The sequence below is a fragment of the Proteiniphilum sp. genome, assembly GCF_034927365.1.
In the GTDB taxonomy this organism is placed as follows: domain Bacteria; phylum Bacteroidota; class Bacteroidia; order Bacteroidales; family Dysgonomonadaceae; genus Proteiniphilum.
Genome location: NZ_JAYFQD010000007.1, coordinates 403,700 through 519,042, shown reverse-complemented (window position 1 = coordinate 519,042; position 115,343 = coordinate 403,700). Strand labels below are relative to the sequence as shown.

General features: G+C 42.9%; 96 protein-coding genes and 2 tRNA genes (2 of these 98 running past the window's edge). 53 read left to right on the top strand and 45 right to left on the bottom strand.

The window, feature by feature from the left end; all coding sequences use genetic code 11:
• On the bottom strand, nt 1–5,088 hold the 5' portion of the coding sequence (locus VB073_RS05630) for an alpha-2-macroglobulin family protein (protein ID WP_323403161.1). The gene continues 486 nt to the left of window position 1, outside the view; only the first 5,088 of its 5,574 coding nucleotides appear in the window; it begins with the start codon at nt 5,086–5,088; its stop codon lies beyond the left edge, outside the window.
• Between the two features lie 63 nt (nt 5,089–5,151).
• Nucleotides 5,152–5,925, bottom strand: a complete 774-nt coding sequence (locus VB073_RS05625; protein WP_323403160.1) for a helix-hairpin-helix domain-containing protein — start codon at nt 5,923–5,925, stop codon at nt 5,152–5,154.
• 345 nt (nt 5,926–6,270) lie between these two features.
• Here VB073_RS05625 and VB073_RS05620 point away from each other — a divergent pair, with 345 nt between their 5' ends.
• Together VB073_RS05620 and ybeY are read left to right on the top strand one after the other, a co-directional pair.
• Nucleotides 6,271–7,503 carry a nucleoside recognition domain-containing protein gene (locus VB073_RS05620; protein ID WP_323403159.1) on the top strand — a complete coding sequence of 411 codons (1,233 nt, stop codon included), beginning with the start codon at nt 6,271–6,273 and terminating at the stop codon, nt 7,501–7,503.
• A 38-nt stretch (nt 7,504–7,541) separates the two neighbouring features.
• Nucleotides 7,542–7,970, top strand: coding sequence for an rRNA maturation RNase YbeY (gene ybeY, locus VB073_RS05615; protein ID WP_323403158.1), 429 nt, complete (start codon nt 7,542–7,544; stop codon nt 7,968–7,970).
• Between the two features lie 55 nt (nt 7,971–8,025).
• On the opposite strand, the gene VB073_RS05610 is transcribed toward ybeY, so the two are convergent.
• On the bottom strand, nt 8,026–8,814 hold the full coding sequence (locus VB073_RS05610; protein ID WP_323403157.1) for a hypothetical protein: 789 nt from the start codon (nt 8,812–8,814) through the stop codon (nt 8,026–8,028).
• Between the two features lie 249 nt (nt 8,815–9,063).
• Here VB073_RS05610 and VB073_RS05605 point away from each other — a divergent pair, with 249 nt between their 5' ends.
• The 10 genes from VB073_RS05605 to VB073_RS05560 all read left to right on the top strand — a co-directional run bounded on the left by VB073_RS05605 (nt 9,064) and on the right by VB073_RS05560 (nt 22,167).
• Complete coding sequence (locus VB073_RS05605) at nt 9,064–10,014, top strand: endonuclease/exonuclease/phosphatase family protein (RefSeq protein WP_323403156.1); 951 nt, start codon at nt 9,064–9,066, stop codon at nt 10,012–10,014.
• Nucleotides 10,015–10,104: 90 nt separating this feature from the next.
• The gene (gene mnmG / locus VB073_RS05600; RefSeq protein WP_323403155.1) at nt 10,105–11,979 is read left to right on the top strand and encodes a tRNA uridine-5-carboxymethylaminomethyl(34) synthesis enzyme MnmG; all 1,875 of its coding nucleotides are present in this window, start codon (nt 10,105–10,107) and stop codon (nt 11,977–11,979) included.
• Nucleotides 11,980–12,031: 52 nt separating this feature from the next.
• The gene (locus VB073_RS05595; RefSeq protein ID WP_323403154.1) at nt 12,032–12,556 is read left to right on the top strand and encodes an adenine phosphoribosyltransferase; all 525 of its coding nucleotides are present in this window, start codon (nt 12,032–12,034) and stop codon (nt 12,554–12,556) included.
• Nucleotides 12,557–12,647: 91 nt separating this feature from the next.
• Complete coding sequence (gene uvrC, locus VB073_RS05590; protein WP_323403153.1) at nt 12,648–14,447, top strand: excinuclease ABC subunit UvrC; 1,800 nt, start codon at nt 12,648–12,650, stop codon at nt 14,445–14,447.
• Nucleotides 14,448–14,449: 2 nt separating this feature from the next.
• Complete coding sequence (gene dtd, locus VB073_RS05585; protein WP_323403152.1) at nt 14,450–14,902, top strand: D-aminoacyl-tRNA deacylase; 453 nt, start codon at nt 14,450–14,452, stop codon at nt 14,900–14,902.
• 79 nt (nt 14,903–14,981) lie between these two features.
• Complete coding sequence (locus tag VB073_RS05580; RefSeq protein ID WP_323403151.1) at nt 14,982–15,305, top strand: nucleotide pyrophosphohydrolase; 324 nt, start codon at nt 14,982–14,984, stop codon at nt 15,303–15,305.
• A 46-nt stretch (nt 15,306–15,351) separates the two neighbouring features.
• Nucleotides 15,352–16,221: a deoxyribose-phosphate aldolase gene (gene deoC, locus VB073_RS05575; RefSeq protein WP_323403150.1), complete on the top strand. Its 870-nt coding sequence runs from the start codon at nt 15,352–15,354 to the stop codon at nt 16,219–16,221.
• Between the two features lie 81 nt (nt 16,222–16,302).
• Entirely contained in the window at nt 16,303–19,698 is a 3,396-nt protein-coding gene (locus VB073_RS05570; RefSeq protein ID WP_416349500.1) for a glycoside hydrolase family 2 TIM barrel-domain containing protein, read from the top strand.
• A 220-nt stretch (nt 19,699–19,918) separates the two neighbouring features.
• A complete protein-coding gene (locus VB073_RS05565) occupies nt 19,919–21,490 on the top strand; it encodes a calcineurin-like phosphoesterase family protein (protein ID WP_323403149.1) in 1,572 nt (523 codons plus the stop codon).
• Between the two features lie 251 nt (nt 21,491–21,741).
• On the top strand, nt 21,742–22,167 hold the full coding sequence (locus tag VB073_RS05560) for an Hsp20/alpha crystallin family protein (RefSeq protein WP_323403148.1): 426 nt from the start codon (nt 21,742–21,744) through the stop codon (nt 22,165–22,167).
• Between the two features lie 67 nt (nt 22,168–22,234).
• On the opposite strand, the gene VB073_RS05555 is transcribed toward VB073_RS05560, so the two are convergent.
• Nucleotides 22,235–23,209, bottom strand: a complete 975-nt coding sequence (locus VB073_RS05555; RefSeq protein ID WP_323403147.1) for a polyprenyl synthetase family protein — start codon at nt 23,207–23,209, stop codon at nt 22,235–22,237.
• A 97-nt stretch (nt 23,210–23,306) separates the two neighbouring features.
• Between VB073_RS05555 and polA the strand changes: the two genes are divergently transcribed.
• The 3 genes from polA to VB073_RS05540 are packed head-to-tail and all read left to right on the top strand — an operon-like array spanning nt 23,307 to nt 27,414.
• Complete coding sequence (polA, locus tag VB073_RS05550) at nt 23,307–26,102, top strand: DNA polymerase I (RefSeq protein ID WP_323403146.1); 2,796 nt, start codon at nt 23,307–23,309, stop codon at nt 26,100–26,102.
• A gap of 44 nt (nt 26,103–26,146) precedes the next feature.
• On the top strand, nt 26,147–26,599 hold the full coding sequence (locus VB073_RS05545; RefSeq protein ID WP_323403145.1) for a YqaA family protein: 453 nt from the start codon (nt 26,147–26,149) through the stop codon (nt 26,597–26,599).
• A gap of 35 nt (nt 26,600–26,634) precedes the next feature.
• Nucleotides 26,635–27,414, top strand: coding sequence for a radical SAM protein (locus VB073_RS05540; protein WP_323403144.1), 780 nt, complete (start codon nt 26,635–26,637; stop codon nt 27,412–27,414).
• Nucleotides 27,415–27,462: 48 nt separating this feature from the next.
• Here the strand turns inward: VB073_RS05540 and VB073_RS05535 are convergent, their stop codons facing one another.
• A complete protein-coding gene (locus tag VB073_RS05535) occupies nt 27,463–27,906 on the bottom strand; it encodes an energy transducer TonB (RefSeq protein WP_323403143.1) in 444 nt (147 codons plus the stop codon).
• A 575-nt stretch (nt 27,907–28,481) separates the two neighbouring features.
• Here VB073_RS05535 and VB073_RS05530 point away from each other — a divergent pair.
• Entirely contained in the window at nt 28,482–29,975 is a 1,494-nt protein-coding gene (locus VB073_RS05530; RefSeq protein ID WP_323403142.1) for an ATP-binding cassette domain-containing protein, read from the top strand.
• Between the two features lie 84 nt (nt 29,976–30,059).
• On the opposite strand, the gene VB073_RS05525 is transcribed toward VB073_RS05530, so the two are convergent.
• From VB073_RS05525 to nadA, 19 genes are all read right to left on the bottom strand, one after another.
• Nucleotides 30,060–30,908, bottom strand: coding sequence for a sugar phosphate isomerase/epimerase family protein (locus VB073_RS05525; protein WP_323403141.1), 849 nt, complete (start codon nt 30,906–30,908; stop codon nt 30,060–30,062).
• Nucleotides 30,909–31,080: 172 nt separating this feature from the next.
• Entirely contained in the window at nt 31,081–32,439 is a 1,359-nt protein-coding gene (locus VB073_RS05520; protein WP_323403140.1) for a Gfo/Idh/MocA family oxidoreductase, read from the bottom strand.
• A 57-nt stretch (nt 32,440–32,496) separates the two neighbouring features.
• Nucleotides 32,497–33,588: an alkaline phosphatase gene (locus tag VB073_RS05515; protein ID WP_323403139.1), complete on the bottom strand. Its 1,092-nt coding sequence runs from the start codon at nt 33,586–33,588 to the stop codon at nt 32,497–32,499.
• 48 nt (nt 33,589–33,636) lie between these two features.
• Nucleotides 33,637–34,992: a PhoPQ-activated pathogenicity-related family protein gene (locus VB073_RS05510; RefSeq protein WP_323403138.1), complete on the bottom strand. Its 1,356-nt coding sequence runs from the start codon at nt 34,990–34,992 to the stop codon at nt 33,637–33,639.
• A gap of 13 nt (nt 34,993–35,005) precedes the next feature.
• Nucleotides 35,006–36,628 carry a ribulokinase gene (locus VB073_RS05505; protein ID WP_323403137.1) on the bottom strand — a complete coding sequence of 541 codons (1,623 nt, stop codon included), beginning with the start codon at nt 36,626–36,628 and terminating at the stop codon, nt 35,006–35,008.
• Between the two features lie 6 nt (nt 36,629–36,634).
• Complete coding sequence (locus VB073_RS05500) at nt 36,635–38,083, bottom strand: sugar MFS transporter (RefSeq protein ID WP_323403136.1); 1,449 nt, start codon at nt 38,081–38,083, stop codon at nt 36,635–36,637.
• 151 nt (nt 38,084–38,234) lie between these two features.
• Nucleotides 38,235–39,497, bottom strand: coding sequence for a DUF6786 family protein (locus tag VB073_RS05495; RefSeq protein ID WP_323403135.1), 1,263 nt, complete (start codon nt 39,495–39,497; stop codon nt 38,235–38,237).
• 22 nt (nt 39,498–39,519) lie between these two features.
• Complete coding sequence (locus VB073_RS05490) at nt 39,520–41,538, bottom strand: hypothetical protein (RefSeq protein WP_323403134.1); 2,019 nt, start codon at nt 41,536–41,538, stop codon at nt 39,520–39,522.
• An 84-nt stretch (nt 41,539–41,622) separates the two neighbouring features.
• Entirely contained in the window at nt 41,623–43,563 is a 1,941-nt protein-coding gene (locus VB073_RS05485; protein WP_323403133.1) for a glycoside hydrolase family 172 protein, read from the bottom strand.
• Nucleotides 43,564–43,633: 70 nt separating this feature from the next.
• On the bottom strand, nt 43,634–44,800 hold the full coding sequence (locus VB073_RS05480) for a glycoside hydrolase family 172 protein (protein ID WP_416349499.1): 1,167 nt from the start codon (nt 44,798–44,800) through the stop codon (nt 43,634–43,636).
• Between the two features lie 170 nt (nt 44,801–44,970).
• Nucleotides 44,971–48,009 carry a GH116 family glycosyl hydrolase gene (locus tag VB073_RS05475; RefSeq protein ID WP_323403132.1) on the bottom strand — a complete coding sequence of 1,013 codons (3,039 nt, stop codon included), beginning with the start codon at nt 48,007–48,009 and terminating at the stop codon, nt 44,971–44,973.
• Between the two features lie 125 nt (nt 48,010–48,134).
• Nucleotides 48,135–49,055 carry a hypothetical protein gene (locus tag VB073_RS05470; protein WP_323403131.1) on the bottom strand — a complete coding sequence of 307 codons (921 nt, stop codon included), beginning with the start codon at nt 49,053–49,055 and terminating at the stop codon, nt 48,135–48,137.
• Between the two features lie 37 nt (nt 49,056–49,092).
• Nucleotides 49,093–50,943: a RagB/SusD family nutrient uptake outer membrane protein gene (locus tag VB073_RS05465; protein WP_323403130.1), complete on the bottom strand. Its 1,851-nt coding sequence runs from the start codon at nt 50,941–50,943 to the stop codon at nt 49,093–49,095.
• 11 nt (nt 50,944–50,954) lie between these two features.
• Nucleotides 50,955–53,954, bottom strand: a complete 3,000-nt coding sequence (locus tag VB073_RS05460) for a TonB-dependent receptor (RefSeq protein ID WP_323403129.1) — start codon at nt 53,952–53,954, stop codon at nt 50,955–50,957.
• Nucleotides 53,955–54,319: 365 nt separating this feature from the next.
• Nucleotides 54,320–55,519 (bottom strand): glycoside hydrolase family 172 protein, encoded by a 1,200-nt coding sequence (locus VB073_RS05455; protein ID WP_323403128.1) that lies wholly within the window; start codon nt 55,517–55,519, stop codon nt 54,320–54,322.
• Between the two features lie 92 nt (nt 55,520–55,611).
• A complete protein-coding gene (locus VB073_RS05450; protein ID WP_323403127.1) occupies nt 55,612–57,387 on the bottom strand; it encodes an L-fucose isomerase in 1,776 nt (591 codons plus the stop codon).
• Between the two features lie 191 nt (nt 57,388–57,578).
• Nucleotides 57,579–58,574: a LacI family DNA-binding transcriptional regulator gene (locus tag VB073_RS05445; protein WP_323403126.1), complete on the bottom strand. Its 996-nt coding sequence runs from the start codon at nt 58,572–58,574 to the stop codon at nt 57,579–57,581.
• 145 nt (nt 58,575–58,719) lie between these two features.
• Nucleotides 58,720–59,823, bottom strand: coding sequence for a redox-regulated ATPase YchF (gene ychF / locus VB073_RS05440; RefSeq protein WP_323403125.1), 1,104 nt, complete (start codon nt 59,821–59,823; stop codon nt 58,720–58,722).
• A gap of 99 nt (nt 59,824–59,922) precedes the next feature.
• Nucleotides 59,923–60,867 carry a quinolinate synthase NadA gene (gene nadA / locus VB073_RS05435; protein WP_323403124.1) on the bottom strand — a complete coding sequence of 315 codons (945 nt, stop codon included), beginning with the start codon at nt 60,865–60,867 and terminating at the stop codon, nt 59,923–59,925.
• Nucleotides 60,868–61,595: 728 nt separating this feature from the next.
• Between nadA and VB073_RS05430 the strand changes: the two genes are divergently transcribed.
• Together VB073_RS05430 and VB073_RS05425 are read left to right on the top strand one after the other, a co-directional pair.
• On the top strand, nt 61,596–62,603 hold the full coding sequence (locus VB073_RS05430; protein WP_323403123.1) for a tyrosine-protein phosphatase: 1,008 nt from the start codon (nt 61,596–61,598) through the stop codon (nt 62,601–62,603).
• A 223-nt stretch (nt 62,604–62,826) separates the two neighbouring features.
• A complete protein-coding gene (locus VB073_RS05425) occupies nt 62,827–64,557 on the top strand; it encodes a DEAD/DEAH box helicase (RefSeq protein ID WP_323403122.1) in 1,731 nt (576 codons plus the stop codon).
• Nucleotides 64,558–64,625: 68 nt separating this feature from the next.
• Here VB073_RS05425 and VB073_RS05420 read toward each other — a convergent pair whose 3' ends face one another.
• Nucleotides 64,626–66,476 carry a hypothetical protein gene (locus VB073_RS05420; protein WP_323403121.1) on the bottom strand — a complete coding sequence of 617 codons (1,851 nt, stop codon included), beginning with the start codon at nt 66,474–66,476 and terminating at the stop codon, nt 64,626–64,628.
• A 182-nt stretch (nt 66,477–66,658) separates the two neighbouring features.
• On the opposite strand from VB073_RS05420, the gene VB073_RS05415 reads away from it, so the two are divergent.
• The 4 genes from VB073_RS05415 (at nt 66,659) to VB073_RS05400 (ending at nt 73,597) form a co-directional block, all read left to right on the top strand.
• On the top strand, nt 66,659–69,361 hold the full coding sequence (locus tag VB073_RS05415; RefSeq protein ID WP_323403120.1) for a TonB-dependent receptor: 2,703 nt from the start codon (nt 66,659–66,661) through the stop codon (nt 69,359–69,361).
• A gap of 48 nt (nt 69,362–69,409) precedes the next feature.
• Nucleotides 69,410–70,591, top strand: a complete 1,182-nt coding sequence (locus VB073_RS05410) for a hypothetical protein (RefSeq protein WP_323403119.1) — start codon at nt 69,410–69,412, stop codon at nt 70,589–70,591.
• A gap of 81 nt (nt 70,592–70,672) precedes the next feature.
• Nucleotides 70,673–71,188, top strand: a complete 516-nt coding sequence (locus VB073_RS05405; protein ID WP_323403118.1) for a toxin-antitoxin system YwqK family antitoxin — start codon at nt 70,673–70,675, stop codon at nt 71,186–71,188.
• Nucleotides 71,189–71,314: 126 nt separating this feature from the next.
• On the top strand, nt 71,315–73,597 hold the full coding sequence (locus VB073_RS05400; RefSeq protein WP_323403117.1) for an inorganic phosphate transporter: 2,283 nt from the start codon (nt 71,315–71,317) through the stop codon (nt 73,595–73,597).
• A gap of 86 nt (nt 73,598–73,683) precedes the next feature.
• Here VB073_RS05400 and VB073_RS05395 read toward each other — a convergent pair whose 3' ends face one another.
• Together VB073_RS05395 and glmS are read right to left on the bottom strand one after the other, a co-directional pair.
• Nucleotides 73,684–74,046, bottom strand: coding sequence for a carboxypeptidase-like regulatory domain-containing protein (locus VB073_RS05395; RefSeq protein ID WP_323403116.1), 363 nt, complete (start codon nt 74,044–74,046; stop codon nt 73,684–73,686).
• Between the two features lie 155 nt (nt 74,047–74,201).
• Nucleotides 74,202–76,043, bottom strand: a complete 1,842-nt coding sequence (gene glmS, locus VB073_RS05390) for a glutamine--fructose-6-phosphate transaminase (isomerizing) (protein WP_323403115.1) — start codon at nt 76,041–76,043, stop codon at nt 74,202–74,204.
• A 401-nt stretch (nt 76,044–76,444) separates the two neighbouring features.
• On the opposite strand from glmS, the gene VB073_RS05385 reads away from it, so the two are divergent.
• Nucleotides 76,445–77,779, top strand: coding sequence for an NADP-specific glutamate dehydrogenase (locus VB073_RS05385; RefSeq protein WP_323403114.1), 1,335 nt, complete (start codon nt 76,445–76,447; stop codon nt 77,777–77,779).
• Between the two features lie 159 nt (nt 77,780–77,938).
• Here VB073_RS05385 and VB073_RS05380 read toward each other — a convergent pair whose 3' ends face one another.
• On the bottom strand, nt 77,939–79,225 hold the full coding sequence (locus VB073_RS05380; RefSeq protein ID WP_323403113.1) for a Gfo/Idh/MocA family oxidoreductase: 1,287 nt from the start codon (nt 79,223–79,225) through the stop codon (nt 77,939–77,941).
• 199 nt (nt 79,226–79,424) lie between these two features.
• Here VB073_RS05380 and VB073_RS05375 point away from each other — a divergent pair.
• Nucleotides 79,425–79,498, top strand: a tRNA-Arg gene (locus VB073_RS05375).
• 61 nt (nt 79,499–79,559) lie between these two features.
• On the opposite strand, the gene VB073_RS05370 is transcribed toward VB073_RS05375, so the two are convergent.
• Nucleotides 79,560–80,273: a DsbA family oxidoreductase gene (locus VB073_RS05370; protein ID WP_323403112.1), complete on the bottom strand. Its 714-nt coding sequence runs from the start codon at nt 80,271–80,273 to the stop codon at nt 79,560–79,562.
• A 258-nt stretch (nt 80,274–80,531) separates the two neighbouring features.
• Here VB073_RS05370 and VB073_RS05365 point away from each other — a divergent pair, with 258 nt between their 5' ends.
• Entirely contained in the window at nt 80,532–80,978 is a 447-nt protein-coding gene (locus tag VB073_RS05365) for a hypothetical protein (protein ID WP_323403111.1), read from the top strand.
• A 53-nt stretch (nt 80,979–81,031) separates the two neighbouring features.
• On the opposite strand, the gene VB073_RS05360 is transcribed toward VB073_RS05365, so the two are convergent.
• The 4 genes from VB073_RS05360 to VB073_RS05345 all read right to left on the bottom strand — a co-directional run bounded on the left by VB073_RS05360 (nt 81,032) and on the right by VB073_RS05345 (nt 84,092).
• Nucleotides 81,032–82,132, bottom strand: coding sequence for an NADH:flavin oxidoreductase/NADH oxidase (locus VB073_RS05360; protein WP_323403110.1), 1,101 nt, complete (start codon nt 82,130–82,132; stop codon nt 81,032–81,034).
• Between the two features lie 82 nt (nt 82,133–82,214).
• On the bottom strand, nt 82,215–82,622 hold the full coding sequence (locus VB073_RS05355) for a GNAT family N-acetyltransferase (protein WP_323403109.1): 408 nt from the start codon (nt 82,620–82,622) through the stop codon (nt 82,215–82,217).
• Between the two features lie 11 nt (nt 82,623–82,633).
• Nucleotides 82,634–83,116 (bottom strand): Cys-tRNA(Pro) deacylase, encoded by a 483-nt coding sequence (gene ybaK / locus VB073_RS05350; protein WP_323403108.1) that lies wholly within the window; start codon nt 83,114–83,116, stop codon nt 82,634–82,636.
• Nucleotides 83,117–83,219: 103 nt separating this feature from the next.
• On the bottom strand, nt 83,220–84,092 hold the full coding sequence (locus VB073_RS05345) for a helix-turn-helix domain-containing protein (protein ID WP_323403107.1): 873 nt from the start codon (nt 84,090–84,092) through the stop codon (nt 83,220–83,222).
• 180 nt (nt 84,093–84,272) lie between these two features.
• Between VB073_RS05345 and VB073_RS05340 the strand changes: the two genes are divergently transcribed.
• The 13 genes from VB073_RS05340 to VB073_RS05280 all read left to right on the top strand — a co-directional run bounded on the left by VB073_RS05340 (nt 84,273) and on the right by VB073_RS05280 (nt 94,716).
• Nucleotides 84,273–84,881, top strand: a complete 609-nt coding sequence (locus VB073_RS05340; RefSeq protein WP_323403106.1) for a porin family protein — start codon at nt 84,273–84,275, stop codon at nt 84,879–84,881.
• A gap of 79 nt (nt 84,882–84,960) precedes the next feature.
• Nucleotides 84,961–85,764, top strand: coding sequence for an SDR family NAD(P)-dependent oxidoreductase (locus VB073_RS05335; RefSeq protein WP_323403105.1), 804 nt, complete (start codon nt 84,961–84,963; stop codon nt 85,762–85,764).
• Between the two features lie 313 nt (nt 85,765–86,077).
• Nucleotides 86,078–86,689, top strand: coding sequence for a porin family protein (locus tag VB073_RS05330; protein WP_323403104.1), 612 nt, complete (start codon nt 86,078–86,080; stop codon nt 86,687–86,689).
• A gap of 48 nt (nt 86,690–86,737) precedes the next feature.
• Nucleotides 86,738–86,813, top strand: a tRNA-Glu gene (locus VB073_RS05325).
• Nucleotides 86,787–88,178 (top strand): TolC family protein, encoded by a 1,392-nt coding sequence (locus VB073_RS05320; protein ID WP_323403103.1) that lies wholly within the window; start codon nt 86,787–86,789, stop codon nt 88,176–88,178. The genes VB073_RS05325 and VB073_RS05320 overlap by 27 nt, the downstream gene beginning before the upstream one ends.
• 36 nt (nt 88,179–88,214) lie before the next feature.
• On the top strand, nt 88,215–89,327 hold the full coding sequence (locus tag VB073_RS05315) for an HlyD family secretion protein (protein ID WP_323403102.1): 1,113 nt from the start codon (nt 88,215–88,217) through the stop codon (nt 89,325–89,327).
• Nucleotide 89,328: 1 nt separating this feature from the next.
• Nucleotides 89,329–90,906: a hypothetical protein gene (locus VB073_RS05310; RefSeq protein ID WP_323403101.1), complete on the top strand. Its 1,578-nt coding sequence runs from the start codon at nt 89,329–89,331 to the stop codon at nt 90,904–90,906.
• Between the two features lie 59 nt (nt 90,907–90,965).
• A complete protein-coding gene (locus VB073_RS05305; RefSeq protein WP_323403100.1) occupies nt 90,966–91,412 on the top strand; it encodes a thioredoxin family protein in 447 nt (148 codons plus the stop codon).
• Between the two features lie 509 nt (nt 91,413–91,921).
• Nucleotides 91,922–92,065, top strand: a complete 144-nt coding sequence (locus VB073_RS05300; RefSeq protein WP_323403099.1) for a hypothetical protein — start codon at nt 91,922–91,924, stop codon at nt 92,063–92,065.
• Between the two features lie 296 nt (nt 92,066–92,361).
• Nucleotides 92,362–92,598, top strand: coding sequence for a DUF2683 family protein (locus tag VB073_RS05295; RefSeq protein WP_323403098.1), 237 nt, complete (start codon nt 92,362–92,364; stop codon nt 92,596–92,598).
• On the top strand, nt 92,573–92,809 hold the full coding sequence (locus VB073_RS05290; protein WP_323403097.1) for a type II toxin-antitoxin system RelE/ParE family toxin: 237 nt from the start codon (nt 92,573–92,575) through the stop codon (nt 92,807–92,809). Before VB073_RS05295 ends, VB073_RS05290 begins: the two co-directional genes overlap by 26 nt.
• Nucleotides 92,810–93,517: 708 nt before the next feature.
• Nucleotides 93,518–93,964, top strand: a complete 447-nt coding sequence (locus VB073_RS05285; RefSeq protein WP_323403096.1) for a GNAT family N-acetyltransferase — start codon at nt 93,518–93,520, stop codon at nt 93,962–93,964.
• A gap of 23 nt (nt 93,965–93,987) precedes the next feature.
• The gene (locus VB073_RS05280) at nt 93,988–94,716 is read left to right on the top strand and encodes a YggS family pyridoxal phosphate-dependent enzyme (protein WP_323403095.1); all 729 of its coding nucleotides are present in this window, start codon (nt 93,988–93,990) and stop codon (nt 94,714–94,716) included.
• 63 nt (nt 94,717–94,779) lie between these two features.
• Here VB073_RS05280 and VB073_RS05275 read toward each other — a convergent pair whose 3' ends face one another.
• From VB073_RS05275 to VB073_RS05260, 4 genes are read right to left on the bottom strand one after another with little or no spacing between them, the layout of a single operon-like run.
• Nucleotides 94,780–95,760, bottom strand: a complete 981-nt coding sequence (locus VB073_RS05275) for a PLP-dependent aminotransferase family protein (RefSeq protein WP_323403094.1) — start codon at nt 95,758–95,760, stop codon at nt 94,780–94,782.
• A 6-nt stretch (nt 95,761–95,766) separates the two neighbouring features.
• A complete protein-coding gene (locus VB073_RS05270) occupies nt 95,767–96,186 on the bottom strand; it encodes a winged helix-turn-helix domain-containing protein (protein ID WP_323403093.1) in 420 nt (139 codons plus the stop codon).
• 34 nt (nt 96,187–96,220) lie between these two features.
• Nucleotides 96,221–96,529, bottom strand: a complete 309-nt coding sequence (locus VB073_RS05265) for a helix-turn-helix transcriptional regulator (protein WP_323403092.1) — start codon at nt 96,527–96,529, stop codon at nt 96,221–96,223.
• Nucleotides 96,516–96,824, bottom strand: a complete 309-nt coding sequence (locus VB073_RS05260) for a type II toxin-antitoxin system RelE/ParE family toxin (RefSeq protein WP_323403091.1) — start codon at nt 96,822–96,824, stop codon at nt 96,516–96,518. The genes VB073_RS05265 and VB073_RS05260 overlap by 14 nt, the downstream gene beginning before the upstream one ends.
• Nucleotides 96,825–97,080: 256 nt before the next feature.
• Here VB073_RS05260 and VB073_RS05255 point away from each other — a divergent pair, with 256 nt between their 5' ends.
• From VB073_RS05255 to VB073_RS05235, 5 genes are all read left to right on the top strand, one after another.
• Nucleotides 97,081–97,317 carry a hypothetical protein gene (locus tag VB073_RS05255; protein WP_323403090.1) on the top strand — a complete coding sequence of 79 codons (237 nt, stop codon included), beginning with the start codon at nt 97,081–97,083 and terminating at the stop codon, nt 97,315–97,317.
• Between the two features lie 176 nt (nt 97,318–97,493).
• Nucleotides 97,494–98,066, top strand: coding sequence for a Crp/Fnr family transcriptional regulator (locus tag VB073_RS05250; protein ID WP_323403089.1), 573 nt, complete (start codon nt 97,494–97,496; stop codon nt 98,064–98,066).
• A gap of 50 nt (nt 98,067–98,116) precedes the next feature.
• On the top strand, nt 98,117–98,587 hold the full coding sequence (locus VB073_RS05245) for an SRPBCC domain-containing protein (RefSeq protein ID WP_323403193.1): 471 nt from the start codon (nt 98,117–98,119) through the stop codon (nt 98,585–98,587).
• 116 nt (nt 98,588–98,703) lie between these two features.
• A complete protein-coding gene (locus tag VB073_RS05240; protein ID WP_323403088.1) occupies nt 98,704–99,015 on the top strand; it encodes a DUF6922 domain-containing protein in 312 nt (103 codons plus the stop codon).
• On the top strand, nt 98,970–99,587 hold the full coding sequence (locus tag VB073_RS05235) for a nucleotidyl transferase AbiEii/AbiGii toxin family protein (protein ID WP_323403087.1): 618 nt from the start codon (nt 98,970–98,972) through the stop codon (nt 99,585–99,587). Before VB073_RS05240 ends, VB073_RS05235 begins: the two co-directional genes overlap by 46 nt.
• Before the next feature lie 178 nt (nt 99,588–99,765).
• Here VB073_RS05235 and VB073_RS05230 read toward each other — a convergent pair whose 3' ends face one another.
• On the bottom strand, nt 99,766–100,011 hold the full coding sequence (locus VB073_RS05230) for a hypothetical protein (protein ID WP_323403086.1): 246 nt from the start codon (nt 100,009–100,011) through the stop codon (nt 99,766–99,768).
• Between the two features lie 119 nt (nt 100,012–100,130).
• On the opposite strand from VB073_RS05230, the gene VB073_RS05225 reads away from it, so the two are divergent.
• The 3 genes from VB073_RS05225 to VB073_RS05215 all read left to right on the top strand — a co-directional run bounded on the left by VB073_RS05225 (nt 100,131) and on the right by VB073_RS05215 (nt 101,448).
• Nucleotides 100,131–100,907, top strand: coding sequence for an SDR family NAD(P)-dependent oxidoreductase (locus VB073_RS05225; RefSeq protein WP_323403192.1), 777 nt, complete (start codon nt 100,131–100,133; stop codon nt 100,905–100,907).
• Between the two features lie 99 nt (nt 100,908–101,006).
• Nucleotides 101,007–101,348, top strand: coding sequence for a hypothetical protein (locus VB073_RS05220; protein ID WP_323403196.1), 342 nt, complete (start codon nt 101,007–101,009; stop codon nt 101,346–101,348).
• A complete protein-coding gene (locus VB073_RS05215; protein WP_323403191.1) occupies nt 101,269–101,448 on the top strand; it encodes a helix-turn-helix domain-containing protein in 180 nt (59 codons plus the stop codon). Before VB073_RS05220 ends, VB073_RS05215 begins: the two co-directional genes overlap by 80 nt.
• 1 nt (nt 101,449) lies before the next feature.
• Here VB073_RS05215 and VB073_RS05210 read toward each other — a convergent pair whose 3' ends face one another.
• Nucleotides 101,450–101,950 carry an SRPBCC domain-containing protein gene (locus tag VB073_RS05210; protein ID WP_323403085.1) on the bottom strand — a complete coding sequence of 167 codons (501 nt, stop codon included), beginning with the start codon at nt 101,948–101,950 and terminating at the stop codon, nt 101,450–101,452.
• A gap of 439 nt (nt 101,951–102,389) precedes the next feature.
• Between VB073_RS05210 and VB073_RS05205 the strand changes: the two genes are divergently transcribed.
• The gene (locus VB073_RS05205; RefSeq protein WP_416349504.1) at nt 102,390–103,730 is read left to right on the top strand and encodes a Fic family protein; all 1,341 of its coding nucleotides are present in this window, start codon (nt 102,390–102,392) and stop codon (nt 103,728–103,730) included.
• Nucleotides 103,731–103,911: 181 nt separating this feature from the next.
• Here the strand turns inward: VB073_RS05205 and VB073_RS05200 are convergent, their stop codons facing one another.
• Nucleotides 103,912–104,649, bottom strand: a complete 738-nt coding sequence (locus VB073_RS05200; protein WP_323403083.1) for a hypothetical protein — start codon at nt 104,647–104,649, stop codon at nt 103,912–103,914.
• A 192-nt stretch (nt 104,650–104,841) separates the two neighbouring features.
• Between VB073_RS05200 and VB073_RS05195 the strand changes: the two genes are divergently transcribed.
• From VB073_RS05195 to VB073_RS05180, 4 genes are all read left to right on the top strand, one after another.
• Nucleotides 104,842–105,459: a TetR/AcrR family transcriptional regulator gene (locus tag VB073_RS05195; protein ID WP_323403082.1), complete on the top strand. Its 618-nt coding sequence runs from the start codon at nt 104,842–104,844 to the stop codon at nt 105,457–105,459.
• Nucleotides 105,460–105,597: 138 nt separating this feature from the next.
• The gene (locus VB073_RS05190) at nt 105,598–110,016 is read left to right on the top strand and encodes an acyl-CoA dehydratase activase-related protein (RefSeq protein WP_323403081.1); all 4,419 of its coding nucleotides are present in this window, start codon (nt 105,598–105,600) and stop codon (nt 110,014–110,016) included.
• A 58-nt stretch (nt 110,017–110,074) separates the two neighbouring features.
• Nucleotides 110,075–110,851 (top strand): patatin-like phospholipase family protein, encoded by a 777-nt coding sequence (locus VB073_RS05185; RefSeq protein WP_323403080.1) that lies wholly within the window; start codon nt 110,075–110,077, stop codon nt 110,849–110,851.
• A 23-nt stretch (nt 110,852–110,874) separates the two neighbouring features.
• The gene (locus tag VB073_RS05180) at nt 110,875–111,177 is read left to right on the top strand and encodes a hypothetical protein (RefSeq protein ID WP_323403079.1); all 303 of its coding nucleotides are present in this window, start codon (nt 110,875–110,877) and stop codon (nt 111,175–111,177) included.
• Between the two features lie 52 nt (nt 111,178–111,229).
• Here the strand turns inward: VB073_RS05180 and VB073_RS05175 are convergent, their stop codons facing one another.
• The 5 genes from VB073_RS05175 to VB073_RS05155 form a co-directional block, all read right to left on the bottom strand.
• The gene (locus tag VB073_RS05175; protein WP_323403078.1) at nt 111,230–111,748 is read right to left on the bottom strand and encodes an HXXEE domain-containing protein; all 519 of its coding nucleotides are present in this window, start codon (nt 111,746–111,748) and stop codon (nt 111,230–111,232) included.
• Between the two features lie 173 nt (nt 111,749–111,921).
• Nucleotides 111,922–112,215 carry a hypothetical protein gene (locus VB073_RS05170; protein ID WP_323403077.1) on the bottom strand — a complete coding sequence of 98 codons (294 nt, stop codon included), beginning with the start codon at nt 112,213–112,215 and terminating at the stop codon, nt 111,922–111,924.
• A 54-nt stretch (nt 112,216–112,269) separates the two neighbouring features.
• Nucleotides 112,270–112,773 (bottom strand): SRPBCC domain-containing protein, encoded by a 504-nt coding sequence (locus tag VB073_RS05165; RefSeq protein WP_323403076.1) that lies wholly within the window; start codon nt 112,771–112,773, stop codon nt 112,270–112,272.
• On the bottom strand, nt 112,770–113,090 hold the full coding sequence (locus VB073_RS05160) for a metalloregulator ArsR/SmtB family transcription factor (RefSeq protein WP_323403075.1): 321 nt from the start codon (nt 113,088–113,090) through the stop codon (nt 112,770–112,772). Before VB073_RS05160 ends, VB073_RS05165 begins: the two co-directional genes overlap by 4 nt.
• Nucleotides 113,091–113,510: 420 nt before the next feature.
• On the bottom strand, nt 113,511–114,701 hold the full coding sequence (locus VB073_RS05155) for a DUF418 domain-containing protein (protein WP_323403074.1): 1,191 nt from the start codon (nt 114,699–114,701) through the stop codon (nt 113,511–113,513).
• A gap of 242 nt (nt 114,702–114,943) precedes the next feature.
• On the opposite strand from VB073_RS05155, the gene VB073_RS05150 reads away from it, so the two are divergent.
• On the top strand, nt 114,944–115,159 hold the full coding sequence (locus VB073_RS05150; protein WP_323403073.1) for a hypothetical protein: 216 nt from the start codon (nt 114,944–114,946) through the stop codon (nt 115,157–115,159).
• Nucleotides 115,160–115,272: 113 nt separating this feature from the next.
• Nucleotides 115,273–115,343: the beginning of a phosphoethanolamine--lipid A transferase EptA gene (gene eptA / locus VB073_RS05145; RefSeq protein ID WP_323403072.1), read on the top strand. 1,483 nt of this gene lie beyond the right edge of the window; only the first 71 of its 1,554 coding nucleotides appear in the window; its start codon is at nt 115,273–115,275; the stop codon falls past the right edge of the window.

The following is a 115,343-nucleotide window of genomic DNA, read 5'->3' as shown; positions in this document are numbered from 1 at the left end:
TTCTCCCTTGTTGGTAATGCTTGCCGAGAGGTTCTTCTCCGGCTTGATATCGACCTGATAAATCGCCTTAGGCGTATTTACATGATCCATCTTCTTGCCATTCAGTGTCCAGTCGATATCGATATTGCCCGTACCTACTTTTGCGGCTAGCTGCGCCATCGCCACCAAGCCGAATGCCGCCGTCTGGGTGGAGATATAACCGGACGAGAGTGACTGTGCCACCGACGGAGCCAGCGACATCGCCTTCTCCACATTGTCCAGCAACAGGTATGTCTCCAAAATCATTGCCTGGTCACGTCCGGACGATCCATAGGTATCGTTGTTGAAGTTATATTCCTCCACTTGATCCGAACTGTTAAAGATAAGCGAATTGGCTACCTCTCTTCTGCCTGCCAACACATAGGCTGCAGCCAGCCGCCAGCGTGCCTGCACCGACAAGTCGGGCAATTCACGCATACGGTTCATCGCGCCGAGTTCCGTGTTTCCACTTAATGCCAGTGTATAGAGACGATATGCCTGTTGCAGTTCGATCATCGAAACCGAATAATAACTCCGATTGGGGTTGGTAGGCAGCCAGTTCTGGGCAAGTGCCCTCTGGAACTGAACCCATCGTGACAACACCGTCTCGGACACTTCATACCCCCTGTTTTTCGCCTCCATCAGGAAATGACCGGCATAGGTAGTCACCCATTCCGATGCATAGTTATCACCATACCAGTACATAAAACCGCCATCGGCCAACTGCCGTGAAGAAAGCATCCTGATCACTTCATCCACTTTGGCTGTCATCCGCTGCTTCTCATCTTCTTTCAAGACGGTGAATTCCTCAATATAAAGTATCGGGAAAGCCTGTGAAATAATCTGCTCCGTGCATCCGTGCGGATACTCAAGCAGATAATTCATATTCTGACTGAAATTGACACTCGGCAGGCGTGAAAGTTCGAGGGTAGCCCAATCACCCGGTTGTACGCCATCGGTCTGGATATCCAATGTCACCGATTCACCCGGTTCGATAAGCCGCGCCTGTGTGAGCACCACGGGCGGATTCGGATTGCGGACAGCTATATCGATGGTTTCGGTGAACGACAGACCGTTGCCTGAAGCTTTAATTTCTACTTGCTCGGCTCCTGTCTCCTTGCCGGATGTTAACTTGAAGAAGACGATTTTATCACCCGGCTTGTCGAACGACACGCTTTGGGTAGTCCCGTCCGTAGGTTTCAGTAATCCCTTTGTCTTGATGGAAACCTGCACATTCTTCACGTTGTTTCCCATGGCGAAGACATTGACAGGGAGCCACACCTCTTCCCCCGGACCCACGATACGCGGGAGCGTGGAGAGCGTCATCAGGTCGTTTTTCACCGTAACGGTCTTTTCAGCGTTGCCATAGGCACCGTCACCTCCTGCGACCACCATCACCCGTACAGACCCTACATATTGCGATAGTTTGATTGTATGGTTATTGGTCTGGCCACCTTTCAACGCGAATGGACCGATAAATTTCACTACCGGCTTAAAGCGATTCACATTGTCGCGCGACGGCCTCAACGCTTCATCACCGCCGATACCCAGCAATGGGCCCATAAAGCCGCTGTTAGTTCCCAGTACACGGTCGAACAGATCCCACGTACGCACACCAAGTGCTTCACGGGCATAAAACTCACTCCACGCGTTGGGCGTCTTGAATGCGGTAAGGTCAAGCAATCCCTCATCCACAATCGCAAGTGTATAGGTCATCGGTTTCTTCGATTTCTCCGATACTGAAATGCTGAATTCTTTCTCAGGATGTAACATCTCCGGCATTTTTATCACCGGTTCGAGGATACTGTTCTTGTTCTGCACTCCCACGTTCGCCACTCCATACATCCGGATAGGAAGGTCGTTCACCGTCTGTGCGTGCGGTTGCAGCATGGTGGCGAAAACGTAGAAATTCGGCGCCATCTTGTCGGTAACCTCTATCACGTATTTGGTATCTTCTTCCGCGGATGTTTTCACCCATTCTCGATGAAGGATGCCCGATCCATTCTCGATACTGATCAGCACCCGTCCAGTTGAACTCTTCGGAATGATGACAGTCGCTTTCTCGCCTGTTTCATACGACGGTTTGTCGGTAGAGAATGCCAGCATGGTCAACCCTTCCGGATCGCTTTTGGCTGAACGTCCACGCCAGGAAGGCCAATCAACATAGAAGATGGTTCCCGTAGCATGTTTACCCGACTTATCTTTCACCAAAAGCAGGTAACGTCCCCAATCGGGATAATCTACCTGAAAATCTATTTTTCCCTTTCCGTTTGCAAGGACTACTTCTCCATTGGCGACGATGTTAGCTGCAGTATTGTTCACATAGGAGCCCAGATCTTCGCCGGTACTGTTCCACCACCAACTCCAGTTGAGTTTATAGACACGATACTCCACATTCCCCGAAACAGGCTTGCCGTACGCGTTTAGCGTGACCACATCAAAATGGATCGGGTTGTCGGTTTCCAGGAACTCACCGGGTCGGGAGTCAGGCGCTTTTACCCCTACGTAGGTTTTATAAGGCGAATAAAAAACTGTCTGAGCGTAAAAACTCATATCACCACCGCTTTCGTAAACACGCGAAAGAATATTCCCGCGCAACATACCCGGTGCATTTTCGGCCACGGGTACTTTGGCGGTCACACCCGCCACGCCGGAGGCGTTCAGCACCCCTTCAAATATTTTCGTCTTGCTTGTCTCGAAATTGACGACCGGATTATTGAACGAGTAACCGGCATATCCCTTGAACGGATTGTCGGCCGCATAGAGCGTCAGGTCTACTTCCGCCTTCAGGTTCGAAGCGGGTGCGCCGTGCAGCCACTGCGAGGTAAGCGTACCCGAGATAACGCCATTCGCCGCATCAATAATGGAGTCGGTATCCAAGCGGACTCTCAGCCGGTTGGGTTTAATCGTCTCGATGCGAAGCGACTTTTGAAAGGTAGTGCCCCCCACTTTTACCAATCCCTGCCAGATACCGGTCTCCACAGAGGGATCGGTAGGAACGGCAAAAGTATAGAAGCCGTTTACTCCGTCGCTCTTCACCTGCCGCTGGTAGAATTGTCCGCGGGGTGTATACACTTCGAGTGTGACGGGATGGCCTTGCGGCAGTTTCTTCTCTTTGTCTTCAAGAATAAACGATACGAAAAGGGTATCGCCAGGGCGCCAGACACCACGTTCGCCATATATATACCCTTTCAGTCCTTTCTGTATCTCCTTGCCGCTGACATCGAAACGGCTGAGCGATAACGAAGCCTGCTCAGCCACTTCCAGATAACCTATATCATTGCCTTTGGAAGCCGTCACGACAAACGGGCGACCTTTCTTATAGTCGATTTCCACGAAACCGTTAGCATCAGTCTTGGCCGTGCCTAACACCTGCATCTGATAGTTATAAAGGATCACTTCCACACCCGACAGAGGTTGGGTGGTAAGGATATCAGTCACTGCCACCGTCATGGTATTCCCCTGTCCCGATTTAGCGATAATACCCACATTCGACGCCATGACCACTGTGTGTATCCTCCGTTCGTAATTCATATAATAGGTAGGCTTACAGGGGTCATCCCGCTCTTCCCACTTATAATTGCTCCAGTCGATCGGTTCGTAGTAATAAGGCGACGGTTCATCCCATACGGTTTCATCCTCTGCCGAAATCTCATTATCGGAAAAACGGTTCATATTCACATCATCGGGTACCTGTGGCCGTGTTCCGCCGCAGGTATACAACGAATATTCAGGCTGCATCGAAAGCTGTACCATATACAACGCACCCGGATCCTTCTCCATCATTTTGGAGAGATCGATGGAGAAATTGTTCCATTTGGAGAGATCCAGCTTCTTGTCGCCATCCAGACGGATACGCTTCTTCATGACCAGCCGTCCGAACCGGCGCAACTCACTGCTCGGCTGGTTATTGTTGAGCGAAGACGATTGCAGGTAATAGAGCAGGTTGTTGCGATATACTTTGACCACCTTCACATCCACCGCCCAGAGATTGACAGCACTGAACGGCAGCAGTAGCTGTTCGGCATCGGGAAGGATATTCCCGCTCTTTCCGAACTTGATCATCGGTTTATCATCTTCGATCTGCAATTGATAGAGGTAGGTCTTGTCAAGGTTCAGGCCGGAATTATTCTGAATACCCTGATGGATTTGCAGTTCTATCTGTCCTTTGGGTAAGGTCTCCGGATATATCTTGATCACGTTCTTGTCGATACGATAGGTGAAATTATTCACGCCGGAAGGTACGATCAACCCCCTCAAGTCCTTCGTTTGCGAAACCGGATCACTGAACGTCAGCCGGATATGCGGATCGGACGCCTGTACCATACGCACATCCGTCACCACGAAATGATCCTTTGAAAAGGCGGGAATATCGATCGTATAGTCGAGTTTCTTCTTCGAATCGATCGCTTTACCGTCAATAGTGAGCAGATATTGTTCAGGCTTATCCGTCCGACGCAGGCTGTCAATCAGAATGCGAAACGATATCGGGCTGGCTGGCATCACACGTACCTGCGGTTTTTGTCCCCCTTTGATAGTAAACATCTTACTTATATCATCTACAGAAACCGGATTCGACACTGCCATCATTATCTCTACCCCGTTCCAGGTCAGATCGGACGTGCTCATCGGTGAAAACGGAAGTATATCGGCAGTAAAACTCTGTTCGTTTACCCGTATAGAGAAATCGAATTGCTTGAATTTATCCTCCACTTTCAGCACTTTATCCAGGTGAAAAGCGACTTTATATTCCTTTCCCGGGGTCAAGGCTCCTGCTTCGGGCATAAAGCGGACGGTGTTCCCGTTCACCCAGAAAGTTTGTCCTTTCAACACAGGAGAGAACGAGAATAATTTCTCTTTCACCTCTGCATTCAACTCCACGGCAGGGATTTCCTGTACCAGTTCGACCTGAATAAATGCGTCGGAAGAGATGTTTCCATAGGTGAATGCCGAGATGTAACGGGCAAATTCGGGATCAATCTCTTTGGTGGTTCTTGGATTGCATCCTGTCGACAATAATAACATAGCCACCACTAAGGCTGAAAGAAAACGGAGAGATAGGTGTTTCATACGATTAAAAAATTAGATACAAGAGTATTTGATTTTTTTGATTTACGATTTTAAATAGATATTTCAAAACTCCAGATAGGGTTCAAGGCGGAGAATATCTTCGGGCGTAAACTCGTCAAGAATGGATAGTTCACGGATAGAGGAGATATCACCTTTTCGTCTGCGGATACTCATGATCACCTGCACCTGCTTATAATTCAGGTAAGGATGACGCAACAGCTCCCTGAAATCCGATTGATTGACGTGCAGTCTGCGGATATTACCACCTGGTTCAATATAAACAACGATACGGGAGAAAAGTTCCTGATCCATGCCGTATACCTCCAGCAATTGTTCCGTACTGACAAAGCCTCCCAGTAGGTTTCGGTAACCTACAATACGGGAAGCAAAGGTACTGCCGATACCGGGTATCTTCTTCCATTCAGCCGTATCGGTTTCGTTCAGCAAAATGGTTTGCCCTGCGGAGAGCTTTTCTACCGACGGATAGGTAGCATAAGAGGATCTGTCACCCCGGGAAGTATATCGTCCACTTTTACGAGAGTTATCCTCATACCTCGCACCGCTTTTGTCCGATGAACGAAGATCTGAACCACTTTCCCGATCCACAAACCGGTTCGGTCCCCCCGGGACATCAGACGAAGGATCCCTTACCGTCAATGACCGCCGGAATTCGTCAAATTCCCGCACCAGCGAGTCGTTCTGCATCAGAATCATATCCGACGACTTCCTGTTACTGAGAAGAATATTCAGGATAAGCGTCAATACAATAAGGATAAGCAACAGAATTACCGCCGTTTTTGATCCTCTTTGAAAATATAAAAAGTCTTTCCAATGCATCTTTTTTAGACATAAGAATCAAGATCCAAGACTTTTAGACATAAGAATCAAGACTAAATTGATATGATAATTTGTTGATATGAAGATTGAATTATCCATCATCAAATCAGCTAATCATCAAATAACCGCTCACCGGAGCATTATTCATACCCTTTCATTGGCATATTAACTACACTTCGTTCCGTTGAACGATGTTTGGCACATTATTCATAGTGGCACATTCATAACTTCACCGCTTTAAAGTTACAAATTATAATGTTTTCTTTTTAATAAATCGTCATAAATTGTATCTTTGACAAATCTTTGTCTACTAATTATCTACCTGATCAAAGATTTCCACAAGATATGGTATTGAATTATATTTGGATAGCATTTTTTCTGATCGCTTTCGTGGTGGCTTTGGTAAAACTTATTTTCTTTGGAGACATAAACATCTTCACCGAGATCATGAATTCTACCTATTCGTCGGCCAAGACTGGTTTCGAGATCTCACTGGGATTGACGGGAGTATTATCGCTCTGGCTGGGCATTATGAAGATAGGTGAACGGGGAGGTATGGTGGAGCTTTTCTCAAAGGCTGTCGCCCCTCTGTTTTCGCGGCTCTTCCCCGGCATCCCCAAAAATCACCCTGCTTCCGGTTCCATCCTGATGAATATATCGGCCAATATGTTGGGTCTGGACAATGCAGCCACCCCTTTTGGACTGAAAGCAATGCAGGAATTGCAGGAGATCAACCCAAAGAAGGATGCGGCCTCAGACCCTATGATCATGTTTCTGGTGCTGAATGCATCGGGACTGACATTGATCCCGGTCACCATCATGGTCTACCGGGCACAATTGGGAGCTGCCAACCCGGCAGATGTCTTTATCCCGATCATGATTGCTACCTTTGCCTCTACTGTCATCGGTATGATCGCCGTCTGCCTGAAGCAGGGAATCAATATCTTCAACAAAGCCATCATGGGTTTCCTGCTGACCATTGGAGGTCTTATCGCCGGGACTGTACTTCTTTTCCGGTCAATGTCACAGGAGCAGATCAATATTGTCTCCGGACTTGCCGCCAATATTTTTCTCTTCACCATTATCGTACTTTTCATCGTAAAGGCGTTACGTCGTAAGGTCAATATATTCGATGCATTTATCGACGGCGCAAAAGATGGTTTTAAGACCGCAGTGACCATTATCCCTTACCTTATCGCCATATTGGTAGGAATTGGCGTTTTCCGCGCTTCAGGGGCAATGGATTTCCTGATGGAAGGGTTGCGTGATCTGGTAGCGATAACGGGGCTGGATACCCGTTGGGTAGACGGTATGCCTACGGCGCTGATGAAGCCGTTGAGTGGTAGTGGCGCCCGGGGAATGATGATCGACGCAATGCAGACTTTCGGAGCCGACTCGTTCGCCGGTAGATTATCGGCCGTATTTCAGGGAGCCACCGACACCACTTTCTACATTGTAGCTGTTTACTACGGTGCGGTAAATATTAAAAATTCACGCTATACCGTTCCCTATGCGCTTTTGGCCGATTTGGCAGGTATTATAGCCGCCATTTTCGTGGCCTATCTCTTTTTCGGATAAAAAATAGAGGATTCTCCAAGCAAATAAATGTTAACAATATGACCATCATTTTTAATGCTGAAAATATTGATTTCCCGAAGATCAAAAAAAGGGAAACAGCAAACTGGATAAAATCCGTCGCAAAAAGTTACGGAAAACAAACGGGTGATATCTCATACCTTTTTTGTAATGACGAAAAAATTCTGGAGGTCAACCGACAATATCTCCAACATGATTTTTATACCGATATTATCACCTTCGATTATTCCGAAGGCGGTCGTATCTCGGGAGATATTTTTATCAGTCTCGAAACAATATTGTCCAATTCAATCCAATATGACACCGATTTCGATGAAGAGTTATACCGGGTAATTATTCATGGTATCCTCCATCTTTGCGGACTTAACGACAAATCGGAAACCGAAGCTAGAGAAATGCGGAAAGCAGAGGAGAATGCACTGTCCATATTACGAGAAAGCCTGCAGTAATTATGCTGTTACCGAATCACCTGATGGCTGTCTCCAATCAGATAAACCGCCACCACTAAAAACAGAAATCAATGGCAGCCGAAAGACCCATTCGGCCTATCTTTCGAGAAAAATCTCCGGTTTCATACTGATAGGTCATAGGACTATAATAGCGCATCTTAGACAATGAGGCATAAACGCCATTGACCTGTATACTTATTCCGGCAAAAGGAAGAAGCTGATAACGAATGGCTGCCGATAAGGCAAATCCGGCAGTAACACCCGTGTGAGTAGGTCCCCCATCTCTTAACTGCATAAGTACACTCGGATCACCAGCATCAGTAATTTTATCAGGTTCAATAAGATCAGTTGAGTGACGAATATGGTAAATTTCTCGCTCTATCTCCGATAATTTGTTATGAAACATCACCACTCCTGCATTGGCCATGATCATCCATCTCGTTTCGCCCAAAGGTAATCTTGCATAAATAGCCGGACCAAACATATGAGACTCCTCTTTAAAGGTAAGCGACCTATATTCATACACAAGGTAATCATAAGAGTGATCAGTATATTCCTGATAAGATTCTTTGTCATAACCAGATTGATAAAATCCATATTTTAAACCTATACCCCATTTTTTTGAGAAAAACCAAGCACCATCGAAACCGGGAGAGAAACCTCTGTTAGTCGCAGGTAGGCTAAGCATCTCCGTTATTGCAGTACTCGATGATCCCACTCCGAAAGTCGGCCCCACGTTAATAGAGAGATAGTATTTCCGGTATTGTTCCCCAGTGTTACCAGATTGTGCATATACAGAAGAGAAAAAAAGTATACAGTATGCAGCCAAAAGGAGTTGTTTCATATTCATCGTCGTATATTTTAGAAAATTGCTTTCCTATATAAATATGCTCCGGATAAGAATTTAAGACCGAATTATATATAGAGGGGAACAAAGATAAGTCACATTAATGAAAACTATTATAGTTGCGAATACTTTTTCTTTTTTTGTATCTTTGATCCCGTAAAATGACTGTTGAAACGATCTAAATCGATGAAACAGTCATCATTTACCAAAACCTCAATTTACATTTGTAGCAAATTTTGTGCAGATATGGCAATTCCGTTCTCTTTCATGTTCTATAATACCGAAAATTTTTATGATATCATGGATGATCCCCTTACGATGGATGACGCTTTCACGCCCGACGGAACAAATAAATGGAGCAAGAAACGATTCAATGATAAAGTAACCAAGTTAACAAAAGTAATCAGAGATATCCGTCAACCCAATATTCCGGATATCATAGGATTGGCTGAGATAGAAAATAAAAACGTAATAAACAGCCTGCTAGTTGAAATGAAACAGCAGGGGATTACACAATACAGTTATGTACATTACGACAGCCCCGATGAAAGAGGTGCAGATGTGGCGATGATCTATAACAGCAAAACATTCAAAGTACTGGAATCCATACCAATCCATGTGCATCTGCCGGGAATTGAAGACCGCACCCGTGACATACTGCATATAAAAGGAATAATACCAGGTGATATTGTGATCCATCTGTTTATCACCCACTTCCCATCACGCAGGGAAGGTACGGATCTCTCGGAACGAAGACGCTATTTCGTAGCGAGTGAACTAAGAAATGAAGTCTACAAGGTTTTGGAGAAGAACCCCGAAGAAAATATCATAATCATGGGTGATTTTAACGATACTCCTGATGATAATAGTGTGGATGAGGTATTGGGGGTGGAGAAAACTTTCGACCCTATCGAGAAATCAAAACTCTATAACCTACTGTATCTACGGTATAAAAAAGGAATAGGCTCTACTTACCATAAAGGATGGCTACTATTCGACCAGATTATTGTATCAGGAAATATGCTGTCGTCCCGGAAAATAGACTGTAAGCCGGAATATGCAGACATATTCAATCCATCTTATCTTCTACATTTCGATAATGACCGGAGGGTAAGTCCCAACCGCACTTATCGGGGAGGATACACCGGCGGATATAGCGACCATCTCCCGATATATCTACATATTTATCTGAAATAAAGCATATTGAATTATTCTTATCGGTAATTAACATCACAGCTACATCTAACTTTTTCTTTTTTAGTATCTTTGCTCTCTCAAATCAAAAAAATGACTTTCAATTACGACATCATAGTGGTGGGAGCAGGCCATGCCGGATGCGAAGCAGCTGTTGCCGCCGCCAATCTGGGATCCAGGACACTATTGATCACGATGGACATGAACAAGATCGCCCAGATGAGTTGCAATCCTGCCGTAGGTGGTATTGCCAAAGGGCAGATTGTACGTGAGATTGATGCGTTGGGAGGACAAATGGGGATTGTGAGTGACAAGACCGCTATTCAGTTCCGGATGCTCAACCGTTCGAAAGGTCCCGCCATGTGGAGTCCCCGGGTACAAAGCGACCGGATGAAGTTTATCGAAACATGGCGTGAGATCATCGAAAATACACCTAACCTCGAGATGTGGCAGGATATGGTCACCGGACTTATTTGTAAAGATTCAACCATTGCCGGCGTAAAGACAGGCATGGGGGTAGAATTCTTCTGCAAAGCGGTAATCCTTACAAACGGTACTTTTCTCAACGGGTTAATCCATATCGGCAAGGTGCAGATTGGCGGAGGTCGCATTTCCGAACCGGCCTCACACGGCATGACGGAACAACTGCGCGATCTGGGGTTCACCACCGACCGGATGAAGACAGGAACCCCGGTACGTATCGATGCAAGATCGGTCGATTTTTCCCTGTTGGAAGAGCAAAAAGGAGATATGGATTTCCATAAATTCTCTTACCTTCCCGATATACAACGGACTCTTCAACAAAAAAGCTGCTGGATAGCCTATACTTCCGAAGAGGTACATGAGGCTTTGCGGGACGGCCTTCAGGATTCTCCGCTTTATAACGGACAGATACAAAGTATCGGTCCTCGTTATTGCCCAAGCATAGAGACCAAGATTGTTACATTCTCCGATAAGACAAGCCATCAATTATTTTTGGAACCGGAAGGGGAAACAACCCATGAGTACTATCTCAACGGTTTTTCCTCTTCCCTACCTTTACAGACACAATTGAACGCCCTGCAACGAATCCCGGCTTTCCGAAATGTACACATATTCCGTCCGGGATACGCCATAGAATACGACTTTTTTGATCCTCGTCAATTACACCCCACTCTCGAAACGAAACTGGTAAAGAATCTCTTTTTTGCCGGACAAATCAATGGCACTACAGGCTACGAAGAAGCGGCGGGACAAGGGTTGATAGCGGGTATCAATGCCCACATCAACTGTCACGGAGGAAATCCTTTCATACTCCGCAGGGATGAAGCTTATATCGGTGTACTGATTGACGATCTGATCACGAAAGGGGTAGATGAACCCTACAGGATGTTTACCTCACGGGCCGAATACCGTATCCTCCTTCGTCAGGACAACGCCGACGAAAGGCTCACAAAAAAAGCGCATGAGATAGGATTGGCGACCGAAGAAAGACTCCACCTCTTCCATCGTAAAGAGGAAAAAGTGGCAGAAATTATCGATTTTGTCCTCAATTTTTCCATCAAGGCAGACCGCATCAATCCTTTTCTCGAACATATCGGAACAGCACAGTTAAAGCATGGAGTGAAGTTACACGACCTGCTTACAAGGCCACATATCGACCTGTCGTTGATGGCTCAGGAGGTTACTCCCCTCCAAGAAGTGCTAGGGAGTATCGACGAGCGCAAAGAGGAAATTATCGAGTCGGCCGATATAGAGATAAAATACAGTGGCTATATTAAACGGGAACGGCTGATGGCCGATAAGATCACCCGTCTTGAAGATATCCGCATCAAAGACAAATTCAACTATAACGAAATACAATCGCTTTCAACCGAAGCAAGACAAAAACTGACCAGGATCAACCCGGAAACTATCGCTCAAGCAAGTAGGATTCCCGGTGTTTCGCCCAACGACATTTCTGTTTTGCTTGTATTATTAGGACGTTAAAAATGCAATGTTTCACGTGGAACATTCAAGAAAAATAATTATAGAACAAAAAATGAGTATCGAAACACTTACTTCCTCAGTCAGGAATATTCAGGATTTCCCCATACCGGGAATTTTATTCAGAGACATTACCACCCTGTTTCAATCTCCCTCACATCTGAAAGAACTTTCGGATATCCTGTGTGAAAGATACAAGGATAAAGGAATTACCAAAGTTATAGGGATTGAATCCAGAGGTTTCTTCATGGGCCCAGCCGTAGCAATCAGATTAGGGGCTGGATTTGTTCCTATCCGCAAACCCGGGAAACTTCCCTACAAGGTGATTGAAGAGACCTATACGAAAGAGTATGGCGAAGACACCATACAAATCCACGAGGATGCGTTAACAAAAGACGATGTGGTATTGCTTCACGACGATCTATTGGCAACCGGCGGGACCATGGTGGCGGCATACAATCTTGTAAAAAAATTTGGTGTGAAAAAGATCTATATCAATTTCCTTATAGAACTCGAAGATCTGAATGGCTTGGAACATTTCCCGAAAGAGGTAGAAGTAAATTCGGTTATCAAGTTTTAAACAGACAGATCATCTTTGATAAACGACAGATAAAATCATCTGGTTTATCTGAGATTTCCACTCTCGATTCAGTAACGATTCCAACCCTACTATGACCGACGAAATCAAAAACACATTGGCCGTTATTCCTCATCAACCGGGCTGCTACCAGTTCCTTGATGAGGGTGGTACGGTTATTTATGTCGGCAAGGCAAAGGATCTGAAAAAAAGAGTATCCTCCTATTTCAATAAGCACCACGAACACCCGAAAACACGTATCCTGGTAAAAAAGATCAGACAGATAAAATATATTATCGTCAATTCTGAAGAGGATACATTCCTGCTGGAGAACAACCTGATTAAGCAGCTAAAACCACGGTACAACGTGATGCTGAAGGATGACAAGTCCTACCCTTTCATCGTGGTAAGAAATGAATACTTCCCCCGGGTCTATAAAACCCGTAATGTAGTGAAGGATGGCTCCAGATATTTCGGGCCTTACACCTCCGTACAATCGGTGAATGCACTACTGGATATTTTCAGACGGGTCTATAAGATACGTACCTGCCAGCTCAACCTAACACCCGAAAATATTGCTGCAGGCAAATTCAGGGTATGCCTCGAATATCATATAAAACGGTGCGAAGGGCCATGCGAGGGTTTACAATCACTGGCAGACTACAATAAAAATATTGAAGAGATCATTGAGATATTGAAGGGGAATGTAGCCATTATCGAAAAGCAAGTCCTCGAAAAGATGCAATTCCTAGCGGAGCAACTACGCTTTGAAGAGGCACACCGTTTAAAAGAGAAATTATTGCTGATCCAGAATTTCAGGGAGAAATCACAGGTAGTGAGCAATATACACTACAATCTGGATGTGTTTTCCATTGAAGGATCGGAACAATCGGCATATATCAACTATCTCCACGTGGTAAATGGTGCTGTCAATCAGGCTTATACTTTTGAATATAAAAAGAAACTCGATGAGACACCGGAAGAACTCCTCGGTATGGGGATTGTGGAGATGCGCCAACAGTTCGGTAGTGATATGAAAGAGATCATCGTTCCCTTTATTCCCGATTTGAAATTGCCGAATGTGGAATTTATCATCCCCCAGCGGGGAGAAAAGCGAAAACTCCTCAGCTTATCGGAAAAGAATGTAAAGCAATACAAGATCGATAAACTCAAAAAAGCGGAGATGCTCAATCCCGAGCAACGGACAACCAGAATTTTGAAAGGGGTACAAAATGACTTGCAATTGAAAGAAATCCCATGGCATATCGAGTGCTTCGACAATTCCAATATCCAGGGGACAAATCCGGTGGCAGCCTGTGTCGTCTTCAAAAAAGCAAAACCATCGAAAAAAGATTATCGACATTACAACGTGAAAAGCATTATAGGACCAGATGATTTCGCATCGATGCGCGAGATTGTGGAAAGACGCTATTCTCGACTACTTAACGAGAGTGCTCCCCTACCCCAACTCATTGTAATTGATGGAGGTAAAGGACAATTACACGCTGCCGTAGAATCGCTTCAGAAAATTGGCCTATACGGAAAAATAGCCATCATCGGTATCGCCAAGCGTCTGGAGGAAATTTATTTCCCCGAAGACCCCGTTCCACTCTATATCGACAAAAGTTCAGAAACGTTAAAATTGATTCAGCAGGCGCGCGATGAGGCCCATCGGTTTGGACTCACCTTCCACCGGCAAAAAAGAAGTAAATCACAGACGACATCCGAATTGGATCAGGTCAAGGGAATCGGCCCTGAGACCAAAAAAAACCTGCTGGTTCATTTCAAAAGTATCAAACGAATCAAAGAGGCGACTAAAGAGGAGATTATTTCGGTAATCGGGAAAAGTAAAGGAGAGATCATCTGGCAATGGATAACCGGCGAGAATGAATAATTATGAGACTATTGATTCAACGTGTAACAGAAGCAGCCGTTCATATCGGAGGACGGAAAAAGAACAGTATAAAAGAGGGAATGCTGGTATTGGTGGGCATTGAAGAAGCCGACAATGAAGAAGATATTACCTTTTTATGCAAAAAAACGGTAAATTTACGTATATTTGACGATGAGAACGGGATTATGAACCGGTCGATACTCGAAACCGGCGGCGATATCATGGTAATTTCGCAGTTCACGCTGCATGCCAGTACAAAGAAAGGCAATCGCCCTTCCTATATACGTGCCGCCAAACCGGAGATCTCCATTCCGCTATATGAACAGTTCTGTTCTACCCTATCGGAGATGCTACAAAAACCGGTAGCCACCGGTGAGTTTGGCGCCGACATGCAGGTAGAATTGGTGAATGATGGCCCTGTAACTATCTGGATCGATTCAAAGAACAGGGAATAAGAACCGATAAGACAACGACGATCGCAAAAAACATTCTTTATCGGACTATTTACTGATGCAACGATAAACAAAACGAATCATGACAATACAGGAAGCCCAAGAGCAGGTAGATCAATGGATAAAAACTTATGGTGTACGATATTTCAGTGAACTGACCAATATGGCTATCCTCACCGAAGAGGTAGGTGAATTGGCACGGATTATGGCACGGACTTACGGTGACCAATCATTCAAGAAATCTGACTTATCGAAAAACCTGGCAGACGAAATGGCGGATGTACTATGGGTACTACTCTGCCTGGCCAACCAGACCGGAGTTGATATGGAGGATGCATGGCGCAAAAACATAGAAAAGAAGATAGCAAGAGACGCCGATAGGCACCTGAATAACAGTAAATTATAGATATTTAATCAAGGTATCCCAATAGACTTATTATATAATAAAACAAATGGAATCAAATAAATATAGCAAAGCAATCAATGCACACCCGTTCAAGCTGACGGACGAAGAAGTATCGAAAAAAGTAAATGAACTTCTTGCAGAAAAGTATAAAGAGAACAATATTACCTCTGTCTATAAAAAACTGTATAGTTGTATTGACCTCACATCGCTCAATAGTACCGATTCAAACGAGAGCATCTGGAAATTTACCGAAAAGATAAATAGGTTCGACGGCACTAATCCGGAAACGGATAATGTTGCGGCCATCTGTGTATATCCCAACTTTGCCAGTATTGTGAAAGAAGCGCTTACTGCTGATGTAAAAATAGCCTGTGTGGCGGGTGGGTTTCCATCATCACAGACTTTCAGCGAGATTAAAGTAGCAGAAACAGCTTTGGCTGTCGCAGACGGTGCAGATGAAATAGATGTAGTCATCAATCTAGGAAAATTTTTGGATGCCGAATATGAAGATATGTGTGAGGAACTCACAGAAATCAAGGAAGCCTGTCGTCACACCACGTTAAAAGTAATTCTGGAAACAGGAGCATTACAGAATGTAAAGAATATTCATAACGCATCTATCCTTGCTCTATATTCCGGAGCTGACTTTCTAAAAACATCCACCGGAAAAGGATACCCCGGAGCCTCTCCTGAAGCAGTTTATGTGATGTGCCATGCTATCCTCTCCTACCAGGCTAAAACCGGAACGAAGATAGGGATAAAAATATCCGGAGGAGTTGCTACTACAGAAGATGCAGTAAAATATTACACTATAGTAAAAGAAATTCTTGGTGAAGAGTGGTGCAATAATACTCTCTTCCGTCTGGGTGCCAGCAGATTGGCAGATAATCTCCTCGCGAGAATAGAAGCTAAATAATGTGATAATGTGATGATTAAACGAATCAACAAAATACTTATCCCTTTTAATTCTTAATTTTTCACTTTTCACCGTATAATTATGAATATCAAATCTTTCCTCCTAGGGACAATAACATTTTTGCTTTCTGTAAGCACATTGTCAGCCCAGGATCACAAATCGATTTCCAATCGACGTTCACTACCCTATTGGCAGGATGTAAACGTAGTAAAGGTAAACAAAGAGTATCCACGTACGCAGTTTATGACCTACGACAACAAATCGGAAGCATTGACGATACCTTTTGAGAAAAGTAAATATTATCTTTCTTTAAATGGAACCTGGAAATTCTACTTCGTGGATTCCTATAAACAATTGCCAGAGAACATCACCGATTCTATCATTAATCTCGCGGGCTGGAAAGATATTAAAGTCCCTGGTAACTGGGAAATACAAGGATTTGGTACCCCCATATATGTCAATCATCCCTATGAATTTGTGGAACGCGATCCTCAAACGCGGTATCCCAAGATGGAAGCACCCTATCTTCCGGAACAAAATCCTGTAGGGGTCTATCGTCGTGAGATAGATATTCCGGAAGATTGGAATGGTCGCGAGATATTTCTAACGATCGATGGAGCAAAATCGGGAGTATATGTATTTATCAACGGTAAAGAAGTGGGATATAGCGAAGATTCCAAGACTGCTGCTGAATTCAGGATCAACTCCCACGTAAAGCCCGGGAAGAACTCTCTCGTACTCAAAATATTCCGTTGGAGCACCGGCTCCTATCTCGAAGCACAAGACTTCTGGCGTATCAGCGGCATTGAACGGGATGTCTTCCTCTGGTCACAACCCAAGACATCATTGCGCGACTTCAGGGTGACATCGACTCTTGATGACAGTTACCGCAATGGTATCCTCGAACTGGAAACAACGGTCAGCAACTATCAATCGGGCGCTTCCCATGCCGATGTTTCATACGAATTACTCGATCCCTCCGGTAAGGTAGTTGCTTCTGAAACAAAGCCAATAGCCGTGCAAAGCCATGGTGAGAATTCCATACGTTTCAGAGCACAACTACCAAATGTAGCAACATGGACTTCAGAACAGCCTCATCTTTATAAACTACTTATTACAGTGAAGAAAAAAGGTGAGAGTGCAACTGAAGTAGTCCCCTACCCTGTCGGCTTCCGACGTTTTGAGATCAAAGCCGTAAAAACGGGAGAACGGATCGACCGTCTTTTCCTTGTGAACGGACAGCCCATCAAACTAAAAGGGGTCAATATCCATGAGACTAATCCCGAAACCGGGCACTACGTTACGGAAGAGTTGATGCTAAAAGATTTCGAGTTAATGAAACTGCACAATATCAACAGTGTCCGCCTCTCTCATTACCCTCAATCGCGTCGATTCTATGAACTATGTAATGAAATCGGACTCTATGTATATGATGAAGCCAATATCGAATCACACGGGCTCTATTACAGCGAACGTTCACTTGCCAAACATCCCGAGTGGGAGCAGGCGCATATGGACAGAACAGTGAATATGTTCGAAAGAAATAAAAACCAACCATCCATCTTCATCTGGTCGCTCGGGAATGAAGCAGGTAACGGGATCAATTTCTTCCATACCTACAAATACCTGAAAGATCAGGAGAGGAGCCTGATGAACCGCCCTGTAAACTATGAACGGGCATTATGGGGTTTCAATTCCGATATGTATGTTCCCCAATATCCCAGTGCAGCCTGGCTGGAGGAAATTGGTAAGGCAGGAAGCGACCGTCCGGTAATTCCTTCAGAGTATTCGCATGCAATGGGTAACTCTAATGGAAATATAGATCTACAGTGGGAGGCAATCTACAAGTACCCCAACCTACAGGGAGGATATATCTGGGAATGGGTCGAACACGGTTTACTGAAAGAGGATGAAAAAGGAAACAAATTCTGGGCATACGGAGGAGACTACGGTACGGATATGGGAAGCGACGGTAATTTTGTATGTGACGGGGTTGTTGATCCGGCAAGGAATCCCCACCCTGCCATGGCCGAAATTCAATACGTACATCAAAATTTCGCTTTTGAGGCGATTGATCTGGAGAAAGGTGTTTTCCGGGTTATTAACCGGCAATACTTCTCCAATACGGATAACTATTCTTTCCGTTACATCATCACAGAAGACGGAGCGACAGTCGCAGAAGGAGAACTGAATATTTCCCTGTTACCACAACAAACGACAGAGGTTACAATACCGGTCAATAACCTCCAATCCATACCAGGAGCAGAATATTTTGTCAATTTTGATGTAGTTCAGAAAGAGGCACAATCATTGGTACCAGCAGGTTATATCGTGGCCATAGAGCAATTCAAATTGCCAATTTCAACGCCAAAACAGAGCTACACCGAAAGTAAAAACAGGCCCGCATTGAAGGTTGACCAGAACGAAAACATTCTCCGTGTCTCCTCTCCGCACCTGCAATTCCTTTTCGACAAGAAAAAAGGGATGGTTACTTCTTATAAGGTAGAGGGCAAGGAGTATTTTAACAAGGATTTCGGTATACAACCCAATTTCTGGCGTGGTCCAAACGATAACGACTACGGTAGTGGTAATCCTCACCGACTACAAGTATGGAAAGAATCAAGCAAAGACTTCAACGTGACTGATGTGAAGAGTTATCCGGAGGGAAAAAATATTGTGGTAGAGACCACCTATTTGCTCGCTGCCGGTAATCTCTATACCGTAAAATACAATATCTACCCGTCGGGAATTGTAAAAGTAAACGTGCAGTTCCACTCCACCGATATGGAAGAGACCGAGGTTGTCGCTTCAGAGGCTACCCTGACAGCCACCTTCTCACCGCAGGCGTCGGCTGCCCGCAAAGCATCCTCTACTTTAAGCGTCCCGCGTATCGGCGTTCGTTTCCGTCTACCAGTATCGATGAACAACATAGAGTATTTTGGCAGGGGACCCGGAGAAAATTATGTAGACCGTGCTTCCGGATCAAAAGTAGGTATTTATAGCACTACGGCAGAAGATATGTATGTCGCCTATTCCCGCCCACAAGAGAACGGTCACAGAACCGATACGCGGTGGGTAACTCTCACGGGGGGAAAAGGCAGACTATTGATAGTTGCTGACAGTACAATAGGATTCAACGCATTACGTAACAGCGTCGAAGATTTTGATTCTGAAGAAAATAAAAACAGACCCTATCAATGGAACAATTTCAGCAGCGAAGAAATCGCATCCCGTTCCGATGAGGAGGCAAAGAACAAGCGTCCACGTCAAACTCATATCAACGATATTATACCTCGAGACTTTGTGGAGGTATGCATCGATATGAAACAGCAAGGTGTAGCAGGATACAACAGTTGGGGAGCACGCCCCCTGCCCGAATACAGTATTCCAGCCAACCAGGATTACACATGGGGCTTCACACTGGTCCCGGTAAAGAATGAAGAAGAGATAGCCGAGAAATCACTCCTGAGATACTAAAGGGATTTATTTTCTTTCAGTCTTTTCAGTACTTACAACGGGCAGAAGGTCGGTTTACCGGCTTTCTGCCCGTTTTGCTTAACGAAAATGTTCAAAACAGGTTTTGCCTCTGTGCTCGTTTAACTAAAAAGTTCACTAAAGTTCACCATTTCGTAACAGATTGACAGGAAGAAAGATGTATATTTGTAGTTCAATGCACTAAATTATAAAACACATCTCTATGCAAAGAAATTTACTTATTATTATCCTGTTTTTTTTCAGTAGTATTCTTACCTATTCCCAACAGACAGTTAAAGGATACGTATATGAAGATGCCAATGGAAACAGTAAAAAAGACAGACGTGAAGCCGGAATACCCAATGTCCCGGTTTCAAACGGAACAGATGTGGTACTTACAGACAGTAAAGGATTTTATAGTCTCCCTATAATCGAGGGTAATACGATCTTCGTGATCAAGCCCAGCGGATACACTCTTCCTGTGGACGAAAACTATATTCCCCGGTTCTATTACCACCATAAACCGCAAGGTTCACCTGATTCTTTTACTTATAAGGGGATATCACCCACAGGAAGTCTCCCTAAGTCGGTAGATTTTGCCCTCTTTAAACAGGATGAGCCGGAGAATTTTACCGTTATTGTTTTCGGAGACCCACAACCCTACTCCATACAGGATATGGACTATTTCACAGAAAAAATCGTAAGTGATGTGGAAAAGACCGATAAGACCCTTTTTGGTATCAGCTTGGGTGATATCGCAGGGGATAACCTCGATCTGCACCCTGTCTACAAAGAACGGATGCGTCGCCTGGAATTACCGTGGTATAACGTGATGGGCAACCACGATATGAATTACGACGCTCCATCCGATGAACTTTCGGATGAAACCTTCAAAAAGAATTTTGGCAGCGCGAATTATGCTTTTAACTACGGCAATGTCCATTTTATCATCCTCGACAACATCCTCTATCCCGATCCGCGCGATAGTAAAGGTTATTGGGGCGGCTACCGGGAAGATCAGCTCATTTTCCTGGAAAACAACCTGAAACATGTTCCCAAAGACAGGCTGGTGGTCTTATCACAGCATATTCATATGAAAGACAATTCGGGCGGTTCGTACCGCCTGGAGGACCGCGAACGCCTGTTCGACCTGCTGAAAGATTATGAGAACGTATTGATCCTATCGGCGCACACTCATTTACAAGACCAGATAGAGTATACGGAAGCCGAAGGATGGAAAGGGAAAAAGCCTTTGCATGAATATAACGTCGGTACTACTTCAGGAGACTGGTATTCAGGAAAACTCGACGAGAAGGGATTGCCCGATGCGACTATGCGTGACGGCACCCCGCAAGGATATGCCTTCCTGAATATTAACGGAAACCAATATGATGTGGATTATAAGGTTGCGGGTAAAGGGAACGATTATCAAATGAATATCTTTGCTCCAAGAGTAGTCCCGCATAAAGGAAGGACGACTTCGCAGGTCATGGTGAACTTCTTTATGGGTAGTAAGAATGATCTGGTAGAGTACAGGATTGATGAGGGAGAATGGCGAAAAATGCACTATGTCTCTGCTCCCGATCTGAACTATCTCACAAAATTATTGGAGTGGGATTTCACTGAGGAATTACTGCCGGGACGACGTCCGTCGAATCCGGTGAACAGCACGCATGTATGGATTGGCCCTGTTCCAACTGATCTGTCAGAAGGCAAACATACTATCGAAGTGCGGGCTACCGACCGATACGGCAAAACCCACTTCGGTAAGAGAATATATTCGATTCTCGAATAATATCTTCGGACAAACAAGCCACCTATCGAAAGAGACCATTCTGCCCTACCCTGAATGGTCTCTTTGCTGATAACACAACACGAAACAATGCCATTTTGTCTGATATCTATCTCTTTTTATCGTTTATCTTCGCCTAAACAAGACATTTTGTCATTTTTATATACTTTCATGAACCCTTTATTCACTCGGCACATATTTTGCCCTTCCAATGATGTAAGAACAAATATAAAATAAAAGAAAGGAGTAAAATTATGGCAATTATCAGACGTACAAATAACTGGTTACCAAGTGTATTCAATGACTTTTTCGGTAATGAATGGATGGAAAACAGCAGCCGATCTGTGCCGGCTATCAATATCCAGCAAAATGAAAATGGCTTTACAGTGGAGGTAGCAGCTCCGGGTATGACCAAGGAAGACTGTGTAGTGAAAATCGACGAGGAAAATAATCTGGTAATCTCTTTTGAAAAGAAGAATGAACAGGAAGAGAAAGACAAAAAGGGAACCTATCTGAGACGCGAATTCTCTTACACACAATTCCAGAGGAGAATGGTACTTCCCGAAAATGTAGAAAAAGACAAAATATTGGCTAAAGTGGAAAACGGAGTTCTGACCGTCGAAATTCCCACCGTAAAGGAAGAAAAAACGTCTATCTCTAAACTGATTGAAATCCAATAAGTGACAGAAGAAGAATGAAGAAAGGGGAAAGGGGAGTGAACCAACAGTTTCACTCTCTTTTTTCTTTTTAATAATCGCGATTGTTCAAATAGATAAGAAGAAGACGCAAAAGATCTTTGATAGGGTCATCTATGGCGAGTTCTGATATGATAGTTTCCGCTTCATCCAATAACTCCCGTATCTTTTTATCAGCATACTCTACCCCATGATACTCTTTGGCAAAATCAAGCACACGCTCAATATTCTCTTCCGAATAATCATGCGAATAAATAATTTTCAATATATCATCCGACAAAGGTTTGGGTGCATTTTGCAAAGCATATATTAGCGGAAGTGTTACCTTTCCCTCCCTGATGTCATTTCCGGTAGGCTTACCCACATCGGTCTTGTAATAATCAAAGACATCATCCCTTATCTGGAAACAAATCCCCAGAATCCCTCCTAAACGGCCGAATTTGGAAATGGTTTGTGGGGGAGCACCTCCTGTAATAGCTCCGATAGTAATGCTGGCACGCAATAAAGAGGCGGTTTTCTTTTCGATTACTTCAAAATAAGATGCTTCATCTATGATCACCTCCTCAGCAAGTGAGAACTGGACCAATTCACCTACAGCGAGCTCTTTTCCCAACTCCGATATGATACGCACGATATCAAGATTGTTTGTCTTTACGCTCTCCTCCAAAGCCGACGATAAAAGATAATCACCCACCAGAACCGCCCTGGTATTATCATAGATCGCATTCACCGAACTTCTCCCTCTACGTACGTCGGACTTGTCAATCACATCGTCGTGCACAAGCGTAGCCGTGTGCAACAACTCAATAGTCACCGCACCATGGTATGTCTCCGGTATAATTCTCCCGGACGCTTTTGCAGCCAACAACACCAGCATAGGCCTCAGCCTTTTGCCGTTAGCCTTAAAGACATAATCGATAATTCCTGAAATGCGGGGATTGTCATTTCTGATCGATTCTCGCAAATAAATATCAAAAATTGTCAGTTCTTCCTGCAGAAAGTCTTTTATGACCTGACTCTGATCCATCACCTCCTGAATTTTATGTCACAAATTTATAAATAATTCTCCTCTTAGCAACAAATATTCGTAACTTTACACTTCTTAATCCCTTTTTTAGACATTTATGGACAGAAATAAACTTTTCCTTCTGGATGCCTATGCACTCATTTACCGTTCCTACTACGCATTTATCAAGAATCCGAGGATAAATTCAAAAGGTGAGAACACTTCCGCCGTCTTCGGGTTTGTGAATACCTTGGAGGAGGTGCTCCAAAAGGAAAATCCGTCGCATATAGCGGTTGCTTTCGATCCTGATGGTCCTACTTTCCGTCACCAGGAGTATGAGGCCTACAAAGCGCAACGCGAAGCGACTCCTGAAGATATCAAACGTTCGGTACCCATCATCAAGCAGATCATTGAAGCATACAATATTCCAGTGTTGGAGATGGCCGGTTATGAAGCTGATGATGTGATCGGCACCATTGCCAAACGAGTAGACAAAGATCGTTTTGATGTCTATATGATGACCCCTGATAAAGACTATGGCCAGCTTACGGAATCGCATATCTTCATCTACAAGCCCAAATACGGCAGTAATGATTTTGACATTCTGGACGACAGGAAGGTGATGGAGAAGTATGATCTCTGCAGCCCAGCCCAGATGATAGATCTATTGGGATTGATGGGAGACGCTTCCGACAATATCCCCGGCTGCCCGGGAGTAGGAGAGAAGACAGCCGTAAAGCTGCTCAAAGAGTTCGGCTCGATTGAAAACCTGCTGGCCAATGCCGATCAACTGAAAGGAGCATTGCAAAAGAAGGTAGAGGAGAATCGCGAACAGATTATTTTCTCTAAATTTCTGGCTACGATCAAAACCGACGTACCTATTGAGGTAAAAGAAGAGGATCTCGCCCGAAAAGAGATGAACAGGGAGGCAATGAAAACGCTTTTTGAGGCGTTGGAGTTCCGTACCTTCCTGAATCGAATGTTCAATCAATCCCCTCCTACCCCGGTGGCTCCCAAAGGACCGGTACAGGGCGATCTGTTTGCGGCGTTCGATGAGACAGCCACAGCGGAAACTGCACCTGTCGAGGAAATGCCCGCCAATTACTCCGATATCCACTCCACTCCACACCACTACACGATGATACGCTCAGAAGAGGAGATGGAGGAGCTATGCAAAAAGCTGATGGCTGAGCCATCAGTCTGCTTCGACACCGAAACCACCGGTACCGATCCGTTATTGAGCGACCTGGTAGGGCTTTCTTTCGCTTATCAGGAAGGAGAAGCTTATTACATTCCCATCTCGGGCGACCGTGAAGAGGCCTATCGTCAGGTAGCAATTTTCAAGCCTTTTTTCGAAAATGAGGCTATCGGTAAGATCGGGCAGAACCTCAAATATGATATCCTGGCACTTCGCAATTATGATATCCATGTAAAAGGCAAACTCTTCGATACGATGATCGCCCACTATCTTCTCAACCCGGAACTCCGACACGGAATGGATTATATGGCAGATACTTACCTCAAATACAAGACAATCCATATCGAGGAACTGATAGGCCCCAGAGGTAAGAACCAGAAAAATATGCGCGATATAGATCCGGAAATCGTGGCCGATTATGCCGCGGAAGATGCCGATATCACACTGAAACTGAAAAATATACTGGAACGGGAGATCCACGACAACAAACTGGAAAAACTGTTTTATGATATTGAATGTTCCCTTGTCTATGTACTGGCCGATATGGAATGGACAGGGGTAAGACTCGACCTGAAAGCGCTGGAAGATCTATCGATACAATATACCGTTGATTTACAGAAAATTGAAAGAGAGATCACCGATATGGCCGGTATCGATTTCAATATCAATTCACCGAAACAGATCGGGGAGATCCTCTTCGACAAATTGATGATCGTGGAGAAGCCAAAAAAGACCAAGACTGGACAATACAGTACCAGCGAAGAAGAACTGGAAAAGATACGCTCGAAACATCCAATCATCGAAAAGATACTGGAACAAAGAGGGTTGAAAAAACTGCTCGGTACCTATATCGATGCATTCCCGCTCCTTATCAATCCACGGACCGGCAAGATACATACTTCGTTCAACCAGACAGTAGCCGCTACAGGCCGTCTGAGCAGTACCAACCCCAACCTGCAGAATATCCCTATCCGCGACGAACGGGGAAAAGAGATGCGGAAAGTGTTTATCCCCGATGAAGGATGCCTCTTCGTCTCGTCGGACTACTCACAGATCGAACTGCGTATCATGGCACATCTGAGCGGCGATGAAAACATGACCGAAGCTTTCAACAAGGGACAGGATATTCACGCTGCCACCGCGGCAAAAATCTACAAAATACCTCTCGAAGAGGTTACAGGAGATATGCGACGCAAGGCAAAAACAGCCAATTTCGGGATTATCTACGGCATCACACCCTTCGGCCTGTCGGAACGGCTCAATATTCCCCGTGGTGAAGCCAAAGAACTGATCGACGGGTATTTCGCCACTTTTCCGCAAGTGAAGCAATATATGGATGAGAGTATTGCCCACGCACGTGAACAAGGCTATGTAGAGACACTTCTGGGACGCAGACGCTATCTTGCCGATATCAACTCACGGAATGCCGTCGTTCGCGGCTATGCCGAACGGAATGCTATCAACGCACCGATTCAGGGAAGTGCGGCAGATATCATCAAAATAGCCATGATCCGTATCTTCAACCGGATAGAGAAAGAGAAACTCCAGTCCAAAATGATCCTCCAGGTACATGACGAATTGAACTTCAATGTTTTTCCCGATGAACTCGAAAAGGTGAAACAAATTGTAACAGAGGAGATGGAAAATGCCTGCCGGTTGTCGATTCCTCTAAAGACCGATATAGGAGTAGGGGAGAACTGGTTGGTAGCTCACTGATCAATGTGCCAATAACTCAATATGCCAATGTGCCAATTAATTGTATGTTAGACGGATTAGCGGAATTCGGTTACTGGGGATTATTGCTGGCTTCTTTTCTGGCAGCGACTATCTTACCGTTAAGTTCGGAAGTAGTTTTCGCGGCACTGATTGCCACAGGATATGATATCTGGACCTGCATCGCCTACGCTACCGTGGGCAACTCCCTTGGCGGAGCAACATGCTATTATCTGGGTCACCTGGGTAAAACAGCATGGCTGGAAAAATGGTTCAAAATAAAAAGGGAGAAAATCGACAATATGATTTCCCGTTTGCAGACAAAAGGAGCAATAATGGGGTTTTTCGGCTTTCTCCCCGGCGTAGGCGACCTGATACTGGTGGCATTAGGCTTTATGCGGGCCAATACTTCTATCGTAATGATATCGATGACCATCGGCAAATTTTTACGATATGTAGTAATTGCTTTCGGAACCGACCGGATCCTGTCATGGTTTTAGTCACGTTAATTCTATATTCTAAGTTCTTACATCATATGTCCACCATACTATTTCATGAGATTGTTTTTGGCCCTATCCACAGCCGGCGGTTAGGGATATCGCTTGGGATGAACCTCTTGCCGTATGACGGCAAACTCTGTTCCTTCGATTGCATCTACTGTGAATGCGGCTTCAATAAAGATTTCCGCACCAAAACGAAGTTACCCGACCGGGAAAATGTACGGGCTGCACTGGAAGATAAACTGCAATCATTACATTGTGAAGGCGTCACACCCGATGTAATAACTTTTGCCGGTAACGGGGAACCGACGATGCACCCGGAGTTTGGAGGTATCATTGATGATACCATCGCATTGCGCAACCAATACTTCCCCAATGCCAAAATAAGCGTGCTGACCAATGGCATGCATCTCAACAAGCCGGAAGTATTCGAGGCGCTTCAAAAGATAGAAAACCCCATCCTGAAACTCGACTCGGCAATTGACGAGACCGTCCGTCTACTGGATCGTCCCAATGCACCCGGCTATTCGGTCGCAAAACAAGTGGAACGTTATCAACGCTTCCATGGCAATTTTATCCTGCAGACGATGTTTGTGAGGGGTAGGTTCGAAGGTCAGGAAATAGACAACACCACAGAAGAGGAGATTTCAGCCTGGTTAGAACTCATCAGAACGCTTAACCCGCGCGAGGTGATGATCTACACCATCGACCGGGAAACGCCCGCCAAAGAGCTCGTAAAAGTCCCTTTGGACGATTTGCAGAAAATAGCGGCCAGGGTAGGAGAGTTGGGGATAGAAACCAACGTGGCTGGATAAGAACTATTTTGAAACGAAAAGTTTGCCGTAGCTTAGGTCTAACTCGCTTTAATTAGCAAGAATAAACGTAACCGGTACCGTACACCGGACTCTCACAATCTTATTCTGATGAATGCCAGGCTTCCATTTGGGCATCGCCCTCACTACCCTGAGCGCCTCCTTATCCAAGGAGGGATCAACACCACGCACAATTTCCAGATTCGTCAAACTTCCATCCTTTTCCACTATAACAGTTATTATTACCCGACCCTGCAAATCATTGCTGCCGCCAGGTGGATAATTTATCGTCTCCTGAATCCATTTCCTCATGGCATCCAATCCTCCGGGGAATTCAGGAAGAGTATCCACCTGTTCAAAAACTTTTATCGAGTCAGGTATAGAAGGAATAGTAACCGGACTTTCTTCCAAAGCAGGAGTAATACCTTCCGTTGCCATACCTCCTCCACTTTTCTTATCCCAATTCATATAACCGGGTACACTCAATAAATGCATACAACCAGGCACACTTAATAAAATAGACAAAAGAAATAACAGTTGGCATACAAAAAAACCAATTAATAAGGATTTACGAGTTTTCATCGTTCAATAGTTTTAATTGATAACTTGTGTTTCATTTAAATACTAAGAATAATAATTTATTCTCATGTCTATGACTTTTGCCTCAACGACTAAGCCAGTTTTAGGAGTATTCAACTTGGCTGTAAAGATAAGCGTATCTTGTGTAATATAAATTAACCGCTCAATTTTTTTCCTCGTTAATTCTTAAATAATCGAATAAAATCTCCACCAACAGGAACAAAGCCTTATCCGTACCCTCGAAAAGGGTCTTCTGCTCGCTGGAAACATAATTCGTACCCCAAAACGACTTTCCTCCTACCGGAGGACATAATCAGCACTCGCCAACACCACACATGTGGGTTCGATATAATAAAAGCAGATAAATAGTAGGATTATAGCGAAAAAAATACCTATTTTTAAGTTGTTGAAAAGATAAATTGGTCATGGCTTAGGTCGATCACGTTATGTAAGTAAATAGTTTCACACCCCAACAAAACAGCATAAAAGGTATGTCTCATTGTATTACACTTCAGAATGTCGTTCCAAGGATGCCCGAATCCCCTTTCACCCAACCTATCAACTGGGATATCAACCGTGGCGAGGTATGGAGTATTGTAGGGCGGAACGGAAGTGGAAAATCATTATTATCGAACCTGATTTGTGGAAAGATAGCCATTCAGTCGGGTAATATCCGTTATCATCTTCTGGAAGAACCGGATGCCAAAATGGATGGTCGATTGCCCTCTCAACAGATCAGGAAGATCGAGTTCAATGCCGCCTATTCACTGCTCGACTATCGCAAGCTGTTTTACCAGCAACGATTCAATAACTCTGAAAATGAAGAGATACCACTGGTGAGTGAATTATTGCCGCTGGAAAAAATATCGGAAGAAAATCGACTTATATTCAACACCTTCCATATCTTCGACCTGATGGACCGGAAGTTTATCCATCTATCCAGTGGAGAATTGCGAAAATTCCTTATTGCGAGGGTATTGCTTGACAACCCGAAAATGTTGATCTTCGATAATCCCTTTATCGGTCTGGATGAGGCATCGCGCAATGCACTCAACGAGATGTTTCTCTTTCTCCTCCATCAATGCCATATCCAGTTGCTCATCCTTGCCCCTTCCGTTGATGATCTTCCTGCCTGCACAACGCATATCCTGGAGATGAAGGACTGCATGATCAATTATCGGGGTGAGAAGTCGGATTTTATCCCGGAGAGGCTACCCGGCGACGGCTCCAAGCACGACAATTCCGGTTCAGGAATCCGGTCCGAAATCGACTGGCACGATTTCACACTCGAGGAGCGCTCTTCCGAAAGTGACGAGTTGGTATCGATGAACCATGTGGCAATTGCCTATGGAGATCGGATCATCCAGAAGGATGTGAACTGGATCATCCAAAAGAGTGAGAAATGGGCATTGCTGGGGCCCAACGGCTCCGGTAAGTCGACCCTGCTCAGCTATATCTTTGCCGACAATCCGCAGGCTTATGCCAAAAACATACGCCTCTTTGGGCGGAAAAGAGGGACAGGCGAAAGCATCTGGGATATCAAAAGGCGTATTGGATTCAGTTCTTCAGAATTACACCTCTATTACAGGGAAAATGTAACCTGCACAGCGGTGGTCGCCTCCGGTTTTTTCGACAGTATCGGGTTATATCGCAAGTGTAACCCACAACAAACGCTTCTGGCGGAGAAACTATTGAAAATACTACAAATAGACCATCTGAAAGAGAGGCCATTCCTGAAAGTCTCCTCTGGCGAACAGCGGTTGCTCTTCTTCGCGCGGGCGTTGATCAAAAATCCGGAGTTGCTGATCCTCGACGAGCCTTTTCACGGATTAGACCAATATAACAAAGCACGGTGCACCGCCATCGTCGAGTCTTTTGCACACCAGCCCGGAAAGTCTCTGATTTATGTGACCCACCGGAGAGAAGAAATCCCCGATTGCATCGATCACTTTATGATCCTCCAACAGTATGAAAGGATCTCTTGATTTCATTTGTTTTCAAAAGAAAACCGTGCGGCAGACAAACACTCCTTTTTTACCTTATTTCATTATCCAAAATTCTGTGATCCACTACAGCGACCGGAACTGTTCCTGCATATAGGAGAGCGCCGGATAAATCTCATGAGGCAAATCGTTCCACCTGCATTCGATAGAGACACACCCTTTATAGCCGATCTCTTTCAATGCCCTGAAATAGGGTCTGAAATCATCACCCTTAGTGCCGGGAGAGGTACGTTCTTCCCGTTCGGCAATATGACAATGACGGATACATTTGGCATACTTCACTATTTCCATGGCGGGTTCATTTTCCCGCATCATATGGTATATATCACACAGTAACTGCAGATTCGGATGATTGACCGCCTCCACGATCCGTGCACCTTCCTCCAGAGAATTGATCAGATTGGTTTCCACCCTGTTTAAAGGTTCAATAACTACCGTTACATTGTACTTCCCGGCCAATGGTGCAACCTGTTTACAAAAATCAATGAATTGTTGCGTTGCCTCCTCCTTACTGAAATTCTCCGGTACATGACGGGCCTTACCGCTTCCAAAAACAATGTAGGGGATATTTAGCATACCCGCCCTACGCAGCGCAGTCTCAGCCCATTCCAATGCTTCATCCTGTTTGGTTTCAGGACCCACGAGCGGCAAACTACCCGGAATAAAACTGGTACAGGATATAATCTTGGCATCATATTCCTTTATTTCATCCAGATTTTTCTGAAATTCATCATCAGCCTTATCCGGCATCAGGTACGACACATTCGACTCGACATAACTGTATCCTGCCGTTTTGAGCAACGGATAATTAGCTATACTTGTACATACAGCAAACTCCGGCTCATAAGGATCCGAAGAAAATGCCATGACAAGCATAAGGATTGCCAGCACTATACTGTAATGAAAAGATCTCATAGGCAAATTTTTAGGAACTAAGACAAAAGAATCAAGACACAAAACTTTTTTAATGGACAATTGACAATTGACAATGATTTCGCCACTTCCAACTTCTAATTTCTTATTTCCGACTTCTTAATTTTCACCGACTTCCAAGTCTTGGTTCTTGAATCTTGGCTCTTGGTTCTATTCAATACTTAAACACTTTGCCTCCCGCCAAAATCTGTTTCTTTGCCGGATCGTATACAGCCCTCATGCCTGTCCTGAAAGCGGCATTAGCCATCACGCAGGCGATAGCATGGCTATGTCCTGCCTCCACAGGGCAGTTGGTCGCCACATTCTTCGCCCTCACGCATTCCATCCAGTTGCGCATATGGGCTGAAGTAAGAGGATCACCTCCGGTATTGGCTCCCGATTCCACGGTAACACTCGGCAATGTGAATTTTTCAAGACGGTTGGCCTTCAGTCCCATTGCAGAGGCCTCACGTTCAGTCAATCCACCTTCGGGAGTAATCTCGTTGGTATCCAGGTTCAACATTCCACCGTTCGAATAATAGAGTTCTTTTGTACCTCCGGCAGAATTGCTGAAACGGGAGGAATAAGTTACCTGAAAACCCTTGCTATCATCATCCAATGGCCCGTAATCGAATACCGATGTCAACGTATCGGCATTGGTACGCCCATCTTTCCACAGGTAAATCCCTCCGTTGGAAACCACACTACGCGGGTAAGCCAATCCAGTGAACCAGTGTACCGTATCGATCTGGTGACACATCCACTGTCCCGGTATACCCGACGAATAGGGCCAGAAGAGACGGTATTCGAGGTATTTGCGCGGGTCCCACGCCACTTTGGGCCGGTTCATCAGATAGCGGTTCCAGTCCACATCGCTCTCCCTGATAGAGGCACACAAATCGGGTCTGCGCCAACGGCCCGGCTGGTTCACGTTCCAGCACATCTCGGCGATCACGATATCACCGAATTTTCCGGATTGGATATAATCATGGGCGGCATGGTAATTCGCACCGCTACGGCGCTGTGAGCCTATCTGCACCACAATACCGCTTTCCTTACACGCTTTTAACGCTGCATTGGCATCATCCATGGTTTCCGCAAACGGTTTCTCGCAATAGGCATCCTTACCCGCTCTGGCTGCTTCCACCAGGTGCAATGCATGCTGGAAATCGGCCGTACTGATAATAACCGCATCGATATCGTTCCGCTCATACAACTCTTCATTATTACGGCACAGGGCGACATCCCATCCCGTTTTCTCCTTGATATAGGCTTTTCCCTCTTCGCGACGGCGACTCCATATATCGGACAAGGCGACCAGCTCAAAATTCAACTCCTTGGCATGGTCCATAAAACTGGGTAGGAGCGAACCTCTGAACCTATCGGAAAAACCCACAACCCCGACACGAATCTTATCGTTTGCACCGCGCATATGGGCATAGCTCCTGGCACTCAATTCAAAACCCTTACTCCCTATGGCCATGGCAGCTACGCCAGCCGATACTTTTTTGATAAAATGCCTTCTATTTTCCATCTATACTATCCTCACGATTAATAAAATTATTACAGGTATAACAATAACTCTAATCCATTACTTATCAAATCCGTACAGCTTCAGAATCTTAGCGAGGATATCGATATTCTCATATATTCCCGCGAATTCGGCAGCACCGGCTCCATATACAAACACGGGGACCATCACCGAAGTATGCCCCTTTGAACCATATTTGGCTTCTACTTTTCCGGACGACAAGTCTCCGCCGGTAAGCGACATCCCCCCTGTCTCATGGTCTGCCGTGACAATCACCAACGTATTCGGATCCTGATCGGCATAATCGAAAGCTACCTTAATGGCCCGGTCGAAATCCAGCATCTCTTGAATGGTCGCTTTCTCATCGTTGGAATGGCATGCCCAATCGATTTGCGAGCCTTCCACCATCAGACAGAATCCTTTATTATTGTTTTTCAATAGGTTGATAGCAGCCTGCACACTTTCGGGAAGGAACTCCCCCCTTTCGGGATATGGAGCAGGGTGTTCGTCGGCTACAAGTCCGGCCAGTTTCCCTGAAGAGACTTTCCTGACATCCTCCATATTGAATGCAAGCTGAAAACCTCTTGCCTTCAATTTTTCCAGCAGGTTCTCCTTATCTTTACGGTCATCGAAATACTTTTTTCCTCCACCGATAAAAAGAGTGAGGTCGGAATTTACAAAATCCACCGCGATCTCTTCCTGCATGTTACGACTCGGTTGATGGGCGACGAATGACGCCGGCGTAGCATGGGTAACGGCGCAACTGGCCACCACTCCGGTCGAAAAACCATTCTCTGCAGCATGCTCAAGAAACGATTTCACAGGATTTCCCTCAGGATCCACCCCTATGGCACCATTCTTGGTTTTGGTTCCACATGCGATGGCGGTACCCCCGGCAGCCGAGTCCGTTATATAACTATCTGCAGAATAAGTCTTGGAGAATCCCACAAACTGGCATCTTTCGAGATTGAGTGTTCCCCTGTTTGCCGTCATCCCGGCATACACCTGGCTCACGCCCATCCCGTCACCAATCATAATAATAACATTCTTTACCTTCGGGGGCTTCTCTGTCCCGTTTCTATCAGCTGAAACCAGCCATTGAACACAAAAAAGGGACACAATAAAAAGTGACAATCGTATTATTTTCATCATATTATATCTTTATCTGCCAAAGATAAACAATTAATGAAAATAATACCTTTAATCCACGAATACTTTTTTGTGGTCGGAGACAAATGTCCGTGTACTTACCGTAAACTCATTTCCATGCGGATCTTTATAGACCAGATCTACATAAAAGGCCTGAAAGCCGCTTTTCGGGTATTTTATCCTTACATCTGCCACAGGACTGACTCCTTCTTTGATTACTATATCACTCTTCGTCCATGTCGCCTTACGGAAATCCCTGCTGTCGGAGACCGATTTCCACAGGATCGCTCCTACCAGATTATCCGGAGAACCTTCCACCCTGAGATCGATATTTTTTCCTTTCTCCGCCAGATTCCACTCACAAACAGGATAATCCGCCTTTTGCAACATACAGGCAAAGAATGCGCTGAGCGCACCAAAAGCCTGGACTTTATCCCCCAGACCGTGACCGGCATTGGGCACGTAATGCAACAGGTTATGCCCGGGGATATCATTGATATAATGCTTCACCGCATCCACCGTCCAATAAGGATCGTTGGTGCCCATAATAATCATTTTGGGCAGCGTCAGTCTCTTCCGATAAGAGTAGGGGTCTATCATCTGCACTACAGCACTTCCAAATTCGCTATGGATCGCCTGCGGGATCTCCAGGTTCACATAATCCTGGATCTCTTCACTGTATTCTCCATAGAGTTGTTTCTGATAATCGAGGGTGACAGGCATATTCAGCATATCGATCACCATAGGAGCAATAGCTTCCACCCGCGGATCCTGAAGGGCACCGGTAAGCCAACTGGTCCATCCCCTCTTCGATGCTCCAGAGACCAGGAAACGGTTTACTTGCCGGTCCAGTAGTTGCGATGCAAATTCCTGCACTGCATCCATTGCCTTGTAGGCCGTCTTGGTCATCGGGAACAACAACGGCCAAGAGTAATCCTTGTCTTTCCTGAACTTATTCAGTGTATAGGAGATCAATGCATCCTCTTTCAGGCCGTCGTACAAGGGTTGATTGGGTACCTGCTTCAACAGGCACACAAGGGCTTTATTACGGTTGGCCAAGGCTGATAGAAACATAAACAGGCCATCACTCTCGTTCGCGAATTTCGGTATTCCGTCATTTACCGACCCTCCATCCACAAACAAAAGCGCTCCATCCTGTTCTACCGATTCCGGTACGAAAATAAGCAGTTCATGTTTCCACAGGATCCCCTGCCATTTCTGGGAAATGAATAGCAAAGAATAGGCCTTTGCCTGATCCAGTTCATAGCTATGGCGCACTTCCCATCCCCACGTCGGATCACCATTATGCACATAAGCATCCAATGCCGTCCCGGGTGTCATCGGCTGCTGTGCATAACCAATAACAAGCCCTACATAGAACACTAAAGTGAACAGTAATTTCTTCATACCATCAATTATATTAATTCAGACTATTCCCTAAAGCTCTGTATTTGGCGTATAAGATATCATAGGTATCCCGGTTTTCGGGACGTGGAACATACACCGTTTTATAACCCTGTCCCATCGACTCCAGTGCATGCTCCATCGTGTCGAAGACTCCTGCAGAAACGGCAGCACATATCGCCGATCCCAATGCTCCCGCCTGCTGGGCGACAGCCACCTTGATGGGTACTCCCATGATGTCGGAAAGCATCTGCATTACATAGGGTGATTTCAACGAGATACCCCCCACGCCGATCACCTCATTCACTTGCACACCTTCCTTTTCAAGATGCTCCATGATGGCACGCGAACCAAAAGCGGTAGCTTCCACCAGACTCTTAAATATTTGTGCCGGGGTGGTGGCAAGGGTGATACCGGATATAGCACCCTTGAGAGTGAGATCGGCAAATGGTGTACGGCGTCCATTCAACCAGTCGACGGCTACCGGATCCGATTCCGTTATCGGCAATTTCTGTGCTTCATCAGTCAGTTTTGACAATATCAGTGATGCCGCCTCAACATGCTGCGCTTCAGGCAACAGCTTCAATGGCCACAAAAGCACCTCTTTCCACCAGGCATATACATCGCCAAAAGCCGACTGACCCGCCTCCAGTCCAATCAGGCCCGGGATAACCGATCCGTCTACCTGGCCGCTGATACCCGGAATCTGTTTTCCGGCGATATCCTCTTTCGGGGCGACCACAATATCGCAGGTGGAAGTACCGACGATCTTCACCATGCTATTGGCGGTGATACCCGCACCGATGGCACCGGCATGTGCATCGATGATGCCGACGGCCACATCCACATTTCGGGGCAATCCGAGGCGTTTAGCCCACTCTTCGGTCAGTTTCCCGGCAGAGATATCACTCGTATATGTTTCATTCGACAGACGGGCTGCAAATCCCTCAAAAGAGGGATCAAGCGCAGATAGGAACTCCTGCGACGGATAACCGCCCCATTCCGCTGCCCACATACCTTTGTGCCCGGCAGCACAGCGGCTCCGTTTCACCGCTTCCGGCCGCAGGTTGCCTGTCAACAATGCCGGCATCCAGTCGCAATGCTCGATCACCGAGCAAGCCTTCGTCCGCACTTTCTCATTGGCTCTCAGTACATGCAGTGCTTTGGCCCAGAACCATTCCGAAGAATAAATACCACCGGATCGTGAAGTATAATCGATCTCCCAGCCATATGCCAGTTGATTGATCTCGTCGGCCTCACGTATGGAAGTATGATCTTTCCAGAGGATAAACATCGCATCGGGATCTTCGGCATATTCAGGCAGCAATGCCAGCGGAGTACCGTCACAGTCCGTCAGGCAAGGAGTACTGCCGGTTGTATCTATCCCCAAGGCGACAATATTGTTCACCTGATCGTGCGGTAATTGTGCCAATAACGCATGAATCGCCTCTTCCATCGAATCGATATAATCCTGCGGATGTTGGCGGTAACGGTTGTTGGAAGGATCACAGTACAAACCTTTCTTCCAGCGGGGGTAGTTGGAAATCGCTCCCCCCAGCTCTTTGCCCGAGGTTGTATCTACCGCAATCGCACGGCATGAATCGGTACCATAATCGATACCTATGACTAATCTATTCATATCTTTTTATTTTCCGTTGCCCAGCTTCTTGCTGCGCGCTATGGTTAAACTGTAGTAAGTAATGATAATAAAGGCGATGGCAGGTACCCAATATGCGAATTTAATACTACCTACCTGATCGGAAAGTATGCCCTGCATCTGTGTGAGTAATGCCGCACCGGCAATAGCCATTACCATACCCGAGCCGGCAATCTTCGTATCATCCCCCAGTCCCCTCATACCAAGGCCATAAATTGTGGGGAACATAGCCGACATGCAGCCGGAAATACCCATCAAGGCATACACACCGATAAATCCTTCGCCGTAGATAGTCAAAAATGAACAGATCACGGCAAGAATACCCAGCCCCGATAATATATTCACCGGACGGGTGTATTTCATCAGCCAGGTGCATATAAACCGTCCCAGAACGAAGAGCACTAATGAAAGAACGTAGTAGGTGGCTGCTGCCTGTTCAGCCGTACGAGGCAGCATTGCATCCAACCCAAGGAATTCACACAAGGCATAAAAGCCCCCCGCTACCGGTTCTACATGGCGCAGTGCTCCAATAATGGCGTCCTGTGAAGGATTGGCTCCCAGAGTTACAATAACGGAGTCAAAATCGAGCTGGTGCATGGCATAGCGGATCATGAACGACCAGACAGCAATCTGTGCACCCACATAGAAAAACTGTGCGATTACTCCCCAAATATAGTTTTTATTCTTCCTTAATCTCCCCCATGTTGCTTTCAGATTCAGGCTCTTATCATCATCCTGTGCTTTCGGCATTTTGGTAAAGATGATCAAAAGCAGTACCACCAGCATCACCACTCCCAGAATCAGATAAGCCATAGTGACGGCGTTCAACTCACCATTCTGGATGGTAGTCAGTTCCGACTCACTCAGGTGTGCACGTTCGCCGGCTGTCAGCGTATTCAACTGTGACAGTACAAATATCTGGCTTGCCAGTGCACCCGCCAATGCACCGAAAGGATTGAATGATTGGGAGAAATTCAATCTGCGGGTAGCTGTCGTCGGATCGCCCAGCGCATAGACATAAGCATTGGTAGAGGTCTCCAGTACCGATAATCCGGCAAACATCACGAAAATGGCGAAGAGATAGGTGGCGAAACTCAGCGGTGAACTGATATTGTTTACCAACATAGCCGGATAAAAGAGGATCGATCCTACGATACATAACAGAAGTCCCATCTGTACCCCTGATTTAAAAGTACGTTTCTTGATATAGATGGCGCCAGGAAGCGCAAAGAATCCATAACCAAGAAGATAACAGACGACCTGTATCCATGCCGTCTCCGTATCGGTCAGGCTCATGATACGTTTGAATGCCGCCAGCATAGTGTCGGTCATATTATTGGGTACCGCCCAGATAAAAAAGAGCGAAGTAAGAAGAATAAAAGGGAACAGGATCCCGGCAGGGATCAATCGATGCTTTTCTACATTATTTGTGTTCATATTTATTTAGAATCAAGAGCCAAGAATCAAGAGCCAAGAAAACAGGTATCAATCTTCAAAAGATAGATTTTTACTTTTATTCCCAGTTCCTTTCTTGCTTTATATTATTACGTAAGAATTATGATATTTATAAGCCTCGGGGAAGACTGGGTCAAAAGATATTCCTGACTTTCTCCAGTGATACGCCCAGCACTTTCTCCGCGATAGGGGAGAGGATTTCTTCCTCACCTGTGAAATGGAAGACGTTGTGTTTGTGAGACAACGACTCTCCCGGTTTCAGGAAGGCAGCAGGAGAACAGCTCTCGAGTTCCAGAAAAGGCCCCATAATGGTTCCATCTTCCAGAGGACCATCGTTATAGGCATTCAAGGCGTCTCCCACCAGCGGTTCTTTATCAGGATTCCATTCCTGATTGAGATAGGTAGCCTCAGGATCGGCATTGAATGTGACGATAGTCAGCCGCTTGGCAAGAGGATCGTAATTCCCTGCAATCGATTTGGTGCGCTTTGCGTTCATCCCCAGTTTACCTCTTGACTTTCCATCGGTTTTGAAAAAGAGGATCCCATTATCGTCCTTCAAACGGTCTGCAGGAATTTCACCGAAATAATCGGATGTCGCCACCTTACCTAATTCTTTCTCATCACCGGTATTATAAGGAATCACGGTAACGGCCGCATCGGATGGATTGATCATATCGAGCATCCAGATACAGACAGTTCCCGTCTCTGGTGTCCACTCGAAGTCATTGCCGTTGATAATCCTGTTTTCCGTTACATAGGCTACCGCATTTACACCTTCCGGGATCTCTACCTGTAACTTATTGCCTATCTCACCGGAAGAAAGCAGCGAAACCTTACGCTCTATTGCAATACTCAGGATATTCCCCAAATAGTTTTTTTGTTCCATCTGCTTGAAAAAAACAGCTTCCTTTGCTGTCACACTGCTTACCTGCCATTCTTCGATATCAATGGCTTTGGGTGTATGCCAGTTATCATAGACCTGCTCTGCTCCCGGTTCAAAGTAAACAGAATATTTTCCTCCTTCCGGACCGAGCCATAAGCGATCCTCTCCGCCGAAGCCGTTCATATGTTCATCCACTACCCCTTTATCAAAGAAGTTGTAATTGACAAATCCGTGGCTATTGCCTTCCGGCCCATTGGCGGTAGAGGTAAATACTTTACCCTGATACTTTCCGGACACTATTACCTGTGCCTTTTCATCATCCGATTTCAGCACAATCAATTCCCCATCTTTTTCGGACAAATACTCCAGATCATATCCGAAAGTTCCCTTTTGATATTCCTTTTCCATGTTTTCTGTTGTTTTCCTGTTACCTGTGCAGGAGAGCAAAATAGCACCTCCGATCATAACAGGCAACAAAATGCGATAGACTTGTTTTAATTCTATTTTATTCATCTCCTTATTTGTCTATTTAAATTTATTTGATTTTTCCGAACTTGTCGAAAATACGGTTATAGGCCTCTGCTGCAGCCCCGTTTCCCCAATCATATATTGTAAATTCACCCATTCCCTCGCCTTCGGGACTGGTACGTCCCCCATGACCATAGTTCTCCATCATAAAACCATAGTCTTTCTCTCCGAAAAAGGGGTAGACTTTTTCCCACTGCGCTTTGGTGACAGGATTGAAAGGACTGTACATCATCACAAAGGATGCTTTCAATGCAGCCCATCCTCTCTCACTATACTCATCACTATCCAATAATTTACCGTATTGCAGGATCAACTCGGAAAAGAGGCTTTGGCGGGAGTCATTCCACTCGGCATCAGCATTCAACACTCCGAAGCCACCGAGTACATTCACATACATATAGGGTGGTTGCCATGATGCCTGGGTCATCAGCATCTCATCGAGGGTACGTTGCCCCTGCTCCAGGTATCGCTTCTCCTTAGTCAGCCGATATGCCTCGAAAAGTGCTTCCGCCGTCCAGAACATCGAGAAATTATTTTGTTTATACATGTTATTGCGGGAGAACTTTTTTCCGACCATATCACCGCCATAACGTGAACAGGACCAGTAGGTCTCAAAATCTTCCCATCTACCCGCAGGAATGATATCACGGATAACTGCTTCAATGGCTTTGAGTGCGGCTTCTTTATATTCCTGTTTTTCTGTCAGTTCATAGAGTTTCAGAAGAAAGGTAACCGACATGGAAGTTTCGGGCGAATTATTCAATTGGTCCATCGGTTGCAATGTGTGCAAGTCGAGCCATCCCGGAAAAAAGCCATCTTCCGACTGGAGACCAAGCAGCGATACAGCATATTCCTCTGCATAATGCAACAATCGTACATCCTTCTCAAGCTCGTCATACCAGCGAAGCATCAACAGTGCCGTCCAACTCATATCAAGAATATGGAAGGGCGATTCGATCGGATTCCAGGTATAGGGATTACGGTTTGAATTTCCCCAATAATGGGTATCCCACCCTTTACTACGGTAATATTTTCTGCCGTCAATCTCCACTTCGTGCATTTCTGTACCGATCAAACCGTAAAAAAAGCCATCCTTTTGCGGGTAGGAGAGTGCCAGTTCCTTCGTGAGCAACGCTTTTTCCTTTAATTGCTCATTGTTTGTCCTCCTGGCATAACGGTACAATCCAGCGGCAGAGCGCAGGGAACTGAACCAGGCCTGGTTCCATACCGAGCGGAATTCCCGCTCATTGACTTCTCCCGGGTAATTGGGGCTCTGGGTGACATTCACGATGAACACCGGCGAACCCACTTTTTTTCCATCCAGTGAAAACTCCTGCCACACATTCTCCGCCCAACTATTGAAAGCCCAGCTGTAGGTATGCTCCACATACCGTTCCAAGTCCGAATTTACCGGATTTCCTGCCTGATACAGATCATGTCCCCATCGGCTCCAGAGAAAATCGAGCGGTTTCCTGAAAGGATTTTTCAGTGACGCTTCATCGTTGTGCACCATCAGATAAAAGCCGATCTCCATTTCACCCGCCGGATATTCTGCCCCGGGTTCCCGCATAAACAGCACATGATCATCGACCTTACTGTTGCTCATTCCTAATACCAGCTTATTGTCTTCAGCATCCATATCGAGATACCACCTTACAGGGGTTCCCTTTTTCATGATGCCCAGATCGGGGATAAGGGTTATCACCTGCCGGTCATCGGCCATGATCAGTACCGGGGAACGGAACACATGCTGATCAATGATATGACGGTTGGTAGGTGTAAGATGAGGTGCCCAGTGAAAGGAGGGGATAAAACCCGGTGTGATCGCCACCTGCCAGTCGTCCTGCCGGACAATCTGATCAGATGAGAAACTAAGTTGTATATAGAAGCAATTATCGTCAATGACCTTGATTGTACTAGTTCCTTTCTCTCCACCTAACAGGTCGTACTCAATCTTTTCAACGGCATTCCTGAGCGGCTTGGGTACTTTCAACACTACCTTATGAGATTGATCCTCCGACTTCATATCCTTTGATTGAACGCAAGAGGAAGCCATCACTAAGCCAAATACTATATAAATAACCCTTTTTATCATCTTCTCATCAACAAATCAATATATTCTTTCAAGAATAATCAAATTGAGTTCGAACTGATCGGCTTTCCCATTGTTCCTCACATGGAAAGTGACGGAGTTTGTCTGGGGTGTGAGCTGTATATCCCCCACATACACATTTTCCTTAAAGGACTCTTTGCCGGCTCTGGTCGATATCCATTCCGAAAGCTGCTTCTGACGCTGCCATACCTGGAAATCGGCGCCATTCGGCTTTTCGTGGTAGTTAACCAATACCCTGTATTTTCCTTCGGGTACATCGGTAAGTATCACTCTGACGGCACCCTGTCCAAAACAAGTAAGCATCAGCCCTCTGTCAAGGATCGCCTGTATTCCCCTGTCAAGGGTTATCTCCATCAACTGAGGGAAATAGATATGCTTTTCAGGAAAGTAAACCTCTCTCAAATCCGCGATCGGCTCCATACGCTCCTTCAATGGCTGCTCAGCATAGAAAAATGCCACCGAAGTATAATCCACCGGGAAATTATTAGCCACCTCTCCATGTTCCATGCCATGATAGATCTCTTTTTCGAAAGAGATTTTATCCGAAAGGAAGAAGCGGTAACCTCCGGTACGTGCCATCGGTAAGGAGTAATCGAGTGAACCGTGGATTGGCATGCTGATTCCTCTGTCCCAACGGTCGAGCAACGCATACCATCCTCCGTTATAATAATCTTCCGAACCGGTACCGTGCATACGCATTTTTCCATCCACATAGGTACTATCATCTCCCTCGAAGAAAAGGGTCATACCCGGGCGCAAGCCCTGTGCCTGGTGGACGGTTCCAATATAATGCCCCTTCCCTTTGGTTTCCATAAAAGTATAAAACTGTTCCGGTTCAGGCTTTTCCCTTCTCCAGACAGCGTAGAACTTACCCTCTTCCTTTCCCTTCCTAGCGTTATCGTTATAATAGACTTTCACGGTTACCGGAATAGCATTCTGTTGTACTCCTTCCCTCTTCCCATAAATCAATTTCATCGAAGCCGAACGGTCAAAAGGCATGGGCAGATAGCAGTAATTGGAAGTCCCCTGTCGCCCCATCACGATGCTTCGCATGGCAGGCTTTCCGTAGGCGTAACCGAAGAAATCGGCCAAAGGTGCATGAATGGCCTCTATTTGTTCATTATCCCATTTGGCAGAAAGGATCATGTCCTTATAAATCCCTTCAAACGCAGTACCACCATCAATCTCAAAACCGACGATACGACCCGCAGTTTTTTTATCGAAGAAAGCGACCTCTTCACCCGGCTCAATAGTGAATGATTTCTCTTCGGTACGGATATTGGTCGATAATCCCAAGGCATAGCGGTCTACAGTGGGTGATATATCAGCCCACACATTACTCACCTCTGCCAATAGTTCCCGGTCTGATGCACTGAAATTACCGGTCCAGCTTTCTACTTTCATTCCCGGAAGTTTACGGTATTGAATTTGGTGAAACATAATCTGCTCTCCCTTGAACACGATCTTCAATGATTTTGCAAATGGAATAGGGATATAGCAGTAATATCCTCCTATTTCGTTACCACAAACCGGCTTTATGAAAGGTTCAACCTCTCCCGAAAAAAGATCCATAAAACGTATCTTCAGGCGTGGTACACGTTCTCCATCGAAGTAAAACAATAATGTATCATTCGTTGGAGTAGGGGTCCATATCCGGTTTACCACACCCGGTCCTTCGAATTCAGCCAGCACCAGTCCCTCTTTCTCCTTACGGATAAAAGAATAAGTGCCATTGAATCCGTCGTTATTCCCACCCGTACGGTCGTAACTCGACTCCTGTTCCATCAGTTGATTCTCCCGATAGGCAGGTAACCGGTCCACTCTCTTTAAAAGTTCCAATTCATCACTCCACCGATAGGTCTGGTTCTGGCTGTTTACCTGAAAAACTGCTGCAATGCATATTGCTGATAATAAAAGCTTGATAGAATTATTTTTCATTTTTTATTTATATATCTAACTATCGGATTTGTCAAGCCGATAAATTTATTCTGTTATAAATTGTATATGATCAGTTTATTTCTAACTCTTGCCATGAAGGAAATTTTGGAAACGGAGCATGGGGCTCTTTCTGATACCAGAAAGTTGTGGAGGAGATATCCGATTGTTGTGGCAGATAACGATGCCCATGCCTCCATCCCAGATCCTGGATCGTGATTCTCAGGTCTTTCTTAAACCGTATCGGATCCATTACATGCCAACGGTACAATCCAAATCTTTGTCCTGATCTGTAGGTGATATCAGGGGGTAATACCTGTACCAAACCCGCATAAGGTGTTGTAAAAGTTATATATCTCCCATTGCGGTCGAAGTTATACGATCCACAGAAATAATCTTCAGTACCGGTTCCGATAATAGTGGGGAATTGCTTGTCGCCATCCATGAAGAATTTAATCTCTCCTTCGCCCCACCAGCCATTATTATTCACCTGCCAGGCCATGTAAACACCTACATAATGTCCTTCACCCTTTATTCCGTCAATAATAGTGTAATCGGATGTTTTATTCACTTTTGTGCGACGGAATTGCGCATGGAAATAGGCTGCATCGTCGGGCACATCTGTCAATGTATAGTCGACCTGATAATAGAGATTCATCGGCAGTTCATCATTGATATTGGTCATAGTGATCCTGCACTTTTTACGGAACGGCATCACCCAGTAGCAGTTGAATGCACTTCCAGGGTTGACGGTTACCGGCAGGGAATTCAGAGGAGCATATTCGTTCCAGCCCATACCGAAGAAATCACCCACCGGCGCCTCCACCGATGGTTCGGTTTCATCATCCCAATAGATACGGATAATGGAAAAGCGCCAGTTACCTGTGGGTGTCATCCATATATGCTGAATAGCACCGGGACCATCAATTTCCGCCATGGTAAAGGTTTCACCGGGATTGATCGTCACAAACGGATTCACTTTCCAACCCTGCCCCAAGTCGCGGGCGGGGGTTGTGGCATTGGCGGTATTACGGGGTGCATTGGTGTCGGGCAGAGCCATTCCCCCTTTCCCTTTTTCTCCGGTAAAATTTTCAGGGCTGATAGAGCGGGACTCAGCATTAGAAAGACGGTAAAGATTACCCATATTCATATCCAGGCCGTTGAAATCACGGTTTTGTGCTTGAACTAAAGTACCTGTTACCCAAATAAGCATTGCATAAAAAAATCTGTTTAGACGCATAATGGTTGTCGTTTTATGATAATGATAAATTATTATTTACGGTATAGAATCCTCACTTTTGCCAACATATCCCAAACTATGACGGAATAAATTACCAATATTTAGCAAATATAGAATTTCTTCCTCACTTACAGCATGATTTATCCGAATTATATGATCAATTTGCTTTCTCATGAAACATTAATCTCTTTACCACTAATATTATACCTATTCACTTCGATTGTTCCATACACCACATTCAGGTTTGGTTTACCCGCATTATATGCTACTGTACCGAATCCTGATTCAGTACTTATAAAACAGGTGAAATCGCCAATCTGAGAATTGATATGCAGTGTTTTCTCTACAGTATCATAATAAATGCCGGTCAATCCCTGTAACAACCCGTAACTTGCCATTGCCCTGGCATACCAATGGCCACATTCATACTCGTTAAATGGATTTCGTACTGAACCGTCGTACCTGTCACGACAAACACGCACTATTTCCAATCCCTTTTCTACTTCTCCTTTCAACATCAAATGACTTGCCACTTGGTATTCAATACCGGTCCACACCTCGTTACTATACACAAACGGCAGAGATAGAGCACCTCCTTTCGGCCATGAACAGAGCAACAAACCTCCATCTTCACCACAAGCATAAGTCGGCCGTTGGGGATTATAATGATCGAGTAGTGTTGTTTTTAGATTATATTTATGTACAGCCTTCAGATGACTGGTAACCATATTATTGTCCACAGTCTCCGGAAGTCCGCACACAGAGGCGATCCACATCCCTAAAATTCCATCTGAAAGACAACCGGTACCATACTGATATTTGGGACCCTCTTTCTGCAATAAAGCGATTGCCTCTTCTGAATAAGCGCCTCCAAAGGATTGTACATTTACCGGGTTAGGGGCTTCCAGCCCTTCCCATTGAATCTTCTGAATAAAGTATTCTCCGTCGAAGAGGTTATCCTCCATATATTTTTTACCTTTTGCCAGTAAAACCTGATACTCTTTATAAGGCTCTTTCAATGCCTTGCTCATCTCGATAAAAGCGGTAAGCGCACCCAGATAGAAACTGGTACACATCCCGTCAGGGCCCCAGAATTCAATATCATAAGTATTATGATGGGGTTCCTCGAGACATCCTTTCTTTTTGGGATCCCAAGTGCGTATACAATAATCGAGACTTTTCTTCACGTAAGGATAGAGGGATTTCATCCATGCTGTATCTCCACTGATCCTCCAATCCCGGTACACTTTCATGATTCCTCCCAATTGTCCGTCTGCTGCAGCATGAAAACTATGATCAGTCGGAGTGATGGGGATATTGGTCCTGAAATTCTGATGTCCTTTATCATCCTGGCTCACTTTGAATTCCGTCTCACGCAATGTGCGTTCCAAAGCCGGGAAAAGATGCGGAATAGCCTGTGCATAGTTCCATACATGGGTGCAGCTCCCATGGCAGCAGCCCGAATCATCATTACATCCCTCCCATGCCCAGAGCCGTCCATCGAATACACGTAGGACGGTCGGTGATTTCAAAATGGTCAGGTTGGCAGCCACCGCTTCCAGCACCTCGGCTGGCAGAGTAGATTCATAAAAAGAACGGGTAAACAGTTCAGAATTTTTCCGCAGGAGTGCCACATTCTCATTCCAATATTGTACTACACTGTCCAGACTATCAAAACGGTTGGCATACCAAGGGCGGTAATAGGAGTTCTCAGGATTTGAGAGCCCCATCACTTCGGGTTCAATAATTTCCCAGCCATCTGAATAATCATTTTCAAAATCGGCCAACACGATTGCTCCGGAAGAAGGGGAGGAGAGGTTCTCGTCGTGACGGTCAGTTAACACAAACTGGTCGGCAAGGATATGTCCCCATGCCGATGTATCGAGATCAATAATTTTCAGTCGTCCGGTTTTTCCGACATATTTTTTTAAATCCCAGATTACCTCGGTCAACTGCTCTGTATTATTTCCAGTAGCAATCTCGACAATCTGATCATCTATCAATAAGTTGACGGAGGTCTTATCTTTCTTATTGCCCCCTCCCACTAAGAATTTAAGATACCTTTTGCTGATGGTAAATCCGTGAGAGACCAATATTCCTATCTGTCCATCCCCATTTGGATCAAAACTGTTCAGTAAGCCTTCTCCGGCATAACCCGACACCGTCTGCTGATTCTGCACCGGTCGTTTTGTTGCTTTGCCGGTGAATGCCGGACCGGTTACGATTTGTTGCCCTATAGATAAATCCGATTTGGGAAGATACCAGCAGAAATTGACTTTCACTATTTTTTCTTCATCTGGATTCAATTTGATCGGCAGATAGACAGATGCGCCGGGAGAGACTCCTTGAATGGGTGGGTTTTCAATAATCTTTGTATTCCTGATATTATCCCAAAGGATCGTTTGAGAATCAAACCACCCACCCCTGAACCAGCAATGATCGGTCACGGCGTGATCATCATCGAGGTAAATGGCAAATCCTCCCACACCATTATCACTACCAATCCCCGATTTGGTCATCCTGAAACCATTCTTCTGTTTGGATATAGATCCTTTTTCGTCCACAAAATTACGGGTGTTATATGAGAAGACGGCTTCAATCACACTGTTCGATTTATTCTTAAAGGAATATTCCAGTACACCCACCGGAAGACTTGAGTTATTCTCATCAGTGGGGATAAAGGGACTCCAACCGGTAATTTTTACATCCATTGGAATATCTTTATCTTCCAAAGATATAATTCCAAAGGGGAAACGAGCTAAAAAAGAGCCTTTCTCAAACCTCGGTAATCCGTAACTCCTGTTTCCCAAACCATTTCCACTACCACGGGGACCGAACAACTTCCAGGTAGGTACGGTTGACTCCAGCACTTTTGCTCCATTCTCTATCCCCTTAACGCTGATTGCTGCAAAGGCATAAGGTGTATTATATATTTCAGGACGATTGTTGACAGACAAATGTGAAATGGCTCCAGTTCCCTCCAGACAAAACATACCGGCACCAATGCCTCCAATCGGAAAAGCAAGCTTACTTAAATATTCGTTGCTATACTCGCTATTATAGCTTCGACTTGTCCTCTCAAACTGAAAATTCAAACTTTCGGGATTATTATGCTTTAACAAACTATCTGCCGACATGAAACCGGGAACATTTGATGCTGCAATGGTACCCAAACCTATTTTCTTGATAAACGATCTACGATTGGTCATTTGTTTTTGTCTTATAAGTTGTTGAATTCACCTGAAAATAATCCTATTCGTGGAACTGCAAAACTGACTACCTATGATTGCAGTCCCACGAATATAGCCATATAAAATGAATCTAGCTTATACCACTAATTAAAAAGTGAATTCAAATCATAATTTTCAGGAACGATAATCATTGCTGTAATACCATAGAATAAAGCCCATTGTGTATTATCGGGGCCCGGCTTGAGATTCAACTTTATTTTTTGGTTATCATCAGCGATTATATCTTCCAATATGACAACATTAGACGGATTCCTGGAGGTAAATAAAAGTCCACTCTTTTCATTTTGTCCCTTAGCTGTATATTCCGTCTGGGTAACGTTGCCATCATCAATATTGGCATAGATGATAAATGTATACTTCGTTCCCCGTTTCAAATTAGACAGAATAAATCCGGCCGAAGCAACATGAATGCCATCATTGAAAAACATATCGAAAGAAACATTATCCGGAAATCCCAATACATTGGTATGAGAACCTCTGTCCAGCGTATTGAATGATCCTTCAACCTCAATGGCATATTTGGATACAAACCCTTTTTGATCTACCAGTCCCTGCAATTTGTTTCCCGAATTCAACATGGAGTTGAAGGGGGGATCCGACTTTATTGTGCCAAAGTCAAGGAATATAGGATAATTAAATTGAAATGCCTGATTAATCTGTAAAGTCGAAGTATATTGCAACTTTTCATCTGCCGACACTATTTTCAGATAAGTCTTCCCTGCTTTTAATCCTGTGATGGTAACGGAATTATCCCCATTCTCGACGAGATTGACTAAATCCTGATCAGCAACACTCCATTTAAAACTTCCTTGGGCTGTTGCCTCACTATCAAATATCGGAGTAATGGTAATCTTATTATCATCATCACTTTCCATTATGATATCACGCTCCGGGATCCTCACATAAGGCCTGTTTTCACCTTTCTCATAACCAACCTCTTCTGCGCACGAACCAAGTAAAAGCACAGAAAAACAGAAACATATTATAATATGAATTGATTTCATACGATTAAATTATTTATTATCAATATTTATATGCTACCTATTCATCTTCAGTCCAACCGGGATTCTGAACCAAAGAACGCCGGGTTATATCAATCTCAGTTTGAGGAATCGGGAACCAATAATGTTTCTTTTTATCAAATACCCGATCTTCACATTTAATTCTTTCATAAAAAGCATTATCCTGCAAATGGGTTCCTGCCATAATGTTCATACAATGAATCGGCCTGTTCTCCGTGATCTCCGCTGTTCCCCAACGACGAACATCGAAATACCTTTGACCTTCAAAAGCCAATTCGATCCTACGCTCACGGTGGATAGCCTCCCTCATTGCGTCTTTATCCAAACCCGTCGGCAAATCGGCAATTCCGGCTCTGGACCGGATTCTATTTACGTACAGATATGCTTTTGCAGGCCCCTCCGCTTCATTGATGGCTTCTGCATAGTTCAAATAAATCTCTGCCAACCTCATATAAAGCCAGGCTTTTCTACTATACCCTGCTCCGGTAGAAGGATTCGCTTCGGGATTAATAATTTTTGCAATGAGGTACCCTGTTTTGCAATAATCGCTACCGGCACCTCTTCGTCCATCCTTCCCTGTATACCAGAAATCGCAAGTGGTTCCCAGCCACCTTTGTCCTGCAAAATTGATGGATGCGTAAAAACGTGGCTCGCGGTTCGCATACATTTTTCGAATACCAGCCGGACTCCAGCCATTGTCTCCTTCAACTGGGGTATAACCACTTTCTTCATATCCCGATGCCGTATTAATTCTGGGTGTCACTCCATCGCTTTCATAACCGGTTATGGGAACCATGCCGTTAGCCATATGGTACGCATCGACCATCTCCTGGGTAGGATTCAAAATTGAAAAACCCTTTAGACTAAGCATCGTTCCACAGTTGTCCAAATGGTTATACCACTCCACATTTCTCCAGAAGATCCACTCTTCATTATAAAGTTCCTGGTGAATACCGCGGTAGTTATTCACATAATTCGGGAGTTTTGTAGTATATAGCTTATGACCCGCAGCCTCCAGTGCGTTTATACATTCCAATGCCGCTGCTGCTGCCTTACTCCATTTAGTAGCATCGTAACTGGTGGGAAACAAATGATTGCCCTCATTGTCAGTAAAATCTTTAAAATACTCATGTCCGTTATAAATAGGGGATGCAGCATAAAGTAATATTCTCGATTTCAATGCCATGGCAGCTCCTCCTGAGGCCCTTCCCAGATTTTCTCCCGTAAACCGTACCGGCAACAGGGATATAGCCCGGTCGCAATCATCCACGATAAATTGAATACATTCTTCCAGCGTATTTCGCTTAATAGTGGTGTAGTCACCGCTTGTCGGAAGTACATGGTCGCTAATAGGTACCGGTCCATAAGTCCTCACTAGCTGATAGTATGCAAAAGCCCTTAAAAGATAAGCCTCCCCTTTCCATTGATTACGGATTGCTTCGGTAAACTCTACTGCGTTACTCTCTTCAGGTAACGGAGTATTATCTATGTTTTCCAGAAAGATGTTTGCTTTACGGATTCCCATAAAACACTCATGCCATACAGGACTAATCGTTTTAGAATTGCTCGAATTCAGAGAACCATTATTGAGATAATGCGAAGCAGCACCACCATATGCTATTTCCATTTCATCGCATCCGGCTGTAAATGGATTCCTGGCCCAGGTGTCATTCAAATCACACATATAATTCAACTCTGCCGGCAAATGCATATAGGTATTTGCCAACCAACGTTTCGCGGTTGTATAATTCTCGAACACTTCTTCTACGGTCATATCTCCTTCGGGCAGTTTATCAAGATAATCGTCACATGATGATATCCAAACTGTTACAAGAAGGATCGCTGTATATTGTAATATCCTTGTCCTCATAATATAAAAAATTAGAAGTTAATTTGAGTTCCAAAATTTATGGTGCGCTGTAACGGATAAGCATCACTGATATTCTGCTCCGGATCTATAATTTTGAGTTTGTCAAACGTCAATAGATTAGTACCGTTCACAAAAATCCTGATTCCTGCAATTTGCACTCTTTTTATCCAGTGTTCAGGTAACGTGTAACCAATTTCTGCATTTTGTAATTTCACATAACTCGCATCACGCATATAAATCGTCGAATTGCGGTTGTTATGCACATTATTGGCGGCAATAACCGTCGGATATTTGGCTCTCGAATTGTCGGCACCTGGTACCCAACGCTTATCGTAATACTCTCTCAATACGTTATAATTCGGATATTCCAGTGAGAAGGGGTACATTCCCTCCTGGGTAAGGAAAGTACTGCGGTTGGCTACGCCTGAGAACTGCATGGACAGATCAAACTGTTTATATGCCAGACCTCCGCCAAAACCAAACATAATTTCGGGAATTTGGGGATGCCCGATAAATACTCTGTCTTTTTCATTGATAACCCCATCCTCATTCATATCCTTGTACTTTATGTCTCCGGGTATGATCGTGGTCTGAAATTCGGATTTGGCCCAGTTATCTATCTCTTGCTGGTCTTTGAATAAACCTTCAGCCACCAGTGCAAATGCTTGCGTAAGCGATGTACCTCTTGTCTGCTGATAAGGTTCAGCAGGAGTTGGTGTATCGTCTTCCACTATCTTATTACGGGCAAAAGTGAAGTTTCCCCTTAAAGAATAGGTCAATCCATAAGATGTTGTATTTTTCAGCTCAATAGCAGTATCAAAACCTTTATTATCCACGATACCTACGTTACCATAAGGAGTACCATGGGGAACCAATCCTATAAGAGCGGGTAACTGTGCTCTTTTCAACAGAATATTCTCGCGACGCTCCTTGAATGCATCAATTTGCAAACTGAATACCTTAAACAGGCCAATATCCAATCCCAGGTTATACTTGGTGGATGTTTCCCAGGTTAAGCCCACACCGAACTTCTTTTCTTCAATTCCACTCAACCAGGTTTGTCCGGAACCATACCAATATCCAACAGCATTGGTATTGACAGCAGTTACATACAGAAAACGGTCACCACTTACCAGATCGCTACCTACTTTTCCTGCTGATCCCCTCAATTTGAGATTGTTTACCACAGCAGGATTCCAGAATTCTTCACTCGATACTACCCATCCCAAGGAAAGAGAAGGAAAAAAGCCATACCTGTTTCCTTTAGGGAACTGTTCCGAACCGTTATATCCAAAATTAAACTCTCCCAGATAGCGGTTGCCATAATTATAGGAAAATCTTCCGACAAGACCCTGATGACGGTTGGGCAAATTATCTATCGAATTACCGGCAGTAAGGTTTTTATACTCTTTTCTGTTGAGAAGCAACATGGCTGCCACGTCATGAAAACCAAACCTGCGGGCATAATTGAGAGCGCCCTCCCAATACATGGAATAACTGGAATCCTGGATATCTACCTTATAACCCATCGTTCCCTGTTCACGCCAGGTGCGATAGACATAATCACCATCTTCATTACGGCTTGTTACCTGCTTCACTTCAAAATCAACCCGCCGGGCTACTTCATTTTTGTAATAGTGGTCGAATGCAAATTTACCGCTTACCGACAAACCTGATGTTACAAGTTTAGATAAGTCCCAGCGAGCAGATAAATTCCCCTGATTGTTCCCTATATACATCTGTGTATAGCCCGATTGTGTTGCCAAACCATACGGATTACCGATGAGGTATGCAGTTGTACCTCCACCGGCAATTGATCCGTCGGGATTTCTTACAGGATAAATCAAAGGTGATGTCTGACGTATGGCGGACCAAATAGCACCGGCGCTAGTACCCTGATAACTCCGATTTTGTATGGTGGTGGCTAACCCTAATTCAACAGACAACTCCCTGGTAACATTGACGTCTATATTCGATCTCAGATTATAACGTCGGAACTTACCTCCGTTAGTTTCCCAATCATGCGACTTATCTTCCCGATATAAGCCATCTTTCCCGATATATCCGAGATTGATATAATAACGTGCCACTTCATTACCTCCCGAAACATTCAGGTTATGCGTGGTTTGCCAGGTGTCTTTCTTGAATACCTCGTTTATCCAGTTTACGTTAGGATAAAGATATGGATCGGATCCATCCTTGAATTTTTGAATGTCATCAGAAGACCAGGGTAATGATGATAGCCTGGAATTGAAAGAGGCTTCATTCATCAATGTGGCAAATTCGTAAGCTTCAATATATTGAGGAAAACGCACACCCTGAAGTGTAGCATATTCACCGCGATAAGTTACTTTCGGCTTTCCTTGTATTCCCTTTTTTGTGGTGATAAGAATTACTCCATTTGCACCTTGTACACCGTATACTGCTGTAGCCGAAGCATCTTTCAATATAGTAAAACTTTCAATCTCCTGTACATTGACAACATTAATATCTCGTTCAACACCATCTACCAAAACAAGTGGAGAAGTAAAATTCGATCCGGTATTCAACGTTGCCATACCCCGTATATAAAGGGCAGCACCGTCGAACCCCGGTTCTCCGCTGGATTGACGGGTAATTATACCGGGAATAGTCCCTCCCAGTGCATTCGATAAAGAAGCTGCGGGAACCGATTGAAGGGATTTTATTTCGGCATTCGAAACAGCACCCGTAACCGAAATCTTCTTTTGGGTTCCATATCCTATAACCACTACTTCATCGAGTGCTTCTGTCTCCTCCTTCAAAAATACATCAATAATTCCCTGCCTCCCTATTTGAATGTCTGTTTCCTTGAAGCCGATATAGCTGAAACGGAGAACTGCATCTTCCGATGTTATATGAATAGTATAGGTACCATTTATATCTGTCACCGTACCATTGGTAGTTCCTACTTCCATCACATTTACTCCGATGAGAAGTTCATTATTGGTATCCATAACACGCCCGGTCACTTTATGTCCCGCTTGTGCCATACCACACAATATGTTTCCTATACATAAGAAAACGATAAGAAACAATTTGTCAAAAAGCCTGTTTTTCATACTCTCTTGTGATTAATTTTTAACTGTTTAATTTGTCAAAACAATAGAATTCACATTAATTCTTCTTTGAGATAGCCTTGATCAACACTATTTTATACCCTTCCGCCCTCTTAGGACGAAATATGGTTTTGGATTCCGACCACAGATTCCCCAAGGACTATACGATGTCCTTAGGTTTATTCCTCGGGCTTCTGGTTTTCCGTGGTTGTAGATAGAGCCCATTTTTTGATAAATGATGAGATATATCTTTATCATATCTCCAAATGTATGGACCGGTTTTCAGAAAGAATATCTTATTACTCGTTTCCCCACAATTGAGGATCATTTCCTTTAGCTTTCCGCCATGCATCTCTCCACCGGTGTATATCCATATGGTTAATGAATGGTTTAGGCTTACGTACTTCTTTGGAAGGTGCCGCAGGTAATTTCACAGCCTTGTCCTGATACCAGTAAGCTACAGTAGCCAAATCAAGTGTGAGATTATTGTTGTGCCCCGATTCGATAGTACCTTTCACTTCTGTTTCAAAGAAGATGGGATCATTGATAAAGAAGCGATACACATGGGTTCTTCCCAACCATCCTATATCATGATTAACCCTTGGATAACCGAAATGGGGATGAGAGAAAGGTTCTTTGGGACACCAGGAGGTATTGAAGAAATCTTCCGTACCGGTTCCGATGAGGGATGGAGTCTTTTCTCCATCGATAAACCACATATCATCTCCCTCACCATACCACATGGGAGTGGGAGAGTGCACGTAATAATTGATACCTACGAAATGGCCTTTTCCTTTGGTTTCAATAAAAACATAATTTCTCTCTCCGGCTTTATTGGGCTGTTGAGGTCCGACAAGCTCCCACTCGGTTTCACCTTCCGGCAAAGCCTCCGTCAGACTGTGATTATACCAGGCGTGAAAGCGGCCTGTGCCTTCCGGAAGTTTTGTCATCTCCAAATAGTCTACATAGAAATAAAATGCATTGATTGTCTTGTCGGTCTGATTTTCTATTTCTATCCTTGCCCCTTTCTCAAAGGGCATCGCGAAGTAACTGCTCATCCCTGTCCCGTTTTCAGGCCCGGCCGAAAGAGGGAGAGAGGCGTAGTTATACCGTTCATCCCATCCCTGGCCAAAGAAAGGCCCGATTGGCGATTCCACAGAGGGATAATCATTGCCGTCCCAATACATCCTGATAATGATATCATTCCTACTCAATTCACCGGGTGGTGGTGCTATGGTAACCCAGATATGATTAATCACACCAGTACCTTTTATCTCCGCAATAGTGCGTTTTTCACCAGGTTTAAAAGGCTCCAGATGGTCACGATTCTTCCCTGTGGGATCAGTACTGGATATCCTCTTGTTTTTCATACCCGATTTCATTTTTGCCAGTTCAAACATATCTCCCATCGAACCCGTTTGGGAAAAAAGAGGAAATGAAAGCATAATCCCCAGTATAAGGATGCTTAGCCTCATCATTGTAAAATCATTTTTCTTCATTGTCTCTGTTTATTTGGAATTTTATTTTGATGTCATATAACCAGTAACTAAGGTATTCGCCGGACGAATGCCTTAGTTACTCATACTATATCCTATCTGTACAACGGACCATAAGCAACACAAGCTCTATAGTCTGCCCCTTCATTGTCGGAACCGAATGCTGACCATGCATCGGGACGGAAGATCTTGTCATCACTTACATTATGCATATTTACAGGGATTGAAAGCGCTGATGCCAGTGTGATCAGATCAGCACCAATATGGCCATAACTGATAGCCCCATGATTCGCTCCCCAATAGTTCATCACCGAGTAAATATCGGTAAAACGGCCTTTACCGGTAATACGGGGTACGAAGAAAGTGGAGGGCCAGGTCTTGTCAGTACGCTTATTAATGATATTGAAAACTTCTTCCGGGAAAGTAGCGGTCCAACCTTCTGCAATCTGAAGTACAGGACCCAATCCTTTAATCATGTTCAGCCGGCACATAGTCACCGGCATACCTGCCCTGGTAAGGAATTGGGAAGAATAACCACCACCCCGCATATACTCAAGCGATGCGGGATACCAGGTAGTTGCATCAAGCATTTTTTGAACCTCTTCCTCACTTATTTCCCAGAAAGGTTTCATTACGGGATTACCGTTTTCGTCGGATTGCTGTCCGGTACCGTCGAGGGTACATGAACCGGAGTTGATAAGATGAATCACACCATCTTTCATTATTCCATCCGGTTTCCATCCGCTTACCCGTTCAATGGCTTCAGGACTCCAATAGGTGCGTACGTCGGCAAAGATCTGTGAAGTATTGGTAATCAGTTGGTTAAACAACATACTGATACCATTGAGATGATCATCTTCCGTAGCAAAAGTAAATGGCTTCCGGATTCCATTCCAGTCGAATGATGAATTCAGGATCGCTTCCGAGAAATCTCCATCGGGCAGGAAATCGGTCCATTGGCGTTGTCCCTGGAATCCCCCTGCTATGGCATTATGGCCAAGAGCTTCCTCTCCATATCCCATAGCATCGAGTGCCGGATTCCCGATCATCAGATCACGCATGATCAAGGTCATTTTAACTACAAATTCCCAGTTTTCATCCTTCTTCGCACGACTATGTTTCAGATGCTCCGGATTAAAATCCTCCCCTTCATTGGGCATACAATTTTCTCTAGTCCATTGCATCGCTTTGGCAAATTCATCCTTATCATAGATCTCCAATTGAATACGACGAAGGATTTCGCTTGCATCCACAAATTCAGTACGCATACCCAGATATTCCTGTAAAAAATCGGGATTGGTCATCGAACCCCCGATTCCCATAGAGACAGAACCGATAGAAAGATATGATTTCCCCCTCATTATCGCTACGGCAAGTCCTGCCTTCGCGAAACGAAGCAATTTTTCCTGTACATCGTCCGGTATCCTGGGATCATTCATATCTTGCACTTCTCTTCCATAAATACCGAAAGCAGGTAATCCTTTCTGGTTATGCACCGCCAACGCTGCAGAGAGATAAACCGCCCCGGGACGCTCCGTACCATTGAATCCCCAGATCGCTTTCGGAATATTCGGATTCATGTCAATAGTCTCTGATCCATAACACCAACAAGGAGTAACAGACAGGGAAAGACCCACATTCTCCCTTTCAAACTTTTCCGCACACAAAGCGGCCTCTCTTACACCTCCTATGCAAGTATCCGCAATTACACACTCTACCGGAGAACCGTCAGGATAACGCAAGTTCTCGCGGTATAATTTCTCAACACTTTTTGCCAAATTCATAGTGGTATCTTCAAGGGATTCCCTGATACCTCCACGCCTTCCGTCAATCACCGGACGGATTCCGATTTTAGGATAAACTTGTTTCATACAACCTAATTTTTTGAATATTATAATATCAATACTTTACTTATGAAAGATCTGTATATTATTATATATTGATGAATAAAATTAAACGTTTAACTAAAATCTAAAAACTATTTACTACCTGATTACTTGTTACTTGCATCTCTAACCATATAGTCTTTAAATTAAACGTTTAACTAGCAATATAAAAATCATCAAATAAATAATTCTGCTTCCAGAAAAAATTTATGAGTTTCTACATCTTTTTTTTCTATTTGTACGATCAACAATTCCAAAGCTTTCTTTGCCATCTCTTCAATAGGCTGTTTTATAAAGGGCACTCTGAAAGGAAATAAATTAATAGCATCGGTCTCATCGAAACACATTACCTGGATGTCTTTTTGAATGGAAATCCCATGCTTAAGCAGCGATTTTACTCCTGCAATGGAAATAGTATTGGTTGCAAAAAAAATAGTATCCACTTTTTTTTCACTCTTCAACAATTGGGAAATTGCTTTGTCCATGTCTTTTTCCAGACATTGATAGCTTACCTCTTTCACATAATGAGGATCATATAACCCATTATTATACATTGCTTCTATGAATCCTCTCTTACGCTCATTCGTATGAAATTGATCCTGCCGGTATGTTATGAATGCCATATTTTTATATCCCTGATCAATTAGTTGCTTCGTGGAACGGTAACAGACTTCATAATTATTGATCAGAACCGAAGGAACATTCAATTCCGGAAAACATCTATCTACTAAAACTAACGGCTTTTTACTTTTAAAAATCGAATCAATTAAAACTTCACTTCCCTCGGCGGGAGTAATAATGAGACCGTCTACCTGCCTTGAACTAAGAAAAGAGATTATTTTCTCCATCTCTTCCAACTTTTCATTGGTATTGCCAATAATTACTGTATATCCCTCTTTTTCGGCATAATTCTGAATATGTAATGCCAGCGTACCAAAAAATACGTTAGAAATATCAGCGACTATCAGTCCAATTGATTTTGAATGTCCCATTTTTAAGCCTTTAGCCAGACTATTGGGTATATAATGTAATTCTGATGCCTTATCAATAATCTTTTTAGACATCTCATCACTTACTCTGCCGTTCTTGTTCTTTCCATTCAAAACAAGCGACACAGTGGCTGCAGAGACCCCTAACTCCTTTGCAATTATTTTTAAGGAAACCTTTTCCACATCAATATATACTTATAACGTAAGTTAGCACAAAAGTAGTGAGTTAATCGATTAATTGAAAATTAATTTATATGTTTTACAGCATATTTGAGCTATTTAATCCTTATTTATACCCATTCTAAATAAATAGTGAATTACTTATTATTTACACATTAAATCTGAAATGCATGATATCACCGTCCTGAACTACATATTCCTTTCCTTCCACACTCATTTTACCTGCTTCTTTCACTGCAGATTCCGATCCGTATGCAATATAATCCTCATATTTGATCACTTCTGCACGAATAAATCCCTTCTCGAAGTCGGTATGGATGACACCTGCACACTGTGGAGCTTTCCAACCTTTCTGAAAAGTCCATGCGCGTACTTCCTGTACACCGGCAGTAAGAAATGTTTGTAAATTCAACAATTTATAGGCAGATTTAATAAGACGACCCACACCGGATTCTTCCAGACCAATCTCGTTCAGAAACATTTCACGTTCTTCATATGTATCAAACTCGGCTATTTCAGATTCAATTTTAGCTGCTACTACCAATATCTGTGCATTCTCATTTTTCACAGATTCTCTCACAGATTCAACATATTTATTTCCTCCCACCGCACTAGCTTCATCCACATTACATACATACATTACAGGTTTTGCTGTCAAAAGAAAAAGCTCACGTGCAATTTTGTTTTCATCTCTGGTATCAAGAATTACAGTACGTGCCGAATTACCCTGCAACAAGGCCTCTCTTATTTTTGAATATACATCGAAAGCTAGTTTGGCATCTTTATCACCACCAGTCTTAGCCTGCTTTTCTACCTTATTAATACGGGCTTCTATGGTTTCCAGGTCTTTCAATTGCAACTCTACATCGATGATTTCCTTGTCCCTTACAGGATCTACATGCCCATCTACATGAGTTACATTCTCATCATCAAAACAGCGGAGCACATGCAATATAGCATCCGTTTCACGAATATTAGCCAGAAATTTATTCCCCAAACCTTCTCCTTTACTGGCTCCCTTTACCAATCCGGCAATATCTACAATCTCTACAGTAGTAGGTACAATTTTGTGTGGCTGAACCAATTCTGCTAATTTATTTAAACGCTCATCAGGAACAGTAATAACCCCTACGTTGGGTTCGATAGTACAGAACGGAAAATTCGCTGCCTGTGCTTTCGCGTTCGACAAACAATTAAAAAGAGTAGATTTTCCCACATTAGGAAGTCCAACAATACCACATTGTAGAGCCATTATATTAAGACTTTTAGATCGCTCCGCTCCAAGAATCAAGACTGGAAAGGCAAAGCAAAGTTTTATTTTTTATTTTGCGGGCGTAAAGGTACAAAAAATCTACAAACCATACTTTGCCGATATCTCCAGCATCCGCTCAATAGGTTTCACTGCCTTTATTCTTATCTCCTCATCTACTACAATTTCCGGTTTTTCATTTTTCAAACAAAGGTATAATTTTTCTAAAGTATTCATTTTCATATAAAAACACTCGTTACAAGCACAAGTGGAATCTTCAGGAGGAGCGGGAATAAATTCCTTATCCGGATTTTCTTTTTGCATTTGGTGTAAAATACCGGCTTCCGTAGCTACGATAAATTGTCTGTTTTCTGAGTTAGTAGCGAATTTTAAAATAGAAGAAGTAGAACCCACATGATCAGCTATTTCCAGCAGATATTTAGGACACTCCGGATGTGCCAGCAATAAAGCATCCGGATATTTTTTTTTCAATTCCAGAATTCTCTCTAAAGAAAATTGCGCATGGACATGACATACACCATCCCACAAAAGCATATTTCTTCCGGTCAATTTATTGATATAATCTCCAAGATTTTTATCCGGACCAAAAATTATCTTTTCATCTTCAGGGAGGGATTCTACAATCTGTTTAGCATTGGTAGAAGTCACAACTATATCTGTGAGTGCTTTCACAGCTGCTGTTGTATTTACATAAGAAATGACTGTATGATCGGGATGCGCATTGACAAATTGTTCAAATGGAATGGCAGGGCAACTTTCAGCAAGAGAACAACCTGCATTTAAATCAGGAATAAAAACACGTTTTTCCGGACTCAGTATTTTAGCTGTTTCACCCATAAAATGAACTCCACATAAAACAATAATATCAGCCGAAGTTTTAGTAGCCCATTGAGCCAACGCAAGGCTATCCCCAACGAAATCAGCTATATCCTGTATTTCAGGTTCCTGGTAGTAATGTGCCAGTATAATAGCATTCTTCTCTTTCGTCAGCAACTTTATATTTTGTATAAGTTCTTCTTTTGTCATATGGCTATATTTTTACAAATTACGTAATTCAAAACCTTCAAAGATTTTTAACCGAACACATATTTATTATATATAGTTTTAAAATTAAAAAAAAGTATGATATTGATAATTGCCTGTTGATACTGTTGATGATTTTTATTCTGAAAAATAGGTAATGACGTTATTAAATTCAAAACATATATTATCAACGTTTATTCACAGGATTTTTTTTATTTTATATCTGTAAATGTGATAATTACAAATGTTATCATAAACTGTTTACAAAGGGCAAAGTTAATAATTAATTTCATTTATGGGATATTTTTTTTGTTGAAAAGTAGCCGAAATCTTTCCAATAAAAAAAACATCTTTTTTAGGTAAAGTCAAATTTTTTTTGATAGACTGGTTTTTTCAGTATTGCAAATCATTTTATCAAATTCTATCTACACTCATTTCACAAGTTATCAACAGTCGTATTTGATGACCTCAACTTGTCAGGATAACTTGTCCCGATTTATCGGAAAAATAGTATTTGATAATCTAAATGACGGGAATAAAAATTTATTCCAAATATCTAAAAACTAAGTATTAAAAAGAAAAACGAATAATTATATATTGTTAATCATTTTACCTTCTATTCATTTTGGTATAAAGTTTTTCGTATATTTGTTTTGTTTCTTGAAGGAGATATGAAAAAACTATATTCCATATCATGTCTTTTTTTGCTGTTAACTCATATAAACTCCTGTATGTCAACAGTAAAAATTACTTCTGTCGTTGAAAAGGACAGGGAAGGGGATTATTTGTTAAAGTGGGAAGTGAGTCCTGACCAGGAAGGTAATATAGATATTTATTCTTCTCACACTGACAGTTCTTTTACCAGTTTCGCTCCCCTCACCTCAAAAAAAATTGCCGATCAGGTTTTAAGAGTATCTCCTACCGGATCGGAAGTAAGAGAATTCTTTATGCTTCGCACCGGTGGTGCCTATTCGGGTGTAGTGGCAAATAGAATTATTGAAATGGATAATATAAAAAATTTTAGAGATTTAGGAGGATATTTCACTGCCGATAACCGTCAGATAAAATGGGGAGTAATATATAGATCTGGTAATTTAAGTGATGCTTCTCTATATGATCAGGATAGAATCCGAAGGTTGAATATTAAGACAGTAATTGATTTCAGATCTGTGAAGACTGCAAAAAAATATCCTTTACTTCTTCATCCCTCCATTCGTAAAATAGCACTTCCATTAAGTCCGATGGATGGAGAAAAACTTGATGATCAGCTTAATAATGAAAATTTCGACAGGAGTGATGCTATTCGCTACGTACAGGAATCATACGTAGATATAGTTGAAAACCATAAGGAACAATTCGGCGAAATGTTCGATATAATGACTAACGACAGTAATTATCCTATTCTTCTTACGGAATCATTAGGTAAGGATGGTGTTGGATTAGCTTCTTACTTTATACTTTACGCTTTAGGTGTTCCACACATTGCATTGGAAGATGACTATATGCTTTCGAACCGCGAGATTGATCCGGCAAAAGCGAAAATAGATGCTCAAAATCTTTCGGAGCCATTACAGGAAGCAGTTACTGCCATGCTTTCCGTTAACAGGGCATATCTGAATTATGTCATTGACCATATAAAAGAAAAATATGGCTCGGTCGATAATTATCTCGAAAAAGAACTTCGTGTTACCTCCGGAAAAAAATCTTTATTGAGGAAATATCTATTATACCAATTCTGATATTTATTTATTCATTACACTTACTTATTTAATTTATTTTCATACCTTTGCATCCGATTTTAAAATCGGGATGATTTTTTAAACGATTTTTTTGAGTATCAGGTAATCATCGCCAATCGAAATCATAAAATCATAGGTTGTCATTGAATTCTCTCTTCTTTCATGTCGTGGTTGTGGGGTAAAGAGAAGCATCGATACCCATCACACTAAAATTATTTATACAATGAGTACATTTGAAGAATTGGGAGTCATTCCGGAGATCCGGCAGGCTATAGAGGAATTGGGATTCGAAAATCCCATGCCGGTACAGGCAGAAGTGATCCCGCAATTACTCTCCTACACGAGAGACATCATCGCCTTGGCACAGACCGGTACGGGCAAGACGGCAGCCTTCGGCATTCCCGTCATCCAGAAAACAGATCTTTCATTATTATCGCCACAAACAGTCATCCTGTGCCCTACCAGGGAGTTATGCCTGCAAATCGCAGGGGACCTGACCGATTTCTCTACCTATGTGGAAGACTTGAAAATACTTCCCGTATATGGCGGATCGAGTATCGAAAGCCAGATACGGACATTAAAGAGAGGGGTTCACATTATTGTGGCAACTCCTGGACGACTTATCGACCTGATCAACCGTAAAACGGTTTCATTGAAAAATGTACATACTATTGTACTGGATGAAGCGGACGAGATGCTGAATATGGGTTTTTCGGAAAGCATTGACGAAATCCTTTCCAGTGTGCCGGAGAGCCGCTCCATGTTGCTCTTCTCGGCTACCATGCCGAAGGAGATCGAGAAGATCACCCGCAAGTATATGAATGATCCGGTGGAGATCACTATCGGTAGGAAGAATGAAGGTGCACAGAACGTAAGGCATCTTTATTATATGGTACATGCCAAAGATAAATACCTCGCATTGAAAAGGATTGTCGATTACTATCCCAATATATATGGTATTGTATTTTGCCGTACCAGAAAAGAGACACAGGAGATTGCCGATAAACTGATGCAGGACGGATATGATGCGGACTCGTTGCATGGCGATCTGTCGCAGGCGCAGCGCGATTATGTAATGAGTAAGTACAGGAACCACAATCTACAGATATTGGTGGCTACCGACGTGGCTGCACGGGGATTGGATGTGGATGATGTAAGCCATATCATTAATTTCGGATTACCTGATGATTATGAAGTGTACACTCACCGAAGCGGCAGGACTGGTCGTGCCGGAAAGACAGGAACCTCAATCTCCATTATCCATATAAAGGAAAAGGGAAAAATTGCCCAGATCGAAAAACTGATCAACAAGCAATTTGAAAAACGGACTATCCCCAAAGGAGACCTGATCTGCGAAAAGCAACTGTTTAATTTTGTGGATAAGATTGAGAAAGTAAAGGTCAACGAAGAGGAGATAGATAGGTTATTACCCTCGATTTTTCGTAAGTTGGAGTGGCTCGAAAAAGAGGATATCATCAAACGGGTCGTTTCACTTGAGTTCAATCGCCTCATTGAATATTACCGGCAGGCAGAAGAGATTTACGAACCGGAAGAGAGATCATCGAAGGGCAGGAGAGAGGATGCATGGTCAGATAAGAAAGGAAGGCGTGAGAAAGGTGGAGTGGTACAACCGGAAAAAGGATATGCCCGCCTGTTTATCAATATCGGAAAGATGGATGGGGTGAATCCGGCTACCCTGATGGGTTTTATCAACGAGCATGTAAAAGGCAAAGTGCCGGTGGGTAGGATAGACCTGATGAAAAATTTCTCCTTTTTTGAAATACCCGAAGAGTTGTCACCCAAAGTAGTGAAATCTTTTAAGGGAATGTATATCGAAGACAGAAAATTGGTGGTTGAGGTATCACGCGATGAAAATGGGGCGAAAAAAGAGAAGAAACAATTCTATGAATCTTTCGAAGGGAAGAAAAAGAAAAAAAATAAACAAAGAAGATAGATAGCGAAAATATTGACCGGATGGTTCTTTGGACTTTAATTGCTTGGATAAGCTTCGCAGGGTGAGTTTCAATTGTCTGGTGGACGCCAGCTGTAAATCAAAATCTTGCCCGCATGGTCTTCTTCCACCGTAATGATACGCTCCCCGTTCGGCCTTACGAATACCTTTGTGGGTTGATTCATATCCAGCCATCCCGAATGGTTTTCTACTTCGGGTCCAGGTAGAATATAACCCATAAAGACACCATCAGCTATTCTGTAAACGGCTATTTCGCCCGAAGTACCGTTAGGACCGGTGACTCCCATATAGGAAAGATAAACATATTCATTATCGGCGGTAATACTCTCCGGATGTAAATTATCGCCGGTAATGGTTTTAATCTTCCTGACTGATTTTCTGGAGGGTTTACTCCAGTTTTCCCAGATATCAATCTCGCTTATTTTCCAGTTGTTACCACAAATAAACAAATCAGTATCTTCCAGCCATTTCATGGTAGCCACGGAATGTCCTACATCCACTATTTTCGTGATGGAGGACGCTGAATATTGAGGGTTGCCATGACTGTCGTAGTGGTTTGCAGGAAACTTCCACACACCAGACTGGTTTCCACCATTTCCCATGTAAATATTACCTTCTTTATCAACATCTATGGCTTCAACAAACCGGCCAATGTCGAAAGTTTCGAATTCATCGCTCGTGGCAGTGGCATCACCATTTCTGTCAACCCACATCCAGCGGGGTCCCGGAGGCCTGTTCCTGTTCCAATGCCAAATAAGCCTGTTGTATTCATCGCCATTCCATCCATATGCGGCAGTAAACACTGCACAAGGAACCGCTATCTCACCATCAAACCGGTATATAAAAAATGCATTGGTATACATATCGCTTAAATAGAGATACTTATTTTCGTTGATATACCTGATATCAAAAGCTTCTTCTGTGGAATGCAATAAGCGTGGATCATCGGGGTAATCAAAGGGATTGATGGAGGTTGCAATCACTTCCCAATCCTGCCCGGCAGGTTTGCTGTAATCCATTTTAAACTTATAATAAGAGGTATATATGATGGTGCCATCACTGTTGGGATCAACCACGGCAGAGTTCACAAATAGCAACCCTTTTGCCCTCCATCTCAGGCTACCATCCGGATTGAAAGCCCTGAGATCGGAACACCCACCCGCACATTCCTGAGCGTTTACGACTGAATTTGCCACGTAAATAGTGCCTTCGCTATCGGCGCCTACTCCCGTTATTCCTGCAAATTTTAAAGGATTATCCATCAAGCCGGGATTATTCTTCCCCCAAACACCTCCTCTCCTTCCAAATGTACCAACCAGCTTGGGCTTTCCCGAAATATTATATATCCTTACATTCTGATCCGGTCCATTCTCTGCTACCAGTAATTCACCCGTATTGTAATTTATTCCTATTGCCGAGGGATCAACTACATCTGTAATAATCCTTCCGTCTGAACATTTTATATAGGGAGCATTGGAGCCGGTGGGAACCGGTTTGATATAGGTGTCGTAATCATCTTTATCGTATCCAATCCCACCCGGATTAACCTTTTGGGCAAGAAAACGACGGAATGGTTTTTCGATTGTCCATATATTACCTTTTAAATCGGTTGTGTTGTATGAACTAATATTATCATCATTGTGACGATCAATCATTTGTCCATTCTGATATATGCTTTTTGAATTACCTCCCTCGTCCCAAATAGACCAGGTATAGCACTTCCCGTCGGGCATTACCTTCATGTGGGTTATATGATTTTGAACATGTGGTCCCGGATGTCCTAAATGATCATTTCCCAACGCCCGTGTAGCGTAGCTCAACTGCTGGGCATTGAGGAGGGATATGTTTATTAACAGGCAGAAAACACCCGTTACTATTTTATTTCCAGGATTATACTTCATAGGCGTAAAAGTAGTATAAATTTGTTCAATAATTTCAACTTGCAATAATTCTCACGCTATACGGGGAAAAGAGAGGTGAGAGGGTTGAATTGAAATCTTAATAACAATGTAACTAAATCTTAATCGATCTGTAACATTTATGGGAGACCTTTGTGTCGAAAATCTAACATAAAGAGTAATTTGTGAGATATAAATTTGAATTTTCGATATGGTCCGTTTTATTGTTTTTTCTTGGCTTTCCGGTACTTGTTTATAGTCAGACAGGCACTATAAAGGGAAAAATAGTAGACGCCCAAACCAATGAACCGCTGATAGGTGCATCGGTATTAATAGAAGGAACCACCAACGGAGCAGCTGCCGACCTTGACGGAAATTATATTATCCGGAATGTGGGTGCAGGAACTTATACGCTTATTGCATCATATGTGGCTTATCAGAATGCAACAAAAGCCGGGGTTGTCGTTGAAGGAAACGATGAAATGATAATTGATTTTTTATTGAAGAACGATGATATAAACCTGCAGGAGGTGGTAGTTGTATCACGGGCAAACCGTGAGAGTGAAAATATTTTATTGATGGAGCAACGGCAAGCATTGGTTTCCACACAAGCTGTCGGTGCCCGCGAATTGTCGAGAAAAGGAGTAGGTAATGCACAGGCAGCCGTGGCTCAGGTATCTGGTATTTCCAAACAGGAGGGAGTAAAGAATGTATTTGTCCGTGGATTGGGAGACCGTTATAATGTGACGATGCTTAATGGATTTGTAATCCCTTCGGAAGATCCGGAATACAAAAATATAGCGCTCGAATTTTTTGGAACAGATGTAATTCAAAATATAACTGTAAATAAAGTATTCAGAGGAAGTGATTACTCCGATGTAGGTGGAGCCGCGATTAATATTGCTTCCAAGGAATTGGTTGGTGATTATGCCCTTGGTATTGACCTCTCCGGAGGATTTAATACATCTACTTCCGGTACCGATTTTTTGCGCCAGGATGGATCCAGTTATTTTGGATTTGCCAATAGTGAACGTCCTGCTACAAATCAATTTGACTTCCGAAACAGTCTCGATCCTAAAGTGGTGTCATTACCATTTAACCATGACTATGGCATTTCTGGCGGGAAATCTTTTCGACTGGGAGAAAATCCCTTGTCATTCTTTGTTGTCGCATCTTACAATACCGATTATTCCTATACGGAAGAACAGGTAAGAAACTCCTATACAGACGGGGAAATATGGCAAGATCAAAAAGGGGATAAGTATTCCCAAAATATCAACCAACTGCTACTCGGAAATGCGACATACGATATTCGTAACAAACACAATCTACAATATAACTTCATGCTGATTCATTCTAATGATCAGTATGTGAGCGAATACAGGGGTTTCCACAAGGAACGTCATCAGGATAGTCCCGACTTTATGGGTTTCCTGAGAAGACAACAGGCTAATGATAATCTATTGGTTGTAAATCAATTGATATCGGACTGGGAGCTCTCAAAACTGCTCAAACTAAGTGCAGGTATCTCTTACAACAGAGTGCAGGGTCAGGAACCCGACAGAAGGGAAAATTATCTTTCCCGACAAGATGATGGTAGCTATGTTCTCACCGGAAGTAACCGTCAAAAGCGTTTTTTCTCTACTCTCCAAAGTAATGATATAAATCTGAAAACGGTTCTGACTTACAAATTGAACGACCGTTTTAACAGTGGAAATTCGACATTAAAATTAGGATATAACGGACGTTTTGTGGGCGATGAATTTGAAGCTGTCGAATATAATTTTGATGCATTAGGTGGCATCTATCCGATTGAAGGTTTGCAACTGGATGATCTGTATAACGAACAAAATATGAAGGATGGACGATTCAGCATGTCCACTTATCCTCCCAACACGTATGATGTAACCAAATATATCCACTCGGGATTTGGAGAGATATCGTACCAATTATCGCCTAATTTCGCCGGTAACGCCGGGCTGAGAGCCGATGTGGTAGATTTGACGGTAGACTATAATGTGCAGCATGTTTCGCCGGGGAAAAAACCGATCAGGAAAAACTATTTCTTACCCAGCTTCAATCTAAAATATGATCTGAATGGTAAAAACAGTTTACGCCTTGGTATAAATAAAACCTATACGTTGCCTCAATCGAAAGAGATTTCTCCTTATCAATACGTGAACATATCGTTTACCAGTCAGGGTAATCCTAATCTCAAACCGTCGGATAATTACAACGCCGATTTGAAATGGGATTATTATATCAGTCCCAATGAGTTGTTTTCAATAACCGGTTTTTATAAATATATTGTCAAGCCCATTGGTCGTGTGGATCAGGGAAATTCGGCAGGATTGCTTACCTACGACAATATTGGAGATCATGCTCTGGTAGGTGGAGTGGAAGTTGAACTTAGAAAGAATATCTTTAACCGGTTCCACACGGAAACGGAGGAGATGAACAGGCTCTCTGCCGCATTGAACGCCTCTTATATTTACACCAGCCTCACACTGGATATTCTCAATACAGATCCCAGGAATAGTGGTCTGGAAGGTGCATCGCCCTTCCTCCTGAACTTCGACCTGTCGTACAACTACACTAAAAAAGAGAGAAGCCTTATCACATCTTTGATTTTTAACTACTTCAGCAGTCGTATTCATACTATCGGTGCGGGAGGTTATAAGGATATTGTCGAGGAAGGTGTAGCTACGCTCGACTTTACTGCGTCGTACAAATTCGACAAACATTTTTCATTAAAAACCAAGGCTTCCAACTTGTTGAATCCAGCTTATCGATTGACTCGCGGAAATAGTTCTTCGGACGACAATGTGATATTGAATAAATTTAAAAAGGGACAAAATATAAGCTTAGGAGTAAGCTATGAATTTTAATTGCTGAATATTTTTCACACTATTTTATTAATTAATTTATCAAACAAGATGAAAAAGATTTTTTTAAGTTTTATGATGTTTGCTGTTATGTTGTCATCGATGGTATTGACTTCCTGCGGAAACGACGACACGGATAAAGTGGATGACAGGGAACTCGTTCACAAGCTTGCTGACGAAGGTGTCCTTTTGGGCAAATTGAAAGACAAATTGGAATTGAAGGCTGGAAAAGAATATGCACTGACTGGTAATTTTATCATAGAGGAAAATGGTGAATTACATATTCCCGGAGGTACGGTTATCAAAGCCAATGAAGGTTTTGGAAACTATATCCTCGTGTTACAGGGTGGCAAGATCTTTGTAAACGGAACTGCGCAAGCGCCCGTTACCATGACTGCCAATACGGCGAATGCATCACAAGGCCACTGGGGCGGATTGATCATCAACGGTCGTGCACCGCTTGCAGGCGGTACTACCGGTACTACCGAAATTAACACCGAATATAAATATGGTGGAACCAATGTTGCTGATAATTCCGGATCAATCACCTATCTGAAGCTCGAATATACCGGAGCACGTTCCAGTGCAGACGTGGAGCACAATGGTCTTACATTGAACGGTGTAGGTAACGGTACCAAAATTGAAAATATATTTATTCCGGACGGAGCCGATGACGGAATCGAATTCTTTGGTGGTTCGGTAAATGTGAAGAACCTGTTGGTAGTGAATTCTGACGATGATATGTTCGACTTCACCCAAGGTTATACCGGAACACTGGAAAATGCCTATGGAGTTTGGGAGAGTGATTATTCCAGCTCCGAGTCCGATCCCCGCGGTGTGGAAGCTGACGGTAACCTGGACGGTAAATTCCCTGATCACACCGGACAGTCTGATTTTACCATCAAGAATATGACGATCGAGCTTAAATTGGCTGCCCTTACCGATAAGAATCACGCCGATTTCAAGAAAAAAACGATGCAGGACGTAATTCTCATTCGCCGTGGTGCCAAAGCAACTATCCAGAATGCATTGGTCAAAGGTACAGGTACGGCACAGGATGTGATCGACCTGAATGGTGCAAATACCGGTACGGCCATCAGCCTGACAAACCAATTGACTTCTGTTACAGACAAGGCAATCAATCCTGAAACCGGATTTCCCAATGTAAAAATTGAAACAGGCAATGCCGGCTGTTCTTCCAATCTCTTCTCCTGGACAGGATATGAGTTTTAATGATAACGAGCAACCTGAAAATGAAAAATACCTTGGTGCAAATCAAGGTGTTTTTTGCTTTCATAACAATACGACCGATTTATGGAACTTAAATTACAAAAGAAAACAGAAGTGAGAATAAAAGTATTGCTCATATTGATTGGCTTACTTATCATTGTGGGCCTGCTGGCACAGGAGCGGCAGGATATCCCGCAGTTGTACCAGTCGGGTGGTATCTATTACTACGATCGGGCACAAACACAGCTCTATACTGGGGATTACCGTGAATATTATGATAATAATACGATCAAACTTGAAATGCAGATAAAAAATGGTCTGCCGGAAGGCTCTTATATTGTCTATTTCGAAAATCGGAAACCGAAAGAGGTGCGTTCCTATAAGAACGGGAAATTGCATGGTCTGTGGCGAAATTATGACATATCCGGTCAATTGATCTCCGAAGCTGAATATAAGGATGGCCAAAAGCATGGGACATGGCGTATCTGGGATGAGTTGGGAACACAACGGTACGAAATGAACTACAACGATGGCAGGAAAACAGGAATCTGGAGAATGTGGAATGAGAAAGGAGAATTGTTAGACGAAAAAAAATACTGAAATAGATAGCACAATATGTTGGCGTAGGTTTGAATTATGCCTGTAATCTTAACAATATTGTAACCAAAACGTAACCATTTTGTAACATTTATAGGAGACCTTTGTGCCAAATTTTTTCAGCACAAAATGGATCTAATTTATCTGATTATTGTAATTATTCTACTGGGTTTAGCAGCATTAGACCTCATTGTAGGTGTGGCGAATGATGCGGTGAACTTTCTTAATTCGAGCATCGGGTCAAAAGTGGCTCCCCTTTGGGTGATTCTCACCGTTGCTTCCATAGGTGTGATGATCGGCACGATGTTCTCAAGCGGCATGATGGAAATTGCCCGAAGCGGGGTCATTTTCCCGGAAAAATTCACCTTTCCGGCTATCATGATGCTGTTTCTAGCGGTAATGATTACGGATGTTATTCTGCTTGACCTTTTCAATACTTTCGGATTACCCACATCTACTACTATTTCCCTGATATTCGAACTATTGGGTGCCGCAGTTGCTGTTGCCCTTTTTTCCGTATGGGGTTCAGATTCTGGCGGAAATATCGGTGAATTCATCAACAGTGGAAAAGCGTTGGCCATCATCGGAGGTATATTTATCTCCATTGCTATTGCCTTTGTCACGGGTAGTGTCATTATGTATATCTCCCGTTTGATATTCTCCTTCAATTACAGTAAGACATTCAAATACCTGGGTGCGTTATGGGGTGGAGTTGCACTTACCTCCATTACCTATTTTGCCATTTTTAAGGGGTTGAAAGGAAGCGTATTGGTCACTCCCGATATGCTTGATTATCTGGAACACCATATGGGTACCGCCATCCTCTACACTTTTGTGGGGTGGATGTTACTCATGGCTATCCTTCAGCATCTTTTCCGTGTAAAGATATTAAAGGTAATTGTTTTGACTGGTACTGCCGCATTGGCTATGGCCTTTGCCGGGAACGATCTGGTGAATTTTATCGGTGTATCCATGGCAGGTTACGATTCATTTCGGATAGCCCAGGAGGTAGCCGCCTCAGGGGGTGATATCAATCTGCTCCACATGGGTAAGCTGTCGGAACCGGTAGTGGCCAATATTTGGTGGTTGCTGGTTGCCGGAGTGATCATGGTGCTGGCTTTATGGTTTTCTAAAAAATCCCGGACTGTCACCGAAACGGAGGTAAACCTTGCCCGGAAAGGGGAAGGGTTGGAACGATTCTCTTCATCACCCCTCTCGCGCAGTATAGTAAGAGGTAGCCTTACTATCAGTAAATCGGTCGGCAAGATGATGCCGGAATCGGTAAAAAAATTTATTGACAAGCGATTTCAAGAGGTAGAACTGGAAAACAGAGCTTCTTTCGATTTGATAAGGGCCTCTGTCAACCTTACCATTGCTGCCCTGCTGATCTCATTGGGTACATCGTTGAAACTGCCTTTATCCACCACCTATGTCACTTTCATGGTGGCAATGGGTAGTTCTCTGGCTGACAGGGCCTGGGGGAGAGAGAGCGCCGTTTACCGTATTAACGGTGTTCTTACGGTAGTGGCAGGCTGGCTGTTGACGGCTCTGGTAGCATTCACCGCTGCCATGATCGTAGCATCATTCCTGATGTGGGCCGGTAAGATCGCTATCGTTGTCATGGTGCTTTTGGTCGGTTTTATCCTGTTCAAATCCGGAAGGTTACATTCGAAATTGAAATCTAAAGAATTACAGCAACAAAAAGTCCTTTCCAGCGAACAACAACTGGTAAATTCATGTAATGATGAGGTACAACTGATGTTGGGAAAAACTATCTCCATCTATAAACGTATTATCGATAGCCTGAAAGATGAAGACAGGAAGATTGTGAAGAAAGCGACGGGGGAAGCTTATGAATTGTATGGACGATTCAAGGATAAGAGGGATTATGAAGTGGTGCCCACCTTGGAAAGTATACAACTCAATGCTCTGGATCTTGAACAGGAATATGTACAGTTAGTGGACTACTCCTATGAGATTACCAAATCGTTGAAAGCAATATCGGAATCCACTTACCAGTATATCGACAATAATCATGCAGCCTTCTCAAAAGAGCAGATCGAGGATCTCAAGGGTTTATATAAAATACTTTCTGAAGCATTTACAGAGTATGAGAGGATGGAAAAATCAGATGATTATAGCAACTTTAGTCAGATAACCAATATGCGCGAAACAATTCTCGATCTCAATCCGAAGTTGACTAAACGGCAGATAAAAAGGGTGAAAGCCGGAGAATCGACTACCCGTAGTAGTATCCTGTTCCTGAACCTTGTCAATGAATCGAAGATTATCACCCTGCAATCAAGCAATCTGATGAAGTCGCACCGTAACTTCAAGGAACAATATGCCAAATCAATATCGGAGAGAAGTACTGCCTCACTGCTCGGAAAAATCTCTCTTGACTTGCAGTAGTAATAACGGTAATATCGAATATTTTTAAAAAAGAGAGGCGGGACCATTTCTGAATCCCGCCTCTTTTTAAATTTTTTTTCTGCTTGCTACTTTTGCAGCAGACTCACATTCAGTTTTTGATTCTTCTTGAGATCTATCTCGGTGGTATAGGGCTCATAAGAAATAAGTTCAACTGTAACTTTATATTTGCCGGGAGTTATTTCGGAGATGGAGAATTGTCCATCCAGATCGGAATAATATTTCTTTCCGTCCACAATAATAGTCGCACCGGCAAGTGTCTCTTTGTTCTTATCGTCTACTACTGACCCCGTCAGTTGTAACGCTTTTACATTCTCCACACGGTTCACCGATGTGGTCTCTTTACTTTTCTTTTCGCCGTTATTGTCAGTGAAAGCAATTGCAGACACCGAAATCAATAAAGAGCAACCAATCATTAATACAGATCTCATAATGGATGTTTTTGTCAGTTAATTTACACTGTACAAAAGTAGGGAGATAACCGCAAACAGGGTATTACGTTTTGATTAAGTTATAATTAAGTTTTTGTTACAACAAAACCGGTTCAATTGTATTTCCCTCCTCGCTTGTCAGAATTCGGCGGCATTTATTCAACCGTTACCGATTTTGCCAAATTACGGGGTTGGTCCACATCGCAGCCCTTCACTACTGCAATATGATATGCCAGTAATTGAAGAGGGATCACCGAAATCAAAGGAGCCAGACAGGGTACCGTTTCAGGGACTTCAATAGTATGGGATGAAAGACTTTTTATAATATCATCACCCTCTGTCACTATCGAAATAATCCTGCCTTTCCGGGCTTTTATCTCCTGGATATTACTCAGTACTTTCTCATAAGTCTCGGATTGGGTTGCAATGGCTATCACCGGCATTTCATTATTGATAAGCGCTATGGGACCATGTTTCATCTCGGCGGCAGGATAACCCTCGGCATGTATATAGGAGATCTCTTTCAGTTTCAATGCACCTTCCAAAGCGATAGGAAAATTATAACCTCTACCCAGATAAATGCAATTGGCGGCGTAAGTAAAAGTCTTTGCCAATTCGGTAATCTGATCACTTTTCTTTAATACTTCTCCTATCTTGTCCGGTATCAGGCTCAGTTCCCTGATCAGTCTGAGGTATTCATCGTGCGATATCGTCCCGTTCTCCTTCCCGATCAGGATGGCCAGCATAGTGAGGACGGTCACTTGTGCAGTAAAGGCTTTGGTTGATGCTACGCCGATTTCGGGGCCCACATGGGTATAACAACCGGAATGTGTATTCCTGGGGATTGAGGAACCCACTACGTTACAAATGCCAAAGATAAAGGCTCCGTGCTGTTTGGCAAGCTCTACCGCAGCCAATGTATCGGCAGTCTCCCCCGACTGGGATATGGCAATGACAATATCGTCTTTATGGATGACCGGCTTTCGGTAACGGAATTCGGATGAATATTCCACCTCCACAGGAATACGGGCATACTCTTCGATAGCGTACATGCCAATCTGCGCAGCATGCCAGGAAGTGCCGCATGCAGTAATAATGATCCGTTTGGCATTCAGGAATTTGTCTTTATTGTCGATAAAACCGGCCAAAGTGATATTATCCTTGTCTACATTCACTCTCCCTCGCATACAATCACTTAGGGAATGGGGTTGTTCAAATATTTCTTTCAACATGAAATGGGGATATCCTCCTTTTTCGAGTTGGCTGAGGGTCATCTCCAATTGGTGTATCTGTGGAGTTTTCTCAATATTCCCTATTGTTTTGATCTTAAGTGGTTCATTCCGTTTTAGAGTGACAATCTCTTCCTCGCCGATATAGGAGACCTTGTTGGTGTATTCGATGATGGGTGTCGCATCCGAACCGATAAAATATTCATCTTCTCCTATGCCGACCACTAAGGGACTTCCTTTCCTGGCTGCTACCATCAGATCCGGATTGTGTTTGTCGAGAACCGCAATTGCATATGCCCCTACGACCTGTCCCAACGCTAACTGTACTGCAGTAGGTAGATCGGTGTCGTTTGTTTTCTTCATATATTCTATCAACTGCACCAGTACTTCCGTATCGGTTTCGCTCTGGAATATATATCCTTCTTTTATTAATCCTTCTTTGAGTACTGCATAGTTCTCGATGATCCCGTTATGTATGATGGCGATCTCTTCCGATTGTGAATAATGAGGATGTGCATTATTTTGAGTCGGCTCACCGTGAGTCGCCCAGCGGGTATGTGCGATCCCGATCGTTCCCGTGACGTCCTTCTGTTGTGCGAAGTGCTCCAATTCTTCTACTTTTCCCTTTGCCTTGTAAACTTTGAGGTTATCTTTATCGAGCAAGGCAATTCCGGCACTGTCATACCCACGGTATTCCAGCCTGTGAAGTCCTTTTATTAAAATAGGGTAGGCTTGCTTGCTACCGATATATCCGACTATTCCACACATATGATGATTAAATTTAGAATATGAATATTTACATCCCTTTCACCACGATTCGAAAGATGTTTGTTTTTATTATCATTGACAAAAGTATAATAAAACAAGCTTTTTGGTAACATATTTGATAAAAAATGATCAAGTATTTTTGTTTTAGAAATTTATTTTTACCTTTGTATTTCAAAGTGGTTATTTAATAACACTATTTAGTTGTGAGGTATTTTCAGGAAATCGGATTCTATTCGATTGAATCCGTCATCGTGATTATTTTGAGGCTTTCCCGGTGTGTTTGTATGTTCCGGCATTTATTCCTACAACCATAGTGTAAAAATAAGTATTGACGTATGAAACGAGCAGTAAGATTAAAAGCGAGTTCCATACGACCATAGTGTAAAAATAAATATTGGCGTATGAAATCTTCAGAAGTTCTAGGTCTTCTAAAAAGACGTTTTCCCAATGAGCCTGAATATCATCAGGCAGTGGAGGAGGTGGTGGAATCCATTGAGGAGGTGTATAACGAACATCCCGAGTTTGAAAAAGCAAACCTGATCGAGCGGTTAGTGATTCCCGACAAGATCCATACTTTCCGGGTTACCTGGGTGGATGATAAGGGCAACGTACAGACCAACATGGGTTATCGGGTGCAGCATAACAATGCTATTGGTCCTTATAAGGGAGGAATTCGTTTCCATGCTTCGGTATCACCGTCTATCCTAAAGTTCCTTGCTTTTGAGCAGACATTCAAGAATGCACTTACGACACTGCCGATGGGGGGGGCCAAAGGAGGATCCGATTTTTCACCGCGTGGCAAATCAGATGCGGAGGTGATGCGTTTCTGCCAGGCTTTCGTGGAAGGTCTGTGGCGCGTGATCGGACCCAATACCGATGTGCCTGCCGGTGATATAGGCGTAGGTGGCCGTGAAGTAGGTTATATGTTCGGGAAATACAAGAAATTGGCCCAGGAGTTCACTGGTACCTTCACTGGTAAAGGACGTGAGTTCGGTGGTTCGCTGATTCGTCCCGAAGCTACCGGTTATGGAAATGTATATTTCCTGCTGGAAATGTTGAAGACCAAAAATATAGATATCAAAGGGAAAAAATGTATTGTATCCGGGTCGGGTAACGTGGCCCAATATACCTGCGAGAAGCTGCTTGAATTAGGCGCTATCCCCGTAACCTTGTCCGATTCCGACGGTTATATCTATGATCCCGATGGTATCACGAAAGAGAAACTGGAATTTGTGATGGAATTGAAGAATCTCTATCGTGGACGTATTCGTGAATATGCCGAAGAATATGGTTGCAAATATGTTCCGGGAGCGCGTCCTTGGGGGGAGAAAGGAGATATCGCCCTTCCTTCAGCTACTCAGAACGAGATCGACCAGGCTGATGCCGAAGCGTTGGTGAAGAATGGAGTCTTTGCTGTTTCTGAAGGTGCCAATATGCCGAGTACCCCTGAAGCTATCGCGGTGTTCCAGGCGAACAAGGTATTGTATGCTCCGGGTAAGGCTGCCAATGCTGGTGGCGTGTCGGTGTCGGGACTGGAAATGACCCAGAATTCCGAGCGTTACAGCTGGTCGGCAGAGCAGGTTGATGATAAATTGAAATGGATTATGGCCAATATTCACGAAAATTGCGTGAAATACGGTACCGAAAGCGATGGTTATATTAACTATGTAAAAGGTGCCAATATCGCCGGCTTTATGAAAGTAGCCAAAGCGATGATGAGCCAGGGTATATTATAATTTACACGTTTTACTGGGTATGAATGAACAGCAACATTGCCCTTCATTCATACCCAGTTTTTTTGTGTCCAACCCAAAATGGTTGTTATTCACCTGTGGTTGCAAGATGATATCCTTATAGCAATTACGCAAAGATCAGGAATTAAAAAATGATCGTGATCAATATGTTGGTCTTTTATATCCTTGACGGTATGGACGTGCCGACAATTTTTTAGCCTTGTCGTTGTCCGAAATGGTATTTCTGGTGATATCCCATTTCACTTCGCTTCCGGTTTCATAGGCGATCATGGCTAACTGCACTGAGGCAGTCGATCGAAAAGCATCTTCCACCTTGCAACTTACCATACGCTTATCTTTTGCTTTCACTGCATGGATAAATTCGGCCAGATGTTTCTCCTGCATATCCGGCGTGTCGATATCCATTACCACTTGATCTTTGTCTCTCCCGGTGGGTGTCAGTATCAGCTTATCATCCGAAGCGAACAGGGTTCCTTTCTCTCCGTAGAAGAATATGCCGTTGTTGAATTGAGGATTCAGTTCTCCAGTACCCCAGAGCCTGTGTTGCCAGACCACCGGACAATCTTTGAAATGCATGGTTGCCAGAAGCGTGTCTGGTGTGGTGATCCTTCCTTTCATCACGTCAAGGCTTCCGGTAGCGTATATCGATTCAGGCATATCAAAATCCATAATAGTACGGATGATGTCTATATGATGGATGCCCCAGTCTACCAAATGACCGTTGCCATATTCTTTCTCGAGCCTCCAGCTTCCATGCCCGATAGATGGCCTGTAGGGTAGTTTGGGGGCCGGACCGCACCATGCGTCCCAATCCAGTGAGGAAGGTGGATCCTGTACAGTGGTATCCGCATTGCCCGGATTATAATGTATTTGCGCACCTATCTGGCGAACCCTACCTATCTTTCCGTTTTGAATCAATTCCCTGGCTTTCTGGAACGCATTGCTTTGACGCCGTTGGAAACCGATCTGGATAATATTTTCTGCTTTCCGTGCTGCTTCCATCATTGCTTTACCTTCATCTATATCATATGCCAGCGGTTTTTCACAATAGATAGGTAGTCCTTTTTTGCAGACATCTATAAATTGCAGCGCATGCCAATGGGGAGGGGTACCAATCAATACTGCATCCAATCCCGGCATGTTTAACAGCTCATGGTAATCCCTAAACTCTTTGGGTTTGGATCCCTGTAATGTTGTCAGTTCGGTAGCACTGTTTTTCAGATGGGTAGTATCCACATCGCAGATGGCAACAATTTCCACTCCGCCAGCTTGTAGTGCCGCCTTGGCGATCACCATGCCATACCATCCGCTTCCAATCAGTCCGATCTTTAAGTTGGAACTGTTTTGTGCGAATAACGGAGAATGCACTCCTGTTACTACTGCGGCTGTTGCCAACGATGACTGTCTGATAAATCTCCTTCTGTCCATATTGTTGAATTAAAAACGGTTTATGAAATATAATATCCGAATACCACAAAGATATATCAATTAGCGATTCATAAATTTTTTTTATTCTGAGAATTGCGTTATTTTTGCAACCTGAAATGGGCATGAGCTTTTTCTGGCAAGGAGATGATTAAAAATGTCTTTTGTCTTGATTCCTGGCTCTTATGTCTGAATAAAGGATGGTCCGGTAGCTCAGCTGGATAGAGCAACAGCCTTCTAAGCTGTGGGTCTTGAGTTCGAATCTCAACCGGATCACTCTCAAAATAAGGCACTTATCGATAATTTTCGGTGAGTGTTTTTGTTTTATGACAAACAATCACCCTATCGAACACGACAACCCGGATGCATTGGGTGAATAGCAGAAGGCAAATTCCTTTGTTTCGGATGTAGATACTCCGTTGACACTCCAATCGGTAAACGACTTTTCTAATGTTTCCAGATACACTTCGTCGGGAATGGAGCCCTGAATAACTGTTTTGTTATTGAACAGATAGAACGGGATATATTGTAAAATCAATCTGTCCTCACTGTAACGGATGTCCTGGGTTAACTCGGCTATATATTCGTTGCTATCGAGCATCTTGATAAGTTCTTCGACAGGCAGACCGACTTTCTTCGCTATCGCTGTGATAACCTTTCTGTTGCTGATACATTCGCCATTGGTAAAATAGGCCTGGAAGAAAGCTTCTATGGTGTTTTCCGCTAAATTATACTTGCGTGCAAACTTGACCGTTCGTAATGCGTCTGCCGTACTTGTCATGACTACCTTATCGAAATTAAACTTTATACCGACTGCTTCCGACAATTGATAAAGCTCGTCCAGAATACCTTTTTCATTCTTATAAAAATCAAGATAGGAAGTACCTGTCGGCTCCTTTTTCAGGCTGGGATCGAGTTCATAACTATGCCAGACAAGTTCCACTTGATCTGCATGATGGAACCTGTGCAGTGCATTTTCCAATTTCTTTTTACCTATAAAGCAATATGGACAGGCAATATCTGCCCAGATTTCAATTTTCATCTTTTCCATACTTATATTTCTATTTATTCTATGAAGGAGTCAATCCATTCCTTCACAAAGTTAACGCAAATACGATTAAATTGTTTCCTTGTGACTTGTAACAGATACGCAATCTTTGGCTTAGTCCATGCGTATATGGAGATAACTCCAAGGTATATTCAGTGATATGGAAAATGAAAAATATGTATTGCCGGACTGATTATTTTTTCTACTTTTGAACCTGTAAAAACGAAGATGGATCCCTTTCATCAGAAATAAAATAAAACTATGAATACCAGTAATATTAAGACATACTTTTTTCTTTTGTCTGTGTTAATGCTTTCCGGGTGTAAATCTTATTATATCCCGGTGGATAGTTTCACCCAACAAGTGAAAGATATAAATTCTGTTGAGTTAAGGACAGTCCATACAAAAGGGCCGATGGGTGATGTGGTGAGTTACAAGACATACCCCATCGATTACATCCAGTGTGTAGATAAAAATAATAATCCGGTTGAGTTAAAGAATAGTCCTTCGATTGAGATCCGTTTTACTGATAACCAAAACAAGCGGACAATCTTTTATTTTGATCAGATCTATGTCCAGGATTCCACGGTAATCGGGGATGGATCAAGATTTATCAATTATCAGAAAAGTATACCTATTAAGGAGATCAAACTGATAGAAATTCAAGACGGACGAAAGAATTTTAAATATGTGGAAAAGAAGGATTAGCAACCTATTTTGATAGAAATTAATTTTACATTTTGAAGCAGGCTTATTAAATCTTATCTTTTGAACAGCCCCTTTTGCCCGTGTGGTGCACTCCGTTCGTATTGAGGCGGAGGAGTAACCTGCGCTCCCAAAGCGGCGGCGGCATGCCATCCCCATCGAGGATCATAGAGCATGGCCCGTCCAGTAGCGATCATATCCGCTTTATCTTCCTTGATGGCCTGTTCGGCGTCTGCAGGTTCTGTAATCAGCCCGACACCAATTACCGGCATTTTTACCGCTTTTTTGATGGCTTCGGCAAAAGGTAACTGATAACCCGGATACAAGTTTGGAAGTTGTTGTGATGTGTCCAGTCCTCCTGTCGAGACATGGATATAGCCACATCCCCTTTTATCCAGCTCACGGGCGAACTCGATACTCTGGTCGATATCCCATCCACCCTCTATCCAGTCGGTGGCTGAGATACGGATACCTATCGGAAAATCGGCTGGAGCGGCTGCTTTCATCGCGTCGAAGACTTCGAGGCCGAAGCGCATTCTGTTTTCCAGGTTTCCTCCGTATTCATCCGTCCGTTTGTTGGTGACCGGTGAAAGGAACTGGTGGATCAGGTATCCGTGTGCACCATGTATTTCCACCATGTCGATGCCAATGGAATGCGCCAATTTGGCCGCATCGGCAAAATGAGCGACAATGCTCTTTATCTCCTCTTTTGTCAAGGCTTTGGGAACCATACCCTCTGCACCAAAGGGTATGGCGGATGGTGCGTAAATCTGCCAACCGTGCGGCTCATCGGGTTGGAAATAGTGATGAGGCTTCCAGCCTAAATCGGTCGATGCTTTCCTTCCGGCATGTGAAAGTTGTATGCCGATCTTGATATCGGAATGTAGACGGATAAAGTTGATCACCTTATTTAAAGCATGGGCGGTATTCTTGTCCCATAATCCTAAATCGCCATAACTGATGCGTCCCTGCGGACTCACGCCGGTCGCTTCGATAATCAACAAGCCGGCACCCGACATGGCAAGGTTTCCATAGTGTGCCAGATGCCATTCGTTGGCTTGCCCCTCTCCCGCGGAGTATTGGCACATTGGTGGTACAACGATACGATTATTCAACGCTATCCCGCCTATTTGTATGGGAGAAAATAAATGGCTCATTTTCCTTGTTTGTTATTTGTCCGACAATGCCTCTTTAAACAATCCATCCAGAGCACCGGTTCATGGGTGCAGAACCATGGATTTATTTTTTTAAATACATTCCTTTTGATGCAGGCATTGTATCTTTGAATCCGAATTGTTCGTATAAGAATGAAGCATTTCCGTCCGCTATTAGGCTCACATAACAAGAGGCAGGTAATTTTTTGCTTATGAAATCAGATATTGCTTTCATAATAAGCTTGCCGATTCCTTTTCCTTGATATGCAGGAAGAACGCAAATGTCCACTACCTGACAGAAACAACCGCCATCGCCAATAATTCGCCCCATTCCAATGGGTTTATCCTTATCCGATATCATTACAGAATAAATAGAATTTTTCAATCCGATTTGGGATGCTTCTTCAGTTTTACCCGATAATCCACTTTCAATCCTCAACTTTTGATAGATTTCGATGGGGATTTGATCTTCTATAATTCTATATTTTTCCATCAGGTTTATTTTTATTCGGATTGAACTAAATCCGTTACTTCCGCATGAATTTCCTTGATCAGGTCGGATGGTGCAAGATGTATCTGTAAACCTCGTTGTCCGGCGCTTACATAAATCCGGTCAAACGTCAAGCAGGAAGCGTGGATATAGGTCGGAAACAGTTTCTTCATGCCAAACGGACTGCATGCACCACGGATATATCCTGTGATCGGAAGCAATTCCTTCATCGGGATCATATCGCACTTCTTGTTTCCCGACACTCTTGCCGCCTTCTTGAGGTCCAACTCCTCCGCACCGGGAATGATGCAGACGAAATAACCGGTCTTGTCTCCCTTCAGCACCAATGTCTTGAATACCTGCTCGACAGGCTCTTTCAGTTGCTCGGCCACGTGTGTCGCACTGAGATTCGACTCATCCACTTCATACGGAATCAGGTCATACGCAATCTTGGCTTTGTCCAGTAATCGGGCTGCATTTGTTTTTGTTATCTTCATACATTAAGTAGCTACGCGGAGAAAATTAATTGCGAAATTAATCAATTGGACTAACATTCAATGATAATGAGAAATTCATAATATCTCCACTAAATTACTCATTTCACGATACATCCTTTCTGTATTCTTTTGGTGAAACACCTGTAAGCCGTTTGAAATATTTGCCGAAGAAAGATTGCGACGGAAAATTCAGTTCATCACTTATTTGCTGTATTGTCATATTGGTCGATTTCAAGAGGGCTTTGGCTTCCAACAATATGTAGTCATCTATCCAATCCCCTGCCGTTTTTCCACTTGTCTGTTTAATGACAGTGGACATGTATTTAGGTGTGATGCATAATTTATCCGCATAAAAATCCAATCCCCTATGCCGTTTGAAATTTGTCTGCACCAATTTCACAAAGCTATCCACAAGCATTTCATGTTTTGACTTCTCTCTATCTTCGTTGATATTATGAAAAAAGTAACCCGCACCATAGAAGAAGGCCCTCGTCAGATTTTTTGCAATCTCCAATCGGTTCGGATGGTCTTTGATGCTTATTGCCCTCTGCATCATTCTATAATACATTTGCATCGCTTCCAATTCTTCCGGATCTAACTCGATACAAGGGTTATCGCGTACGGCCACAAACCACGAAAATCGTTCTTCAATATTGAGGCTGTCGAGAAACCTTTTGGACATCACAATGAACAGGCCCGAGAAATCAGGGCTTATATACTGATATTCCAGAATCTGGTCGGGCAATGTGACAATCATACTCGACTTTTTGGCATGATAGGGTTTCAAGTCCATCTTCCCTTTTATTTCTCCCTCGATACATATGATGGCAGCAGTCATATCCACTTTGAATGGATGCTCGAAGGTGGATTTTATAATAGGCTTGTCAAGAAGGATAAAATCTTCACCTATTGAATCAATATTAGGCACATCCTCCAATTCCGGACGCCAGTCGAAGAGTTCAATTATCTTTTTCATTGCTTTTGGATTTATCGTACAAAGAAAGGTCATTAACTCTTATTTTGCAAATACGAAAAGATAAAACGTCTAATTATTTGTCCTTTTGACCTTTTTTTAAGATTTACCGCCCTCTATCTTTGCAGTGTCATAAGAACAACGTAAAAGATATTTTATAGCTAACAATTAAACAATGAGCGTATGAAAAGAGTAATTTTCGGATTGATGATAATCCTCGGTTTCGCGGCAGGCAAAGCAAATGCACAAGTAACGTACGGTGTGAAGGCAAATGCCAATATGTCCAATTTTATTGCATCGGACATAGATGACCTGGATAGTAAGATGAAAGCGGGCGGGAGCCTCGGTGGATTCCTGACTATTGATCTTGACGACAGGTTTGCCCTGCAACCCGAGTTGCTTGTCAATATGAGCTTTTCGGAATTCAAGAATGCCGGGGTAAAAGGGGATTTCCGGTATTGGGGATTGGAATTGCCAATTTATTTTATGGGGAAGATAGATGCCGGCAATGACAAGGCTTACCTCGGGGTAGGCCCTTACCTTGGTTTAGGCCTGAGTGCCAAAAATGAAGTAGGCGGGAAGAAGTATGACCTCTATGATAAAGATGAGGCAGGCGATTTGCTGATGCAACGGTTCGACTTCGGTTTTGGGGCGCAGGCAATGTATGAATTCGATTTTGCCATGTTTATAAGCGGCTCCTATAAGGTAGGAGTGATAAATGCGCTTGATTCCGGTAGCCGTGGGAAAATATTGCCACAATCGGTATCCGTAGGCATCGGCTACAGATTCTGAAACAGATACGATCATATCCGGCAGGCTGGTTCTAAAACCGACCTGCTTTTTTTAATCAACAATAAATCAACTGAAGAATATGAGAGTAAATTATAAGGTGTTCATGGTAACGGGAGGAGGCAACGGATTGGGGCGGGAACTGGTGTTGAATCTTTTGCGCAAGGAGTGCAAGGTGGTGGCTGTCGATAAGGATAAATCAGCCCTCGAAGAAACGGAGAGACTTGCCGGGGAGTATGCGGGAGCACTCATAACCGTGGAAGCCGACATCACGAATGTGGCTGCCATGAAGGATCTGGTGGATAATATTGAATACCAATACGACGGTATTGATGGAGTTATCAATAATGCGGGCATCATACAACCTTTCAAGACAATCAATGATATAGACCCGGATTCAATCGACAGGATATTCAGGATCAACCTTATGGGTACATTGAATATCATTAAGATATTCCTGCCGAGTTTACTGAAACAACGACAAGCACACATTGTGAATGTTTCAAGTATGGGTGGTTTCCTTCCGGTTGCCGGACAAGCGATCTATGGCGCGTCGAAGGCAGCCGTCAAAATATTGTCGGAAGGTCTTGCTTCCGAACTATCCGGTACAAGCGTTGGAGTTACTACTGTTTTTCCGGGAGCGATGTACACTAATATTAAAGCCAATTCAGGCCTCGGAATGGATGCCGGTGCAGGCCCGGAAGGTTATTCTGCAGATGCCGCATTTTCTCCGGTAAGGGCTGCAAAGCTGATCGTCAAGGCTATCGAATACAATAAATCCCGTCTGTACATCGGGAAAGACGCCAAAACAATGAATTTTCTATATAGGTTGAATCCTTCTTTGGCGACTAAACTTATCTATAATAAGATCAGGCATAAGATGTAACTTGAAAAAATCCAGTTTCTACTCCGCCCGATGGAGAGAAACTGGATGACTGTTATCGGTACTCATGCTATTTTACGGTGAACCTTTCCTTTTCTCTGATACCTGCATTCAGGCTGATTCTCCATTTCGATATCCTTTCCTTTTTTGATATTAAATATTTTCTTTTAGTATGATTAATATATAAAAACAGACTAATAGAATAATATTTTGTCCTTTAGACCTTTTATTGAGGATTGTAACGCTTTACCTTTGCATCATCGTATTTCGAACTACGAAAAGATATTCAAGTATTAACAAGAAAAATTTTAAGGAAATGAAAAAAATTATTTTCGGATTAATTGTAATCCTCGCAATCAGTGCAGTCAATGTAAATGCACAGAGCATTACCGGTGGTATTAAGGCAAACGCCAATCTTTCCAATTTTATTCTGACCGATATGGGAAATGCGGAAAGCACGATGAACATGGGAGCCAGTGTGGGTGGATTTCTGAAGGTTGACTTGGGCCGTAATCTGGCCATTCAACCGGAGCTTATGTTCCATTTCAAGTCATCCAAGATGGAACAAGCAGGTGTTGCTGAAGATGATTACCAATATTTCGGTGTGGATATTCCGGTATACCTCATGGGACAATGGTACACTGGAAATAGCAACAGGTTCTATGTTGGTGTCGGCCCCTATGTCGGGTTAGGATTCAGTGCCAAATACAATGATGCGGATGTGGATTTATATGAAGAGGTGTCAGGACAATCACCCATGCAAAGATTTGATTTCGGTTTTGGCACACAGGTCGGTTATGAGTTCGCAAACGGGCTGCAAATTAATGCCGGCTACAAGATCGGCGTGGTAGATGCGCTTGATGCAGGAAAGGATAATGCCACGATGTTGCCCCAGATGGTCTCTTTGGGATTGGGATATAGATTCTGATCGAATACTTGCAGGAAGTACTTTTTTCAAAAACAATTGCTTTAGATCTCCGGTGTAGCTTAAGGATAAAGCGGTCGAGTCTCAATGACGAAACGGGATGCAGGTTCAAGTCCTGCCACTGGAGCAAAATGAAAGCATTCAAATAAACAAGGTGAAATTGAAGACAATGAAATATTTTTTGTTGGGATTTGGCTTGTTGTGCCTGGTTACAACGGGATATTCCCAGGAAATGGCTCCCTACAGGCTTACTCTTGAGCAAGCCATAGAAATGGGCTTGCAGAACCATCAACAGCTAAGGATTTCCCAGGCCCGACTTCAAGTGAGCGAGGATCAGGTAAAAGCGGCAAAGACGCAACAACTTCCTTCGGTCACTTTTTCAGCAAATGCCTTCTATCTGGGGGATGCGCTCATTCTGGATAAGGACTGGTCGAAAGTACAAACTGTCGATATGCCCCATTTCGGGAATACATTCGGCATCCAGGCCTCGCAATTGCTATACAAGGGTGGTGTTATCAAGCACTCCATTGAAATGGCAGAACTCCAACAACAGCTTGCCGGATTGGATCTGGTTACCAATGAGCAGGAGATCAAATTTCTCATCATATCCCATTATCTGGATATATATAAGATAATGAACCAGATACAGGTGTTTGAACAGAACAAGGTGCTGGCAGAACAATTGTTGGAGAATATTCGAAAATCCTTTGAGGAGGATATGGTTACCCGTAACGAGGTAATAAGGGCTGAATTGCAGATAAAGAACATAGACCAGGCAATTCTCACGATGAAGAATAATCATGCAATTTTGAGTTACCAGATGAGTTATGCACTGGGTTTGCCGAATAATATCACCATTATTCCTGCAGAAATTATTCCTACGGAAGATGTGAATATTGATATGATAATACAGTCACAAGACTATTATTCAGATATGGCAAAACGAAATCATCCGGCAGTAAGATCCGCTGAAAAAAGTGTGGAAATGGCGGAAAAGAATGTAGACATTCAACAGTCGAACTGGTTTCCGGCCATAACAGCATTTGGTGGCTATAACATGCAACGTCCGCTCACGTCGAATACCCCCGTTATGGATATGTATAATAACTCATGGCAGGTCGGAGTAAGCCTTAGTTTTGATATAGACAACTTGTTCAAAACTAAACGTCAGGTCAATTTGAGTAGAAGTCAGGTACGAACATCCCGGGAAGCATTGACCTATGCCCTGCAAAATATCGAGATCGGCGTAAATGCCGCCTATCGGAAATATAAGGAAGCGGAACAGCAGGTACTGTTAATGGATGAGTCGAGAAAACTGGCAAATGAAAATTACGAAATAGTCCGTAATAAGTATTTGAACCAGTTGGCAATTACCGCTGAAATGACAGATGCAAGCAATGCGAAGCTCAATGCCGATTTGGAATATGCCAATGCGGTAATAAATACCGTTTTTCAATATTACTCCCTGCTTAAAACTACAGGTAACATCTGATTTTTTCAAAAAATATAAAGCAATCAACTAAAAAATATGGCATCGACTCAAAACACGAATCCGGAATATGCTGATAAAGTAAATGTAGCGTCCAAGAATAGAAGTAGAAAGAAATTAATGAAGCTGAAGGTCACCATTGCCAATCTGCTTGTATTCATATTAGTAGTGGGAGGTTTTTTCTGGTTGGTAAGGAATTATTTCCATATCGGGGATAGGGATTTTACGAATGCTGCCCAGGTTGAAGGATTCGTCAATCCCATAAATGCCCGGGTATCGGGATATATCAAAGAGATACGTTTCATAGAGCATCAGACGGTACACAAAGGGGATACACTGATAATCATGGACGATAGCGAGTTACTTACTCAGCTGGCACAGGCTGAAGCCGCATATATGAATGCCCTCGCTTCCAGGAACGTGACGTTATCCTCCATTAATACGGTGGCAAACAGTGTAGCAACTACCGAAGCGAATATATCCGGAGCCAAGGCAAGGCTGGATAATGCGAAAAAGAATCTGCAACGATATGGAAATCTGCTTGATTCTGAAGCCGTGACACGTTTTCAGTACGACCAGGTAGAAACCGAATATGACATGGCCAAATCGTCCTATGAAGCGCTTGTCAATCAAAAAAAGACGGCTAATTTATCTACACAGGAAACAAAAAACAGGTTGGCATTGAACGATGCAGAAATTAAAAGGACTGAAGCAGCATTGGAAATGGCGAGGCTAAATCTTTCATACACCGTCATTGCCGCCCCTTATGACGGCACAATGGGGCGAAGGCTGATACAGCAGGGACAATTGCTCCAGCAGCCGGGCATGCAGGTAGCGACCATTGTCTCCGGAGAAGATAAATGGGTAACAGCCAATTTCCTTGAGAGCCAGATGCCGCATATCACCATAGGAACAAAAGTAAGGATGAAAGCGGATGCCCTGAACGGTCAGGAGTTTGAAGGAGTGGTTACCGCCATATCCGCAGCAACCGGGTCCCGTTACTCAAATATCCCTGTCGATAATAGTACGGGTAATTTCGTAAAAGTACAACAGCGCATTCCGGTACGTATAGAGTTCAGTGGCAACAACGATCCGGAAGGATTGAAACGCTTAAGAACCGGAATGAATATGGATATCTTCATTAAGGGATAAAATGAAACAGGAATATAACAGGGGTCTATTTCATAAATGGGTTCCCGGGCTCGGACAATTGGGATTGATCATACTATTTGAGTCAATAATGCTTTTGATTAACCCTATCAATCCCGGCAATATAGGACAGATGTCCAGTAGTACGGGAATAATTACGGAATATTATCTCTGGGGAAATTATGCGATTATCATTGGATTGTCCCTGGTCCTCCCTTTCGTATTACGTGTAAAAATGCGGTTCCATTCGAAAGAGTTATTGGTGACGGCGTTAGTGGCGATGGCCTTATTGAATGTAGTTGTAGCAACCACGAGTATAGGGGAAGTAATTGTAGTTGCCTGCCTGCTTTTCGGGATTGCCAAGATGTTGGGAATGCTCGAAATGCTTCTCCCTATCCAGGGAATACTTAGTCCTGACGGTAACAGGAACAGGTTTTATGCGGTCTTTTATCCGATATCGATAGGAGCATCACAATTGAGTGTCTTTTTCACTTCAAAATTTGCCCTTGACATAGGTTGGCAGGCAGTGACCTTCTATGGTTCGGCAACATTGCTACTGGCAGCACTGATTGCCATCATATTCGTTCATAACCAGCGATTTGCAAGGAAAATGCCATTTTACAGGATAGATTGGTTCGGCCTGCTTTGCTTCGGCACGGCACTGATGGGTACGGCCTATGTGTTTGCATTCGGTAAGCAGCAGGACTGGTTCAACTCTGCCTCCATAATATGGGCTTGTGTAATCATAATAGTTTCCATATTCATCTTAATAATAAGACAACTGAATACAAGACACCCCTTCCTCTCTTTCAAATTGTATGGGATTAGGGAGGTTCGTGTCGGCATTCTCCTATTGATAGGACAAGGTATGTTCATGGGAGTAAGCTCGGTCATGTCCATATATACTGCTGCTATTCTGGGCTATAACTGGATGACGAATGCGGAGATCAACCTGATGACCCTGCCGGGTATTGTCATGTCAGGATTCGTTGCATACTACTGGACAAAACAAGGTCTGCATTTAAAGATGTATATTTTTTCCGGTTTTGCGGCTTATTTCCTCTATGCGGTGATGCTTTATTTTATGATGGTTCCCGAACTGGATATATCCCGGTTATACCTGCCGCAAGTATTAAACGGGTATGGAATGTGTGCCCTTTTTATATCAGTGTGGATATATACCTTTTATAAGGTTCCACAAAATACGATGCTACCGTCGGTTGCACCTATAATGATTTTCAGGAGTTTTGTCATGTTGGGATTTTTCACTGCACTGTTCGGGTGGCTGCAATATAAACTCCAATGGCAAAGCATAGGAGACTTGGCGATTTATTTTGATCCCTTGAACATGAATAATAATTTGAATATAGGTTCCTTACGGGATATTCAAATGAGCGCAATCCTGGCATCCAATAAAACCTTGCTGGGTTATGTTATAATTGCAGGGCTCGGTATCCTTTCGATGATATTATTTTATCAGTTTGGACAGGAAAAATACAAGCTGGTCAGATTTGAAGCCCGTCGGGCAAAAAAGCAAAATGAATTGGCCGGACAAGTCAGGGATATAGCCGGATCAATCTGATTATTATAAAAATACAAGAAGGAAGAAAATATTGGAGGCACTATTACAAACTATAGATTATGGCAAACTTTGAAAAGATTACAGTCTGGCACATTCTTATAGCACTTGTTTTATTCACATTTATTGTGCTTATCGTTGATCATGACAGGGCGTTAAGGAGCGTAAGTTCTAATGAAATCGATGATTGTTTAATAGAACTCGACAGTGAAAATTTCTCAAACAACATGTCTTCCTCACCTCTTAGTTTCGTGTTGTTTTATGTGGATGATTTTACATGGTGTGATGTAATGATGGCCAATCTAAGCCATCTGGCTAAGGATGAAGACTATGGAGCCGGTTATTATAAGGTGAATCTGGATAAATATCCGGAATTCGATTTAAAATACAATATTTCAGGTACTCCAAACATATTAATTTTTAGTAGTGGCATTGAAATAAAGCGTATTATGGGAGTTGTCTCTGCATCGAATTTGAAGAAGATCTATTATAAGGTAAATAAGGACTAAACATGCATAGTTTAAAAAAGATCGTACAGTTCATTCACCAGAATAAAACTACTTTAACGGGAATGTTTTTAGGTGCTGTTTTAGCATACATTTATTGGATAAACTGGGGCATCTATTACGGAACCTATCCATTATCCTCCGAATGTTGGGTAAATTGCATCTACGGAAATTTGTTCGGTGGGCTCTTGGCTTGTTTGCTTTTCAATAATGGATTAAAGGAACGTGACTCAGATAAAGAAAAAGAGTAATTTCTAAACATTGTCACGCAAATACAGATTTTTTGTCAATATTTTACCCAACAATGTAGTGAGGCATTGATTGACAGGTCCTGTAGATTTTCCCTCTACACCTTTGTAGGTATCAAATTCAAGCTATCCATTATGGACTGCGAAACGGAAAAAATGACCTTCTTTCCCGAATAAAATGGTAAATGCCCCGGGGCTATTTCCTGAACGGAAGATTTTAATCCGTCGAGCGAGGGTGTCCTGATCAGTCTTCAGGTAGAGAACATGGAAACAGCCATTGCCGCCATAGAAAAGAACGGAGGCAAAGTCACACGTCCAAAAGCGAAGATCGAAGCCGAAAGTATGGGCTATTTCGCTGTATTCACCGACAGCGGAGGAAACCGTGTCGGGTTGTATTGGGATAAGTAATCCGGAAACAGGTAATTATTGAGAGGATCGTTCGAAAAAGTCACACTTATAGAGGGGATATACCTTGAGAGAGTAAACACTCAATGATGGGCTATATTGAAATTACTGCTCTTGAAGGATAATTCCCTATAAACTGTAGGTGCGACTTTTTTTATAAATTGATTACACGATACATAAATGGCCTTGATCAACTATTTCTTGTCAGTTCATTGTTAAGCGTATAGCTGATTTGTATCACAGGTATTTGATATAAGGAAAAAAGTTGCATATCTTTACGAAACATAAAAATAATCAGTATGGAAACAATAATCATCACACCCGTAAACGAAAGGCAAAGCAACTTGGTAAAGTCTATACTGAAAGAGATGCGCATTCGCTTTACGAGCCATACCGATGAAAAGGAAATAGAAGTTTCAGCCGCAGAAATGGAGGCTATAGATAGAGGATTGGAAGATGTGAAAAACGGAAATGTTATGTATCATAGTGAAGCAAAAATAATATTTCACGATGCTATCTATAAAGTGGAGCAATAGGGCAGTAAAAGAAAGATCGGAAATATTGCGTTATTGGGTTAAGCGTAATGGATCTCCAGCGTATTCAGAAAAAATTGAAGCTGAAACAGACAAAGCCATAAACGTAATATTGGAGAATAGGTATATCGGAGAAAAAGTGAAGAACAGGAATAATGTAAGACGCCTTACCGTTATGCATGATTACTCCATCTACTATACCGTGATACCGTGATACCGTGATAAAGGACAGTTTATATATACTCTCCTTTTGGGATAATAGACAAGACCCTGAACGTCTAAAACTATAACTATATCAATTAACCGCCATAAAAGACCCAATTTAGTGTAGGTTTTGCTTTCACGAGGATTCGATATGGGAAAAGCAGTCCGAAGAAAGTTTATCAAACAATTACTGATCAAGACGATAAATAGGGATGATCCACAACCTCTTTTTTGTTTAGTCTACCCAAGCAACTTCCTTCTCCAAAGCTCTCTTTATTATACGCCAATTGCGTATCCCAGCCCAGCTTATTGAGAAATAAATCAATTGCCGTCTGTTCTATTAAACTATCTTCCGAGTACACCCAAGTCATCTGTTTCGATTTAATATGCTAATAATTAACTTCTTCACTATCCCCATCTCTTCAGGTCTGCTTGTAGCAACAAACAGGGTAATTGTTGAGAGGTATGTGCAAATTTTGCACATACCTCTTGTTCGTCTAATTCTTCTTCTTTGAATATATTGCGTAAGTGTCTGTTTTATTAGTAAAAAAAAAATGAGGTCGCTTATTCATTCAAATAAATTCGTCTCTGGTTCAACTGAATAATAACAATCTGGTCTATCTATTTATATTTATTCTGTACCATAAACACAGTCCAAATGGATTGTAATTTTGTGGCGTTATCGAAACAAAATAATTTCAACTCAACACTGTTTATTATGGCACAAATTGAAGTCGCAACATTAGCGCATTTAGACCGGTTTGCCGAATTATTCAATGATTACCGGATATTCTACGGGCAACCATCGGATTTGGAGAAGGGGAAGGCTTTTCTCAAGGAACGGATAAACAATCATGAGACGGTTACGTTTCTGATAAAGCAGGACGATAAGTATATCGGATTTGCCCAGCTATACCCGTTGTATCATTATAAGTCGTTAAAACGACAGTGGCTGTTGAGCGATCTGTTTGTCGATCCGACATATCGTGGGTTCGGACTGGCGGTGGCGCTTATCGACCGGTGCAAGCAATTCTGTGACGAGACCGATGCTTGCGGATTACTGCTGGAAACCCAGAAGACAAATATCATCGGCAACAATCTATATCCCAAATGTGGATTCGAACTGGACTGCGAACATAACTATTATAACTGGTGGAGGGTCTGAGGACGCTCCCCGTCCGAAAAGCTATGGATAATATCAGGACAAACTTATCAATCATCCATCAAAGGATGGAGGCGGCTTGCCGGAAAGCAAACCGTGATGTGGACGATGTGCGGTTATTACTGGCAACGAAAACCGTTCCGTCCGAAAGGATCGCATTCGCACTGGAATGTGGTGAGACGCTGATCGGTGAGAATAAAGTGCAGGAACTGAAGGAGAAAAACGAGGCGCTGCTTCCGTACAATTATGAAAGTCACTTTATAGGCCATCTGCAGACCAACAAGATCAAGGATGTATTGAGATATGTGACTTGCATCGAATCGGTGGACCGGCTCGATGTAGCCCGGAAGCTGGATCAGCGGCTGCAATATGAAGGTCGGTCGATAGATATCCTGGTGCAGGTGAACACTTCGTCCGAAGAGAGTAAGTTCGGCATTGATCCGGCAGATGCCATCCCGTTTATCAGGGAAATAGCAAAATATGAAACGCTTGCAATAAAGGGATTGATGACCATCGGTTTATTCAGTGCCGAAGAGGAAAAGGTAAGAGGATGTTTCCGGTTACTCAGCAATATCCGGCAGCAAGTTGTGGAGGAGGGTATCCCCAATGTGGAGATGAGGGAACTGTCGATGGGGATGAGCGGTGATCTGGAAATAGCCATCGAAGAGGGTGCGACTATCGTGCGGGTGGGTACTGCTATCTTTGGCCGGAGAATTTATCCCGACAGTTACTATTGGAACGAATCGAAAGGCTGATACCTGTTCAGGTATTTGCTGATAGATAGGGTGGGATACTTCCGGATCGAAAACCTGACAGGGCTACAGATACTTGCCGAGGATGCGTATCCCTTTTTCCAGATTGGCTTCGGAAAGGGATGCATATCCGATCCGAAGGCCCTGCACCGACTGGTCATAACTGAACCTGTCCGGCGTATAAAAGCTGACCAACTCCGTATTGACTTTTTCCTTTATCCGGAAAAAATTGATATCCCTGACCGGTTTCAACCAGAAGGCAAGTCCTCCATCCGGTTTCTTGTAGGTGACTTTCCCTTTCAGATAATTCTCCAGAAGCGACGAGAAGAAATCCCTCTTCGCCAGATAATGGCTGTGCATCCGCTTCTGATGCCTGCGGATTTCACCGGACAGCATCAGGTCCAAAATGGATTGCTCCATAATGGCATCACCCTGCAAATCGACAATCTTGCGCAGTTTCCCGATCCGGACGATAAAATCGGGTGTGCTGACAATATAGCCTATCCTGATGGCCGGTGCGATCAATTTGCTCAACGTACCGATATAGACATAGTGCCGTATCCCTTCGAAGGCGGACAGCGGCATCACGGGACGCTGGTCGAAGTGGAACTCGTTGTCGTAATCGTCTTCGATGATGGTGAAGCCATATTGGTTGGATAGCCCGATCAGTTGCAGTCGCCGTGCCAGGCTAAGGGTGACGGTCGTCGGGTATTGATGGTGGGGAGTCAGATAGACCGCTTTCACCGCATTGGTTTTCAGATACGCCTCGATCCTATCCACGTTGATACCCTCCTCATCGACATCGACAGGTACCAGCGTTGCCCCGGCATGTTGGAAGGTACGCCAAGCCGGACTATAACCGGGATTCTCCACCAGCACGATATCTCCTTTTTCGAGCAGGCTGTGGGCTGTGAGGAACAGTGCCATCTGGCTTCCGCGTGTGATGCAGACCTCCGGTGCAGAAGTCTGCATGCGTCTGTTTTGGTTTAGCATATTCGAGATGGTCTCCCGGAATTTCTCGTCGCCGAATTCACTCGCCAGATTCATGATCTGCTATTGCGCCTTGTGGCTGAAAATACGGCGATAGGCCCTTGCCAGCTCTTCGACCGGTGTGCAGGTGGTATCGGGTAGTCCGTCATCAAAGAAGATCAGGTCATTGGTGTAGATTTCGGTCGTTTTAACCGGTACTTCTTTCTTTTCAGCCATCTGGTACATCCGGATTTTATCCGAAACACGAGTTTTCTTCCGCTCTTCCGAAACAAGCCACCCTTCACTGGTCAGGATATCGAATGCCAGGACGACAGTATTCCGGTTGACAGAGAGTTCCGCCGCCAGTTGGCGTGTGCTGGGCATCGTCTCGCCGACTTTCAGTATCCCTTTTTTGATATAGCTAATTATCTCATCGGCGATCTGGAGGTAAATCGCCTTTTTGCCGCATCTATCCAGCTTTGATTGTAGTTTGGTAAAGTCCACTTTTGGTCTGTCTGTTGCTTCAACGATGGTAGTGTTAATAGGCTATTTTCTTGTTATCCAGTTCAACGTTAAAGCTTACTCTTGCCCCTAAAGCTTCGAACACTTTTAGGATGGTTGTGAATCTGGCATCTGTTGTACTGTTCTCAATCTTGGATATTTGGGCTTTCTTCACACCTACCAGTTCACCCAATTCTTCCTGTGTGAGGTTGCGTTCTTGCCTTGCTTCTTTAATTGCTTGCCCTAACAGGTCGAGACGAAGTTCGTTCTCGAATTTGTCACGTTTTTTTGTGCCTTTTTTGCCGATATATTGATCGGTTAATTCTTCTAAACTATATGTTTTCATTTCTTTGTTTCTTTTCATTAAAATATTTCTCTCTCAATAGTTCCGCTTTCTCGATTTCACTTTTCGGGATTTTATCGCTCTTTTTAATCAATCCATGCGTTGAAATTATCAGTGTATCTTCTTTATCTGTCTTATCCCAAAATGCAAAAAGACGGTAGTAGGTTTTGTTGAATTTTGTTCGGAACTCCCAGATTTCACCTTCCAATTTCTTAAAAAACTCTTTATCATTTATGCTCCGAGCTTTCCAGATATTGTAAAGGATCTTATCTCTTGGTTTCTCTTCGAGTTGGTCCAAAAAATCCTTGACCTCTTCTAAAAACTGAACCCTAAACTTGTAATTTTTTATTTAGCGTCATTTTTATGCGAAGATAAAAGTTTCTTATTTAGGAAACAATGTTTTGATAATTAATTTTATTCGCTGAAATTAGCAATGTATGGTGTAAATAGGGAATGTGCTCGAGTGTGTTGCCTGAAGGCAATAGATAGGGTCGTTTTTTGTCTTTTCCACTATGTTCCATATCTTTGTGATGGACAGATTAATTATAAACGTAATGACTACGATAGAATTAGAAGCTAAACGAATGGGTATTCTACGACGAATTCTTGCTATTGAGGATGAAGCATCCTTACAACAGATCGAGAATTTGCTTCAAAAGCTTGAACTGCCTATCATGGAAGGTTATTCTCCCGAAGCACTGCGTGATGCTGTAGTCCGTTCACAAGAAGATATCCGGAATGGACATACATATACCCAGGGGCAAATGCGAGCCAAACATCCAAGGAAGTGAGACTTATTTGGACAAAGACTGCTTATTGTCTTTGTCGTAGGGGAAACAAGGAAGAGACAGTAGATTTTAACGACATTATTGTATATAAGAAGAAGTTCTTTTGTATTTTTGAACAAGTATAATTGAATGGCTATGGATATTCGTTTTAATAAGAGCCGCTTCAAAAGGTGCACAAAATGACAGAACTTGAGTTAAGTATAAAATCTCACTTTGGGATAATAGAGCCTGATGAATTAAAGTCGATTACGTCCCTGTTCAGGCCGGAAACTTTGAAGAAGGGCGATTATTTCCTCCAAACAAATAAGAAATGCGAGAGGTTGAGTTTTGTACAATCGGGTTTTCTACGGATTTTCATTGAAACGGAGAGTAAGGAGGTTACTCAATGGATTTCAACCAAAGGCTATTTTGTTACAGACCTGTCGAGTTTTATCTTCGACAAACCTGCCCGTTGGACAATTCAGGCCTTGACCGATACCGAAATTTATACGATAAACAAGAGGGACTACAAAGAAATCATCAACACAATTCCCCAATGGGCCGAACTGGAAAAAATGTTTATCATCCACTGTTTTATCACGCTTGAAGAACGGGTTCTTAGTCATCTTTCCATGTCGGCCGAAGAGCGATACCACTTTTTCTTCGAGAACAACAAGGAGCTGTTCAATCAAGTTCCATTGCAGTATATTGCCTCAATGCTTGGCATGACACCGGAAACTTTTAGCCGGATAAGAAAAAATCAGTTTTTATAAATTCTTGATTTTTATCAAGTCGATATCGCCAAATAAGATAGACCTTTGTGATGTTCAATCAAATAGAAAACAATCCAAAGGTTATGACAAAAGAAATCAAAACTGAAATTCTTATTGAAGCATCTCCCGAAAAGATATGGGCAATCTTGAGGGATTTTGAAGAGTATCCAAACTGGAACCCATTTATAGTATCCATAAAAGGTAAATTGGAAGAAGGAAGTAAAATCAAAGCCAATATCAAACCGCCTGATGGGAAAGAAATGATCTTCAAGCCAACCATATTGACCAAGATAGACAACAAAGAGTTGAGTTGGTTAGGTAAGGTGCTCATTGATGGCCTGTTTGATGGTGAGCATAAATTTGAATTGATTGACAATGGGAATGGTACAGTCACTTTTATTCAAAGTGAGATATTTAGAGGTGTTTTCGTATGGCTGTTCAATCCACAGAAAACAGAAAATGGGTTTAATGAAATGAATAAAAGACTGAAAGAACTTGCAGAAAACTCTGTTTGTGGATGACAATACAATTCCCCTGAATCTTTCCATATTACTTATCCTTCTTTGCAGTACGAATTATTTTTCTTAATTTTGAGCAAGTAAAAACGAAAATTGGCGCCCAGGCACTTCCAATGAAAATGGAAAAGAACAATAAAAATAATGTACCTCTCTTTTCTTCCAATCTGTTTTGGGACGTAAATCCTGATGATCTGGATATGGAGCAGCACAAAAGTTTTATTGTCAACCGTGTACTTGATTATGGACAGTGGGATGATTGGAAAGCCATACTTGACTATTACGGGTTGGAGCAAATCGCTTCCATCGCCAAAGGGTTAAGAAGCCTCTTCCCAAAATCATTAGCATTTATATCGACAGTATCCCGTATTCCTGAAAATCAATTCCGATGCTACGAATATTTACAGTCGAAAGACAAACTCTGGCACTTCTGAAACAGCTACAACAAATGCCCTTGTTACAAACTTCGAGGCTGGTCGGGGGAACTGCCCTTGCATTGCAATTGGGGCATAGGAATTCCGTAGACCTTGATCTCTTTGGTGAATTCCAAAATTCGCATATTGATTTTTTGGATGCGTTTGGTGACGAGGGGCTTACAGTTAATTCCTTACAAAATACGAAATCCATCCACGTTTTTGAAATAGAAGGGGTAAAAGTCGATATCGTAAACTATCCTTACGAATGGCTGGAAGAACCATTAGAAGATGATGGAATAAAGTTGTCTCGACTGAGAGATATTGCCGCTATGAAACTTGCAGCCATCACCAATAGAGGAACCAAAAAAGACTTTATCGACATGTATTTCCTGTTACAACATTTTTCCTTGAACGAGATGTTGGGATTCTACATGACAAAATACAATACTAATTCCATTTACAATGTAATCCGAAGTTTAGTTTACTTTACTGATGCTGAAAATGATCCCATGCCTAAGATGTATATTCCCGTTTCTTGGGATGAAGTAAAATCACTCATCAAAGAATCAGTAGAAAAAATTTCCGTATAAAAACGAGAGCCTCTATATTTACCTCTGCTTTGCTATGTACTAGTCAAATATTTCATTTTACGTAGTTGTTAATGACGAAATATGATCAAATTCACAATTTTCGTCAATAAGAAATGGTTTTTTGACTAAATCCTACATTCTGTACCCTACTCCACATTACGGTATTAAGGGTAAAGAACTACTGCTTACCACCAAAATTGAATGTTATTGACTGGCTGCTGAGTTGATCATCAAGGTTATATATTTTCACAGGCTTGTCAGAATCTGCAATGTGCATTTTTTGCACATTGCTTTCTTCATCAAGTTCCCTTTCCTTTTCCGATTTGACATCACCCATCCGGGCTTTAATATATACCACTACCAAACACTTCGTTTTGTGTAGTATAATCCCCGTTTTGTGTAGTGAACGGTCTGCTATTGTCATGTACTTTTGCCCATGAATCAATTGACAATAATATGGAAAGTAAAATTATTCTTATCACCGGAGCCTCGGATGGTATCGGGAAAGAAACTGCCAAGGCACTGGCAAAGTAAGGGCATACGATCATTATGCACGGTCGTAATCCCGAGAAGACAAAATCGGCCTATGAAGAAGTGAAGGCGGAATCAGGCAATGAGAAGGTCGATTATCTGACAGCCGATTTCCTGTCGCTTGCCGAAGTAAAGACGTTTGCCGACAGGATCAAGCAAAAATACGGTTATCTGGACGTGCTTATCAATAATGCGGGAGCACAGTTTACCAATAAGAGGGAAACTACAGTCGAGGGACATGAGAAAACGATGGTGATCAACGTCTTTGCGCCACACCTATTGACCACCCTCCTGTTGGATTTGCTTAGGAAGAGCGCTTCAGCACGTGTGGTTACAGTCGCATCTGCAGCCCATAAGATGGGGGGTAAACCCGATCTGGATGATATCGAATTGAAAGAAAACTATTCTATGGCCAAAGCCTATGGTTTATCGAAGTTGTATGTAATCTGGATAATGCGTCATTTTGTGTCGGAAATGAAAAAGGCAGGTGTCAATAATATTGCCTTCTACACCGTCCATCCCGGTTCTGCGCAGACGAGCCTTGGACGTGAATCGACGGGCGCCTTGGGCACGAAAATCATTTATTTCTTATGGAAAGTGATGATGAACTCGGTTGAAGCCGGAGCCGCTCCGAGTATCAGGGCTGCGGTTTCTCCCGAACTGGAGGGTGTTACCGGTATATACTACGGACTGAAAGGAGAGGAAAAACCCAGTGAGAAGTATTATTCGGTTGAGAACGAACAGAAAGTTTGGGATTACAGTAGTAAAGTTATCGAGAGGTATTTATAAAGGAAATTCATTTGCCAGACGTGTTATAATCGCTCAATGAATAGTGCAAATCATAGAATTTGGTCTATTTTTGTTATGGCAAGCAGATAAAATATTCGCATGATAAAATCCGACAAGATAATAAAAATAAACACTGTCGAGGAATATACCGAACGGTTTGGCTGTCCCTCGGCCAATCATCCGCTGATAAGCATCTGCCATTTGGCAAATGTAAAGGACTATGTTCCCATCAGCAGTCCGGTGCTACTCAATTTGTATTCGATTACGATCAAGGACGGATCAACCTGTAGTGCAAGATATGGTTGGCGTGATTATGATTTCAAGAAAGGAACAATCAGCTTTTTCTCGCCGGGACAGATTCATTCATGGGACAAGAAAGCGGAAAACGGCGGCAGATGGGGTTGGATGCTCACATTTCATCCCGATTTTATCCGTCAATGAGATAGCTTTTTCTCTCGGATTTGATTATCCTCAATATTTTAGTCGGTTATTCAAGAATAAAACCGGCCAGACTCCCATCGAGTTCCGCAATAAAAATTGACTTATCCTAATGTTGCTAATAATTCGTCCAACTGGTCTAACCCCATTGTCATACCCTCTTTGAATCCCATTTCGATGTTTGTTTCGAGATCGGCGAGCGTATCGAAGGTAAGTATCATATCGACCTGCACGCTGCTTTCTTTTGGAATGAAGATGTTTTCCCATAAATTCTGGGGGAATGCCGGATTCATTATCCCGTTCTCATCACAAAATCCATCTTTTGCCGTGAATGATTTTTCTTTTTCAATGGAGATATACGAGGCTTTGCTCCAGTGTCTTTCGCCTTCGGGACCGACCATCGCATAAAACCAGAATCCGTCTTCACGGAAATCCATTGTCTTCGTTTCTGCCCTCCACGGTTTCGGACCCCACCACTGGTCGAGTAACTCGGCAGTGGTCCACGCCTTCCAGACCAGCTCAAGGCTGGCATCAAATTCACGTCGTATGTGAATGGTATTGTTTTCCCTATTCACGGAAAAGTCAAATAAAAGATTCCTGTTCATTGCTGCTGATTTTTAAAGTGTTATTAATAAATTGTCGAGTTGGTCGAAACGGATTTTCCAAATCTTGCGCAACTGATCGGTTGTAAATATATATGCAACTGCTCGGTTTTGCAAATTTTTCTTTATCTCTTCCTTGGAGGATAGAGATAAAATATTCTTAATCTAAATATTAGGCGTGATTATTAGATTATGATATGGAATTGGCAGGATTGTCGCTATTACTATCCTGTTCTTACCTCTTGCGGCGAGTAGTCCCTGATCAGGGTGTCAAAATCTTTGAAAACTCGTCAATTATAAAATAAAATTCTGTAACTTTATGGCTGGAAATCATAGCGGAATTATGAGTGATATTTTTTATTTTCAACGATTTAAAAATACTAATTTTTCCGCTATTTTCCCATTTTTTATCTACTTTTCTTACATCGACGTTAATATCGAAATGACTCCCGAAACCAACCGCATAGAATACAAACGGCAACTTACTGATGATTTAGAAAAAGAAGCAATTGCTTTTCTGAATTATAAAGAAGGTGGTGTTATTTATATCGGAATTGACAAAAAGGGAAATGTTGTCGGTATTCCTGATATCGATGGCGATATGCTCAAAATCAAAGATCGACTGAAAAATAATATTATGCCTTCTTGCATGGGGCTATTTGATGTAGCGGTAAAGAATATCGATTCAAAAGACGTGATTAAAATTACTCTTGCGAGCGGTGTAGAAAAGCCTTACTATACAAAGAAACAAGGGATGTCAGAAAAAGGATGTTACATCCGTATTGGAAGTGCGTCTGAACCTATGCCGACAAAACAAATAGAATATCTTTTCTCGAAACGTGTCCGCAATTCGTTGGGCAGAATCCAGTCACCACGTCAGGATCTTTCATTTGAGCAGTTGAAAATCTATTATGAAGCAGTTGGAAAAACGCTAAACAGTCAATTTGCCAAAAACTTGGAACTTTTGACTGATGAAGAAAAATTCAATTACGTTGCATATCTGATGGCAGATGTAAATGGAATGTCGATGAAAGTTGCCAAATATAATGGCAAAGATCGTGTCAATCTATCCGAAAATTATGAATATGGTTATTGTTCTTTAGTGAAAGCCACTAAACAGATTTTGGATAAAGTAGAGCTGGAAAACAAAACTTTTGCCAAGATAACACCGAAAGAACGTATGGAAACACGCCTTTGGGATATGATTGCGTTACGTGAAGCAATTATCAACGCTTGCGTCCATAACGATTATACAAGAGAAGTACCACCAAAAGTTGAGTTTTTTGATGACCGTATTGAAATTACCTCGTATGGAGGATTACCTGACGGTTTGTCTGAGGAAGATTTCTTTGAAGGTGTTTCCATGCCTCGCAACAAGGAGATTATGCGTATTTTCAAAGACTTGGAATTGGTAGAACATCTTGGATCAGGCGTGCCTCGTATTTTGCAGTCATACGGTAGGGAGTGTTTCCGCTTTCTGGATAACTTTATACGCATGTCTTTTCCGGCTTCAGAGCAAATCACCGAGCAAGTTACCGAGCAAGTTACCGAGCAAGTCACCGAGCAAGTCACCGAGCTTATTAGAGTTTTAAATAGCGAAATGGACAGGAAGGAGATCCAAAATAAGTTAGGCCTTTCCCATAGGGAGAATTTTCGAGCTAATTATCTCAAGCCGGCTTTAGAGCAAGGATTTATCGAAATGACCATTCCTGAAAAACCGAACAGCAGTTTGCAAAAATATCGTCTTACAATATTAGGAAAGCAATTGAAAAATAAACTATAGAATATCTTGTTTAGGAGAAAATATTGCCGTGGGCGTCATCTTCAATTGTTAAGTTTGGCTATGGATAGGTGGTTCTTATCGGGAACATCCAGTGAGAATTGGGTAATCTCTTTTTCAATAACGTTTTCGATTTTTACATGTTACTAATAAATTGTCAGGTTGGTTGAAACTTTTTCCCCGATTAATTGATTTTCTCATCCGGTTTGCGATATGTAACCTTCAGTATTTTCCCGATCTTGATAATCTGTTTTGTTCTTGCCTCTTCCTTCTCTTCTTCGATTTTTTTCAGTTTTGCTCCATATGTACTTTCCCAATCATCTTTCATTAGAGGATCGAGTTTTTCTCTTTTAAATATATTAATCAGACCGTCAAAATTTTCTTTGAAATCAGGATTATCACAGTCATTTAGGTATAATCCGGCACAATGATTGGCGAAACTTACATGCCCTATAAAATAAACCCCACACATCTTTTCTTCCCGGTCATTATCAACCGTGTCAGCATCATAGGTGTAAAATGCTTCAATCACGATATATTCAATTTTTATTGCACGACCTTTTTTTTGAGGTATCCATTCGGTCGTCGGCAACACTCGAAAAAAGAACCCCTTGTAAATGCCTTCAAAATACAAATCCTCATGCATCGTGAAATTATGCTGGTCAAGAAAAGCATATTTATCCGAGGTCAGGCTTTTTATTTTCTTCTTCCGTGTATAATACTCTTCACTTGTAAATCCGAGACCAATCCAGATAACTACTCCTCCTATCCATGTAGCCACACCAAAATATAGTGAAGTCAAGACACTGTTGCTGATTAATGATAATAAGAAAAACCAGATACCAATTATCAAACCTCCTCCACATCCGTTGCTCCAATAGGGTTTTATAGATCCTTTTCTTATGATGGGTACTTTATTCATTGCGCATGTTGTTGGTCATTAGAATACTATATATCTAAAAACCAAAGATAGCTATTTATTGATCAAAAGGAAGTCGATAATGTGATATTTGTAGAATACAGCGCGAAATTCTATCTTAACCTTAATTAACTCCAAATGTTTTGCTGAATTTAAACGACCGTTTAAATTTGTAGCATTAATAATTGAAAGGATATGGCAAGAAGATACTCGACATCGGATGTAAGTGACAGGATTCTCAATGCTGCACGGGAATTGTTTATTGCGAACGGCTATGAGGGGACAAGCATTCGCGACATCGCTGCCGCTTCCGGCGCTAATGTGGCCCATGTAAAGTACTATTTCAATTCGAAGGCCAACCTCTTCGAGATAATCTTTGATGAGGCGTTTGAAATCCTGGTGAAACGGGTCTTCGCTACTTTGAGTTCGGATATGCCTTTTTTCGAGATAGTCGAAAATTGGATCAACACCTATTATGAGATGTTGCCTAAATATCCCCAGATACCCATGTTTATCCTGAATGAGATAAATCATGGTCCGGATGCACTGGCGGATAAACTTATCAAGAAGAATCCCCAGAAGATATTCAATAAGCTTGCCGAGAAGATGGAAGAGGAAATTGCCAAGGGTACGATCAAGAATATCCCTGTCATCGATTTTGGACTGGATATATTGTCCCTCTGTCTGTTCCCGTTTATTTTCGGCGGGTTTGCTACCAGGATAGCAAAAAAATCAGGAGCCGAATACAATACAATTCTGAAGGAGCATAAGCAACATGTAATCGACTTTGTAAAGAGTGCCTTGCGGCCCTAATTTTTTTATCTCTATTTTAAACGATTGTTTAAAATAGGTTCAGGAAATATTTCTATAAGGATGGATTTTTACCTTCTAATTAGAATATTTTTTTTACCCATAATTTAAACACTTGTTTAAAATTTAATATATATCAATATGAAAGCGAATAATATCTGTAAAGTTGGGATCGATATAGGTTCCACTACGCTGAAAGTAATCGTGTTGGATTGTCTCAATAAGATTATCTACAAGATTTACAGGCGTCATAAGGCCGACTTCAACAAGATATTGATCGAGGAGTTGAATAATATTATCACTCGTTTTCCTGACCGGAAATTTACGATCGGCATTACCGGTTCTGCCGGAATGGGGATATCGGAACGGACAGGTATACCATTCGTACAGGAGGTCGTGGCATCCATCGAAGTGATCAAAAAGGAACATCCCGATACCCATACCATGATCGACTTGGGAGGTGAGGATGCAAAGATGGTTTTCTTTCAGGATGAAAAACAGCCCGATATCCGTATGAATGGAAGCTGTGCCGGAGGGACGGGAGCCTTTATCGACCAGATGGCGGACTTGATGAATATATCCGTGGAAGAACTCGGGAAGCAGGCATTGTCCTACGAAAAAATTTATCCTGTAGCATCCCGTTGTGGTGTTTTTGCCAAGACCGATGTGCAGAACCTGATATCACGCAATATCCCTGTACCGGATATATCGATGTCGATATTGCAGGCGGTAGCCGTACAAAGTATGACCACCTTGGCAAAAGGACATGAGATACAACCCAAAATACTCTGCATTGGTGGTCCCCTTACTTTTACACCTGCTTTGCGAAATGCCTTTATAGAACTGATGAAGATTGATGAGTCGGATTTGATCCTGCCCACCAATAGTGAATATTTTTCGGCATGGGGGACTGCCCTGCACAATCAACAGGAGCAGGTCGCTCAGGATTTGAGTGAACTGATCCTGAAACTACAGGCAAAAGGATCTGTGCGGAAAGATGTATTGCCGGCGTTGTTTACCGGTAAAGAGGAATACCAACTATGGAAAGATAACCGGAAGATGAAGCCGTTGAAGCGTGCCCGGTTAGGCGATAAAAAATCTATCGAGTGCTTTCTGGGTATCGATTCCGGATCGACCACCACAAAGATATTGATCATCAATAAGGAAGGGGATGTGCTGTTTTCCTTCTACGATACCAATCAGGGAAATCCGTTGAAGAAAGTCAAGGAAGGACTTCAGAAGTTTTTCGAGGAAGCAAAAGAGAAAGAGGTGGTGATCAGGTTTCTCTCTTCTGTCGCAACCGGATACGGTGAAGACCTGATTCGGTCGGCTTTGAACCTTGATTATGGGATTGTGGAGACGATGGCTCACCTCTCTGGGGCACAATATGCAGACCCGGAAGTGTCGTTCGTGCTGGATATCGGTGGACAGGATATGAAATCGATCTTTATCCGTGACGGAGTGATTTCGAATGTGGAACTGAACGAAGCCTGCTCCGCAGGTTGCGGATCGTTCCTCCAAAATTTTGCCTCCACTATGAATATGTCTTTGCCTCAATTTACGGAGGCGGCCTGTCTCGCCGAATACCCGAGCGATCTGGGATCACGCTGTACCGTCTTTATGAACTCTAAAGTGAAGCAATCCCTTCGGGAGAATGCCGCTTTGGGTGATATCGCCGGCGGATTGGCCTATTCCGTGGTAAAAAACTGTCTTTTCAAGGTGCTTAAAATATCCAATCTGAATCTGCTGGGAGAACATATCGTCGTACAGGGCGGAACATTCCGTAATGATGCGGTCTACCGTGCTTTGGAGCTATTATTCGGCAAGTCGGTCAGCTCTACCGATTGTCCTGAACTGATGGGGGCGTTGGGTGCTGCCTTGTATGCGAAGAAGATGTGGATGATCAATGGCAGACAGGCTACATTCACGGGAATTGCGTCATTGCCCGATATCGATCATATCAATACAAGGGAGATGCAATGCAAGGGGTGCAACAATACCTGTTCCATTCTCCGATTCAAGTTTGACAACGGTAATATCTGTTATGCCGGAAATAAGTGTGAGAAGATATTTTTTAATAAGGCGACAGCACCTGAAAAAGGATATAATGCTTTTGACTGGAAAAATAAGGTGCTTTTTGAGCGGGATGTGGATCGGGATGTTAAGTGGTTTGTGGATAGCAGTATAGGGATAGATATTGAGAGGATTGAAGGCAGAAATGTGGATAGTGGTTTTGCGGGGAGTAGAGACCGGAACTTTAAGAATGTTAATAAGGAATTGAAGGGGCGAGCTGAGAATAATACAAACGGTAATGTGAATATGGGTATAAACGGGGCGGCTTCCGACCGAACCAGAATCGGTATTCCCCGTGTACTGAATATGTTCGAGAATTACCCGTTCTGGCACACGTTGCTGGCTGAATGTGGTTTTGAAGTGGTGCTTTCTCCCGAATCGACCACCAAGATGTACCAAAAAGGGGTGGGCAGTGTGATGTCCGACAATATCTGTTTCCCGGCAAAACTGGTACATGGTCATATTATCGCACTGGCAGAACAGAAAGTAGACCGTATTTTTTATCCGACGATACTCAAGGAAGAAAAAGAGTTCCAATCCTCCAATAATTCATTCAACTGTCCCGTTGTCAGCGGTTATCCCGACGTGATCCGCAGCGCGATGAAACCGGAGGAAAGGTTCGGAATTCATTTCGATAAACCGGTGATTACCTTCAGCAACGACGAAGCATTGGAAAAAGCTTGTTATGGATATGTATCATCGTTAGGAGTATCTAAGGCGGTGTTCAATAGTGCCTTTAAGAATGCGCTGCAGGAACGTGAGAATATGAAAAAGATATTGAGAGACAATCAAAGGGTTCTGTTTGATAAGGCTGTCGGGGAGAATAAGCTGGTGTTTGTGGTTGCCGGCAGACCTTATCATGCAGACCCGCTAGTACACCAGAAAGTCGGCCAGATCCTTTCAGATATGGGTGTAGAGGTATTTACCGACGATATCTTCCGTCATCCGAAAAGCAAAGGGTTCGGCAAGTTGAATATCGTGTCGCAGTGGTCTTATCCCAACCGTGTGATACAAGCGGCTATGGAAGTGGCCAAGCTTCCTGCCAATGTGCAACTGGTGCAATTGAATTCCTTCGGCTGCGGACCCGATTCGTTCTTTATGGACGAAACCCGCGAGATCCTCAAGCAGTCCGGAAAGAACCATACGGTATTGCGTATCGACGAGATAGCCAGTCCGGGTTCGATCCGTTTGCGGATGCGTTCGCTCATCGAATCGCTGAAAGTGATAGTCCCACAGGCTGAAAAAGAGATAAAACCGTTTGAGGGCTACAAGACCACCTACAAGAAGGAAGACAGGAAAAAGACGATATTGGCCCCCTGGTTTGCCGATTTTGTCTCTCCCTTTATCCCCACAATCGGTGAGTTGGCAGGCTATAAGATCGTCAATCTTCCCAAAACCAATAAAATATCTGCCGAAGCGGGATTGGTATATGGTCATAGTGAAGTCTGTTATCCGTCCACGCTGGTACTGGGAGATATTATCACTGCCTTGCAATCGGGGAACTATGATCTGGATGATGTGGTAGTCGCCATCACCCAGACGGGAGGACAGTGTAGGGCTACCAATTATTTGGCGCAGATCAAGATGGGTATGGAAACGGCCGGTTTTTCCCATATCCCGGTGGTAGTCGTGGCTACAGGAGGTGTATTCCAAAATGAACAGAAAGCTTTTAAAGCCCCTGTCTTGAAAATTATCAATATCCTTATCTACACCCTGCTCTATGCCGATGCCTTGCAGCAGATGTACAGCTCGACCATCATCCGGGAAAAGAGGAAAGGGGAGACCCAGAACGTGTTCGATTTCTATGTGGAAATGGGGATTGAAGCCATCAGGATGAATAATCACAAGGATTTACTTTCCTTGCTGGGACAGGCGGTCGCCGATTTCAACCAGATCGCTATCCATCAGCATGAGTTCACGAAGGTCGGGCTGATCGGAGAGATATATGTGAAATACAATAACTACGGTCAGGCCCATATCACCGAATGGCTGCGCTCCAAGAATATGGAAGTGGTGACACCTCCGCTGATTGATTTCGCGATGCAATATTTTGTCAATTCCGAAGTCAACCTGCAGAATGGCGTGAAGCGGGGCAGCATGCTGAAGCATTACGTGAAGCCCATATTATGGAAATATATGAACGACAGGATCACGAAAGTGGAGAAGATCATGGAAAAGTATCGTTTCTACGCACCTTCCGAATCGGTCTATACCAAGGCCGAATATGCATCGCAGATACTCGACCTCTCCAACCAGTTCGGTGAGGGCTGGTCGGTAGCGGCGGAAGTCGCCTGTTATGCCCACAATGGTATCAACCGGGTAGTATGCGTCCAACCATTCGGCTGTATCGCCAATCATATCGTGGCAAAGGGAATCGAGAACCGGTTGAAGAAATTCTATCCCGATATGAACCTGCTTTATCTCGATGTAGATGGCGGCATGGCGGAAGTCAATTTGCAGAACAGGCTTCACTTCTTGATCAATTAAGGCTGCAGTCTTTTTGATTTCTTTTAGAGTACAACATAAAAAGATAATATTCACAACTATGAAAGCAACGAATAATAGGTCTACTTACAATCTGGGATTTGTCTTAAGTGGTGGCGGAGCAAGAGGTTTTGCTCATCTGGGAGCTATACAGGCTCTTCTGGAAAAAGGAATCGTGCCGGATATCATTTCCGGGACAAGTGCGGGAGCATTGGCCGGAGCTTTTCTGGCCGACGGATATATGCCGGAAGAAATATTGGAGATATTCAGTCACAGGTCGGTCAGGGAATTTACCGGATTTTCGATATCGCGTGCTGGATTATTTAATACAAATAAGATGATCGAGTTTCTGAAAAAGCATCTACGTGCCAGAACCTTCGAGGATCTACGTATTACCTTACATGTTACGGCGACGGATTTTGAGAGAGGAGTCTGCCATGATTTCCATGAAGGACCACTACTGGCTCCACTGGCGGCATCCTGCTCCATACCCATCATATTTAGTCCTACAGTGGTAGCCGGGCGACAATATGTGGATGGAGGGTTGTTGAAGAATCTGCCGGCGTCCATCATAAGGGATCAATGCGAAGAAATTATCGGCATCAGTCTTAATCCGATTTACATGGACAAATACAAGGACTCTTTCAAGGGAGTGGCCGAGAAATCGTTTCACTGTATACTCAATTCAAATACCGGAGCGGACAAACCTCTTTGTGACATATTGATCGAGCCAGAGAATATCCATAAGTATTCGATGTTTGATGTGCAATATGCAAAAGTGATTTACAATGCCGGCTATAAAACCGTGAGGATATATTTTGCCAACAAGGCCGGGTAGAAACAATTAAAAAACGAAAGATCATGAAAAAAATTATCGCAATCCTAACCAAGAAGGGACGGTTGATGAAAGACATAGAGACCGGTTCCGATGTGAATATCTTCAAGATAGAAAATGAAAAAGTGGTTGGCTATGAGAATCTCAAGATAGATAGCAGCGAATATGGCCAGTTTTCGAGTTTAGTCAGAGATAAGAGTATTAAACTGATCTATATGGACTCAATCAACGAGCAGTTAAAAAGAATATTGAATAATCACGGAATAGGGATAAAGTGTAAATCCGAATGTTCTGACGACAGGTTTTTAGACCAGTTCGTTTTTGATTGAGAATAAGCATGAAAAACTGGATAGTTTTTTCGTTTTCATTTTCAATAAAGTTTTATAAATAGTTTTTTCTCCAATGTTCTATTTTGTCGGCATAATGGAACATCAGTCGCAGATTGAGTAGTAACGCTATTAAAAAGACTAAACTCCAGATTGCCGTATTCGTTGCATTCAGGTTATTGTTTACAAATGTCAGGTAGAATATATAAAAAATGGGCAGTATTGTTATCAATGCTGTTCTGCTTCCGGGCGTCCATTTTCCGAACTTTATACATTGAAATATATGTCCGAACAGATGAAGCGTGTATGCGACAAAGAGCCCGACAGCCATTTCCGTTATTTGAAGTTTTATGGCAATGAAAAGTATGATTGATGCCAATGCGAATTCTTCCATGATCATTATACTGATGGTTTCGGTGGACTGATAATGTTTTCTCCCTTTGATAAACATTTCGTTTGTCAATTTCTTGTCGGATCCATTTTTTTGAATCCAATTTCTCACAGTTATGATTTCTTCAAATTCATGAATCATAAAAAGGGATAATATCAGAAAGGATAATTCTGTTGTGTTCATTCGAATTTTATTAAAGTTATTTTTCCATATTTCTATTCTTGTCTCAACTTCTGTGATTCGGATGCAATTTTAGTAATGCAATCTACAATCCCGGGTACAAATTGTAAAGAAATATCATGTCCCATTCCTTCTATGATGCATAGTTCCGCATTTGGAATTGTGGATGCCACTTCCTAGCCTGCTGCAAGGGGTACTATGGGATCGATATCACGGTTGTCAAACCGGATTACATGAAATCTGTCAGCTGCCAGTTTTTCACATAGCTCAACTGGATAATGCAACATTGTAGCTCCTGTTCCCTGAATCATAATAATCGTTTCATCAAAGGGATCACCAAAAGATTCATAAGCAATGGTTATTCCATTTGCACTTACTTCCCCTGGTTGAGCCATAACATTGCCCGTTGCCAGAATGGATGCCAGGCATATAGCAAATAGTCTGATTACAAAGAAACCCGAGGTCCTCATAACCGATTTTACAGAATTGTATTCATTTTGTTTTATCGCAGAAAATATGACAACTTATTTTTGTAAAGATGACAGTAATTCGTCCAACTGTTCTAATCCCATTGTCATACCCTCTTTAAAGCCCATTTCGATAGTTGTTTCAAGATCGGCATGTGTATCGAAAGTGAGTATCATATCGACCTGTACTCTGTCTTCTTTCGGAATAAAGTTGTTTTCCCATAAATTTTGAGGGAATGCCGGGTTCATTATCCCGTTTTCATCACAAAATCCGTCTTTTGCAGTAAATGACTTTTCTTTTTTTATAATAATGTAAGAAGCTTTGCTCCAGTGTCTCTCCCCTTCGGGACTTATCATGGCGTAATGCCAGAATCCGCCTTCGCGAAAATCCATTGTTTTGGTTTCTGCTCTCCAGGGTTTCGGTCCCCACCATTGGTCGAGCAATTCGGCTGTTGTCCACGCTTTCCATACCAATGCAAGATTGGAATCAAATTCACGTCGTATGTGAATGGTGTGGTTTTCCTTATTAACGGAAAAATCGAATAAAAGATTGTTGTTCATTTTTGCTGATTTTTAAATGTTACTAATAAATTGTCGAGCTGGTCGAAGCGGGCTTCCCAAATCTTGCGGAACTGCTCCAGCCATTTATCTATTTCTTTCATTTTCTCTATTTCAAGTTGGTAATAGATTTCCCTGCCTTTCTGCTCATGCTGTATCAGTTCGCACTCTGTCAAAATCCGTAGATGTTTGGATATCGCCTGCCGGCTTATGTCGAAGTATTCGGCAATGGCGTTGGGTGTCATCGCCTGTAGCGCAATCAGGGTGATGATTGCCCGTCTTGTCGGATCTGCAATAGCCTGGAAAATATCTCTTCTCATAATATTCACTTTAAGAAACCAATCGATTGCAAATATATATGCAACTTTTCAGTTTCGCAAATTTTTCCTGAATTTTTTTGATTTTTATTGATTGCTCTCTTTTTATCGTTACGTAAAAATTTGGAATGTATACAACTAAAAAGGTGTCGGTCATACTTTTGGATTTGCCGCAAACAGGCGTTGCAATCAATGTGATAAAGGCGAGTTCACAATGCACAATATTCCTGTCGGACGTCACGATTTACGGGCCATGTTTGTGGGATATGAACCTGCAGTATTTCGTGAAATTTTGTTGATATCGGCAAAGGGGATATATCTCGAAATCAGGATGAAAAAGAGTGTATATGTTTTGTTATTATTATTTGTCGTGTTCCTTATTCATTTGGAAAAAATTGTTTCTTCAAAAGATATTCCCAGTTGTTACTTTTTTGCTCCGATCCAGGTCGCTTTCTTCCATAACCATTCTAACGGTCCGTGGTTATGAGAACGCATCCACCACCGACTAACGATAAGCTGAATAAGGACGACTGTTACCCCCATCAAAAAGCAGATAGTAATTCCCGTGTGCCTGTAAAGGCCGAGTCCCCAATTATAGAAGAGGAATGCACCTATCAGCGACTGTGAAAGATAATTGGTGAGGCTCATGCGGCCATACGGAGCCAGTCGTTGAAGAATATTTCCAAAGTGCGTCAGATAATAGACAAGGATGATCCCGGAGAACAGGATTCCTGTAAAAGCGACATTGGCGAGTGATTTGACTATAAGCGAAGTCGGGGTAAGAAGTGCTTCCCGACCAATGAAATCGGGCAACATCGTGTTTAAGCCGTGGAGGGGGAAGAATGCTACCAATGAGATGATCAGCACGTTGAACCATAACTTGAGGTTCTTCTCCGAATAAAGCAAGGTCTTACTTCTCCCGATAACCATCCCGATCAAAAACAGTGCTATGGTTTGTAACAGACGGCCATGCAAAACCATCCATCCCATATTGGCCACATTTCCTGTCCATATAGCTGTTTTACTCATTTCGAGGAATGATCCTTCTCGCTGGGCTATATTGACGATATCCCAATAGGGCGCATCGATCGGTGGACCGGGAATATAACCGGGATTGATAAATGCATATATAATCTTGCCTATCTCGATGGGTTGAAGCAGTAGGATAGTGGCAATCCACAATACGGAGCGGGTTGATAACCTGCATACTGCAATCAGGACATATCCCACCAAAGCATATAAAACGAGTATTTCTCCGGGAAAAAGCGTTGAATTGATGATGGCAAAACCAAGTAATAATACTAGGCGCCATGCAAAACGTCCTCTGAAATCACGCTCTTTTTGCTTCTGTGAATTATCCTGGATAAAAAAACTGAATCCGAAGAGGAGTGCGAAAATACAATAGGCTTTTCCGGCAAAGGTGAAAAACAGACTGTCCCAAATTATTTTATCCGTAAATTGCAGAAAAGTGTTGGTCACTTCTGGATAACTGTAGAGGCTGAAGCGTTCAATAAAATGGATCAAAGTTATTCCTAATACAGCAACTCCACGGAGAACATCGGCTACTTCTATTCGTTTGTTAGCAACAGAAGTGGCGGCTAATTTGTCAGTCATTTGTTTTTATTTGAAATTATTGGTTTGTCGGGTAATTTTATCAATAGTATTATCACAGCCAGTGTAGCAGTACTTCACCTTAGGATTCATCTTATGATATATTGGTGTCAAAGGTACAAAATAGAATACCCTACAAAACGTGTTTTCGTCTACAAACATATCACTTTTGTCTCAAATCTGCCGACTCTCCCATAATAACGATAATAATTATACTCTTTCTTTACGCAGAACAAAAAGGTGTCGTGATCACAGGACCGGAGGTAGAAAGGCACTCCACTGTACAGGGGGAAATGACCGAAAATGGATTCAAAATATTCTCCTATGATGTATTAGTTCAGTCCCGTCATCTAATAGCTGCGGCAAAAGTCAATTATCTTGATCTTGATTATCTCAAAAAAGAACTTAGGGAGAATGACACATTGGTATATGTGAAAAAGGAGATTTATTTCAGAAAATAAATAAAGATTGTTATGAAAGCTTTCTTTGTTGTTCCTGCTCCGGTAATGATATCACTGTTATTTCGGAACTTTTGGGTATTTTTGCAGCCGGAAATATTCAATCATTCATGTATATGCCAGAAATTTTAAAGAATATCCATCGGAAAATTTTCACAAGTAACTTACAGATCACCCATTTTGCTTT

Excerpts from the sequence above, each read along its gene's own strand:
- VB073_RS05340 (WP_323403106.1), top strand. The coding sequence starts at position 84,273 with ATGAAAAGAGTAATTTTCGGATTGATGATAATCCTCGGTTTCGCGGCA.
- VB073_RS05520 (WP_323403140.1), bottom strand. The coding sequence starts at position 32,439 with ATGGAAAATAGAAGGCATTTTATCAAAAAAGTATCGGCTGGCGTAGCT.
- VB073_RS05490 (WP_323403134.1), bottom strand. The coding sequence starts at position 41,538 with ATGAAGTCGGAGGATCAATCTCATAAGGTAGTGTTGAAAGTACCCAAG.
- VB073_RS05175 (WP_323403078.1), bottom strand. The coding sequence starts at position 111,748 with ATGAACACAACAGAATTATCCTTTCTGATATTATCCCTTTTTATGATT.
- VB073_RS05400 (WP_323403117.1), top strand. The coding sequence starts at position 71,315 with ATGGATCTAATTTATCTGATTATTGTAATTATTCTACTGGGTTTAGCA.
- VB073_RS05470 (WP_323403131.1), bottom strand. The coding sequence starts at position 49,055 with ATGAAATCAATTCATATTATAATATGTTTCTGTTTTTCTGTGCTTTTA.
- VB073_RS05305 (WP_323403100.1), top strand. The coding sequence starts at position 90,966 with ATGGCAAACTTTGAAAAGATTACAGTCTGGCACATTCTTATAGCACTT.
- VB073_RS05290 (WP_323403097.1), top strand. The coding sequence starts at position 92,573 with ATGCTATCTATAAAGTGGAGCAATAGGGCAGTAAAAGAAAGATCGGAA.
- VB073_RS05295 (WP_323403098.1), top strand. The coding sequence starts at position 92,362 with ATGGAAACAATAATCATCACACCCGTAAACGAAAGGCAAAGCAACTTG.
- VB073_RS05540 (WP_323403144.1), top strand. The coding sequence starts at position 26,635 with ATGTCCACCATACTATTTCATGAGATTGTTTTTGGCCCTATCCACAGC.
- ychF (WP_323403125.1), bottom strand. The coding sequence starts at position 59,823 with ATGGCTCTACAATGTGGTATTGTTGGACTTCCTAATGTGGGAAAATCT.
- VB073_RS05370 (WP_323403112.1), bottom strand. The coding sequence starts at position 80,273 with ATGGAAAAGATGAAAATTGAAATCTGGGCAGATATTGCCTGTCCATAT.
- VB073_RS05210 (WP_323403085.1), bottom strand. The coding sequence starts at position 101,950 with ATGAACAGGAATCTTTTATTTGACTTTTCCGTGAATAGGGAAAACAAT.
- mnmG (WP_323403155.1), top strand. The coding sequence starts at position 10,105 with ATGACTTTCAATTACGACATCATAGTGGTGGGAGCAGGCCATGCCGGA.
- VB073_RS05310 (WP_323403101.1), top strand. The coding sequence starts at position 89,329 with ATGAAACAGGAATATAACAGGGGTCTATTTCATAAATGGGTTCCCGGG.
- VB073_RS05235 (WP_323403087.1), top strand. The coding sequence starts at position 98,970 with ATGCTACGAATATTTACAGTCGAAAGACAAACTCTGGCACTTCTGAAA.
- VB073_RS05410 (WP_323403119.1), top strand. The coding sequence starts at position 69,410 with ATGAAAAAGATTTTTTTAAGTTTTATGATGTTTGCTGTTATGTTGTCA.
- VB073_RS05405 (WP_323403118.1), top strand. The coding sequence starts at position 70,673 with ATGGAACTTAAATTACAAAAGAAAACAGAAGTGAGAATAAAAGTATTG.
- VB073_RS05245 (WP_323403193.1), top strand. The coding sequence starts at position 98,117 with ATGTTCAATCAAATAGAAAACAATCCAAAGGTTATGACAAAAGAAATC.
- VB073_RS05420 (WP_323403121.1), bottom strand. The coding sequence starts at position 66,476 with ATGAAGTATAATCCTGGAAATAAAATAGTAACGGGTGTTTTCTGCCTG.
- VB073_RS05195 (WP_323403082.1), top strand. The coding sequence starts at position 104,842 with ATGGCAAGAAGATACTCGACATCGGATGTAAGTGACAGGATTCTCAAT.
- VB073_RS05515 (WP_323403139.1), bottom strand. The coding sequence starts at position 33,588 with ATGATGAAAATAATACGATTGTCACTTTTTATTGTGTCCCTTTTTTGT.
- VB073_RS05510 (WP_323403138.1), bottom strand. The coding sequence starts at position 34,992 with ATGAAGAAATTACTGTTCACTTTAGTGTTCTATGTAGGGCTTGTTATT.
- VB073_RS05335 (WP_323403105.1), top strand. The coding sequence starts at position 84,961 with ATGAGAGTAAATTATAAGGTGTTCATGGTAACGGGAGGAGGCAACGGA.
- VB073_RS05495 (WP_323403135.1), bottom strand. The coding sequence starts at position 39,497 with ATGAATAAAATAGAATTAAAACAAGTCTATCGCATTTTGTTGCCTGTT.
- VB073_RS05500 (WP_323403136.1), bottom strand. The coding sequence starts at position 38,083 with ATGAACACAAATAATGTAGAAAAGCATCGATTGATCCCTGCCGGGATC.
- VB073_RS05580 (WP_323403151.1), top strand. The coding sequence starts at position 14,982 with ATGACAATACAGGAAGCCCAAGAGCAGGTAGATCAATGGATAAAAACT.
- VB073_RS05285 (WP_323403096.1), top strand. The coding sequence starts at position 93,518 with ATGGCACAAATTGAAGTCGCAACATTAGCGCATTTAGACCGGTTTGCC.
- VB073_RS05570 (WP_416349500.1), top strand. The coding sequence starts at position 16,303 with ATGAATATCAAATCTTTCCTCCTAGGGACAATAACATTTTTGCTTTCT.
- VB073_RS05315 (WP_323403102.1), top strand. The coding sequence starts at position 88,215 with ATGGCATCGACTCAAAACACGAATCCGGAATATGCTGATAAAGTAAAT.
- VB073_RS05530 (WP_323403142.1), top strand. The coding sequence starts at position 28,482 with ATGTCTCATTGTATTACACTTCAGAATGTCGTTCCAAGGATGCCCGAA.
- VB073_RS05625 (WP_323403160.1), bottom strand. The coding sequence starts at position 5,925 with ATGCATTGGAAAGACTTTTTATATTTTCAAAGAGGATCAAAAACGGCG.
- VB073_RS05385 (WP_323403114.1), top strand. The coding sequence starts at position 76,445 with ATGAAATCTTCAGAAGTTCTAGGTCTTCTAAAAAGACGTTTTCCCAAT.
- VB073_RS05250 (WP_323403089.1), top strand. The coding sequence starts at position 97,494 with ATGACAGAACTTGAGTTAAGTATAAAATCTCACTTTGGGATAATAGAG.
- VB073_RS05560 (WP_323403148.1), top strand. The coding sequence starts at position 21,742 with ATGGCAATTATCAGACGTACAAATAACTGGTTACCAAGTGTATTCAAT.
- deoC (WP_323403150.1), top strand. The coding sequence starts at position 15,352 with ATGGAATCAAATAAATATAGCAAAGCAATCAATGCACACCCGTTCAAG.
- uvrC (WP_323403153.1), top strand. The coding sequence starts at position 12,648 with ATGACCGACGAAATCAAAAACACATTGGCCGTTATTCCTCATCAACCG.
- VB073_RS05300 (WP_323403099.1), top strand. The coding sequence starts at position 91,922 with ATGGAAACAGCCATTGCCGCCATAGAAAAGAACGGAGGCAAAGTCACA.
- VB073_RS05425 (WP_323403122.1), top strand. The coding sequence starts at position 62,827 with ATGAGTACATTTGAAGAATTGGGAGTCATTCCGGAGATCCGGCAGGCT.
- ybaK (WP_323403108.1), bottom strand. The coding sequence starts at position 83,116 with ATGAAGATAACAAAAACAAATGCAGCCCGATTACTGGACAAAGCCAAG.
- VB073_RS05555 (WP_323403147.1), bottom strand. The coding sequence starts at position 23,209 with ATGGATCAGAGTCAGGTCATAAAAGACTTTCTGCAGGAAGAACTGACA.
- VB073_RS05565 (WP_323403149.1), top strand. The coding sequence starts at position 19,919 with ATGCAAAGAAATTTACTTATTATTATCCTGTTTTTTTTCAGTAGTATT.
- VB073_RS05165 (WP_323403076.1), bottom strand. The coding sequence starts at position 112,773 with ATGAACAACAATCTTTTATTCGATTTTTCCGTTAATAAGGAAAACCAC.
- VB073_RS05180 (WP_323403079.1), top strand. The coding sequence starts at position 110,875 with ATGAAAAAAATTATCGCAATCCTAACCAAGAAGGGACGGTTGATGAAA.
- VB073_RS05190 (WP_323403081.1), top strand. The coding sequence starts at position 105,598 with ATGAAAGCGAATAATATCTGTAAAGTTGGGATCGATATAGGTTCCACT.
- dtd (WP_323403152.1), top strand. The coding sequence starts at position 14,450 with ATGAGACTATTGATTCAACGTGTAACAGAAGCAGCCGTTCATATCGGA.
- VB073_RS05255 (WP_323403090.1), top strand. The coding sequence starts at position 97,081 with ATGACTACGATAGAATTAGAAGCTAAACGAATGGGTATTCTACGACGA.
- VB073_RS05460 (WP_323403129.1), bottom strand. The coding sequence starts at position 53,954 with ATGGCACAAGCGGGACATAAAGTGACCGGGCGTGTTATGGATACCAAT.
- VB073_RS05330 (WP_323403104.1), top strand. The coding sequence starts at position 86,078 with ATGAAAAAAATTATTTTCGGATTAATTGTAATCCTCGCAATCAGTGCA.
- VB073_RS05380 (WP_323403113.1), bottom strand. The coding sequence starts at position 79,225 with ATGGACAGAAGGAGATTTATCAGACAGTCATCGTTGGCAACAGCCGCA.
- VB073_RS05480 (WP_416349499.1), bottom strand. The coding sequence starts at position 44,800 with ATGCGTCTAAACAGATTTTTTTATGCAATGCTTATTTGGGTAACAGGT.
- VB073_RS05455 (WP_323403128.1), bottom strand. The coding sequence starts at position 55,519 with ATGAAGAAAAATGATTTTACAATGATGAGGCTAAGCATCCTTATACTG.
- VB073_RS05320 (WP_323403103.1), top strand. The coding sequence starts at position 86,787 with ATGCAGGTTCAAGTCCTGCCACTGGAGCAAAATGAAAGCATTCAAATA.
- nadA (WP_323403124.1), bottom strand. The coding sequence starts at position 60,867 with ATGACAAAAGAAGAACTTATACAAAATATAAAGTTGCTGACGAAAGAG.
- polA (WP_323403146.1), top strand. The coding sequence starts at position 23,307 with ATGGACAGAAATAAACTTTTCCTTCTGGATGCCTATGCACTCATTTAC.
- VB073_RS05485 (WP_323403133.1), bottom strand. The coding sequence starts at position 43,563 with ATGAAAAATAATTCTATCAAGCTTTTATTATCAGCAATATGCATTGCA.
- VB073_RS05610 (WP_323403157.1), bottom strand. The coding sequence starts at position 8,814 with ATGAAACAACTCCTTTTGGCTGCATACTGTATACTTTTTTTCTCTTCT.
- VB073_RS05220 (WP_323403196.1), top strand. The coding sequence starts at position 101,007 with ATGATAAAATCCGACAAGATAATAAAAATAAACACTGTCGAGGAATAT.
- VB073_RS05155 (WP_323403074.1), bottom strand. The coding sequence starts at position 114,701 with ATGACTGACAAATTAGCCGCCACTTCTGTTGCTAACAAACGAATAGAA.
- VB073_RS05475 (WP_323403132.1), bottom strand. The coding sequence starts at position 48,009 with ATGACCAATCGTAGATCGTTTATCAAGAAAATAGGTTTGGGTACCATT.
- VB073_RS05545 (WP_323403145.1), top strand. The coding sequence starts at position 26,147 with ATGTTAGACGGATTAGCGGAATTCGGTTACTGGGGATTATTGCTGGCT.
- VB073_RS05365 (WP_323403111.1), top strand. The coding sequence starts at position 80,532 with ATGAATACCAGTAATATTAAGACATACTTTTTTCTTTTGTCTGTGTTA.
- glmS (WP_323403115.1), bottom strand. The coding sequence starts at position 76,043 with ATGTGTGGAATAGTCGGATATATCGGTAGCAAGCAAGCCTACCCTATT.
- VB073_RS05450 (WP_323403127.1), bottom strand. The coding sequence starts at position 57,387 with ATGAAACAAGTTTATCCTAAAATCGGAATCCGTCCGGTGATTGACGGA.
- VB073_RS05355 (WP_323403109.1), bottom strand. The coding sequence starts at position 82,622 with ATGGAAAAATATAGAATTATAGAAGATCAAATCCCCATCGAAATCTAT.
- ybeY (WP_323403158.1), top strand. The coding sequence starts at position 7,542 with ATGACCATCATTTTTAATGCTGAAAATATTGATTTCCCGAAGATCAAA.
- VB073_RS05185 (WP_323403080.1), top strand. The coding sequence starts at position 110,075 with ATGAAAGCAACGAATAATAGGTCTACTTACAATCTGGGATTTGTCTTA.
- VB073_RS05230 (WP_323403086.1), bottom strand. The coding sequence starts at position 100,011 with ATGACAATAGCAGACCGTTCACTACACAAAACGGGGATTATACTACAC.
- VB073_RS05280 (WP_323403095.1), top strand. The coding sequence starts at position 93,988 with ATGGATAATATCAGGACAAACTTATCAATCATCCATCAAAGGATGGAG.
- VB073_RS05620 (WP_323403159.1), top strand. The coding sequence starts at position 6,271 with ATGGTATTGAATTATATTTGGATAGCATTTTTTCTGATCGCTTTCGTG.
- VB073_RS05595 (WP_323403154.1), top strand. The coding sequence starts at position 12,032 with ATGAGTATCGAAACACTTACTTCCTCAGTCAGGAATATTCAGGATTTC.
- VB073_RS05170 (WP_323403077.1), bottom strand. The coding sequence starts at position 112,215 with ATGAGGACCTCGGGTTTCTTTGTAATCAGACTATTTGCTATATGCCTG.
- VB073_RS05430 (WP_323403123.1), top strand. The coding sequence starts at position 61,596 with ATGTCAACAGTAAAAATTACTTCTGTCGTTGAAAAGGACAGGGAAGGG.
- VB073_RS05200 (WP_323403083.1), bottom strand. The coding sequence starts at position 104,649 with ATGAATAAAGTACCCATCATAAGAAAAGGATCTATAAAACCCTATTGG.
- VB073_RS05525 (WP_323403141.1), bottom strand. The coding sequence starts at position 30,908 with ATGAGATCTTTTCATTACAGTATAGTGCTGGCAATCCTTATGCTTGTC.
- VB073_RS05240 (WP_323403088.1), top strand. The coding sequence starts at position 98,704 with ATGGAAAAGAACAATAAAAATAATGTACCTCTCTTTTCTTCCAATCTG.
- VB073_RS05160 (WP_323403075.1), bottom strand. The coding sequence starts at position 113,090 with ATGAGAAGAGATATTTTCCAGGCTATTGCAGATCCGACAAGACGGGCA.
- VB073_RS05265 (WP_323403092.1), bottom strand. The coding sequence starts at position 96,529 with ATGAAAACATATAGTTTAGAAGAATTAACCGATCAATATATCGGCAAA.
- VB073_RS05535 (WP_323403143.1), bottom strand. The coding sequence starts at position 27,906 with ATGCATTTATTGAGTGTACCCGGTTATATGAATTGGGATAAGAAAAGT.
- VB073_RS05395 (WP_323403116.1), bottom strand. The coding sequence starts at position 74,046 with ATGAGATCTGTATTAATGATTGGTTGCTCTTTATTGATTTCGGTGTCT.
- VB073_RS05360 (WP_323403110.1), bottom strand. The coding sequence starts at position 82,132 with ATGAGCCATTTATTTTCTCCCATACAAATAGGCGGGATAGCGTTGAAT.
- VB073_RS05205 (WP_416349504.1), top strand. The coding sequence starts at position 102,390 with ATGACTCCCGAAACCAACCGCATAGAATACAAACGGCAACTTACTGAT.
- VB073_RS05275 (WP_323403094.1), bottom strand. The coding sequence starts at position 95,760 with ATGAATCTGGCGAGTGAATTCGGCGACGAGAAATTCCGGGAGACCATC.
- VB073_RS05605 (WP_323403156.1), top strand. The coding sequence starts at position 9,064 with ATGGCAATTCCGTTCTCTTTCATGTTCTATAATACCGAAAATTTTTAT.
- VB073_RS05465 (WP_323403130.1), bottom strand. The coding sequence starts at position 50,943 with ATGAGGACAAGGATATTACAATATACAGCGATCCTTCTTGTAACAGTT.
- VB073_RS05505 (WP_323403137.1), bottom strand. The coding sequence starts at position 36,628 with ATGAATAGATTAGTCATAGGTATCGATTATGGTACCGATTCATGCCGT.
- VB073_RS05345 (WP_323403107.1), bottom strand. The coding sequence starts at position 84,092 with ATGAAAAAGATAATTGAACTCTTCGACTGGCGTCCGGAATTGGAGGAT.